Annotated in this window: 79 protein-coding genes and 5 tRNA genes; 57 read left to right on the top strand and 27 right to left on the bottom strand. The window is 71.1% G+C overall.

Annotation, left to right across the window (positions count from 1 at the left end):
* Window positions 1-88: 88 nt before the first annotated feature.
* The gene (locus ACWEBX_RS06400) at window positions 89-874 is read right to left on the bottom strand and encodes an alpha/beta fold hydrolase (protein WP_451883767.1); all 786 of its coding nucleotides are present in this window, start codon (window positions 872-874) and stop codon (window positions 89-91) included.
* A 68-nt stretch (window positions 875-942) separates the two neighbouring features.
* Window positions 943-1,266 (bottom strand): DUF427 domain-containing protein, encoded by a 324-nt coding sequence (locus ACWEBX_RS06405; RefSeq protein ID WP_451883768.1) that lies wholly within the window; start codon window positions 1,264-1,266, stop codon window positions 943-945.
* 50 nt (window positions 1,267-1,316) lie between these two features.
* On the opposite strand from ACWEBX_RS06405, the gene ACWEBX_RS06410 reads away from it, so the two are divergent.
* From ACWEBX_RS06410 to ACWEBX_RS06480, 15 genes are all read left to right on the top strand, one after another.
* A complete protein-coding gene (locus ACWEBX_RS06410) occupies window positions 1,317-1,856 on the top strand; it encodes an LOG family protein (protein WP_451883769.1) in 540 nt (179 codons plus the stop codon).
* A gap of 80 nt (window positions 1,857-1,936) precedes the next feature.
* Window positions 1,937-2,635: an SDR family oxidoreductase gene (locus tag ACWEBX_RS06415; protein ID WP_451883770.1), complete on the top strand. Its 699-nt coding sequence runs from the start codon at window positions 1,937-1,939 to the stop codon at window positions 2,633-2,635.
* A 30-nt stretch (window positions 2,636-2,665) separates the two neighbouring features.
* On the top strand, window positions 2,666-3,673 hold the full coding sequence (locus ACWEBX_RS06420) for a methionine synthase (RefSeq protein WP_451883771.1): 1,008 nt from the start codon (window positions 2,666-2,668) through the stop codon (window positions 3,671-3,673).
* Window positions 3,674-3,688: 15 nt separating this feature from the next.
* Entirely contained in the window at window positions 3,689-5,884 is a 2,196-nt protein-coding gene (gene ligA, locus ACWEBX_RS06425) for an NAD-dependent DNA ligase LigA (protein WP_451883772.1), read from the top strand.
* A gap of 259 nt (window positions 5,885-6,143) precedes the next feature.
* On the top strand, window positions 6,144-8,375 hold the full coding sequence (locus tag ACWEBX_RS06430; protein ID WP_451883773.1) for a putative bifunctional diguanylate cyclase/phosphodiesterase: 2,232 nt from the start codon (window positions 6,144-6,146) through the stop codon (window positions 8,373-8,375).
* A 353-nt stretch (window positions 8,376-8,728) separates the two neighbouring features.
* Complete coding sequence (gene gatC / locus ACWEBX_RS06435) at window positions 8,729-9,025, top strand: Asp-tRNA(Asn)/Glu-tRNA(Gln) amidotransferase subunit GatC (protein WP_037622623.1); 297 nt, start codon at window positions 8,729-8,731, stop codon at window positions 9,023-9,025.
* 5 nt (window positions 9,026-9,030) lie between these two features.
* The gene (gene gatA / locus ACWEBX_RS06440) at window positions 9,031-10,536 is read left to right on the top strand and encodes an Asp-tRNA(Asn)/Glu-tRNA(Gln) amidotransferase subunit GatA (RefSeq protein WP_451883774.1); all 1,506 of its coding nucleotides are present in this window, start codon (window positions 9,031-9,033) and stop codon (window positions 10,534-10,536) included.
* Window positions 10,537-10,544: 8 nt separating this feature from the next.
* Complete coding sequence (locus tag ACWEBX_RS06445) at window positions 10,545-10,775, top strand: hypothetical protein (protein ID WP_355767606.1); 231 nt, start codon at window positions 10,545-10,547, stop codon at window positions 10,773-10,775.
* Between the two features lie 16 nt (window positions 10,776-10,791).
* Window positions 10,792-12,306, top strand: a complete 1,515-nt coding sequence (gene gatB, locus ACWEBX_RS06450) for an Asp-tRNA(Asn)/Glu-tRNA(Gln) amidotransferase subunit GatB (protein WP_451883775.1) — start codon at window positions 10,792-10,794, stop codon at window positions 12,304-12,306.
* A 99-nt stretch (window positions 12,307-12,405) separates the two neighbouring features.
* The gene (locus tag ACWEBX_RS06455) at window positions 12,406-12,918 is read left to right on the top strand and encodes a hypothetical protein (protein WP_451883776.1); all 513 of its coding nucleotides are present in this window, start codon (window positions 12,406-12,408) and stop codon (window positions 12,916-12,918) included.
* A 184-nt stretch (window positions 12,919-13,102) separates the two neighbouring features.
* Entirely contained in the window at window positions 13,103-15,406 is a 2,304-nt protein-coding gene (locus ACWEBX_RS06460) for an MMPL family transporter (protein ID WP_451883777.1), read from the top strand.
* Window positions 15,407-15,410: 4 nt separating this feature from the next.
* A complete protein-coding gene (locus tag ACWEBX_RS06465) occupies window positions 15,411-15,986 on the top strand; it encodes a GNAT family N-acetyltransferase (RefSeq protein ID WP_451883778.1) in 576 nt (191 codons plus the stop codon).
* A gap of 34 nt (window positions 15,987-16,020) precedes the next feature.
* Window positions 16,021-16,650: a hypothetical protein gene (locus ACWEBX_RS06470; protein WP_451883779.1), complete on the top strand. Its 630-nt coding sequence runs from the start codon at window positions 16,021-16,023 to the stop codon at window positions 16,648-16,650.
* Between the two features lie 199 nt (window positions 16,651-16,849).
* The gene (locus tag ACWEBX_RS06475; protein WP_451883780.1) at window positions 16,850-17,041 is read left to right on the top strand and encodes a hypothetical protein; all 192 of its coding nucleotides are present in this window, start codon (window positions 16,850-16,852) and stop codon (window positions 17,039-17,041) included.
* 167 nt (window positions 17,042-17,208) lie between these two features.
* Complete coding sequence (locus tag ACWEBX_RS06480; protein ID WP_451883781.1) at window positions 17,209-20,295, top strand: helix-turn-helix transcriptional regulator; 3,087 nt, start codon at window positions 17,209-17,211, stop codon at window positions 20,293-20,295.
* 60 nt (window positions 20,296-20,355) lie between these two features.
* Here the strand turns inward: ACWEBX_RS06480 and ACWEBX_RS06485 are convergent, their stop codons facing one another.
* Together ACWEBX_RS06485 and ACWEBX_RS06490 are read right to left on the bottom strand one after the other, a co-directional pair.
* Entirely contained in the window at window positions 20,356-21,528 is a 1,173-nt protein-coding gene (locus ACWEBX_RS06485) for a PQQ-dependent sugar dehydrogenase (RefSeq protein ID WP_451883782.1), read from the bottom strand.
* Between the two features lie 103 nt (window positions 21,529-21,631).
* Window positions 21,632-22,639 (bottom strand): aldo/keto reductase, encoded by a 1,008-nt coding sequence (locus tag ACWEBX_RS06490; protein WP_451883783.1) that lies wholly within the window; start codon window positions 22,637-22,639, stop codon window positions 21,632-21,634.
* A gap of 75 nt (window positions 22,640-22,714) precedes the next feature.
* Between ACWEBX_RS06490 and ACWEBX_RS06495 the strand changes: the two genes are divergently transcribed.
* From ACWEBX_RS06495 to serA, 6 genes are all read left to right on the top strand, one after another.
* Window positions 22,715-23,656, top strand: coding sequence for a 2-hydroxyacid dehydrogenase (locus ACWEBX_RS06495; protein WP_451883784.1), 942 nt, complete (start codon window positions 22,715-22,717; stop codon window positions 23,654-23,656).
* Window positions 23,657-23,875: 219 nt separating this feature from the next.
* The gene (locus ACWEBX_RS06500; RefSeq protein ID WP_451883785.1) at window positions 23,876-27,262 is read left to right on the top strand and encodes an EAL domain-containing protein; all 3,387 of its coding nucleotides are present in this window, start codon (window positions 23,876-23,878) and stop codon (window positions 27,260-27,262) included.
* A gap of 227 nt (window positions 27,263-27,489) precedes the next feature.
* Window positions 27,490-29,346 carry an acetolactate synthase large subunit gene (locus ACWEBX_RS06505; RefSeq protein ID WP_451883786.1) on the top strand — a complete coding sequence of 619 codons (1,857 nt, stop codon included), beginning with the start codon at window positions 27,490-27,492 and terminating at the stop codon, window positions 29,344-29,346.
* Between the two features lie 20 nt (window positions 29,347-29,366).
* Window positions 29,367-29,894 carry an acetolactate synthase small subunit gene (gene ilvN, locus ACWEBX_RS06510; protein ID WP_266763065.1) on the top strand — a complete coding sequence of 176 codons (528 nt, stop codon included), beginning with the start codon at window positions 29,367-29,369 and terminating at the stop codon, window positions 29,892-29,894.
* 135 nt (window positions 29,895-30,029) lie between these two features.
* Window positions 30,030-31,031 (top strand): ketol-acid reductoisomerase, encoded by a 1,002-nt coding sequence (ilvC, locus tag ACWEBX_RS06515; protein ID WP_451883787.1) that lies wholly within the window; start codon window positions 30,030-30,032, stop codon window positions 31,029-31,031.
* A gap of 307 nt (window positions 31,032-31,338) precedes the next feature.
* The gene (gene serA, locus ACWEBX_RS06520; protein WP_451883788.1) at window positions 31,339-32,928 is read left to right on the top strand and encodes a phosphoglycerate dehydrogenase; all 1,590 of its coding nucleotides are present in this window, start codon (window positions 31,339-31,341) and stop codon (window positions 32,926-32,928) included.
* An 81-nt stretch (window positions 32,929-33,009) separates the two neighbouring features.
* Here serA and ACWEBX_RS06525 read toward each other — a convergent pair whose 3' ends face one another.
* Both ACWEBX_RS06525 and ACWEBX_RS06530 read right to left on the bottom strand, forming a co-directional pair.
* Window positions 33,010-36,003: a helix-turn-helix transcriptional regulator gene (locus ACWEBX_RS06525; RefSeq protein ID WP_451883789.1), complete on the bottom strand. Its 2,994-nt coding sequence runs from the start codon at window positions 36,001-36,003 to the stop codon at window positions 33,010-33,012.
* Between the two features lie 239 nt (window positions 36,004-36,242).
* Entirely contained in the window at window positions 36,243-37,847 is a 1,605-nt protein-coding gene (locus ACWEBX_RS06530) for an MFS transporter (RefSeq protein WP_451883790.1), read from the bottom strand.
* Between the two features lie 123 nt (window positions 37,848-37,970).
* Here ACWEBX_RS06530 and ACWEBX_RS06535 point away from each other — a divergent pair, with 123 nt between their 5' ends.
* Window positions 37,971-38,561, top strand: a complete 591-nt coding sequence (locus ACWEBX_RS06535) for a TetR/AcrR family transcriptional regulator (protein WP_451883791.1) — start codon at window positions 37,971-37,973, stop codon at window positions 38,559-38,561.
* 7 nt (window positions 38,562-38,568) lie between these two features.
* Here the strand turns inward: ACWEBX_RS06535 and ACWEBX_RS06540 are convergent, their stop codons facing one another.
* Window positions 38,569-39,963, bottom strand: a complete 1,395-nt coding sequence (locus ACWEBX_RS06540; protein WP_451883792.1) for an MFS transporter — start codon at window positions 39,961-39,963, stop codon at window positions 38,569-38,571.
* A gap of 47 nt (window positions 39,964-40,010) precedes the next feature.
* Here ACWEBX_RS06540 and pdxR point away from each other — a divergent pair, with 47 nt between their 5' ends.
* Entirely contained in the window at window positions 40,011-41,423 is a 1,413-nt protein-coding gene (pdxR, locus tag ACWEBX_RS06545; protein WP_451883793.1) for a MocR-like pyridoxine biosynthesis transcription factor PdxR, read from the top strand.
* Here the strand turns inward: pdxR and ACWEBX_RS06550 are convergent.
* Complete coding sequence (locus ACWEBX_RS06550; protein ID WP_451883794.1) at window positions 41,420-42,676, bottom strand: PucR family transcriptional regulator; 1,257 nt, start codon at window positions 42,674-42,676, stop codon at window positions 41,420-41,422. The genes pdxR and ACWEBX_RS06550 overlap by 4 nt on opposite strands.
* 165 nt (window positions 42,677-42,841) lie before the next feature.
* Here ACWEBX_RS06550 and ACWEBX_RS06555 point away from each other — a divergent pair, with 165 nt between their 5' ends.
* Together ACWEBX_RS06555 and pruA are read left to right on the top strand one after the other, a co-directional pair.
* Window positions 42,842-43,768: a proline dehydrogenase family protein gene (locus ACWEBX_RS06555; RefSeq protein ID WP_451883795.1), complete on the top strand. Its 927-nt coding sequence runs from the start codon at window positions 42,842-42,844 to the stop codon at window positions 43,766-43,768.
* Between the two features lie 38 nt (window positions 43,769-43,806).
* Window positions 43,807-45,438, top strand: a complete 1,632-nt coding sequence (gene pruA / locus ACWEBX_RS06560) for an L-glutamate gamma-semialdehyde dehydrogenase (RefSeq protein ID WP_451883796.1) — start codon at window positions 43,807-43,809, stop codon at window positions 45,436-45,438.
* Between the two features lie 117 nt (window positions 45,439-45,555).
* Here pruA and ACWEBX_RS06565 read toward each other — a convergent pair whose 3' ends face one another.
* On the bottom strand, window positions 45,556-45,762 hold the full coding sequence (locus ACWEBX_RS06565) for a DUF5988 family protein (RefSeq protein ID WP_355761570.1): 207 nt from the start codon (window positions 45,760-45,762) through the stop codon (window positions 45,556-45,558).
* Between the two features lie 52 nt (window positions 45,763-45,814).
* Window positions 45,815-46,720 carry an alpha/beta fold hydrolase gene (locus ACWEBX_RS06570; RefSeq protein WP_451883797.1) on the bottom strand — a complete coding sequence of 302 codons (906 nt, stop codon included), beginning with the start codon at window positions 46,718-46,720 and terminating at the stop codon, window positions 45,815-45,817.
* Between the two features lie 424 nt (window positions 46,721-47,144).
* Here ACWEBX_RS06570 and ACWEBX_RS06575 point away from each other — a divergent pair, with 424 nt between their 5' ends.
* Window positions 47,145-47,276 (top strand): hypothetical protein, encoded by a 132-nt coding sequence (locus ACWEBX_RS06575; protein WP_355761576.1) that lies wholly within the window; start codon window positions 47,145-47,147, stop codon window positions 47,274-47,276.
* A 99-nt stretch (window positions 47,277-47,375) separates the two neighbouring features.
* On the opposite strand, the gene ACWEBX_RS06580 is transcribed toward ACWEBX_RS06575, so the two are convergent.
* Complete coding sequence (locus tag ACWEBX_RS06580; RefSeq protein WP_451883798.1) at window positions 47,376-48,977, bottom strand: purple acid phosphatase family protein; 1,602 nt, start codon at window positions 48,975-48,977, stop codon at window positions 47,376-47,378.
* A 142-nt stretch (window positions 48,978-49,119) separates the two neighbouring features.
* Between ACWEBX_RS06580 and ACWEBX_RS06585 the strand changes: the two genes are divergently transcribed.
* From ACWEBX_RS06585 to ACWEBX_RS06600, 4 genes are all read left to right on the top strand, one after another.
* Window positions 49,120-50,163, top strand: coding sequence for a 3-isopropylmalate dehydrogenase (locus ACWEBX_RS06585; RefSeq protein ID WP_451883799.1), 1,044 nt, complete (start codon window positions 49,120-49,122; stop codon window positions 50,161-50,163).
* Window positions 50,164-50,450: 287 nt separating this feature from the next.
* Window positions 50,451-51,539, top strand: coding sequence for a branched-chain amino acid aminotransferase (locus ACWEBX_RS06590; protein ID WP_451883800.1), 1,089 nt, complete (start codon window positions 50,451-50,453; stop codon window positions 51,537-51,539).
* Window positions 51,540-51,695: 156 nt separating this feature from the next.
* Window positions 51,696-52,766, top strand: a complete 1,071-nt coding sequence (locus tag ACWEBX_RS06595; RefSeq protein ID WP_451883801.1) for a hypothetical protein — start codon at window positions 51,696-51,698, stop codon at window positions 52,764-52,766.
* Between the two features lie 14 nt (window positions 52,767-52,780).
* Entirely contained in the window at window positions 52,781-54,121 is a 1,341-nt protein-coding gene (locus ACWEBX_RS06600) for a KamA family radical SAM protein (RefSeq protein ID WP_451883802.1), read from the top strand.
* Here ACWEBX_RS06600 and ACWEBX_RS06605 read toward each other — a convergent pair.
* A complete protein-coding gene (locus tag ACWEBX_RS06605) occupies window positions 54,068-55,501 on the bottom strand; it encodes a cytosine permease (protein WP_451883803.1) in 1,434 nt (477 codons plus the stop codon). The genes ACWEBX_RS06600 and ACWEBX_RS06605 overlap by 54 nt on opposite strands.
* A 164-nt stretch (window positions 55,502-55,665) precedes the next feature.
* On the opposite strand from ACWEBX_RS06605, the gene ureA reads away from it, so the two are divergent.
* From ureA to cimA, 5 genes are all read left to right on the top strand, one after another.
* Complete coding sequence (gene ureA / locus ACWEBX_RS06610; protein WP_451883804.1) at window positions 55,666-56,370, top strand: urease subunit gamma; 705 nt, start codon at window positions 55,666-55,668, stop codon at window positions 56,368-56,370.
* Window positions 56,367-58,076, top strand: a complete 1,710-nt coding sequence (locus ACWEBX_RS06615; RefSeq protein WP_451883805.1) for an urease subunit alpha — start codon at window positions 56,367-56,369, stop codon at window positions 58,074-58,076. Before ureA ends, ACWEBX_RS06615 begins: the two co-directional genes overlap by 4 nt.
* Before the next feature lie 26 nt (window positions 58,077-58,102).
* The gene (locus tag ACWEBX_RS06620) at window positions 58,103-59,140 is read left to right on the top strand and encodes an agmatine deiminase family protein (RefSeq protein ID WP_451883806.1); all 1,038 of its coding nucleotides are present in this window, start codon (window positions 58,103-58,105) and stop codon (window positions 59,138-59,140) included.
* Window positions 59,141-59,155: 15 nt separating this feature from the next.
* Window positions 59,156-59,746 carry a TetR/AcrR family transcriptional regulator gene (locus tag ACWEBX_RS06625; RefSeq protein WP_451883807.1) on the top strand — a complete coding sequence of 197 codons (591 nt, stop codon included), beginning with the start codon at window positions 59,156-59,158 and terminating at the stop codon, window positions 59,744-59,746.
* 327 nt (window positions 59,747-60,073) lie between these two features.
* The gene (gene cimA, locus ACWEBX_RS06630; protein ID WP_451883808.1) at window positions 60,074-61,678 is read left to right on the top strand and encodes a citramalate synthase; all 1,605 of its coding nucleotides are present in this window, start codon (window positions 60,074-60,076) and stop codon (window positions 61,676-61,678) included.
* 54 nt (window positions 61,679-61,732) lie between these two features.
* Here the strand turns inward: cimA and ACWEBX_RS06635 are convergent, their stop codons facing one another.
* Window positions 61,733-63,595 carry a lectin gene (locus ACWEBX_RS06635; RefSeq protein WP_451883809.1) on the bottom strand — a complete coding sequence of 621 codons (1,863 nt, stop codon included), beginning with the start codon at window positions 63,593-63,595 and terminating at the stop codon, window positions 61,733-61,735.
* 289 nt (window positions 63,596-63,884) lie between these two features.
* Here ACWEBX_RS06635 and ACWEBX_RS06640 point away from each other — a divergent pair, with 289 nt between their 5' ends.
* Window positions 63,885-66,926 carry a glycoside hydrolase family 3 protein gene (locus tag ACWEBX_RS06640; RefSeq protein WP_451883810.1) on the top strand — a complete coding sequence of 1,014 codons (3,042 nt, stop codon included), beginning with the start codon at window positions 63,885-63,887 and terminating at the stop codon, window positions 66,924-66,926.
* A gap of 134 nt (window positions 66,927-67,060) precedes the next feature.
* On the top strand, window positions 67,061-68,416 hold the full coding sequence (locus ACWEBX_RS06645; RefSeq protein ID WP_451883811.1) for a hypothetical protein: 1,356 nt from the start codon (window positions 67,061-67,063) through the stop codon (window positions 68,414-68,416).
* A gap of 107 nt (window positions 68,417-68,523) precedes the next feature.
* Here ACWEBX_RS06645 and ACWEBX_RS06650 read toward each other — a convergent pair whose 3' ends face one another.
* Complete coding sequence (locus tag ACWEBX_RS06650) at window positions 68,524-69,153, bottom strand: YceI family protein (protein WP_451883832.1); 630 nt, start codon at window positions 69,151-69,153, stop codon at window positions 68,524-68,526.
* A 288-nt stretch (window positions 69,154-69,441) separates the two neighbouring features.
* Between ACWEBX_RS06650 and ACWEBX_RS06655 the strand changes: the two genes are divergently transcribed.
* From ACWEBX_RS06655 to ACWEBX_RS06665, 3 genes are all read left to right on the top strand, one after another.
* Window positions 69,442-69,939: a hypothetical protein gene (locus tag ACWEBX_RS06655; RefSeq protein ID WP_451883812.1), complete on the top strand. Its 498-nt coding sequence runs from the start codon at window positions 69,442-69,444 to the stop codon at window positions 69,937-69,939.
* Between the two features lie 251 nt (window positions 69,940-70,190).
* The gene (locus ACWEBX_RS06660; RefSeq protein ID WP_355761620.1) at window positions 70,191-71,798 is read left to right on the top strand and encodes an acyl-CoA carboxylase subunit beta; all 1,608 of its coding nucleotides are present in this window, start codon (window positions 70,191-70,193) and stop codon (window positions 71,796-71,798) included.
* Window positions 71,799-71,855: 57 nt separating this feature from the next.
* On the top strand, window positions 71,856-72,050 hold the full coding sequence (locus ACWEBX_RS06665; protein WP_384787264.1) for an acyl-CoA carboxylase subunit epsilon: 195 nt from the start codon (window positions 71,856-71,858) through the stop codon (window positions 72,048-72,050).
* Between the two features lie 236 nt (window positions 72,051-72,286).
* On the opposite strand, the gene ACWEBX_RS06670 is transcribed toward ACWEBX_RS06665, so the two are convergent.
* The 8 genes from ACWEBX_RS06670 to ACWEBX_RS06705 all read right to left on the bottom strand — a co-directional run bounded on the left by ACWEBX_RS06670 (window position 72,287) and on the right by ACWEBX_RS06705 (window position 82,707).
* Window positions 72,287-72,868 carry a GTP-binding protein gene (locus ACWEBX_RS06670; protein WP_351123795.1) on the bottom strand — a complete coding sequence of 194 codons (582 nt, stop codon included), beginning with the start codon at window positions 72,866-72,868 and terminating at the stop codon, window positions 72,287-72,289.
* Window positions 72,849-73,442, bottom strand: coding sequence for a DUF742 domain-containing protein (locus ACWEBX_RS06675; RefSeq protein ID WP_355761626.1), 594 nt, complete (start codon window positions 73,440-73,442; stop codon window positions 72,849-72,851). Before ACWEBX_RS06675 ends, ACWEBX_RS06670 begins: the two co-directional genes overlap by 20 nt.
* A 94-nt stretch (window positions 73,443-73,536) precedes the next feature.
* Complete coding sequence (locus ACWEBX_RS06680; protein ID WP_261709979.1) at window positions 73,537-73,950, bottom strand: roadblock/LC7 domain-containing protein; 414 nt, start codon at window positions 73,948-73,950, stop codon at window positions 73,537-73,539.
* A gap of 11 nt (window positions 73,951-73,961) precedes the next feature.
* On the bottom strand, window positions 73,962-77,189 hold the full coding sequence (locus tag ACWEBX_RS06685) for a nitrate- and nitrite sensing domain-containing protein (protein ID WP_451883813.1): 3,228 nt from the start codon (window positions 77,187-77,189) through the stop codon (window positions 73,962-73,964).
* Window positions 77,190-77,540: 351 nt separating this feature from the next.
* Window positions 77,541-78,116 (bottom strand): GTP-binding protein, encoded by a 576-nt coding sequence (locus ACWEBX_RS06690; RefSeq protein WP_451883814.1) that lies wholly within the window; start codon window positions 78,114-78,116, stop codon window positions 77,541-77,543.
* Window positions 78,097-78,495 (bottom strand): DUF742 domain-containing protein, encoded by a 399-nt coding sequence (locus ACWEBX_RS06695; RefSeq protein ID WP_451883815.1) that lies wholly within the window; start codon window positions 78,493-78,495, stop codon window positions 78,097-78,099. The genes ACWEBX_RS06690 and ACWEBX_RS06695 overlap by 20 nt, the downstream gene beginning before the upstream one ends.
* 111 nt (window positions 78,496-78,606) lie before the next feature.
* Window positions 78,607-79,020 (bottom strand): roadblock/LC7 domain-containing protein, encoded by a 414-nt coding sequence (locus tag ACWEBX_RS06700; protein ID WP_355761633.1) that lies wholly within the window; start codon window positions 79,018-79,020, stop codon window positions 78,607-78,609.
* Window positions 79,021-79,029: 9 nt separating this feature from the next.
* Entirely contained in the window at window positions 79,030-82,707 is a 3,678-nt protein-coding gene (locus tag ACWEBX_RS06705; protein ID WP_451883816.1) for a nitrate- and nitrite sensing domain-containing protein, read from the bottom strand.
* 601 nt (window positions 82,708-83,308) lie between these two features.
* Between ACWEBX_RS06705 and ACWEBX_RS06710 the strand changes: the two genes are divergently transcribed.
* The 9 genes from ACWEBX_RS06710 (at window position 83,309) to ACWEBX_RS06750 (ending at window position 87,701) form a co-directional block, all read left to right on the top strand.
* Window positions 83,309-83,497, top strand: coding sequence for a hypothetical protein (locus ACWEBX_RS06710; protein ID WP_451883817.1), 189 nt, complete (start codon window positions 83,309-83,311; stop codon window positions 83,495-83,497).
* Window positions 83,498-83,732: 235 nt separating this feature from the next.
* Entirely contained in the window at window positions 83,733-84,509 is a 777-nt protein-coding gene (locus ACWEBX_RS06715; RefSeq protein ID WP_451883818.1) for a fumarylacetoacetate hydrolase family protein, read from the top strand.
* Window positions 84,502-85,971, top strand: coding sequence for a glutamate--tRNA ligase (gltX, locus tag ACWEBX_RS06720; protein WP_451883819.1), 1,470 nt, complete (start codon window positions 84,502-84,504; stop codon window positions 85,969-85,971). Before ACWEBX_RS06715 ends, gltX begins: the two co-directional genes overlap by 8 nt.
* 394 nt (window positions 85,972-86,365) lie before the next feature.
* A complete protein-coding gene (locus ACWEBX_RS06725) occupies window positions 86,366-87,100 on the top strand; it encodes an HAD family hydrolase (protein WP_451883820.1) in 735 nt (244 codons plus the stop codon).
* A gap of 90 nt (window positions 87,101-87,190) precedes the next feature.
* Window positions 87,191-87,262, top strand: a tRNA-Gln gene (locus ACWEBX_RS06730).
* Window positions 87,263-87,304: 42 nt separating this feature from the next.
* Window positions 87,305-87,377: transfer RNA gene (locus ACWEBX_RS06735), tRNA-Glu, on the top strand.
* Between the two features lie 62 nt (window positions 87,378-87,439).
* Window positions 87,440-87,512: transfer RNA gene (locus ACWEBX_RS06740), tRNA-Glu, on the top strand.
* Window positions 87,513-87,527: 15 nt separating this feature from the next.
* Window positions 87,528-87,599, top strand: a tRNA-Gln gene (locus ACWEBX_RS06745).
* 29 nt (window positions 87,600-87,628) lie between these two features.
* Window positions 87,629-87,701: transfer RNA gene (locus ACWEBX_RS06750), tRNA-Glu, on the top strand.
* Window positions 87,702-87,932: 231 nt separating this feature from the next.
* On the opposite strand, the gene ndgR is transcribed toward ACWEBX_RS06750, so the two are convergent.
* Window positions 87,933-88,649 carry an IclR family transcriptional regulator NdgR gene (gene ndgR, locus ACWEBX_RS06755; protein ID WP_006383662.1) on the bottom strand — a complete coding sequence of 239 codons (717 nt, stop codon included), beginning with the start codon at window positions 88,647-88,649 and terminating at the stop codon, window positions 87,933-87,935.
* Between the two features lie 191 nt (window positions 88,650-88,840).
* On the opposite strand from ndgR, the gene leuC reads away from it, so the two are divergent.
* The 4 genes from leuC to ACWEBX_RS06775 all read left to right on the top strand — a co-directional run bounded on the left by leuC (window position 88,841) and on the right by ACWEBX_RS06775 (window position 92,144).
* The gene (gene leuC / locus ACWEBX_RS06760; RefSeq protein WP_451883821.1) at window positions 88,841-90,265 is read left to right on the top strand and encodes a 3-isopropylmalate dehydratase large subunit; all 1,425 of its coding nucleotides are present in this window, start codon (window positions 88,841-88,843) and stop codon (window positions 90,263-90,265) included.
* Window positions 90,266-90,270: 5 nt separating this feature from the next.
* The gene (gene leuD, locus ACWEBX_RS06765) at window positions 90,271-90,864 is read left to right on the top strand and encodes a 3-isopropylmalate dehydratase small subunit (RefSeq protein ID WP_451883822.1); all 594 of its coding nucleotides are present in this window, start codon (window positions 90,271-90,273) and stop codon (window positions 90,862-90,864) included.
* A gap of 275 nt (window positions 90,865-91,139) precedes the next feature.
* A complete protein-coding gene (locus ACWEBX_RS06770) occupies window positions 91,140-91,370 on the top strand; it encodes an SCO5555 family protein (RefSeq protein WP_451883823.1) in 231 nt (76 codons plus the stop codon).
* A 138-nt stretch (window positions 91,371-91,508) separates the two neighbouring features.
* On the top strand, window positions 91,509-92,144 hold the full coding sequence (locus ACWEBX_RS06775; protein ID WP_451883824.1) for an HU family DNA-binding protein: 636 nt from the start codon (window positions 91,509-91,511) through the stop codon (window positions 92,142-92,144).
* A 91-nt stretch (window positions 92,145-92,235) separates the two neighbouring features.
* Here ACWEBX_RS06775 and ACWEBX_RS06780 read toward each other — a convergent pair whose 3' ends face one another.
* Both ACWEBX_RS06780 and cofC read right to left on the bottom strand, forming a co-directional pair.
* Complete coding sequence (locus tag ACWEBX_RS06780) at window positions 92,236-92,439, bottom strand: hypothetical protein (protein ID WP_451883825.1); 204 nt, start codon at window positions 92,437-92,439, stop codon at window positions 92,236-92,238.
* Between the two features lie 34 nt (window positions 92,440-92,473).
* Window positions 92,474-93,112: a 2-phospho-L-lactate guanylyltransferase gene (cofC, locus tag ACWEBX_RS06785; protein WP_451883826.1), complete on the bottom strand. Its 639-nt coding sequence runs from the start codon at window positions 93,110-93,112 to the stop codon at window positions 92,474-92,476.
* A gap of 144 nt (window positions 93,113-93,256) precedes the next feature.
* Between cofC and ACWEBX_RS06790 the strand changes: the two genes are divergently transcribed.
* The 3 genes from ACWEBX_RS06790 (at window position 93,257) to ACWEBX_RS06800 (ending at window position 96,309) form a co-directional block, all read left to right on the top strand.
* Window positions 93,257-94,027, top strand: coding sequence for a lysophospholipid acyltransferase family protein (locus ACWEBX_RS06790; RefSeq protein ID WP_451883827.1), 771 nt, complete (start codon window positions 93,257-93,259; stop codon window positions 94,025-94,027).
* Window positions 94,024-95,034, top strand: a complete 1,011-nt coding sequence (locus ACWEBX_RS06795; RefSeq protein WP_451883828.1) for an NAD(P)H-dependent glycerol-3-phosphate dehydrogenase — start codon at window positions 94,024-94,026, stop codon at window positions 95,032-95,034. The genes ACWEBX_RS06790 and ACWEBX_RS06795 overlap by 4 nt, the downstream gene beginning before the upstream one ends.
* Window positions 95,035-95,151: 117 nt before the next feature.
* Window positions 95,152-96,309, top strand: coding sequence for a D-alanine--D-alanine ligase family protein (locus ACWEBX_RS06800; RefSeq protein WP_451883829.1), 1,158 nt, complete (start codon window positions 95,152-95,154; stop codon window positions 96,307-96,309).
* Window positions 96,310-96,330: 21 nt separating this feature from the next.
* Here the strand turns inward: ACWEBX_RS06800 and ACWEBX_RS06805 are convergent, their stop codons facing one another.
* On the bottom strand, window positions 96,331-96,840 hold the full coding sequence (locus ACWEBX_RS06805) for a DUF3515 domain-containing protein (RefSeq protein ID WP_451883830.1): 510 nt from the start codon (window positions 96,838-96,840) through the stop codon (window positions 96,331-96,333).
* A gap of 20 nt (window positions 96,841-96,860) precedes the next feature.
* On the bottom strand, window positions 96,861-97,094 hold the full coding sequence (locus ACWEBX_RS06810) for an Lrp/AsnC family transcriptional regulator (protein WP_451883831.1): 234 nt from the start codon (window positions 97,092-97,094) through the stop codon (window positions 96,861-96,863).
* Window positions 97,095-97,300: 206 nt separating this feature from the next.
* On the opposite strand from ACWEBX_RS06810, the gene ACWEBX_RS06815 reads away from it, so the two are divergent.
* The gene (locus ACWEBX_RS06815; RefSeq protein ID WP_382790889.1) at window positions 97,301-98,266 is read left to right on the top strand and encodes a thiamine-phosphate kinase; all 966 of its coding nucleotides are present in this window, start codon (window positions 97,301-97,303) and stop codon (window positions 98,264-98,266) included.
* The last annotated feature ends 118 nt before the right edge of the window (window positions 98,267-98,384 follow it).

Genomic DNA, 98,384 nt, shown 5'->3' on the forward strand with positions numbered 1-98,384 from the left:
CGGCCTGCCCGACCGGCGCGGTCGGGCACGCCAGGCGCGTTCGGGCACGTCAGGGACCGGGCGAGGGATCTCGTCCCGTCGCGATCGCCTAGCCGCCCGCGCCGAAGAACTCCGCCAGCACCGGCGCCAGCGCCCGGGGATCCACCATGTGGGTCTGCCCCTCCAGCGTGCGGTACGACCCGTTCGGCGCCGCCTCCGCGATGTTCCGCGCCGCCTCGCGCATCCACGCGGGGCTCGCGTCGCCCGCGATGGACAGCAGGGGCAGCGAGAGCGCGGCCAGCCGTTCGCGCGGCACCCGGTTCGCGCCCAGCGCGGCGTCGTCGTACGCGAGGGTCGGCGCGATGGCCTCCATGCCGGGCCAGGCGTGGGACATGCGCACCCCGGCGATCATCTCCGGGGGCGTGCCCACGAGGGTCAGGAACAGCTCGACCGCGTCGCCGCGCCGGTCCTGTCCGAGCAGTTCCGTCAGCCGTTCGGTGTACTCGGCCCGCTGCTTGCCCGCGACGTCGTCGACGGCGAACGGCGTCTCGTAGACGGCGACTTCGCGGACGGGCAGCCCGCTCATGGCCGCCTCCAGGGCCAGCGCGCCGCCCGACGAGATGCCGTAGAGCGCCGCGCTGCCCCCGAAGGCCCCGATCAGCGCCGCGATGTCCTCGATCTCCCGGGCCACCGCGAAGGGTGCCGTGTCGCCGCTGTCGCCGCGGCCCCGCCGGTCGTAGGTGACGGCGCCGAAGCGGTCCGAGAGTGCCTCGGCGAGGGGCTCGAGTGTGGCGCCGGTGCACATGGCGCCGCCCACCAGGACGACCGTCGGGCCGTCACCGTGGCGTTCGTACGCGATGGGTGTCCCGTCGCGCGAGATGGTCTTCTTGTCCATGTCTCCACAGACTGCCCGCAGTCCGGAAACTCATCGCGTCACCACGCCCGCGTCCGCCCGCCCGGATCTCAGGACACGTCGACCTCGTAGAAGCACAGGTGGTCCTTGATCTCGGCGACATCGGGCTTGGGATCCGGATAGGCCCACACGAGATCGGCCGCGCCGGGACGCGACCAGTAGGACGCGGTGCCCTTGAACGGGCAGTACGTGTGGGTGTCGGAGGGCGTCAGCAGGTCCAGGCGGACGTCCTCGGGCGGGAGGTAGTAGCGCACCGGACAGCCCGTCTCGCGCAGCACCAGGGGGCGGTCGCTCTCCGCCAGGACCTGGCCGCCGTGCACGACGCGGACCTGCCGCGTGCCCTGCTCGATGGTGATCGTGTGTCCTTCAGCCATACAGGGAAAGCGCTCGCGGGCCCCGATTCGTTCCCGCGTACGGTGAAGCCATGAACATCTGCGTCTTCCTCTCCGCCGCCGACCTCGACGACCGCTACACACGCCCCGCCCGGGAGTTCGCCGAACTCCTCGGAAAGGGCGGCCACACCCTCGTGTGGGGCGGTTCCGACGTCGGACTGATGAAGGTCGTCGCCGACGGGGTGCAGCAGGCGGGCGGACGGCTGGTGGGCGTCTCCGTGGACTTCCTGTCCGATAGGGCCCGCCCGGGCGCCGACGAGATGGTCGTCGCCCGTGACCTGGCCGAGCGCAAGGCGCTGCTCCTGGCGAAGGCCGACGCGGTGGTCGTCATGGTCGGCGGCACCGGCACCCTCGACGAGGCGACCGAGATCCTGGAGCTGAAGAAGCACGGGAAGACCGAGAAGCCGGTGGTCCTGCTGAACACGGCCGGCTTCTACGACGGCCTCAAGGAGCAGTTCCGGCGGATGGACACCGAGGGCTTCCTGCCGCGCCCCCTCACCGACCTGGTGTTCTTCGCCGACGAACCGGTGGGGGCACTGGCCTACCTGGAGGAGAGCGCCGGCATCCGCTGAGGTGTTCGCGGGCAGTACGAGACCGGCACCCGCCGAGGTGCCGGGCAGGCGGTTCGAGACCGGCGCCCGGTGATGCGAGCATGGCGTCCATGGCTACACATGTGATCACCGGGGCCGGTTCCGGCATCGGCGCGGCCGTCGCCCGCCGTCTGCACGCGCGCGGGGACGAACTCGTGCTCCACGCGCGCGACGCCGGCCGGGCGAAGGAACTGGCCGCCGCGTTCCCCGGGGCGAAGACCCTGGTCGGCGACCTCGCGGACCCCGACAAGCTCTCCTGGGCGTTCTCGCACCAGACGCTCCCCGGCGGCGTCGACTCCCTGCTGCACATCGCGGGCGTGGTCGACCTCGGCCCGGTCGGCGAACTGACCCCGAAGTCCTGGCGCCACCAGCTCAACGTCAACCTCATCGCCCCCGCCGAGCTCACCCGCCACTTCCTGCCCCAGCTCCGCCTCGCCCAGGGGCACGTGGTCTTCGTGAACTCCGGAGCCGGTCTGAACGCCCACGCCGACTGGTCCGCCTACGCCGCCTCCAAGCACGGACTGAAGGCCCTCGCCGACTCCCTGCGCCACGAGGAGCACGCGGCCGGCGTCCGGGTGACCTCCGTCTACCCGGGGCGCACCGCCAGCCCCATGCAGGCCAAGGTGCACCAGCAGGAGGGCAAGGAGTACGACGCCTCGAAGTGGATCGACCCCGAGTCGGTGGCCACGACGATCGTGATGGCGCTCGACCTGCCCCGCGACGCGGAGGTCAACGACCTGACGGTGCGCCCGGGAGGCTGACCTCCGCGCGGGATTCCGTAGGCTTCCGGGGTGAGCGAAAAAAGCGAGTTCAGGTTCGGTCCCGCCACCGGGGTCGGGTCCATGCCGGGCGGTGACGCGCGGGAGGCCGCCAAGACCGTCACCGGTTCCTTCGAGGACTTCCCCTTCCTCGCCGAACTGCCCGCACGCGGGCCCGGGGCGGACATGATCGGCCGGACCGCGGGGATGCTCGTCGAGCTGTACGCGCGCGTGGAGCCCAGCGGTTGGCGCTTCGGGGACCGGCCGGGCCGGGACACCAAGCGGGCCAGGTCGTGGCTGGGGGAGGACCTCGACGCCCTGGAGGAGTTCACCCAGGGGTACGAGGGCCCCCTCAAGGTGCAGGCCGTCGGTCCCTGGACGCTGGCCGCCTCCCTGGAGCTGAGGAACGGCGAGTCCGCCCTCTCCGACCCCGGCGCCTGCCGCGACCTCGCCGGCTCGCTCACCGAGGGACTGCGTCTCCACCTCGACGAGGTCCGCCGGCGGATCCCGGGGGCCGAGATCGTCCTGCAGCTCGACGAACCCTCCCTGGTCGCCGTGCTCCGCGGCCGGGTGCCGACGGCCAGCGGCTACCGCACCCACCGCGCGGTCGACCGTCAGATCGCCGAGGCCACCCTCCGGGACGTCGTCGCGGCGAACGGCGGCGGCCCCGTCGTCGTCCACACGTGCGCTCCGGACGTCCCCTTCGCCCTGCTGCGCCGGGCGGGCGCGGCGGCGATCTCGTTCGACTTCTCCCTCCTCACCGAGCGTGACGACGACGCGATCGGGGAAGCGGTCGAGGGCGGTACCCGTCTGTTCGCCGGTGTCGTCCCCGGCGTGGACGTCCCGTTGTCGGACCCTGCCGGTAGCGTCATGGGTGTCAGGACGCTGTGGCGCAGGCTGGGGCTGCGGCCGGGTCTTCTCGCGGAGGCGGTCACGCTCACTCCGTCGTGCGGACTCGCGGGGGCCTCCCCGGACTTCGCGCGCAGGGCGCTGGCCCACTGCGTCCGGGCGGCGAGATCCCTCGCGGACAACCCAGAGTAACGGGAGGACACAACGGTGGCCGGCGAACAGCACGCAGAGCCCACATCGGTACCCGCCGAGGCACGGGAGCGGCACGCGCAGCTCGCCGAGCAGGTCGAGGAGCACCGCTTCCGGTACTACGTGAAGGACGCCCCGGTCGTCAGCGACGCGGAGTTCGACACGCTGCTGCGGTCCCTGGAGGCGCTGGAGGAGGAGTATTCCGAGCTGCGGACACCGGACTCGCCGACCCAGAAGGTCGCGGGCGCGTACGCCACGGAATTCACCTCCGTCCAGCACCGGCAGCGCATGCTGTCGCTCGACAACGCCTTCACCGACCTGGAACTGGCCGCGTGGGCCGAGCGCGTGGCCAAGGACGTGGGCGCCTCCGACCACCACTTCCTGTGCGAGCTGAAGGTCGACGGTCTCGCCGTCAACCTCACGTACGAACGCGGCCGTCTCACGCGCGCGGCGACCCGCGGCGACGGCCGTACGGGCGAGGACATCACGCCCAACGTCCGTACGATCACGGAGATCCCGGACCGTCTGACCGGCGACCACGTCCCCGACCTCGTGGAGATCCGCGGCGAGGTCTACTTCCCGATGGAGAAGTTCGAGGAGCTCAACGCCCGGCTGGTGGCGGCGGGCGACAAGCCCTTCGCCAACCCCCGCAACGCGGCGGCCGGTTCGCTGCGGCAGAAGGACCCGCGCGTCACGGCGACCCGGCCGCTCCACATGGTCGTCCACGGCATCGGCGCCCTGGAGGGGTTCGAGGGCCTCGGCCGGCTCTCCGAGGCCTACGGCCTGCTGCACTCCTGGGGACTGCCGACCACGCGGTACGCGAAGGTGGTCGACGACCTCGACGGCGTACGGGAGTTCATCGCGTTCTACGGGGAGAACCGCCACTCCGTGGAGCACGAGATCGACGGCGTGGTCGTCAAGCTCGACGAGATCCCCCTCCAGGGCCGGCTCGGCTCCACAGCGCGCGCACCCCGCTGGGCCATCGCCTGGAAGTACGCGCCCGAGGAGGTCAACACCAAGCTCGTCAACATCCGTGTGGGCGTGGGCCGTACGGGCAGGGTCACCCCGTACGCGCAGGTCGAGCCGGTCACGGTCGCGGGTTCCGAGGTCGAGTTCGCCACCCTGCACAACCAGGACGTGGTGAAGGCCAAGGGCGTCCTCATCGGGGACACGGTGGTGCTGCGCAAGGCCGGTGACGTCATCCCCGAGATCCTCGGACCGGTCGCCGACCTGCGCGACGGCAGCGAGCGGGAGTTCGTGATGCCGGCCGAGTGCCCCGAGTGCGGTACGGCGCTGCGGCCCATGAAGGAGGCCGACGTCGACCTGCGCTGCCCGAACGCCCGGGGCTGCCCCGCCCAGTTGCGCGAGCGGCTGTTCTACCTCGCGGGACGCAAGGCGCTGGACATCGAGCACTTCGGGTACGTGGCGGCGGCGGCCCTCACCAAGCCGCTGGAGCCGTCCGACCCGCCGCTGAAGGACGAGAGCGACCTCTTCGACCTCACGATCGAGCGGCTGCTGCCCATCAAGGCGTACGTCCTCGACCAGGACAGCGGTCTGCCCAAGCGCGATCCGAAGACCGGCGAGGAGAAGATCGCCACGGTCTTCGCCAACCAGCAGGGCGAGCCCAGGAAGAACGCGCTTGCCATGCTGGAGAACATCGCCGCCGCCAAGGAGCGCCCGCTCGCGCGTGTGCTGACCGGCCTGTCGATCCGTCACGTCGGCCCGGTCGCGGCCGAGGCGCTGGCCCGGGAGTTCCGGTCCGTGGAGCGCATCGAGGCGGCCACCGAGGAGGAGCTCGCCACCACCGAGGGCGTCGGGGCGATCATCGCCGCCTCGCTCAAGGAATGGTTCGCCGAGGACTGGCATCGCGAGATCATCCGCAAGTGGAAGGCGGCCGGCGTCCGGATGGAGGACGAGGGCGCGGGGGAGGACGAGGGGCCGCGGCCGCTCGAAGGCCTCACGGTCGTGGTCACGGGCACGCTCGAACACCACACGCGGGACGGGGCGAAGGAGGAGCTGCAGAGCCGTGGAGCAAAGGTGACCGGCTCGGTCTCGAAGAAGACGTCCTTCGTCGTGGTGGGCGACAATCCCGGCTCGAAGTATGACAAAGCGATGCAGTTGAAGGTTCCGGTCCTGAACGAGGAGGGCTTCGCCGTCCTGTTGGGGCAGGGTCCGGACGCGGCGGCGGACGTCGCGCTTCCGATCGAGGAATAGGCGTCGAAGACCACCCGTTCGGCGCAAATCGGTGAGATGCGGGTGACCAGGTCGCATTCGGGCAACCGTCGACGACCGCTGCCCGTGGAAGCCTTCCGCGGCCTACTGTTGACGTGTGCGCCTGCCGTGCCCGGCCGCGGCCGGCGCATCCTCGACTCCGCGTGAGCCGGGGGAAGGGTTTTCCGAGGCTCACCGTTGGCGGCTGTCGCCGGCAACGGATCGTGTGGCGTCGGCACCGCCGGCAGTGAGAGGGACGGGAATGGAACCGACCGAGAGCGCCGCTCCCGACTCACGGCTGCGCCCGCGCCGGACGACCGGCGCGTGGCTGACCGGCCTGCGGACGGGACGGCAGTCGGAACGCGCCGCCCGGAGCGGGCTCGGCGCCGCGCCGCTCCCCGTCCCCGTCGTCCCCGGCGCTCTCACCGCCGACCCCGGCACCGGCCTGCCCGGCCAGGACCCCGAGCGCCATCTGTCCTGGCCGACGCTGCCCTCGGCGGTCGTGGCGACGGCCGCGTTCGTCCTGGGCGCGGGCTTCTACCGGGCGTTCAGCGGTCATCACGCCCTCTTCCCGTGCGGCGCCGTCGGCTGGGCGCTGGCCCTGCTGACCGGCGTCATCGTCGGTCACCTGGTCGCCCTCGGCCGTGCCCGCTGGTGGGGCGGCACCGGTTCTGGCGCCGCGCTCACCCTCGCGGTCCTGCTGCTGTACGGCTGGGTCCCGGCCGGCATGGTCAGCCTCACGGTCGTCGTCCTGGTGGGCACGGCCCGGCGCGACCGCTGGCGCCAAGGCGTCGTGCACGGCGCCGTCGACATCCTCGGCATCGGCGCCGGAGCCCTGGTCCTCGCGTCGTTCGGACGGTTCCCCAGCGTCGAGACGCCCTGGGCCCCCGACACCTGGACGTTCTACGCCGCCCCCCAGGTCGTGCTGGTCGCCGGCGCCTATCTCGCCGTCACCCGCGCCCTGCTCTGGTACCTGAACACGCCGCGTGGGGGCCTGCCCACCGTCGCCCGTACGGCCCTGGTCAGACACGGGCTCGTCGCCGTGGCCCTGCTCGGCATCGCACCGCTGATCTGTGTCGTCGCGATGGCCCAGCCGCCGCTGCTGCCCCTGTTCTCGATCCCGCTGATCGCCCTCGACTCCACCCTGTGGATAGCCCGAGCCCGGGCCGAGGAGCAACTGCGCGATCCGCTGACCGGGCTGCCGAACCGTCAGTGGCTGCTGGAGCGCACCTGGACGGCCCTCGACGACGCCGAGCGCATCGGCGTGCGCTCCGCCCTCGTGCTCATCGACCTGGACCGCTTCCGTTCGGTGAACGACACGCTGGGGCACCTCGCCGGTGACCGGCTGCTCCTCCAGATAGCCGAGAGGCTGCGGCTGGCACTGCCGCGCGGGGCGGAGGCCGCGCGGCTCGGCGGTGACGAGTTCGCCGTGTTACTGCCGGTCGTGGACTCCACCACGTCGGCCACGCGGGTCGCCCGCAATCTGGTCGCCACCCTCGGCTCGCCGCTCGACCTGGACGGACTCACCCTCGTCCTGGAGGCCAGCGCCGGGCTCTCCGTCTTCCCCGACCACGCGCTCGACGCGGAGGGGCTGCTGCGTCTGGCCGACATCGCGATGTACCAGGCGAAGCGGGACCGCACGGGCGTCGAGGTGTACGAGTCCAAGCGGGACTCCAACACCCCCGACCGGCTCGGCCTGCTGGGCGATCTGCGCCGGGCCCTGGACACCGGTGACGTCGAACTGCACTACCAGCCCAAGGTCCGCTTCGACGGGCAGGTGGCCGGGCTCGAGGCGCTGGTGCGCTGGGTGCATCCCGAGCGCGGCAAGGTGCCGCCGGACGAGTTCATCGCCATCGCCGAGTCGTCCGGGCTGATGCCGCACCTCACCGAGTACGTCCTGGAGACCGCCCTCGGGCAGGTCGCGCGCTGGCGGGCACAGGGGCTGTACGTGCCGGTCGCGGTGAACGTGTCGCCGCGCGACGTGCACACCCCGGGGTTCGCGGGCGCCGTCGCAGCCCGTCTCGCCCGGCACGGAGTTCCCGCGGGAGCGCTCCAACTGGAGATAACGGAGCATGTGCTCCTGGAGGACCCGCAGCGTGCCGCCGACACCCTCGCGGCGCTCACCGGGCACGGCGTGAAGATGTCGCTGGACGACTTCGGCACCGGGTACTCCTCCCTGGTCCATCTGCGCCGGCTGCCGGTCAGCGAGCTGAAGATCGACCGTTCGTTCGTCGCACGGCTCGCCGTGGACGCCGAGGACGCCGAGATCGTGCGGTGCACCGTCGACCTCGCGCATTCGCTGGGGCTTCTCGTCGTGGCGGAGGGCGTCGAGGACGACGAGACGTGGGAGCGGTTGCGGGATCTGGGGTGTGACGCCGTCCAGGGGTGGCTCGTCGCCGCGGCGATGCCGCCCGACGAGGCGACGGCGTGGCTGCTCGCCCGGGGGGCCCGCGGGTGGCAGCGGCCGCGGGCCGCGCTGCCGGCAGCGGAGTAGCGGCCCTCGTCACCGGCCTCCGGCCGGGTGTCTCCCACCCACGCGCCACCCGTTCGCCGTCATCCGACAAGCCAGGCTCTCCCGTTCGGCCGTCCCGCCGTCGGCGTCCCTGGCTGCGCCGTGGATTCGCCTCACGGGCCCGGCGGTCGCCGATGGTGGGGCACCCCCGGGGAGAGTTCAGCCGTTCGGAGGCGGTCACGGGTGGTGCGTGGGCGGGAGACAGCCGGCCGCAGGCCGGAGAGGCGGTTTGGCCGGGGTCGTAGGTGTCCCCACGGCAAACCCGGGCGCGGGCATGGGCCCGGGCCCCATAGGATTGGGCCACACCACACGCACTCACCCCAGAGGATCGCTGCATGCCTGGCATCACGCGCGAGGAGGTCGCCCACCTCGCACGGCTGGCGCGTCTGGAGCTGAAGGGCGAAGAGCTCGACCACTTCGCAGGCCAGCTCGACGACATCATCGGCGCGGTCGCCCGCGTCAGCGAGGTCGCCGACCAAGACGTACCGCCGACCTCTCATCCGCTGCCGCTGACGAACGTCATGCGCGTGGACGAGGTCCGTCCGTCGCTCACCCCCGAGCAGGCGCTCTCCGGCGCCCCGGCCCAGGAGCAGCAGCGTTTCAAGGTGCCGCAGATCCTGGGGGAGGACTAATCACCATGACGGACACCAACGTCAACATCATCAAGCTCACCGCGGCCGAGATCGCCGGGAAGATCGCGGCGGGCGAACTGACCGCCGTCGAGGTCACCGAGGCCCATCTCGCCCGCATCGAGGCCGTCGACGAGAAGGTGCACGCCTTCCTGCACGTCGACCGTGAGGGCGCCCTCGCCCAGGCCCGTGCCGTGGACGCGAAGCGGGAGGCCGGCGAGAAGCTCGGCCCGCTCGCCGGCGTCCCGCTCGCGCTGAAGGACATCTTCACGACCGAGGGCATCCCGACCACCGTCGGCTCGAAGATCCTCGAAGGCTGGATCCCGCCGTACGACGCGACCCTCACCAAGCGGCTCAAGGCCGCCGACGTCGTCATCCTCGGCAAGACCAACATGGACGAGTTCGCCATGGGGTCTTCCACCGAGAACAGCGCGTACGGCCCGACCGGCAACCCCTGGGACCTCACCCGGATCCCCGGCGGCTCCGGCGGCGGCTCCTCCGCGGCCCTCGCCTCCTACCAGGCGCCCCTCGCCATCGGCACCGACACCGGCGGTTCCATCCGCCAGCCGGCCGCCGTCACCGGCACGGTCGGCGTCAAGCCCACGTACGGCGCGGTCTCCCGCTACGGCATGGTGGCGTTCTCCAGCTCCCTCGACCAGGGCGGCCCCTGCGCCCGTACGGTCCTGGACGCGGCCCTGCTCCACGAGGTCATCGCCGGGCACGACCCGCTCGACTCGACCTCCATCGACGCCCCGGTCCCGCCGGTCGTCGAGGCCGCCCGCAACGGCAGCGTCTCCGGCATGCGCGTCGGTGTCGTCAAGCAGTTCCGCGGCGAGGGCTACCAGGCCGGTGTCGTGCAGCGCTTCGACGAGGCCGTCGTGATGCTCAAGGAGCTCGGCGCCGAGATCGTCGAGCTGGACTGCCCGTCCTTCGACCTGGCGCTCTCCGCGTACTACCTGATCGCCCCGTCCGAGTGTTCGAGCAACCTCGCCCGCTTCGACGGCCTGCGCTACGGCCTGCGCACGGGCGACGACGGCACGCGCTCCGCCGAGGACGTCACCGCCCTCACCCGCGAGGCCGGCTTCGGCCCCGAGGTCAAGCGCCGCGTCATGCTCGGCACGTACGCGCTCAGCTCCGGCTACTACGACGCGTACTACGGCAGCGCCCAGAAGGTCCGTACGCTCATCACGCGCGACTTCGAGAAGGCGTTCGAGCAGGTCGACGTGATCGTCTCGCCGACGACGCCCACCACCGCCTTCCCGATCGGCGAGCGCGCCGACGACCCGATGGCGATGTACCTCGCGGACCTGTGCACCATCCCGACCAACCTGGCCGGCAACTCCGCCATGTCGCTGCCCTGTGGTCTCGCCCCCGAGGACAACCTCCCGGTGGGTCTGCAGATCATCGCCCCGGCGCTGAAGGACGACCGCCTTTACAAGGTCGGAGCCGCCGTCGAGGCCGCCTTCGTGGAAAAGTGGGGCCACCCGCTGCTTGAGGAGGCTCCGTCGCTGTGAGCAAGGCAATGTCCAAGGCCAAGGGTTTCAAGAAGTCCAAGTCCGGCACGTATCTGTCCATGGCGGGCACGGCGTTCGGTGCCCTCGGTGTCGCGAAGCAGGTCAAGAGGGCCCGCACGGAGAACGACACGCTGCGCCTCATCGACGCGGCCGTGTCCGCCGCCGCCATCGTCACCGGCCTCGCCATCCTCTACCGGGAGCTCAAGCGCCTGGGCGACGACGACGTCCTGCTGGGCTGAGAGGGAAGTTTTCACCGTGACCACCACGATCGACCTGGTGTCGTACGAGGACGCGCTCGCGTCGTACGACCCCGTCATGGGCCTCGAAGTCCATGTCGAACTCGGCACCAAGACGAAGATGTTCTGCGGCTGCTCGACCGAGCTGGGCGCCGAGCCCAACTCGCAGACGTGCCCGACCTGCCTCGGCATGCCCGGCGCCCTCCCGGTCGTCAACGCGACCGGGGTCGAGTCCGCCATCAAGATCGGCCTCGCGCTGCACTGCGAGATCGCCGAATGGTGCCGCTTCGCCCGGAAGAACTACTTCTATCCGGACATGCCTAAGAACTTCCAGACCTCGCAGTACGACGAGCCGATCGCCTTCAACGGCTATCTGGACGTCCAGCTCGAGGACGGCGAGGTCTTCCGCGTGGAGATCGAGCGCGCCCACATGGAGGAGGACACCGGCAAGTCGCTGCACGTCGGCGGCGCCACCGGCCGTATCCACGGCGCGTCCCACTCGCTGCTCGACTACAACCGGGCGGGCATCCCGCTCATCGAGATCGTCACCAAGCCGATCGAGGGCGCGGGCGAGCGTGCTCCCGAGGTCGCCAAGGCGTACGTCGCCGAGCTGCGCGAGCTCATCAAGGCGCTCGGTGTCTCCGAGGCCCGTATGGAGCAGGGCCAGATGCGCTGCGACGTGAACCTCTCGCTGCGCCCGCACGGCCGCGAGAAGTTCGGCACGCGCTCCGAGACGAAGAACGTCAACTCCCTGCGTTCCGTCGAGCGTGCCGCCCGCTTCGAGATCCAGCGCCACGCCGCGGTGCTGAACGCCGGCGGCACGATCATCCAGGAGACCCGTCACTTCCACGAGGACACGGGGTCCACGACCTCGGGCCGCGTGAAGGAGGAGGCCGAGGACTACCGGTACTTCCCGGAGCCCGACCTCGTCCCCGTCGCCCCGTCCCGTGAGTGGGTCGAGGAGCTGCGCGCCGTACTGCCCGAGCAGCCGCTGGCCCGCCGCAACCGGCTGCGCGAGGAGTGGGATGTCAACGCCCACGACATGCAGTCGATGCTCAACGCCGGCGCCATCGACTCGATCGTCGCGACGATCGAGGCCGGTGCCGACTCCACCTCCGCCCGCAAGTGGTGGATGGGCGAGCTGGCCCGCAGCGCCAACGAGTCGGGCACGGCCCTGGAGGACCTGCCGATCACCCCGGTCCAGGTCGCCCGGGTGTCCGAGCTGGTCGCCGCCGGCGATCTGAACGACAAGCTGGCCCGTCAGGTCATCGAGGGCGTCCTCGCCGGCGAGGGCACCCCGGACGAGGTCGTCGACAAGCGCGGCCTGAAGGTCGTCTCGGACGAGGGCGCGCTGACCGCCGCCGTCGACGAGGCCATCGCCGGGAACCCGGGCATCGCCGACAAGATCCGTGGCGGCAAGGTCCAGGCCGTCGGCGCGCTCGTCGGCGCGGTCATGAAGGCCACCCGCGGCCAGGCCGACGCCGCTCGCGTCAAGGAGCTCATCCTGGAGAAGCTGGGCGTCTCCGAAGGCTGAGATCCGGGTTTTCCCACATCCCAGGGGGTGCGCCGCGACCGGCGCACCCCCTGGGGTCTGTGTCGGCGTGCTCAGGTCAACGCGCTACGCTCCCGCGCCATGAGTGGAAGCACCGACTCCGAGACACACGACGGCACCAGCGAGACGCACGACGGTACGACCGAGGCGCACGACGGCACGACGGAGACACACGACCGCACGACCGGGACGGTGGACGGTACGCCGCAGGACCCCGACGGCCGCGAGGACCACGACGGCCGCGAGGACCACGACGGCCGCGAGGACCCCGACTCCGCGAAGCCGGAGCCGGAGGACGAGGGCCTGGATCCGGAGGACGAGGACGGGGACGAGGACGGCGACGAGGATCCGGAGGCACGCCGGGCGCGCTGGACCGCGATCGGCACCGGAGTCCTGCTGACCGTCGCCGGACTCGCCGCGTCGGTGATGCGCGCCGGCGGCTCGGGAAGCGCGCTCATACCCCTCTCCTACGCCTCGGGAGCCGTCCTGTGCGCCGGTGCGTCGATGCTCGGGGCCAAGGGCCGCACCCGGCGGGCCCTGTGGCTGATGATCGCCGGAGTGATGGTCATGGCTGTGGGTGACCAGTTGGACTGAGGTGTGGCGGGCGGGGTGACCGAGGCCACGCGTATTCCCTGTGACATGGGACGCAGCCTTGTGAGTAAGCCCACGAACGCGACAAATGATCAGTTCATGCTGCAAGAGTGATGACGCATTAGTCATGTGTTCTTTGCGGGCAGTTCCCGATAAAGATCCACAAATCCCCCCAGGGAGCTCGCTCGTGGCAGCCCTTGCTCGGTGGTGCGTCCGGCATCGCCTCATCACCGTCCTCCTCTGGCTTCTGGCCTTCGGCGGTGTGACCGCGGCCGCGGCCGCGACGGGCTCCGCGTACTCCAACGACTACGAAGTCCCCGGCACGGAGTCGGGCCGCGCGACGCAGCTCCTGAACAGCGGCTTCCCCGGGCTCGGCGGCGACAGCGACACCGTCGTCTGGCACACCGGCTCGGGCACGGTCCGCTCCGCCGACGTCGAGCAGTCGATGACCCGGGCCCTGGACAAGATCGAGAAGCTCCCCGGAGTGGCCTCCGTCGACAGCCCTTACACGCACGAGGGATCGGGCCGGACGGGCGCCGACGGCGGGATCAGCCAGGACGGCCGGACGGCGTACGCGACCATCACCTTCGCCGACCGGGCCGAGGACCTCGACAAGGGCGAGGTCCAGGCCGTCGTCGACGCCGCCAAGGACGCCGAGGCCAAGGGACTCGACGTCGAGCTGGGCGGCACCGCGATCTCCCTGACCAAGCCGTCCGGCGGACACACGGCCGAGATCGTCGGCGTGGCCGTCGCCGCCGTGGTCCTCTTCCTCGCCTTCGGCTCGCTCGCCGCCTCCATGCTGCCCATCGCCACCGCCCTGGTCGGCGTGGGCACGGCGTACTTCGGCATCGTGCTCCTCGGACACGTCATGACCGTGGCCGACTTCGCCCCCATGCTCGGCATGCTGGTGGGCCTCGGGGTCGGGATCGACTACGCGCTGTTCATCGTGACCAGACACCGGCGCGGCCTCAAACGCGGACTGCCGGTGGCCGAGGCGGCGCAGAACGCCGTGGCCACCACCGGGCGCGCGGTCGTCTTCGCCGGCGCCACCGTCTGCATCGCCCTGCTGGGCATGCTCATCCTGCGGCTCAGCTTCCTCAACGGTGTGGCGATCGCCGCCTCCCTGACCGTCGTGCTCACCGTCGCGGCCTCCGTGACCCTGCTGCCCGCGCTGCTCTCCTTCATCGGTCCCCGCGCGCTCAGCCGCCGCGAGCGGCGGCGGCTGGAGGAGCACGGGCCCGAGCCGGAGATGGCCACCGGGTTCGCCGCCCGCTGGTCCGCCTTCGTGGAACGCCACCCCAAGCTGCTCGGCGTCGTGGCCGTCGTCGTGATGGCCGTGCTCGCCCTCCCCACGCTCTCCCTCCACCTGGGCACGTCCGACCAGGGCAACGACCCGAGGACGACGACCACCCGGCAGGCGTACGACCTCGTCTCGGAGGGCTTCGGTCCCGGTGTGAACGGGCCCCTGACCCTCGTCACCAAGGTCGGCGGCGCCGAGGACAGGCTCGCCCTGGACAACCTGGACGCCACCCTGCGGTCCACCGAGGGCGTCGCCTCGGCGACCCCGGTGACGTACAACGGCGTCGGTGACACCGCCTTCCTCACCGTCGTCCCGGACTCCGCGCCGCAGTCCCAGAAGACCAGCGATCTCGTCGACCGGCTGCGCACCGACGTCCTGCCGCGCGCCGAGTCGGGCACCTCCCTCGACGTACAGGTCGGTGGTGTGACGGCGAGCTACGACGACTTCGCGGACGTCATCATCGGCAAGCTCCCGCTCTTCGTCGGTGTCGTGATCAGCCTCGGCTGTGTCCTGCTGCTGCTCGCGTTCCGTTCGATCGGCATCCCGCTCAAGGCCGCGGTCATGAACATCGCCGCCGTCGCCGCGGCCTTCGGAGTCGTCGTCGCGATCTTCCAGTGGGGCTGGGGGAGCGAGCTGCTCGGCCTCGGCCGCGCGGGCCCGATCGAGCCGTTCCTGCCCGTGATCATGGTGTCGGTGCTCTTCGGGCTGTCCATGGACTACCAGGTCTTCCTGGTGAGCCGGATGTACGAGGAGTGGCTGGAGACCGGTGACAACCGGCGTGCCGTACGCGTCGGCCTCGCCGAGACCAGCCGGGTGATCAACTCCGCCGCCGTCATCATGATCTCGGTCTTCCTCGCCTTCGTGCTCAGCGGCGACCGCGTGATCGCGATGTTCGGCATCGCCCTGGCCGCCGCCGTCGCCCTGGACGCCTTCGTCCTGCGCACGCTCCTCGTCCCCGCCCTCATGCACCTGCTCGGCGACGCCAACTGGTGGCTGCCCAAGGCGCTCGACAAGCGACTGCCGCGCATCAGCATCGAGCCGCCCGAATGCCGGGCCGCGCATGAGAGGCTGGCCGAGGCCACGGACGCCGAGGCGGCGGACGTACTGGGCCACGCGGCGGCCGACATCGAGGCGCTGGACCTCAGGATGCCGGACGCCGGGGGGCAGGACGTGACGACGAAGGAGCGGTGACGGGATGTACGCGATATCCCTGGGCGACGACGGAGCGGAACTGCGGCCCCTGGAGCCCTGGCACGCCGAGGAGTTCCTCGCGCACCTGGACCGCGGACGCGAGTTCATCGGGCAGTTCATCCCCTTCGGGGCCCGGTCCACGGACGTGCCGTCCGCGCGGGCGCAGCTCCAGCGCTACGCGGACATGCGCTGCGCCGACACCGGGTCCCTGCACGGCCTGTGGCTGGACGGGAAGCTCGTGGGCGGTGTGCTCTTCCTGAACTTCGACGCGGTCCAGGGCAACTGCGAGGTCGGCTGCTGGCTGGAACCCGCCGCCGCCGGGCGCGGTCTGGTCACCCGCGCGATGCGGATCCTCATCGACTGGGCGGTCGAGGAGCGGGGGATCCACCGCGTCGAGTGGGTCGCCGCCGCGGGCAACGTCCCGAGCCTGAACGTGGCCCGGCGGCTCGGCCTGAGCCGGGACGGCGTGCTCCGCGGCAAGCACCCCCATCACGGGGTCCGGCACGACCTCGAGGTGTGGTCCGTGCTCGCCCCCGAGTGGCGTGCCGCACGCGCGGACACCGCCCCCGCGGATCATTAAGGAAGCTCTCAGACAGCGTCCGTACGGTGCCCGCATGGGAACCAAGACAGTTGACGAGACCGGGGCCGAGACCGGTACAGAGGCGCAGCGCGACGAGCGGACCGTGGACGTCACCAAGGCCGACGCGGCCGAGGCGTCCACGGACGAAGGGACCGAGGCCCGGACCTCGGCCGACGCCCAGGAGCGGGACGAGGCCGGCGAGGACCCGGACGCGCAGGACGAGGCCGGCGAGGACCTGGCCGCCCTCGAGGACGCCGGGACGGGACGGGACGGCGGTGTCGGCCAGGGTGCCGCCGCCGTGGTGTCCGCCGCACTCGGCCTGGTGTCGCTGACCGGGAGCTGGGTCTCCACCGTGGCGGCCGCCCGCGAGACCCTGATCGGCCAGCTCGAGACCTCGTCGACCGCGAGCGTGGCCACGCAGGTCAAGGAGGTCTACGGGGACGCCTGGGCGGCCACCGCGCTGGTCGGCGGCCTCTTCGCGCTGGTCGCGCTGATCGTCGGTGTCGTGGTGCTGGTCCGGCCCGCCTTCGGCGCCCCCGGGAAGCCGCAGGCCGCCTGGATCAAGTCCGTCGCCTGGGCGGGCGTCTCCCTCGGCGTCGTGGGCCTGGTGCTCGCGGTCGCCAAGTACTCCGACATCCTCCTCGGACTGCCCTCCACGAGCTGAGGCCCGCGACCCGGCACCACCGACGAACCGACACCTCAGAGGGGCCTTAGGGCCGGCACGGGAAACCAGCCGCCGCCCTAAGGCCCTTCGCGCTCCCAAGATGCGGAACTCTCCCGATGTGGCGCACCCCCCTGGGAGACGAAGGTTGAGGCATCGCGAACAAGCGAGACCGAAACCGACGCTTCACGAGGGGTACGAGATGTTCGAGTTCGAGCTCCAGCAGATCCGGTCCGAGGAAATGATCCGCAGGGCCCAGACCTACCGGCTCGCCAAGGAGGCCGCCGGCGGCCGCCGGGCCGCCCGCCGCGCCGCCCGGCAGTCCGCACAGGGCGACACCGAACGGGCCCATAGCGACCGCCCCCGCCGGCACCGGTCGGCCCGCACCGCGTGAACAGCGGGCCGCCTGTGGACGGCCGAGCGCCATCCGGCCGTCCACAGGCTGTGCGGGACGGCCACCGCGCGGCGGCCGTCCCGCACCCACCGTCCACGGGCCGTCCGGCGGGCGGGGCACTGATCGCCGTCCCGGCGACGGGTGCCCCCCTGTCGGACCCCTGTGCCATGCTCGGGCCCGTGGAGACCAGGTCCGTCAGCCCCGTGTTCGTCGGACGCGCCGACGAACTGGGCGTGTTGAACGACGCGCTCGCCCGCGCCGCCGCCGGGGGAGAGCCACAGGCGTTCCTGCTCGGCGGCGAGGCCGGTGTCGGCAAGACCCGCTTCCTGGAGGAGTTCTCCGGCGCCGCCACCCGCGAGGGCGCCGTCGTCGCCTCCGGCGGCTGCGTCGAGATCGGCGCCGACGGCCTCCCCTTCGCCCCCTTCTCCACCGCCCTGCGCGCCCTGCGCCGCGCCCTGCCCGACGAACTCGCCGCCGCGGCCGCCGGACAGGAGGAGGAACTCGCCCGCCTCCTCCCCGAGCTCGCCCGGACGACCCCGGGACGGCAGTACGAGGAGGACGGCATGGCCCGCCTCTTCGAGCTCACCGCCCGCCTGCTGGAACGCGTCGCCGCGGACCGCACGGTCGTCGTCGTCCTCGAGGACCTGCACTGGGCCGACGCCTCCACCCGCCATCTGCTCGCCTACCTCTTCCGCACGCTGCGCAGCGGCCGCCTCGTCGTGATCGCCACCTACCGCGCCGACGACATCCACCGCCGTCATCCGCTGCGCCCCCTGCTCGCCGAACTCGACCGTCTGCGCACGGTCCGCCGCATCGAGCTGAGCCGCTTCAACCGGGCGGAGGTCGGCCGTCAGATCGCCGGAATCATCGCCCGCGAACCCGACACCGCCCAGGCCGACGAGATCTTCGCCCGCTCCGACGGCAACGCGTTCTTCGTCGAGGAACTCGCCGTCGCCGCCCGCGAAGGCTGTCGCACCGGACTCACCGACACCCTGCGCGACCTGCTCCTCGTCCGCGTCGAAGGACTGCCCGAAAGCGCCCAGCGGGTCGCCCGGATCGTCGCCGAGGGCGGCAGCACCGTCGAGTACCCCCTGCTCGCCGCCGTGGCACGGCTCGCCGAGGACGACCTCATCGAGGCCCTGCGAGCCTGTGTCGGCGCCAACATCCTGATCGCCACGCCCGGCGGCGACGGCTACCGCTTCCGCCACTCCCTGGTCCGCGAGGCCGTCAGCGACGACCTGCTGCCCGGCGAGCGCTCCCGCTTCAACCGCCGCTACGCCGAGGCCCTGGAAGCCGACCCGGCGCTCGTACCGGCCGACGAACGCGTCACCCGGCTGGCCAGCTACTGGTACCACGCCCACGACGCCGCCAAGGCCCTGCCCACCGTCCTCGACGCCTCGGTGGAGGCCCGTCGCCGGCACGCCCACTCCGAGCAACTGCGGCTCCTGGAACGGGCGATGGAACTGTGGGAGGCGGTCCCCGACACCGTACGGGCCGAACTGCGGCCCATCGACTACGTGGAGGCCTACCCACCTCCGCTGCCCGACGGCCACGGAGAGACCCCGGCCGGCCCCGACTGCGCGACCACACCGCTGAGTTACCTGGACCTCATGGCCGAGGCCGCCGTGGCCGGCCGGCTGTGCGGGGAACGCGAACGCGCCCTGAAGACGACCAAACGGGCGCTGCACCTCCTGGAGGACGAGGGCGACCCGCTGCGCGCCGCCTGGTTCTGGATCCAGCGCTCCCGGCTCGTACAGGCGCAGGTCCGCGGCAACGGGTGGAAGGAACTCGCCACCGCCCAGGAGCTGGTGCGTGGTCTGCCGCCCTCCCAGGTGCACGCCGAGGTCCTGTCCATGGTCGCCGCCTGGTGCATGGTGCACCAGCCGGGCCACGGCGCCCTCTCCGCGGCCGAACGCGCCGTGGAGTACGCGCACATGGTGGGCGCCCAGGACACCGAGCTGAACGCCCGGCTCACCCTCGGCGGCCTGATGGTCGACGCGGGGGAGACCGAGGCCGGGCTCGCGGAGATGTACCGGGTCAAGGAGCGGGCCAACCGCCAGGGCGCCGCGTACGTCGTGGGCCGTCTGCACATCAACCTGCCCTCCCACCTGGAATCGGTCGGCCGCTCCCGGGAGGCCGTCGCCGTCCTGCGCGAGGGCATAGAACTCGCCTGCAGGAACGGCCTGTTGGACACCCAGGCCTGGGTCTGGGGGAACCTCTCCGAATCGCTGTACGCGCTCGGCCGCTGGGACGAGGCCGCCGAGGCCGCCCGCAGCGCCCTGGCCATCGGGCTCGGCGGCAAGGCGTCCGGGGTGGGCGCCACCCGGCTCGCGCCCGTGGCCCTGGCCCGCGGGGACCTCATCGAGGCGGGACGTCAACTGACGTCTGCCCGGGGTCACTTCGGCACCCATGACCCGATGCCCCAGCACTCCCTGCCGCTGCTGTGCACCACCATCGGCATCGCCGCGGGCGAGGGCCGCTTCCTCGACGCCCGCACCGCCCTGGAGGAGGCCCTGGCCGCGGGCTTCCCGCCCGGCACCCAGCGCTACGCCTGGCCGCTGCTGCTGGCCGCCGTCACCGCGGAGGCCGACGCCCGCGGCCTGCCCGTCGCCGCCCCGGGCCGCGCCCCCGCGCTGGACCGCGTCCGCACGGCCGCGCGGACCCTGGCCACCGGAGCGCCCGTCTGGAGCGCCCACGCCGAATGGCTGCGCGCCGAACTCCGGCGGGCCGACGGCGCGAGCAGCCCCGGCCAGTGGTCCGAGGTGGTCGCCGCCGTCGAACCCCTGGAGCGCCCCTACGACCTCGCCCGGGTCCGGCTCCGTCTCGCCGAGTCCCTGCTGCTCACGGGCGCGGACGACGACGAGCGAGGCCGCGCCGCGGAACTCCTGCGGCTGGCCGGCGCCGTCGCGGGGCACCTCGGGGCCCGTCCGCTCGCCGACGCCGTCGCGCTGCTCGCCCAGCGTGCCCGCATCACCCTGGAGCACAGGTCCGAGCCGCCCCGGACGGCTCCCGCCGACCCCGCGGCCGCGTTCGGCCTGACCAGCCGCGAGCGCGATGTCCTGCGCCTGGTCGCCGCCGGCCGCAGCAACCGCCAGATCGCCGAGGAACTCTTCATCTCCCCGAAGACGGCCAGCGTGCACGTCTCGAACATCCTGGCCAAGCTGGACGTCTCGGGACGGGGCGAGGCGGCCGCACTGGCCCACCGGCTGCGGCTCTTCCCACCGGACGGCCCGGCCGCCCGAGCGGCCGGCTGAGGGCCCCGCACGCGGGAGACCGGGCCGAGGGAGCACCGCGGTCGCCCCCGGCCCGCCGTCCTACTTCACCTCCAGCTCCAGGAGCCGGTCGTCGCCCTTCACGGGGGTGCCGCGGCCGTCGGTCTCGCTCGTCGTCAGCCAGAGCCTGTCGCCGCCCGCGGAGACGACGGTGCGAAGGCGGCCGTACCTGCCCGTCAGGAAGGCCTCGGGCGCCGCGGACGCCTCGGTGCCGTTCAACGGGATGCGCCACAGACGTTCGCCCCTGAGGGCCGCCATCCACAGGGACCCCTCGGCGTAGGCGATCCCGCTCGGGGAGGCCTCGTCGGTCTTCCACTGGACGATCGGATCGTGGTACGCCGAGTTGTGGCTGATCCCTTCCACCACCGGCCAGCCGTAGTTGTCGCCGGGCTTGATCTGGTTCAGCTCGTCCCAGGTGTCCTGGCCGAACTCCGAGGCCCACAGCCGCTGTTTGTCGTCCCAGGCGAGACCCTGGACGTTGCGGTGCCCGTACGAGTACACGACCGAGTCGGGGAACGGATTGCCCGGCGCGGGCTCGCCCTCCGGCGTCATGCGCAGGATCTTCCCGCCGAGCGACTTCTTGTCCTGGGCCAGGCCCCGGTCACCCGTCTCACCGGCGCCCGCGTAGAGCATCCTGTCCGGACCGAAGGCGATCCGGCCACCGTTGTGGATCACGCCCTTGGGGATGCCCTTGAAGATCGTGTCCGGCGCCCCGAGCTGCTCGCCGGACGGCTTCCGCTCGTCGTACAGCATGCGGACGATGCGGTTGTCGGAGGCCGTGGTCAGGTAGGCGTAGATCATGTGGTCGGAGGCGTAGTCGGGCGAGAGCGCGATGCCGAGGAGGCCGCCCTCGCCGGCCGGGGCCACCCCGGGAACCTCGCCCAGCAGCGTCTTCGCGCCGGTCTTCTCGTCGATCCGGGTGATCGTCCCCTTGTCCCGCGAGGACACCAGCAGACCGCCGTCGGCCAGCGGCGCGAGGCCCCAGGGAGTGTCCAGGTTCTCGGTGACGGTGCGCAGGACCCGCACCGAGCCCTTCGCGGGCGGCGTCGGCCCGGCGGTGGCGCTCGGGGCGGAGGACGCGTGGGACGCCCCGCCCCCGATGCCGGGCGACGTGCCCGAGCCGGCCGTGCTTCCCCCCTCGCCGGAGGAACAGCCGGCCGTCCCCAGAAGCATGCTCGCGGCCAACACGACTGTCACTGCTCGAACTTGCACCATCAGGGTCCCTTCGACGCGGCGGTCTCCCTGTTCATACACCGCTCGCGTTCCCCGGGTTCCCGGTCCCGGCCGGGAGATCCGAGCCGGGCTCCGGAAGCGCCGCTCAGTCCCAGGATCCCAGCGCCCCCGGCAGCGCCGCCACCTCGGCGAGATCCTGTGCCGTCAGCCGCAGTCCGGCCGCCCCCGCGTTCTCCGCGACCCAGCGCTCCCGCTTGGCCCCCGGCACCGGGACGACGTGCGGACCCTGCGCCAGGACCCACGCCAGCGCCACCTGCGCGGGCGTGACGGGACGGGCGCCGCCCCCGTGCCGCCGCGCGACGCGCCGCAGACCGACGACGATGGGCTGGTTCGCGGCCATCATCTCCGCGGTGAAGCGTGGATGGCGGGCCCGTGCGTCGTCGGGCTCGAAGCCCTCGCCGGGGGTCAGCGTCCCGGTCAGGAAGCCGTTGCCGAGCGGCATCGCGGCGAGGAACCCGACCCCGCGCGCCGCACACCACGGCAGCAGCGCGTCCAGCGCCTCCGCCGACCACACCGACAGCTCGGCCTGCACGGTGCTCACCGGGAAGACCTGCTGCACCCGTTCCAGCAGCCGAATCGTTCCGTCGTGCAGCCGCGCCCCCGCCCGGCGGCCGGACCCGGCACCCACGGCGCACAGCCCGAGCGAGCGGACCTTTCCGGCCGCGACGAGCTCGGCCATCGCGCCCCACGTCTCCTCGACCGGCACTTCCGGGTCCGCGCGGTGAAGCTGGTAGAGGTCGATCACATCCGTCTGGAGCCGGCGCAGCGACGCGTCGCACGCCCGTTTCACATAGCCGGGGCGGCCGTTGGCCACGAGGTGCTGGTCGCCCACCAGCAGACCGACCTTGGTCGACACGAAGGCCTCGGCGCGCCGTTCCTTCAGGACGCGCCCCAGGAGCAGCTCATTGGTGAACGGCCCGTACATGTCGGCCGTGTCGAGCAGGGTCGACCCCCGGTCCAGTGCCGCGTTCACCGCGCGCAGCGACTCCTCGCCACGCTGGTGCGACCCGGTGTAAGCCCAGCTCATCGGCATGCATCCGAGTCCGACCGCCCCCACATCGAGCGCCGCGGCCCCGATCGTTCTGCGCTCCACCTGGCCGTGCTCCTCCTTCTGCCGGCCCCCAACCTAACCTCTGCGCGCATGAGCGCCTGGCATAACCTCCTGACCATGACTTCCGATGTCTGGCTCCCCTTCCACGCGGACGAGATCGACGGACTCCCCGAGGGCCTCGACTACCGTTTCTGGGACGGCGGCCAGGAGTTCCCCGCGGATCCCGTCGACTGCGTGTTCTACGTCGTGCCCTACATGAAGCCGTCCGCCGTCTCGCAGCGGCCGATGGCCGAAATGACGTCGGTGCGGGTCGTGCAGACCCTCTCCGCCGGCGTCGACCACGTCCTGCCGAACCTCAACTCCCTGCCGTCCGGCGTGGAGTTGTGCAACGCCCGCGGGGTGCACGAGGCGAGCACCGCCGAACTCACGCTCGCCCTGATCCTCGCCTCGCTGCGCGGGATCCCCGACTTCGTGCGCGGCCAGGACAAGCAGGAGTGGCGCTCGGGCTTCCGTCCCGCACTGGCCGACAAGTCCGTTCTCATCGTGGGGTACGGGTCCATCGGGTCGGCCATCGAGGACAGGCTCGCGCCGTTCGAGCTCGCCCGGGTGGCGCGCGTCGCACGCTCCGCCCGTGCCACGGCGCGCGGTCCCGTGCGCCCCCTCACCGAACTGCCCTCCCTCCTCCCCGAGTTCGACGTCGTCATCCTGTCCACGCCCCTCACGGAGAGCACCCGCGGTCTGGCGGACGCCGGCTTCCTGTCCCGGATGAAGGACGGCGCGCTCCTGGTGAACGTGGCCCGCGGACCCGTCGTCGACACGGACGCGCTGCTCGGCGAGCTGAAGAGCGGGCGCATCACCGCGGCCCTCGACGTCACCGACCCCGAACCGCTGCCCCCGGGCCACCCGCTGTGGCACGCGCCCGGCGTGCTCATCAGCCCCCATGTCGGGGGGCCGACCTCGGCGTTCTGGCCGCGCGCCAAGCGGCTGCTCGCCGAGCAGCTCACCCGCTTCGTGAACCGGGAGCCGTTGCGCAACGTGGTCCTTACCACCGGCACCTGAGCAACGCCCTGTTCGCTCGCCGTCCGCCTCGGGCACTCTCCGCAGTTCCTCGAACGCGGGCAGTGCCGGCATAGTCCCTGGTCGTTACGGAGCGTAGAGGAACTATGTCCCTGAGTGACGAGACTGGTGTATCGTCCGGACAGGGGCTGCGCCGCGCACCGTTCGGCGCCGGGGACGGACTTTGAGACTGCGAGGGGGGCGACGGGCAATGCACGGCCTATGGACCAACGATCCGACGCGGCGGGGCCGCCGCCGACGACGACCCTGGCGCGCGGCCACGCACAGCCGCGGTCACGGCAGCCATCACCACCGCAGGCATCCGGGCCGCCGGAGGCACGGGCACCCGGCGTGCCGGGACCGGCGGGACCCCGGGGCGCGGACCGGGTGGGCCCGGTGAGCTCCCCAGGAGCGCTGCTGATCCGTCGGACGGTGTTCGACGGTGGGACGGGCCTGTTCTCGCAACTCGCGCTGGCCCTGGTGTGCGCGGCCTACGCCGTCGGTTCCGCGCTCGGCTGGGGCTCCACGCGTCTCGCGCTGGTCATGGGCGACTTCGGGCTGAGCGTCGCCGCGGGCACCGCGGCGGTCTCCTGCTTCCTCTACGCCCGCCGCCGTCGCAGCCGCTTTCGACCCGCGTGGCTGCTGTTCGCGCTCTCCTCGGCGATGGCCTCGCTCGGCAACCTGGTCTGGGGGTGGTATGAGGTCGTCCTCGACCGCCCCGTGCCCACCCCGAGCTACGCCGATCTGTTCTTCCTCTGCTTCGCGCCGCCCGCCATCGTCGGACTCCTGGTGCTCGCCAAGCGGCCCGTCACCAGGGCGGGCTGGGTATGTCTCGCGCTGGACGCCTGGCTCATCGGCGGATCGCTGCTCACCCTGTCCTGGAGTCTGGCGCTCGCCCAGGCCGCGCGGTTCGACGGGCCGAGCGTCGCGCACACCGCGCTGTCCCTCGCGTACCCGCTGCTGGACATCGCGCTGGTCAGCATGGTGCTCGCGCTGCACTTCAGGCGCTCGTCGGTGAACAGGTCGGCGGTCAACACCGCGATCGGGGCGCTCGCCCTGACCGTGATGTGCGACGCGCTGTTCACCTCGCCCCTCCTGCACAACAGTTACCACTCGGGCCAGCTCCTCGACGCGGGCTGGTTCGCCGGCTCGCTGCTCCTCGCCTACGCCCCCTGGGTCGTCACCCGGCACGGGTACGAGACCGAGGAACACTCCGGCGAGGAGCACACCACCGGCGAGCACGGCGCCGACATCGACGCGTACGGCCCGGACCCGCGCGAACCCGAGGCCCGAGGCCCCGAGCCGAGCGCACCCGACCCGCGCGGACCGGACGAGCCGGGCTCGGAGGAGCACGCGCGCGTGGCGCACGAGGGCATCCCCGGACAGCGCAGGGAAGGGCAGCACGGGCCCCCGGGAAGCCGCGTCCCGCCCGGGCCCCAGGGCACCCGTCCGGCGCCCGGACAAGGAGCCCCCCAGGAGCGGCCCGGGTCGCACGACGGCCAGGAGCGGCACGAGGAGCCGGCCCCACGCCACGGAGGGCGGGGCGGACCCGCCCCCGCGGACCCCCAGGGCCCGGGCCGCTCCCCGGCGGCGCGTCCGATCACCGGGTCACTGGCCGCCCTGACGCCCTATCTCGCCGCCGCCGTCTGCACGTTGGGGATCCTGTACAACATCCTCAACGGACGCAGGGTGGACCGCGTGGTGCTCGTCACCGCAGGTCTCGTCGTCCTCGCCCTCGTGGTGCGCCAGGGCATCATGCTGCTCGACAACATCACCCTCACCCAGGAACTGGCCCAGAAGGAGAACCACTTCCGCTCCCTGGTGCAGGGGTCGAGCGACGTCATCATGATCGCCGCGCCGAACGGCATCCTGAGATACGTCAGCCCGGCCGCCGCCGGGGTCTACGGCCGTGACGCCGAGGACCTGGTCGGCTCCGAACTCGCCTCGCTCATCCACCCCGAGGACCTCGGCTGCGTGGTCCACGAAGTACGGCGCTTCCTCGCGGCCAGCCATGCCGAGGAGCCCACCACCCGGATCGAGTGCAGGTTCCGGTCCGGCGACGGCGGCTGGCTCAACGTGGAGTCCACCGTCAACCGGCACCACGGCGGCCTCATCTTCAACAGCCGTGATGTCACCGAACGCGTGCGGCTCCAGGCGCAGTTGCAGCACAACGCCGAGCACGACCCGCTCACCGACCTGCCCAACCGCGCGCTGTTCACCCGGCGCGTCCAGCAGGCCCTGTCCGGGCGCCGCTCCACCGACCGGGGCACCGCAGTCCTCTTCATCGACCTCGACGGCTTCAAGGCCGTCAACGACACCATCGGGCACCAGGCAGGCGACGAACTGCTCGTCCAGGCCGCCCGCAGACTCCAGGACTCCGTCCGGCACGGCGACACCGCCGCCCGGCTCGGCGGAGACGAGTTCGCGGCCCTGATCGTCGGTGACGGGGGCCGCGACCGCACCGCCCGTGAGCAGCAGGTACGGGAACTCGCCGACCGTCTGCGGATCAGGCTCTCCCAGCCCTACTGCATCGACGGCAACGATGTCCGGGTCGCCGCGTCCATCGGCGTCGGCTTCGCCGAACCGGGCCTCGGCGCCGGTGAGTTGCTGCGCAACGCCGACCTCGCCATGTACCGCGCCAAGGCGGCCGGAAAGGGCCGCGTCGAGCTCTACGCGCCCCAGATGCAGCAGGACGTGGTCCGCAGGGCGGAGCTGGCGACCCGGCTGCGCTCCGCGCTGCAGGACGGCGAGTTCGCCCTGCTGCACCAGCCCGTGGTGTCGCTGGAGAACGGCCGGATCGCGTCGGTCACCGCACAGGCGCGCTGGCGTTCCTCCCAAGGGGTGCTCTTCACGCCCGCCGAGTTCCTGCGGGTCGCCGAGGACGGCGAGAGGACCGCCGAGCTCGGCCGCTGGATGCTCGACGAGGCGGTCGGGCAGGCCGCCGAGCGCACCGCCGCGGGCGTCGCCGTGCCGGTCACGGTCCGGATGACGGCCCGGCGTCTGGTGGACCGCTCGATGCCGCTGGGCTCCGTGGAGTCCCTGCTGACCCGGCACGGGCTCGCCTCGGGCGGTCTGATCGTCGAACTGTCCGACACCGATCCGCGGGTCCCCCTGGACGAGCTGGAGCGCCGGCTGAACGCGCTCCGGCGTCTCGGTGTGCGGATCGCCCTGGACGGCTTCGGCAGCGGCTACGCGGCGATCACGGCCCTGAGGCGGCTCCCCGTCGACGTCCTGCGGCTCGACAGGAGTCTGGTCGAGGGGGTCGTCGAGTCCGCCCGGCTGCACAAGATCACCAGCGGGCTGCTGCGGATCGCCGCCGATCTGGGACTCCAGTCCGTGGCCGACGGGGTGGATCTTCCCGAGCAGGTGGTCGCCCTGCGCGCGATGGGCTGCACCCATGGACAGGGCATGGCGTTCTCCGGACCCCTCGACGAGTACCGGCTGCGCCGGGCGCTCTCTTCCGGCCACTATCCGGTGCCCAACGGCCCCGCCGAGCCGGTGTTCGCCGGTGGCGGGGGCGCGGCGGTGTATACGGGTGGAGTGCCCGTCGTCCTGGGGGGCGGAACCGCCCTCCGCTCACATAATGAGACTCCCGTCCCACCCACTTGACAGTCGGTGCGTGCCGGGGGGAGGGTCAATGCCATGCGCACCCGAATTCTCGTACTTGGAAAGCGCGTCGGCTGAAGCTAGGTGGCCTCCGGAAAGGTCCGGAACACCCAGCGACCGCACCCGGCGCGCTCCCCTCGCTTGCCTCACGGCACGAGGGGTTTTTTGTTGCACAGGCATCAGTCGTACACCGCACAAAAGTCGCAAAAACCCTCAGCATCGAGAAGAGAATGCCGATGACCGAGCAGGCCACCGGGGCCCACCATCCGCAGCCGCGGCCCCGTTCCGGAGGACAGCAGTCCGCCCCCGAGCACGTCACGGGCGCGCAGTCCCTCATCCGCTCGCTCGAGGAGGTCGGGGCCGAGACCGTATTCGGCATTCCCGGCGGTGCGATCCTTCCGGCCTACGACCCGCTGATGGACTCCAAGCGGGTGCGGCACGTGCTCGTGCGCCACGAGCAGGGCGCCGGCCATGCCGCCACCGGCTACGCGCAGGCCACCGGCAAGGTCGGCGTCTGCATGGCGACCAGCGGCCCCGGCGCGACCAACCTGGTCACCCCGATCGCCGACGCGCACATGGACTCGGTGCCGCTCGTGGCGATCACCGGGCAGGTCGCGTCCAAGGCGATCGGCACGGACGCCTTCCAGGAGGCGGACATCGTCGGCATCACGATGCCGGTCACCAAGCACAACTTCCTGGTCACCAAGGCCGAGGACATCCCGCGGACGATCGCGGAGGCCTTCCACATCGCCTCCACCGGCCGGCCCGGCCCCGTCCTCGTCGACATCGCCAAGGACGCCCTCCAGGCCCGGACCACCTTCCAGTGGCCGCCCACCCAGGACCTGCCCGGCTACCGTCCGGTGACCAAGCCGCACGCCAAGCAGATCCGCGAGGCGGCCAAGCTGCTCAGCCAGGCCAGGCGGCCCGTGCTCTACGTCGGCGGCGGTGTCCTCAAGGCACACGCCACCGCCGAGCTGAAGGTCCTCGCGGAACTCACCGGGGCGCCCGTCACCACCACCCTGATGGCGCTCGGCGCGTTCCCCGACAGCCACCACCTGCACGTGGGCATGCCGGGCATGCACGGTTCGGTCACCGCCGTCACCGCGCTGCAGAAGGCCGACCTGATCGTCGCCCTCGGAGCCCGCTTCGACGACCGCGTCACCGGCAAGCTGGACAGCTTCGCCCCGTTCGCCAAGATCGTCCACGCCGACATCGACCCGGCCGAGATCGGCAAGAACCGTGCCGCCGACGTGCCGATCGTCGGAGACGCCCGCGAGGTCATCGCCGACCTGGTCCAGGCGGTCCAGAAGGAGCACAGCGAGGGGAACACCGGCGACTACACCGCCTGGTGGAGCGACCTCAACCGCTGGCGCGAGACCTACCCGCTCGGCTACGAGCAGCCCGACAACGGCCAGCTCTCCCCGCAGCAGGTCATCGAGCGCATCGGTCAGCTCGCCCCCAAGGGCACGATCTTCGCGGCCGGCGTCGGCCAGCACCAGATGTGGGCCGCGCACTACATCCAGTACGAGCAGCCCTCCACCTGGCTGAACTCCGGCGGCGCCGGGACGATGGGTTACGCGGTCCCGGCCGCGATGGGCGCCAAGGCCGGACAGCCGGACCGCACGGTCTGGGCGGTCGACGGCGACGGCTGCTTCCAGATGACCAACCAGGAACTCACCACCTGCGCCCTGAACAACATCCCGATCAAGGTCGCCATCATCAACAACGGCGCCCTCGGGATGGTCCGCCAGTGGCAGACCCTCTTCTACAACCAGCGCTACTCCAACACCGTGCTGCACAGCGGCCCGGACGCGGACGGCAAGCAGCCGAGCGCCGGCACCCGCGTCCCCGACTTCGTGAAGCTGTCGGAGGCCATGGGCTGCCACGCCATCCGCTGCGAGTCGCCGGACGACCTCGACAAGGTGATCGAGGAGGCGAACTCGATCAACGACCGTCCGGTCGTGGTCGACTTCATCGTCCACGAGGACGCGATGGTGTGGCCGATGGTCGCCGCCGGCACCTCCAACGACGAGGTCATGTTCGCCCGGGACGTCCGCCCCGACTTCGGCGACAACGAAGACGACTGAGAGAGAGCCGAGTCAGACCCATGAGCAAGCACACCCTCTCCGTCCTCGTCGAGAACAAGCCCGGTGTCCTCGCCCGGATCACCGCCCTGTTCTCCCGGCGCGGCTTCAACATCGACTCCCTCGCCGTCGGTGTCACCGAGCACCCCGAGATCTCCCGCATCACCATCGTGGTGAACGTGATCGAGGCACTTCCGCTCGAACAGGTCACCAAGCAGCTCAACAAGCTCGTCAACGTCCTGAAGATCGTCGAACTGGAACCCGGTTCGGCCGTTCAGCGGGAACTCGTTCTGGTGAAGGTGCGCGCCGACAACGAGACGCGCTCCCAGATCGTCGAGATCGTTCAGCTGTTCCGCGCGAAGACCGTCGACGTCTCCCCGGAGGCCGTCACCATCGAGGCCACCGGCGGCGCCGACAAGCTGGAGGCCATGCTCAAGATGCTGGAGCCCTTCGGCATCAAGGAGCTCGTCCAGTCCGGCACGATCGCGATCGGACGCGGGGCGCGTTCGATCACCGACCGTTCGCTGCGTGCGCTGGACCGGTCGGCCTAGCCCAGGAAGCCCCGGTCGCACGGGCGGGCCGCCCACCCGGTCCGCCCGTATGCCGAGACCCGAGAACTTCACTTCCCCCGCCCGCCGTACGGTGGGACGCAACACCGGAAATACCGGAAAACAAGGAGAACCCCAGTGGCCGAGCTGTTCTACGACGACGACGCCGACCTGTCCATCATCCAGGGCCGCAAGGTCGCGGTCATCGGCTACGGCAGCCAGGGTCACGCCCACGCGCTGTCGCTGCGCGACTCGGGTGTCGACGTCCGGGTCGGTCTGCACGAGGGCTCCAAGTCCAAGGCGAAGGCCGAGGAGCAGGGCCTGCGTGTGGTGACCCCGTCGGAGGCCGCGGCCGAGGCCGACGTCATCATGATCCTGGTGCCGGACCCCATCCAGGCCCAGGTCTACGAGGAGTCCATCAAGGACAACCTCAAGGACGGCGACGCGCTGTTCTTCGGCCACGGCCTGAACATCCGCTTCGACTTCATCAAGCCCCCGGCCGGCATCAACGTCTGCATGGTCGCCCCCAAGGGCCCGGGTCACCTCGTGCGCCGCCAGTACGAGGAGGGCCGCGGCGTTCCGTGTATCGCGGCCGTCGAGCAGGACGCGACCGGCGACGCCTTCGCCCTCACCCTCTCGTACGCCAAGGCCATCGGCGGCACCCGCGCCGGCGTCATCAAGACGACCTTCACCGAGGAGACCGAGACCGACCTGTTCGGTGAGCAGGCCGTCCTCTGCGGTGGCACCGCCGCCCTGGTCAAGGCCGGCTTCGAGACGCTGACCGAGGCCGGCTACCAGCCGGAGATCGCGTACTTCGAGTGCCTCCACGAGCTGAAGCTCATCGTCGACCTGATGTACGAGGGCGGCCTGGAGAAGATGCGCTGGTCCGTCTCCGAGACCGCCGAGTGGGGCGACTACATCACCGGCCCGCGCATCATCACGGACGCCACCAAGGCCGAGATGAAGCAGGTCCTCGCCGAGATCCAGGACGGCACGTTCGCCCGTAACTGGATGGACGAGTACCACTCGGGCCTGAAGAAGTACAACGAGTACAAGACCCAGGACGAGAACCACCTCCTGGAGACCACCGGCAAGGAGCTGCGCAAGCTCATGTCGTGGGTCAACGACGACGAGGCGTAAGCCTGGGGAAGGGGCCGGAGCGGCATGCTCCGGCCCCTTCGTCGAACCCCGGGTAACGCCCGTGGACACGGTGTTGGACATACCGTCCAGCCACGGACGGGTGATCCTTCCGCGGAGGCGCAGGACGACCCCCGTGGCGCCACTACACTGCACAGCAACAACGCGTCAGGCCCACAGCGTCGTGCGTCTTCCACGCGGCTCGAGCGACCCCCCCCAAGAAGTGCAGGCACACCCCGGGGCCGCTGCAAACCCTCCACCGCCTGCGGCCGTCGGGACGGCCGTCCGCATGGGACTTGTGAGGACTCACGTGAGCTCGAAACCTGTCGTACTCATCGCTGAAGAGCTGTCGCCCGCGACCGTCGACGCCCTGGGCCCGGACTTCGAGATCCGGCACTGCAACGGCGCGGACCGTGCCGAACTGCTGCCCGCCATCGCCGACGTCGACGCCATCCTGATCCGCTCGGCCACCAAGGTCGACGCCGAGGCCGTCGCCGCCGCCAAGAAGCTGAAGGTCGTCGCACGAGCCGGCGTCGGCCTGGACAACGTGGACGTCTCCGCCTCCACCAAGGCCGGCGTGATGGTCGTCAACGCGCCCACCTCCAACATCGTGACCGCGGCCGAGCTGGCCTGCGGTCTCCTCCTCGCCACCGCGCGCCACATCCCGCAGGCCAACACGGCGCTGAAGAACGGCGAGTGGAAGCGCAGCAAGTACACCGGTGTCGAGCTCGCCGAGAAGACCCTCGGCGTCGTCGGCCTCGGCCGCATCGGCGCGCTCGTCGCGCAGCGCATGTCGGCGTTCGGCATGAAGGTCGTCGCCTACGACCCCTACATCCAGCCCGCGCGGGCCGCGCAGATGGGCGTGAAGGTCCTCACCCTCGACGAGCTGCTCGAGGTCTCGGACTTCATCACCGTGCACCTGCCGAAGACCCCCGAGACCCTCGGTCTCATCGGCGACGAGGCCCTGCACAAGGTCAAGCCGACCGTGCGCATCGTCAACGCCGCGCGCGGTGGGATCGTCGACGAGGAGGCGCTGTACTCGGCGCTCAAGGAGGGCCGCGTCGCCGGCGCCGGCCTCGACGTGTACGCGAAGGAGCCCTGCACGGACTCCCCGCTGTTCGAGCTCGACGAGGTCGTCTGCACCCCGCACCTCGGCGCCTCCACGGACGAGGCCCAGGAGAAGGCCGGTATCTCCGTCGCCCGCTCGGTGCGCCTCGCCCTCGCCGGTGAGCTCGTCCCGGACGCGGTCAACGTCCAGGGCGGCGTCATCGCCGAGGACGTCAAGCCCGGTCTGCCGCTCGCCGAGAAGCTCGGCCGCATCTTCACCGCCCTCGCGGGCGAGGTCGCGGTCCGCCTCGACGTCGAGGTGTACGGCGAGATCACCCAGCACGACGTCAAGGTGCTCGAACTCTCCGCGCTCAAGGGCGTGTTCGAGGATGTCGTCGACGAGACCGTGTCGTACGTCAACGCCCCGCTGTTCGCGCAGGAGCGCGGTGTCGAGGTCCGGCTGACCACGAGCTCCGAGTCCCCCGACCACCGCAACGTGGTCACCGTGCGCGGCACGCTCGGCGACGGCCAGGAGGTCGCGGTCTCCGGCACGCTGGCCGGCCCGAAGCACCTCCAGAAGATCGTCGCCGTCGGTGAGTACGACGTGGACCTCGCGCTCGCCGACCACATGCTCGTCCTTCGCTACGAGGACCGTCCCGGTGTCGTCGGCACCGTCGGCCGCATCCTCGGCGAGTCCGGCATCAACATCGCCGGCATGCAGGTCGCCCGCGCGGACGTCGGTGGCGAGGCCCTCGCGGTTCTCACCGTCGACGACACCGTGCCGCCGACCGTTCTCACCGAGCTCTCCGAGGAGATCGGCGCGACGTCGACGCGGTCGGTCAACCTGGTCTGAGACCGGTTCGAGACGGCTCGCCCCCTGCGAGCGAGGGCCGGGACACCCATGGGTGTCCTGGCCCTCGGCCGTTGCGGACGCTCACGCGGACGGTGTCGTCTCCGGCTCGATCAATCCCTCGCGGTAGGCGATGGCCACGGCCTCGGTGCGGCTCGCGGCACCCAGCTTGGCGAGGATGTTGGAGACGTGGACGCTCGCCGTCTTGCCGCTGATGAACAGCTCCTCGCCGATCTGGCGGTTGGTGCGCCCGCGGCCGAGCAGCCGCAGCACATCGCTCTCCCGGGCGGTCAGCGCGGCGATGCGTTCCCCGTCGGCCGGTGCCTCGGCGAGGCGGCCGCGCCGCACGAGCGTGTCCAGGGCGTCGCGCAGCGGCTCCGCGCCGAGGTGTACGGCGATGGCGTGGGCGGCGCGGGCCTCTTCGCCGGCCTCCTCCCGGCGGCCAGCCGCGAGAAGGGCCTCCGCGAGCCGCCGTCTGCTTCTGGCCAGCTCGTACGGATCGCCGTAGCCGAAGGCCGCGACCGCCCGTTCCCAGGCCGCCACGTCCGGACCGGTGCGGGCCCGCAGCCACTCCGCCTCGGCACGGGCGGACCAGGCCCGGCTCTCGGGCCCCTGCTCGGCGCCCTTGCCGCCGCGGGCCACCACGGTCCTCGCCAGCTCCACCAGCTCGGTCGCGGTGTCCGCCCAGCGGTCGCCGCCGGCCGGGTCGCCGTCGCGGCGCGCCTTCTCCGCCGCGTCCGCGACCGCCGACAGCGCGAGCGCCGCGAGCCGCACCACGACGGGCGGCGGGCCGGTGCCGGTGACGTCCGTGAGCGCCTCGGTCGCGGTGCGCAGCCGCCGTACGGCCTCCTCCGCGTCGCCGCCTTGGGCCGCCGCGTCGGTCAGGACGATGCTCGCGACGAGCGTCGACATCCAGTCGAAGGGCCGGTCGAGCAGGGCGCGGGCTCCGGCGACGGCCGCCTCGCGCGCGCCGCGGGCGAGGGCGACGTACAGCGCGGGGCCGGAGGCGAACCCGGCCGCCGCCGGGAGCAGTTCGGCGTCCTCGGCGGCCGCCCGCGCGCACGCGTCCCAGCGGCCCAGTGTGTAGAGCACGAGCGACTGGAGGTAGCGCAGCTCCAGGGCGTACGGGGAGGGGAGGAGACCGGCGCGGCGGGCGCGGTCCACGCCGTCGCCGAGCCAGGTCAGACACTCCTCCAGGTCGCCGGATTCGTAGCACCCGATGGCCAGGTTGAACAGCGCCCGCATCTCCACCGGGAAGTTCCCGGCGCCGTGGGCCAGTTCACGCGCCCGGCGCAGGCGCTCGCGGCCCTTCGGGGTGCGCCGGTTGTCCGCTTCCATGCCGACCAGGGAGATCGTCAGGTCGGCCTGGGCGTCGGCCAGCCGGAGCTGTTCGGCGGTGGCGAGCGCCTGCCGGGCGACCCGCTCGGCGTCCTCGTCCCGCCCCACGAGACGGGCCGCCATGACATGCGTGGCCGCCGCCCACACCCACGTGTACGAGGGCGGCTCGGCGGGGATCAGGGCGAGGGCCTCGCTGCTGTACGTGAACGCGTCCTTCAGGCTGTCGATCCGCATCAGGTTGCCCGCGAGCGTGTACCGCACTCGGGCGGCGAGCTCGGAGTCGGCGTCGGAGCCGGCCCTGGCGAGCGCGTCACGGGTGAGGTGGACCGCGCGATGCATCTCCCCGGCGCTGGCGGCGGCGGCCGCGGCGCGCAGGGTGAGGGCGACAGGACCGGCGTCCTCGGGGCGGGCGCCGGCGTCCACCGCGGGCCACAGTTCGAGGGCGGTCTCCAGGTGGCGCAGCTCCTCGGCGGGCGCGCCGACGCACTGGGCGTGATCGGCGGCTTCGAGGGAGGCGGTGAGCGCGTCGGCCAGGTCGTGGCTCTCGCGCGAGTGGTGGGCGCGCTCGGCCGCGTTCTTCGCCGAACGGGCGGGTCCCGCGAGGAGTCCGGCGAACCGGCTGTGCAGCCGCACCCGTTCGCCGGGCAGCAGGTCCGCGTACACGGCCTCGCGGGTGAGCGCGTGGCGGAACGAGTACGTCGCGTCGCCCCCGGGCACGAGGAGCTGGTGGCCGACGGCCTCGCGCAGCGCCGACTCCAGCTCGTCCTCCGGGAGTTGTACGGCGTCACGCAGCAGTTCGTGCTCGACGCGGCGCCCCGCGACGGCCGCCGTGCGCAGCACCTGCTGGGCGGTGTCGGAGAGTTGCTCGATGCGGATGAGGAGGACGTCGGCGAGTCCGCTGGGCATGGCGGGGGAGACGGGGGAGTCGTCGCCGGGCAGTGCGGCGAGCAGCTCCTCGGCGTAGAAGGCGTTGCCCTCGGCGCGCTCGACGATGCTGTGGACCGTGGTGTCGGAGACCGGGCCGGTGCGCAGCGCGCGCACGAGCCGGGCCACGTCGGCGTCGGCCATGGGCCGCAGCTCCAGCCGGTCGACGGCCGGCAGCCGGATCAGCTCGGCGAGCAGGGGGCGCAGCGGGTGGCGGCGGTGCAGGTCGTCCGCGCGGTACGAGGCGAAGACCGCGAGGCTCCGGGCCGGACCCCCGGCCGGCGGCCGTTGGAGCACGCCCCGGCTGAGCAGGAAGCGCAGCAGGTCGCGGGAGGACTGGTCCGCCCAGTGGAGGTCCTCGATGATCAGCAGGAGCGGGGTGATGTCGGCCAGGTCGGCGAGGAGACCCGCGACGGCCTCGAAGAGCCGCAGCCGGCCGCCGGGGTCGGTCGAGCCGCCGGGGTCGGACGCGCCGCCGGGCCCCGGCCCGGAGCCGGTCAGCCGGTCCACCGCCGGGTGGGCCGCGAACGCCGGGGCGAGGCGCTCGTCGGCGGCCGCCGCGCCCAGGATCTCCGTGAACGGGAGGTACGGCAGGCCCACGTCGCCGAGGTCCACGCAGTGGCCGGTCAGGACCGTCGTCCCGGAGGCGCTCGCGTGCACCGCGGCCTCCGTGAGCGTGCGGGTCTTGCCGACGCCGGCGTCGCCGGCCACCAGGACCGCGCGCGGCTCGCCGCCCCCGGCGCGCTCCAGCACGCCGGTGAGCCGGGCGAGTTCGTCACTCCGGCCGATGAACGGCGTACCGAAAGTTTGTGTCACAGGCCCATCCTGGCACGCCCCGCCGACAACTCCCCGGCGTCGCCCTCCTGATCGGAACGGGGACCGGGAGCCGCCCGGACCGTGCGGGTGCCGCCATGCCGGTGCCGGGCGGACCGGGGTTCTCCGGTCCGCCCGGCGGGGGCGCTTCAGGGCGTGGTCCGCCCGGTGGACGGGCGTGCGTGGCCGTCGCCCGCCCGGTGAGGCGGGCGCCCGGGGCGTCGTCCGCCCGGTGGACGGGCTCAGGCGGGTGTCAGGCCGCTTTCCTGCTCGGACGCCGCCTCCTCCAGCGGCTTGCCGGCCCCGGCGTCGGGGACGTCGCCGTCCTCGTGCACCGCCACCTTGCGCAGGCTCGCCGTGGCGAGGGCGGCGGCGCCCAGCAGCAGGACCGCCCCCGCGACGGCCGCCGCCTGCATGCCGTGCGTGAAGGCCTCCCGTGCCGCGCCGGCCAGCGCCTGTCCGGCGTCGCCCGGCAGTCGTCCGGCCACCGCGAGCGCGCCGCCGAGCGTCTCGTGGGCCGCGGCCGGGGCACCTGCCGGGATGTCGTGGCGGTAGACCGCTGTGCCGATGGAGCCCAGGACGGCCATGCCGAGGGCGCCGCCGAACTCCGCGCCGGTCTCCAGCAGGGAGGAGGCGGAGCCCGCGTTGCCGACGGGCACGGTGCCGAGGGCCAGGTCCATCATCTGCGACATCACGGTGACGATCCCGGAGGCGAGGACACCCGCCCCGGCCAGCACGAGCCACAGGGAGTCGGTGCCCGCGAGGGCCAGCAGGCCGTAGCCGCAGGCGGCGACGACGAAGCCGCCCGAGACGACGTGGGCGCGGTGGACGCCCTTCTGCACGAGCTGCGCGGAGACCGGCGCGGCCACCCCGACCAGGACGGTGGGGAGCAGGGCCCACAGCGCGGCGGCCATGGAGCTCTTGCCGAGCACCGACTGGAGGTACTGGGTGGTGAAGTACGCCGAGCCCATCATGCCGAAGGACGAGATCAGGTTGAGGACGACGGCGGGAGCGAAGCCGCGGCCGCGGAACAGGGCGGGGGAGATCAGCGGCGACTTCGCGGTGCGCTGACGGTGCACGAACAGGGCGGTGAAGACCAGGCCGACGAGGACCGAGACGACGTACTCGGCCTTCCAGCCCTCGGACGGGATCTCCTTGATGCCGTAGATCACCGGCAGCACGGCGGCCATCGACAGCGGCACGCTGAGCAGGTCGAAGCGGCCCGGCTCGGGGTTCTTCGACTCGGGCAGCAGGATCGGGCCGAGGACCAGCAGCAGCACCATCGCGGGCAGGTTGACCAGGAAGACCGAACCCCACCAGAAGTACTGGACGAGCACACCGCTCATCACCGAGCCGAGGGCGATACCGCCGGTCATGACGCCGGACCACAGACCGATCGCCTTCGTGCGCTGTCCGGGGTCCGTGAACATCGTCCGGATGATCGCCATGGTCGAGGGCATCAGGGTCGCGCCGCCCAGGCCGAGGACCGCGCGGGCCGCGATCAGCATCTCGGCGCTGTTCGCGTAGGCGGCCAGCACCGAGGCGGTGCCGAACGCGGCGGCGCCGAACAGGAGCAGCTTGCGGCGCCCGATGCGGTCGCCGAGGGAGCCCATCGTCATCAGCAGTCCGGCGAGCACGAACGCGTAGATGTCGAAGATCCAGAGCTGCTGGGTGCCGCTCGGCTCCAGGTCCGCGCTGATCGAGGGGATCGCGAAGTAGAGGACGGAGACGTCCATCGAGACCAGGAGCAGCGGAAGCATCAGGACGCCGAGGGCCGTCCATTCACGGCGGCCGGCCGGAGCGCCGGGGGCGTCGGCGGCGGGAGTCGTGCTCGTCGGGTTCGTCATGGCAGGGACTGTACGCACGTATTAAACGCTTGTCTAGTACGTGCGTTTAAGACGTGCGTATCATACGCTTGTCCTTGACGAGCGTATGGGACGGTTGTCTGAATCGGGGGTAGGCTGGCCCGCATGGGACACCGTGAGGATCTGCTCGAAGGCGCCAAGCGCTGCCTGCTGGAGAAGGGCTTCGTGCGCACCACGGCGCGCGACATCGTCAAGGAGTCGGGGACGAACCTGGCGTCCATCGGCTACCACTACGGATCGAAGGACGCGCTGCTCGCCCTGGCCTACGTGGAGCTCATCTCCAACGTCGGCGACACGTTCGGCGCGTTCGCGCTGACCGACACGGCGAGCGCGCCCGGCTCCCTGGAGCGCTTCCAGGAGGCCTGGGAGAGCATCACCCGGTCCTTCGTCGAGGACCGGCCCATCTGGATGCTCACCTTCGAGGTGATCACCAACTCGGACCGGCTGCCCACGGTCCGCGAACACCTGGCGAAGGCCTCGGACGAGGGTCGCCGGGGGCTCGTCCCGATGCTGGCCGGCGGATCTGAGGCCGACGTCGACGACGCCACGATGCGGTCGCTCGGCGGCTTCTACCAGGTCCTGCTCAACGGTCTCTGCGTGCAGTGGCTCTTCGACGCGGACTCGGCGACCGACGCCGCGGAACTGACCGAGGGGCTGCGCCGGGTGATCGGCGGGGCGGCGGGACCCGGTAGCTGAGGCAGCGTCAGTCCCGGTCCGGTGAAAGGCACTTCACCGACGGCCCCGACGGCAGTGGGGCAGCGGCCGGCGGCGTGGGAGCGGCCTCGGTTTCCCGGTCCCGGAGGGCCGGGACCAGCGCCACCAGCATCAGGGCACCCGTGACGGCGAAGGCCGCCGCGTACCCCACCGGTGCGGCCAGGGCGCCGAAACCGAGGGCGCCGACGCCCATGCCGCCGTCGTAGGCGAGATTCCACAGCGCGCTGACCGTGCCGTAGTCGGAGGCGGGGACCCGTGCGTACATCAGGCTCAGTGTGGCGTTCTGGGCGATGCCGAAGCCGGTTCCGAAGACGGCCACCCCGGCCAGGACGGCGACCGTGCTCCCGGTGAACGCGGTGATCAGCATCCCGCCCGCCGACAGGAGCAGGCCCGGCAGCACGAGCCCCGCGGGCCCGCGCCGGTCGCCGTACCGGCCCGCCGCCCACCGGGCCGCTGTCGACGCGGCGGGCTGCACGAAGAGGGCCGCCGCGACGACCCCGGAGGAGGCCGCGGGGACCGCCGGCGGCAGAAAGGTGACGCTGATCCCGGTCGCCAGAGCCGTGGTCGCGAAGACGGCCGCGGGCCGCACCAGGTCACCGGTGCGCAGTGCCGCCACCATCCCCACGGCCTTCTCCGACGCCCGCTCCCGGCCGGGCAGGCCCGGCACCGACGCGACGGCGGCGAGCGCGGCCGCACCGGCGGCGAGGGCGACCGGGGTGAAGCCCACGCGCCCGGCCAGCCACATGCCCAGCGGCAGGGCGATCAGGGACGGCACGCCCGAGACCACACCCACCAGCGCCAGCCCCTCACCCCGCCGCCCGGCCGGGATCAGCGAGGCGGTCAGCGCCCCGCCGGCCACCAGCGTCAGAGCGAAGCCGAGGCCGCGGACCAGGCAGACCAGCACGATCCACGCCATCGAGTGCGAGAGGGTCAGCACGAGTGCCGGAGCCCCGAGCAGCGCGAGTCCGGCGACCAGCACCGCCCGGTAGCCGTAGCGCGCGACCAGGCGGGGAGCGCCCAGTTCGCCGAGCACGGTGGCCAGCATCAGCGCGCCGGTGGCCGGGCCCGCCCCCGACGCCGTGGCGTAGACGGGGACGACCGACAGCAGCAGGAAGAAGCTCACCGACGCCCCGATCATGCTCACGAAGCGGAGCATCAGGGGCCGGGTGAGCAGCGGCGGCCGTCCGGCGGATCCCTCGACCGGACGCGCCACACCCCCCGCCGCTCCGCCGGCCGGAACGGTCGCGCCCTCCGCCGCTCCGCCGGCCGGAGCCGGCACGGCCGCCGGGTATGGCGTCGGGGACGCGGTCGAGGACGGCGTGGGCGCCGGGACCGGCGTCCGCGCGGCCGGCCGGAAGGTCCGTCGTAGCGGGGAAGGCGTCATGGGAACGACGCTAGGTTCCGGCCGGACCGCCGGTAAGCTCCAATTCCATGCCGCCGCAGTGGACCGGTTCGTCACCCGAGCTGCTGCTGTCCGTCGACCGCGACAGCGGCGAGCACCTGCGCGCCCAGCTCGAGCGCCAGTTGCGCCACGCGATCCGCACGGGCCGCCTCGGCTCCGGGGAACGGCTTCCCTCCTCCCGTGGACTCGCCCGCGAACTCGGCCTGTCACGCGGCCTCGTCCAGGACTGCTACGCCCAACTCCAGGCGGAGGGCTACCTGGTGACCCGGGTCGGCTCCGCCACCCGGGTCGCCGCGGGAGCCCACGCGCCGCCCGCGCCCGCTTCCCGGGACCGGGCCGCCCCGCGCCTGATCGCCGACTTCCGGCACGGCGTACCGGACTTGGGGAGTTTCCCGCTCGCCGACTGGCTCTGGGCGACCCGCGAGGCGGCCCGCGCGATGCCGACGTCGGGTCTCGACTACGGCGATCCGCGCGGGAGCGCGGTGCTGCGCGAGGTCGTGGCCGGATATCTGCGCCGGGTGCGCGCGGCCGCGGCCGACCCCGAGCGGATCGTCGTCTGCTCCGGCTACGCGCAGGGGCTCGGACTGACCTTGCGCAGCCTGGCGCTCGCCGGGGTGCGGGTGGTGGCGTACGAGGATCCGGGCGGCCCCGCCACCGCGTCGGCCGCCGCCGGTGCCGCGGGTCTGAAGGCCGTGCCCGTACCGGTCGACGCGGACGGCGTCGACGTGCGCGCGCTCGACGCGACCGGGGCCCGTGCCGTCATCGTCACCCCGGCCCACCAGTGGCCCACCGGGGTCGTCCTCGCCCCCGAACGCCGCATCGCCCTGATCGAGTGGGCCATGAGCAGGGACGCGTACGTCATCGAGGACGACTACGACGCCGAGTTCCGCTACGACCGGGAGCCGGTGGGCGCGCTCCAGGGCCTGGCGGCGGACCGGGTCGTCTCGATCGGCACCGTCAGCAAGTCGCTCGCCCCGGCGCTGCGCATCGGCTGGATTCTCTGCCCGCCCGCGCTCGCCGCCTCGCTGACGGAGGCCAAGCGCCTGAGCGACCGAGGCTCCCCGACCCTCGATCAACTCGCCCTGGCCGAGCTGATCGAGTCCGGGCGCCACGACCGCCATCTGCGCCGGATGCGCGCGGTCTACGCGGCCCGGCGTACCGCCCTGGTCGACGCACTTGCCGCGCACGCTCCCGAGGTCCGGCTCACCGGGCTGGCCGCCGGCTTCCACGCGGTCCTGCACCTGGCGCCGGACGCCGACGAGCGGTCCGTCGTCGCCGCGGCCCGGGAGCGTTCCGTCGGCCTGTACGGCATGAGCGCGTGCCGCTCGGACGGGTCGGCGACACCACCCCGGCTGGTGCTCGGCTTCGGCGACGTGGGGGAGCGGGCGATCGCCGAGGGAGTCGCGGCCGTCGGCGACCTGCTCACCGGCACGACCCGCTAGAGGCGAGCGCCCTTCAACGCCATGTGCAGCAGCAGCCGGTCCTCGCCGTCGTCCAGGTCCAGGCCGGTGAGCTGCTCCACGCGGGACAGGCGGTAGTACAGCGTCTGGCGGTGGATGCCCAACTCGGCCGCCGTGCGCCCGGCCTGGCCCGCCCGGTCGAGGAACACCTCGGCCGTGCGCGCGAGTTCGCGGTGGGCGGTGCCCAACAGGGCGCTCACGGCGGGGTCGTGGGCCGCGTCCGGCGGCAGAGCGGTCAGGAGCCGGAAGGGGCCGATCGCCCCCCACTCGGCGACCGGACCGAGCCGGGGCTCCGCCAGCACCGCGCGCGCGGCCGCCGCCGCCTCACGCCAGGCGGCCCCCAGCTCCCCGAGCCCCTCCCGGGCCCCGGCGACCCCGGCGGCCGCCGTCCCGCCGAGGGAGGAGCCCGCTCCCGTACCGCCACCGGCGGAGGCGGCCCCCCGGTCGCCGCCGCGGACGCCCGCGGCCTCCCGTACGAACCGGCCTGCCGCCGTCAGCGCCGGAGTCATGACGTCCGGCGAACGCAGCCGGATCAGCAGGGCCAGGCTCTGGCCTGTGGTGCCCCAGGGGATCGTGCACAGCGCGGTCGCGCCCGGCACCGTACGGGCGGACGGGGCGTCGTCCGGGTCGGCCGAGGGCCACGGCGCCACGCACACCACCGTGTGCAGACCCTCGCCGCGCGGACCGAGCGCCGTGCGCAGCTCGGCCACCGCCATGTCCCGCTGCCAGCCGCGCTCGGCGGTCAGAACGGCACGCAGCTCCCGGGTGAGATCCGCACCGGCCTGCGCCTCGTCCGCGAGCAGCGCGCCGAGACGGGAGGCCACCTGCATGGCCCCGGCGAGCTGGGCGTCCGTGGGACCCGGGTCGTCGTCGAGCAGCCAGACATAGCCGAGGACGACGCCGCGATGGCGCACCGGCAGACAGATCCGCCCCCGGTAGACCCCGGCCTCGGGGGTCGGCGGGATACGCACGGGCCCGGTCGCGCGGGTGATGCCGAAGCCCTCGAACCAGGTGCGGACCGCGGTGGTGGACCGCCGGGTGAGGATCGAGCGGGTGCGCACGGGGTCCAGGGCGGACGGGTCGAGGTCGCCCTCGCTGTCGTACGCGCCGAAGGTGATCAGCTCGAAATCGCGGTTCTCCAGCGTCGCCGGGACGCCGAGGAGCGCCGAGATCTCGTCGACCAGCTCCTGATAGTCGCCTCTGTGTTCACCGCTCACCCCGGCATTCTCGCGCATTTCCGGGAGCCCTTCATACATATGTCTGAGATCTGGGCCAGGGATGCGTGACAGCTGTCGATGGCCCAGGATCGGAGAGATCCCTAGGTTTCACGGTGGTTCTCCGTGCCGTACCCGAATCGTCGGGTCTCGGCCTCCTGCTCACTTTCGTTGTGGAGGTGCCCCGTGCTGGGTCCCGTGATTCTCGCCGCCTCGCGCAGCGACAAGATGCGCCGTCTGATCTCGGCCGCCCCGGTGACCAAGCCGGTCGTCGACCGCTTCATCCCCGGTGAGACCGTCGACCAGGTCGTCCCGATCATCAAGGACCTCACGGGCAAGGGCCTCGAGGTCACGATGGACGTCGTCGGCGAGGACATCACCACTCCCGAGCAGTCGTACGCCGCCCGTGACGCGTACCTGGAGCTGATCGGCCGCCTCAAGGAGCTCGGCCTCGGCACCAAGGCCGAGATGTCGGTCAAGCTCTCCATGTTCGGACAGGCCCTGGAGGGCGGCCACGAGCTGGCTCTGGCCAACGTCCGTCCGGTCGTCGAGGCCGCCGCCGCCATCGGCACCACCGTCACGCTGGACGCCGAGGACCACACCACCCTCGACTCGATGTTCGCGATCCACGAGGAGCTGCGGAAGGACTTCCCGCAGACCGGCTGTGTGATCCAGGCCTACCTGTTCCGCACCGAGGCCGACGCCCGCCGCCTCGCCGAGAGCGGCAGCCGCGTCCGTCTGGTGAAGGGCGCCTACAAGGAGCCCGCCGAGGTCGCGTACCAGCAGAAGGCGGAGACCGACAAGGCGTACGTCCGCATCCTGAAGATCCTGATGGAGGGCGAGGGCTACCCGATGATCGGGTCCCACGACCCGCGCCTCATCTCGATCGCCCAGGAGCTCGCGCGGACGGCCGGGCGCAAACTGGACGAGTACGAGTTCCAGATGCTCTACGGCATCCGCAGCGACGAGCACCTGCGGCTCGCCGCCGAGGGCCACCGCATGCGCGTCTACACCGCGTACGGCACCGACTGGTACGGCTACTTCATGCGGCGCCTGGCGGAGAAGCCGGCCAACCTGCTCTTCTTCGCTCGTTCCATCCTCACCAAGGGCTGAGACCGAACACCCGCTCGACTCAAGGAGTTACGGAAAACATGGACGCTGTGACCCAGGTCCCCACCCCCGTCAACGAGCCGGTGCACGGCTACGCCCCCGGCTCGCCCGAGCGTGCTCGCCTGGAGGCCAGGCTCAAGGAGCTGGCCGAGAACCCGATCGACCTGCCGATGACCATCGGCGGCGAGAAGCGGATGGGCGGCGGCGACCGTTTCGACGTCGTGCAGCCGCACAACCACAAGGCGCGCATCGGCACCTACGCCAACGCCACGCAGCAGGACGCCCAGGACGCCGTGGACGCGGCCCTCGCCGCCGCCCCCGCCTGGCGCGCGATGGCCTTCGACGACCGCGCCGCGATCATCCTGCGCGCCGCCGAGCTGCTGGCCGGTCCCTGGCGCGAGACGCTGGCCGCCTCCACCATGCTCGGCCAGTCGAAGACCGCCCAGCAGGCCGAGATCGACACCCCCTGCGAGCTCGTCGACTTCTGGCGCTTCAACGTCCACTACGCCCGCCAGATCCTCGCCGAGCAGCCCCCGGCGAACTCCCCGGGCGTGTGGAACCGCATGGACCACCGTCCGCTGGAGGGCTTCGTCTACGCGATCACGCCCTTCAACTTCACGGCGATCGCGGGCAACCTGCCCACCGCTCCGGCGCTCATGGGCAACGTCGTCGTGTGGAAGCCGTCCCCGACGCAGACCCACGCCGCCGTGCTGCTGATGCAGCTCCTGGAGGAGGCGGGCCTGCCCAAGGGCGTCATCAACCTCGTCACCGGTGACGGCATCGAGGTCTCCAAGGTCGCCCTGGAGCACCGCGACCTCGCCGGCATCCACTTCACCGGCTCGACCAAGACCTTCCAGTACCTGTGGAAGACGGTCGGCAACAACATCGAGAAGTACCGCTCCTACCCGCGTCTGGTCGGCGAGACCGGTGGCAAGGACTTCGTGGTCGCCCACCCGTCGGCGGACCGCGCGATCCTGAAGACCGCCCTGACCCGTGGTTCCTTCGAGTACCAGGGCCAGAAGTGCTCGGCGAGCTCCCGTGCCTACATCCCGGCCTCCATCTGGAACTCCGGTTTCAAGGAGGAGTTCGCGGCCGAGGTCGACTACCTGACCATGGGTGACGTCACCGACCTGTCGAACTTCATCGGCGCGGTCATCGACGAGCGGTCCTTCGCCAAGAACAAGGCGGCCATCGACCGCGCGAAGGCCGACCCGACCTGCACGATCGTCGCGGGCGGCTCGTACGACGACTCCGTCGGCTACTTCGTGCGCCCGACCGTCGTCGAGTGCTCGGACCCGGAGAACGAGGTCTTCACGACCGAGTACTTCGGCCCCTTCCTCGCCGTCCACGTCTACGAGGACGACCAGTACGACGCGATGCTGACCCAGATGGAGTCGGCGTCCGACTACGCGCTCACCGGCGCGGTCATCTCCGGCGACCGCGCGGCGGCCGCGTACACGATGGAGAAGCTCCGCTACGCGGCGGGCAACTTCTACATCAACGACAAGTCGACCGGCGCCGTCGTCGGCCAGCAGCCCTTCGGCGGCGGCCGTGCCTCCGGCACGAACGACAAGGCGGGCGCCCCGCAGAACCTGATGCGCTGGACGCTGACCCGCGCCATCAAGGAGACGCTGGTCCCGCCGACCGACTACGGCTACCCGCACATGGGCTGACAGCCGAACGCGGCGGCCGGCCCCCGGGCCGGCCGCCCGTCACCCACTCCGCCCCCGCCCCACGGTCTCCCCCGTCCGTGGAGCGGGGGCGGTTTCCATTTTCCGGCCCCGCGGGGGCTATCCGGGCAGCTCCGTCCGCTCCCACCACTCGTACACGGGCAGCCTGCCCTCCGGCGAGTCCGCGTGCCGCGGGGTCGCCCTGAAGTGTTCGTAGCCACCGCGCAACGCGATCTTCACGTCCGATCCGGGGTCCGGGGCCGGGACGATCCGATCGGGCAGGTCGTCCGGGCCGCCCTCAAGCAGTGCTCTGGTCGTGTCGCTCATGCCGTCACCGTTTCCCGTTGCCGGCGCCCGATGTGGCATGCCTCGCCGAGGATCAGTCGTGCGGGTGACGCGCCGCGCGGCCGTCGGCCGTGGCGCCGCGGCCGAGGAAGTCCCGGACGAGGGCCGCGATCTGTGCCGCGTGCGTCTCCAGGGCGAAGTGCCCCGTCGGGAGCAGATGGATCTCGGCGTCCGGGAGATCGCGGCGGAAGGCGAGGGCGCCCTCCGGGACGAAGATCTCGTCGTTGCCGCCCCAGACCGCCAGCAGCGGCACCCGGCTGGTGCGGAAGTACTCCTGGAACGCCGGGTAGAGCGCGAAGTTGGAGCCGTAGTCGGAGATCAGGTCGAGCTGGATCTCCGGCTGGCCGGGGCGGGCCATCAGGGCGGTGTCGTGCTCGTAGGCGTCCGGGCTCACCAGGGTCGGGTCCTGGACGCCGGTCAGGTACTGCCACCGGATCCCGTCCGGGCCGCTGATCGCCCGGACCGGCGCCTCCGTCTCGGGGGTGCGCTTCTCGATCAGCGCCAGCACCGGCGCCCAGGCGTCCGCGCCCAGTCCCTCCTCGTAGGCGTTGCCGTTCTGCGTGATGATCGCGGTCACCCGTTCGGGGTGCGCGAGTGCCAGGCGCAGGCCGATCGGTGCGCCGTAGTCCTGGATGTAGAGCGCGTACTCCTTGAGGCCGAGCAGCTCGGTGAACTCTCCGGTGATCTCGGCCAGCCGGTCGAAGGAGTAAGGGAAGTCGCCGGCCGCCGGGGCGTCCGAGCGGCCGAAGCCGAGGTGGTCGGGGGCGATCAGGCGGTAGCGGTCGGCGAGCAGCGGAAGCAGGTCCCGGAACATGTGCGAGCTGGACGGGAAGCCGTGCAGCAGGAGCACGACGGGAGCGTCCGCGGGACCCGCCTCGCGGTAGGCGATGCGGTGGCCGGCGACGGTGGCGGTGCGGTGGTGGACCGGGTTGCTGCGCATGATCGGATCCCCTAACCCCTGAAAGCCTTTTGAGTGGTGAGGTCAGTTCAGCACGACTGCGCCTAACCGGTCAAGTAATTTTTAAAGGTTAGAACGTGGAGTGGTCGTGGGTGCGCCCTTGAGCCGTACTCCGGGGGCCGGTGACGCCGCGCGGACCGTCGTCCCAGGTCGGAGCGGTGTGACGCAACCCGCCGTCTCAGATAGTAGGAAGTCCGAGTAATTGTGGAGACAGATGCTCCGTCCTCGCCTAGCTTGGAAGAAGCCGAACGTCTCGCTCGACCCAGCGAATGGCGGTCGTGAGCCGGAGCCCTTGGCAGGCAACCCCTGCGGCACCGCTCCCCGCCCCTTCCGGCGTCTCGTAAATCCCTCATCGCACTTCCGGCCGCCCGTGTGGGCGCCGCCGGAGGCAAGGAGTCGATTCATCATGGCCGAGACGACCGTCCGCCGAGTCCGTCACCTCTCGCGCACGAGCAGCGAGTCCGACCGCAAGAACGCCGCCGCCGCGCTCCAGCGCGCCCTCGACCGCAGGGACAACGGCGGAGAGACGGGCCACTGAGGCCCGACGCCCTCTCGACCGGGAGCCGCACCCGCAGGGGTGCGGCGCGGGGTCCTGCCCCGCGCCGCACCTCGACGTGCCGTCCCGGCTGCCGTGCCGTCAGGTTCCGCGCCGTACCTCGAAGTGGTCGACGCGCTCGCCGCTCTGGGCGAGCGCCGACACCGTGAGCCGCGGCGAGGGGCCCGCCTGCACCTCCACCGAGAGGAAGGAGAAGCCGGTGTACCGCACCCGTGACCACTCCACGGTGTCCGCCTTCCGCTGCTTCGACTTCGTCCAGTGGAAGGTCTCGACGGACTCGCGGCGCGTGACCTTGCCCTCGTAACTGTCCTCGACCCCGGTGGGGAAGCTGTAGAGGCTCTTGCCCGCGCCGCCCGCCGTCACGTACACGATCCCGTCCCGGGTCGGATCGGTCGAGGCGCCCACCGGAACCTGCCTGCCCACCTTGCCGCCCTTGATGGCGTCGGTGCGCTCGTACACGTGGTTGTGTCCGTTGATCACCAGGTCCACCTGGTGCTCGGCGAACAGCGGCACCCAGGCGTCGCGCACCCCGCCGTCGGAGGCGTGCGTCGACGTCGAGTAGGCGCAGTGGTGGAAGAAGACCACGACGAAGTCGACCTGCTCGCGCAGCTCCCCGAGCCGCTTGTCGAGCCAGGCGGTCTGTCTGCCGTCCGAGTAGCCCTTGTTGGCGGGGATCTCGTACGACACGTCGTTGGCGTCCAGCGCGACGATGCCGACGTTGCCGTACACGAACGAGTAGGCACCCGGCGCGTTCCGGGGGTCGAAGCCGTTGGAGGGGAGCGACCAGCGCGCCGACTGGCCGCCGTAACCGTTCGGCGAGTACCAGGCCTCCATGTCGTGGTTGCCGGTCGTCACCATCCACGGGACCGTCTTCGCGACCGTCTCGGTCTGCTTGAGGAACAGGTCCCAGGCGGCCGGGTCGTAGGTGTCCGACCTCTGGCCGAGCCCGATCCCGTCCGCGTAGCAGATGTCGCCCGCGTGCAGATGGAAGGCGGGACCGCGGCCCAGCAGCACCTTGTCGTTGGCCAGCGCGTCGGGGGTGACGCCCTGGTCGCCGAACGCGGTGAAGACGAACTTCTCGGGGTGCGCGGGCGCCGTGCGGAAGCGGCCGATCGTGGCGTGGCGCTCCTTGCTCGCCGGGTCGAAGCCCTCGTGGCCGACTCCGTAGTAGTACGTCGTCCCCGGGTGCAGTCCGTCGAGCGCCACGTGCAGGTAGTACTGGTCCAGGGCGGCGCGCTGCCCGATGAGGCCCGGGGTGTGCAGAGGGCGGACCTCGGCCTCGATCCTGCGGCTCAGGCCCCAGGGCGTCGAGCCCACTCGGACGTACGGCTTCCTGACCGCGAACGGCACCTGCCAGGAGATCCGCATCTGGGTCTTCGGGTCCGCGCCGAAGGCGAGGTGGCGGCCGAAGGGCGTGACGGCGGAGCCGGGGGCCTTGCCGGTGGCCGGGTTCGGCGAGGTGCCGGACGCCACCCGGGCGGGGGCCTCGGCGCCCTGGGCGCAGCCGGCCAGCAGCCCGCCGCCCGCGAAGGCACTCGCCGCGACGAGGGCCCGGCGCCGCGTGAGCCGCGTCCTCAGGTACGCGTACTGCTCCGCCATGCTCATGTCGCGCGCGAGCTCGTACGGGATACCGACGTCGGGGACGGGGGACTCGGGGGAGGTTCCCGTGGAGGCAGCGGTCATGTCTGGAAAGTTCCCAGCCTGCGCCAACGGCGTTCATACATACGGGTGAACGTGGGTCGAAGCGTGGACGTGCCGCGACACCCGCCTGTCCGTATGACGGACATCGCGTGTCATTCCATGGGACAAGGAGTACGGTGCCGTCATGTCTCGCAGCATCGATCTCGCAGTGATCCCCGGTGACGGCATCGGCCAGGAAGTCGTGGCGCAGGGGCTCAAAGTCCTCTCCGCCGTCCTCCCGCAGGACGTGAAGCTGGAGACCAAGGAGTTCGACTTCGGCGCCCGGCGCTACCACGCCACCGGTGAGACCCTCACCGACGCCGACCTCGACGCCCTGAAGGGGCACGACGCCATCCTGCTCGGCGCGATCGGCGACCCCTCGGTCCCGTCCGGCGTCCTGGAGCGCGGCTTCCTGCTCAAGCTCCGCTTCGCCTTCGACCACCACGTCAACCTGCGTCCGTCGAAGCTCCTGCCCGGTGTCGCCACCCCGCTCGCCGGTCAGCCCGAGATCGACTTCGTCGTGGTCCGCGAGGGCACCGAGGGCCCGTACACCGGCAACGGCGGCACCATCCGCAAGGGCACCGAGCACGAGGTCGCCACCGAGGTCTCCGTCAACACGGCCTTCGGCGTCGAGCGGGTCGTCCGTGACGCCTTCGCCCGTGCCCAGGCCCGCCCGCGCAAGAAGCTGACGCTGGTCCACAAGAACAACGTGCTGACCTTCGCCGGCCACCTGTGGACGAACGTCTTCAACAAGGTGGCGCAGGAGTTCCCCGAGGTCACCACCGACTACATCCACGTGGACGCGGCGACGATCTTCCTCGTCACCCAGCCCGAGCGCTTCGACGTGATCGTCACCGACAACCTCTTCGGCGACATCATCACCGACCTGGCCGCGGCCGTCTCCGGCGGCATCGGCGTCGCCGCCTCGGGCAACATCAACCCCAGCGGCGAGTTCCCCTCGATGTTCGAGCCCGTGCACGGCTCGGCGCCCGACATCGCGGGCCAGGGCAAGGCCGACCCCAGTGCCACCGTGCTGTCCGTCGCCCTGCTCCTGCGCCACCTCGGCTACGAGGCCGAGGCCGCCCGGATCGAGGAGGCCGTCTCCGCCGACCTCGCCGAGCGCGTCGGCAAGCCCGCCCGCAGCACCGAGGAGATCGGCGACGCGCTCGCCCTGCGAGTAGCCGGCTGACCCGCCGCTCCGCCTACGTTCCGTAGCAGCCGCCGGGTCGCATCCGCACCCGGCGGCTTTCGCTGTGCCCTCGCCGGGTGCCACCATCGACCCCTGGGTCATCCCCGGGGCGATCCCGGGGCATTCCCCGGGCCGTATTCACACCGTTTCGTCCACGGTCCTCCGCGCGCGATAATCGAGGCGGAGTCGCGGAACGAGGGAATGCTCGGACGTCCTAGCACTGGCCACGGACGGTTCGGGTGTGAGCGCGGCCCGTCACATACAACCGGTGAAGGACAAAACCACTCATGACGCAGCCCACGATCGAGCTCAAGCCCTCCGCCAGTCCGCTCGCCGCCGCCGAGCGCGAGGCGATTCTGGCCAACCCCGGGTTCGGCCGCCACTTCACCGATCACATGGTGACGGTCAAGTGGACCGAGGGCCGCGGCTGGCACGACGGCCAGCTCGTCCCGTACGGACCGCTCTCCCTCGACCCGGCGAACATGACCCTGCACTACGCGCAGGAGATCTTCGAGGGCCTCAAGGCCTACCGCCGGCCCGACGGCTCCGTCGCGACCTTCCGCCCCGACAAGAACGCCAAGCGCTTCCAGGCCTCCGCGCGCCGGCTCGGCATGCCCGAGCTCCCCGTGGAGACCTTCATCGAGGCCTGTGACGCGCTCGTCCGCCAGGACCGCGACTGGGTTCCCGCGCACGGCGGCGAGGAGTCCCTCTACCTGCGCCCGTTCATGATCGCGACCGAGGTCGGTCTCGGCGTGAAGCCCGCCAACGAGTACCTCTTCCTCGTCATCGCCTCGCCCGCCGGCGCCTACTTCGCGGGCGGTGTGAAGCCGGTGTCGATCTGGCTCTCCGAGGACCGCGTCCGCGCCGTTCCCGGCGGCATGGGCGACGCGAAGACGGGCGGCAACTACGCCGCCTCGCTCCTCGCCCAGAAGGAGGCCGCCGCCAAGGGCTGCGACCAGGTCTGCTACCTCGACGCGGTCGAGCACAAGTGGATCGAGGAACTCGGCGGCATGAACCTGTACTTCGTGTACGGCGACAGGATCGTCACCCCGTCCCTCACCGGCTCCATCCTGGAGGGCGTCACCCGCGACTCCCTGCTGACCGTCGCCCGCGACCTCGGCTACACCGCCGAGGAGGGCCGCGTCTCCATCGACCAGTGGCAGACGGACGCGGAGAACGGCACCCTCACCGAGGTCTTCGCCTGCGGCACCGCCGCCGTCATCACCCCCGTCGGCACGGTCAAGCGCGACGGCATCGAGTGGCGCCAGTCCGGCGGCGAGCCCGGCAAGGTCACCCTCCGCCTGCGCGAGGCCCTGCTCGACATCCAGCGCGGCATCACGGAGGACACCCACGGCTGGATGCACCCGCTGGCCTGATCCCCGCGCACCTTCGTCCGGTCCCCGTCTTCCCAACAGGGTTGCGGGGACCGGCTGTTGGTCCGATGCGTAGCGCCCCGGCGACACGGGTATCCACTCAGTCCACGGGGGGAGCGTGTCCTCCGTCGCGCCCGCACGGCCACGGAGGGAGCGCAGGTGAGGGCAAGGTCGCCACTGTCACGGCCGAGCTGGCTGCTGCGCACCCTGCGCACGCCGCGCCGTCCGCAGAGCCTCACCGTCCTCGGACTGCTCGCCGCCGTGGCCGCGCTGCTGCTCTGGAGCAGCCGGCGGATGGACAACTACGAGGAGAACCTCACTCTCAACCTCGGCACCGACATCGTCGGCGTCGTCGTCACCGTCTTCGTGATCGGCCCGCTGATCAGCCGCGCCCAGGAGGGCCGGGTCCGCGAACACACCCGGCTGGACTACGAATGGTTCAGCGCCCAGGTCTACGGCGCGACCTCGAACGTCAAGGTCCTCGACACCTTCTCCAGCGTGTTCGGCCCGCAGTTCTCCGAGCGGCTGTTCCGCGGCATCAAGGCGGCCACCGCGCACGGCGCCCGCGTCCAGATCCTGCTCCTGGACCCGGACTCCCTGGCGGTCATCCTGCGCGGCCGTGAACTGGGCGAGCAGAGCGCCGACATCCGCCGCGACATCATGCGCAACCTGCGCACCCTGGACCGGTTCGCGCTGCAGCTCGGCGAGGACTGCCGTCCGCTCCTCGAAGTGCGCCTGTGCTCCACCTCCCCGGGCGTGACCCTCTACCGCTGGGACGAGCGCTCCCTCGTCTCCTTCCTCACCGTCGGCCGCCTCTCCGGTGAAGGCGTCCAGCTCGAAGTGGCCGTCCGTTCCCCGCTGGGCACCTTCGTCGAGCAGCGCTTCGACGAACTGTGGCAACAGAGCGTGCCCATGGACCGGTTCACCCATCTGCCGGTGACCCTGGTCGACGCGACCGACGGCCGCAGGGCCTTCCGCTGCCGGTTCGTCACCGCGGACGACGCCCTGTATGTCGCCGGGCACGACCTCGTGTCGTACATGGCACGCCACCGGCTGGACCAACTGTCGGCGCACAGCGACGCCTTGAGCGCCCCCGGCGCACACGAACTGGTCGTGGTGGACGACGAAAGCGAGCTGCACGCCTTACTCATCCAGCACTTCACGGAGAAGTACGATGCGACCGCGACGGCTTTCGTCGAACTGCGGCCGCAGGCTCTCGTCACGGAATAGAGGCCCCGTTCACCGTGTGTTCAGCGCTCCACCCGGCTCCGTACGCGAGCACCCGACCCGCCGACACGAGCCCCCGCTTTCGTGCCTTCACCCCTCGTGACCTGGACGGCCTGCTCCAGCGCGTGTCCCTGCCGCCCGCCGAACGGCTCGCGCTGCGGGCCGTGGCTGCCGTCCTGCCGTTCCGCACGAACAGCCATGTCGTCGACGAGCTGATCGACTGGTCGGCCGTGCCCGACGACCCGATCTTCCGGCTGACGTTCCCGCAGGCCGAGATGCTGCCCGAGCCCGACCTCAAACAGATGGTCGACCTGCTCTCCCAGGACGCCCCGAAGGCGGACGTGCTGCGCGCGGCCCACGAGATCCGGATGAAGCTCAACCCGCATCCCTCGGGCCAGCTCGACGCCAACGTCCCCGTGCACGAGGGCGTCCGTCTGACCGGTCTCCAGCACAAGTACCCGGAGACGGTGCTGATCTTCCCGCGCCAGGGCCAGACCTGCCACGCCTACTGCACGTACTGCTTCCGCTGGCCCCAGTTCGTCGGCGAGTCCGACCTGCGGATCGCCACCGACGACATCGCGGCCACGTCCGCCTACCTGCGCGCCCACCCGGAGGTCACCAGCGCCCTGATCACGGGCGGCGATCCGCTGGTGATGAGCACCGAGGTGCTGCGCCGGTACGTCGAACCGCTCCTGGAGATCGACACGATCCGCTCGATCCGCATCGGGACCAAGTCGCTCGCCTTCTGGCCGTACCGTTTCCTCACCGACCGCGACGCGGACGACCTGCTGAGGCTGCTGGAGAAGGTGGTCGCGAGCGGCCGGAACCTCGCCCTGATGGCCCACTTCACGCATCCCCAGGAGCTGCATCCCCCGGCCGTGCGCGCGGCGATGCGCCGGGTGCGCGACACGGGGGCCGTGATCCGCTGCCAGGGTCCCCTGGTCAGGGGGATCAACGACAGCGCCGGGGCGTGGGCCGAGCTGTGGAACGAGACGACCGCGCTGGGGGCGGTGCCCTACTACCAGTTCGTGGAGCGCGACACCGGCCCGCAGGGCTACTTCGGGGTGCCGCTGGCCCGCTGCCACGAGATCTTCCGCGACGCCTACGCCCAGGTGTCCGGCCTCGCGCGGACCGTGCGCGGCCCGGTCATGTCGGCGATGCCGGGCAAGGTCTGCGTGGACGGGACGGCGGAGATCGCGGGCGAGAAGGTCTTCGTGCTCCACCTCATCCAGGCCCGCGATCCGGACCTGGTGGGGCGCCCGTTCTTCGCCGCCTACGACGAGCGCGCCACCTGGTGGAGCGACCTAAAGCCGGCTTTCGGCGCGGGCCGGTTCCTGGACGGGCTCGATCCGGTGTGACGTGGCGTTCGCCGTCAGGGCCAGGTAGGTGAGGCCGCCGACCAGTCCGGAGAGGATGAAGCTGCAGTCCACTCCGCCCGTCAGGGACAGCAGCGGGCCCTCGTACGACGGCAGGGACACGGCCAGGAGGCCGACCGCGGCACCCAGCGCCCAGGCCGCCGTGGCCCGGACGTTCCAGCCGGCCCGGTACCAGTAGACGCCGCCGCGCGAGCGGCGGTTGAAGACCTGGAGGGCGTCGGCGTCGTAGATCCCGCGGCAGCGGACGAAGCCGATCAGGGTGATGACCGCCCACGGGGTGCCGATCGCGGTCAGCAGCAGGACGAAGGACGTCATCGCGGACTGGGCGTTCCAGGCGTAGTGGCCGACGAACACGCACAGCATGGCGACGACGGCGACCGCGCAGGTGGCCTTGGCGCGCGAGACGCGGGGCAGGATCGCGTCGAGGTCGAGGCCCATGGAGTACAGCATCAGACCGGCGTTGCCCACCGAGCCCGCGGAGGCGGCCAGCAGCAGCGGGACCAGGTACCAGCCGGGGGACGCGGAGACCAGCGGTCCCGCGTAGTCGAGGGCCGCGCGGGCCCCGTACGCGGTGAAGGTGCCGAAGAGCTGGGGCACCAGCAGACCGGCGATCAGACCGAGCCAGGTGCCGTGCAGGACCGTACGGGAGGAGTGGCGCACGGGCGAGATGTAGCGGGTGTAGTCGCCCAGCAGCGTGATGAACGCGATCGGGCCCGACAGACCGGCGGCGACGGCGGCGAGCAGCCAGGTGGGCCAGAACGAGCCGAGCAGATAGCCGCCGGCCTCCGGGAGCGCCGCGGTGGTGAAGTGCGGGGCGTACGCGATCACGCCGACCACCAGCAGGGCCGACATGCCGATCGCGAGGGCGCGGGACATGGCGAGCAGCACGCGGTAGCCGTAGACGGCGCCCGCGACGGTGGCGGCGGCGAGCACCGTGTACACCACGGCGTACGAGACCCCGTTCGCCGGGAGACCGAAGAGGCGGCCGAGGACGCCGATCATCACGTCACCGCCGATCCACACGGTCAGCGCGGTGTAGCCGAGGGCCAGCAGCAGGCCGACGACCGAGCCGACCAGCCGTCCGCGCACGCCGAACTGCGCGCCGGAGGAGGTGGAGAGGTTGGTGCCGGTCCGCAACGAGACCAGGGCCAGCGGCGCGGTGAGCGCGGTCCCGACGACCGTGCCTGCCACGATCGAGCTCACGGAGGACCACCAGTCGAGCCCGAACGAGGGCGGCAGCCAGCCGAAGATGATCACCCCGAGGCAGAGGTTGGAACCGAGCAGGATCGACACGAGGTCGCGCGGCCCGCTGGTGCGTTCCTCTTCCGGGATCGTGTCGACTCCGCGCTGTTCGATCGGCATGGCTGGTCTCCTTTGACGGCCACCTGGGGTGGTGCGGGCAGCATCATGAGTTTGAGCGACGCTCAATGTGGCGCCTCCGATGCTGCTTCGTCAATGTTTCCCTTCCATGAATCCGACGTTTAGAGTGATGCTCTAAACGGAGGAAGGCGAGGAGGTGTCGCGGCGTGAGACTGACCCCCACGGAACGTGACCGACTGCTGCTGTTCTCGGCCGCCGAGCTGGCCCGGGCCCGCCGGGCGCGCGGCCTGAGGCTCAACGTGCCGGAGGCCACCGCGCTGATCGCGGACACCGTCTGCGAGATCGCCCGCGACGGCGGACGGCTGGCCGAGGCCGTCGAGGCGGCCCGGTCCGTCCTCGGCCCCGAGGACGTCCTGCCGGGCGTCGCGGACATCGTGACCGAGGTCCACGTCGAGGCCGTCTTCGACGACGGCTCGCGCCTCGCCGTGGTCGGCGACCCCATCGGCGGCGGCCTCGGCGAGCGGGCACCCGGCGCCCTGCTGCCGGGCCCCGAGCACGCCGAGCCCGAGGCCGTCGTCCACCTGACCGTGACGAACACGGCGGCGGTCCCCGTCTCCGTCACCTCCCACTTCCACTTCTTCGAGGCCAACCCGCGGCTCGACTTCGACCGGCCGGCCGCCTACGGCATGCGGCTGGCCGTCCCGGCCGGCTCCTCCGTCCGCTTCGGCCCGGGGGAGAGCGCCGAGGTGGGGCTCCTGCCCATCGGCGGAGCCCGCGTCGCGATCGGTTTCGCCGGTCTGGTCGACGGACCGCTGGACGCGCCCGGAGCCAGGGAAGAGGCCCTGCGCCGGGCTGCCGCCTGCGGCTACCTCGGCGTACCGGACACCCGCGAGAAGGAGGCCGGGCGATGAGCCGCCCCGGAGGACACCCCGCCGAGGCCCGCCGCCTCACCCCCTACGAGTACGCCGCCACCCACGGCCCCCGCGCCGGCGACCGGGTCCGGCTCGGCGACTCGGGGCTGACCATCCGCGTCGAGTCCGACGCCCAGCTCCCCGGCGACGAGTTCCTCGCCGGATTCGGCAAGACCGCCCGCGACGGGCTGCACCTCAAGGCCGCCGCCGTCCGGGACACCTGCGACGTCGTCATCAGCAACGTCGTGGTCATCGACGCCGTCCAGGGCATCCGCAAGGTGTCCATCGGCATCCGCGAGGGCCGCATCTGCTCGATCGGGCGGGCCGGCAACCCCGACACCCTCGACGGCGTCGACGTCGTCGTCGGCACCGGGACGTCCATCGTCTCCGGCGAGGGGCTCATCGCCACCGCCGGAGCCGTCGACACGCACGTCCATCTGCTGTCGCCGCGCATCATGGAGGCCTCGCTCGCCTCCGGCGTCACCACGATCATCGGCCAGGAGTTCGGGCCGGTCTGGGGCGTCGGCGTCAACTCGCCCTGGGCGCTGCGCCACGCCTTCTCCGCCTTCGACGCCTGGCCCGTCAACATCGGCTTCCTGGGACGGGGTTCGTCCTCCGACGGCGCGCCGCTGATCGAGGCGCTCGCCGAGGGCGGGGCCAGCGGCTTCAAGGTCCACGAGGACATGGGCGCGCACACCCGGGCCCTGGACACGGCCCTGCGGGTCGCCGAGGAGCACGACGTCCAGGTCGCCCTGCACAGCGACGGGCTGAACGAGTGCCTGTCGGTCGAGGACACCCTCAGGGTGCTCGAAGGCCGCACCATCCACGCCTTCCACATCGAGGGCTGCGGCGGCGGCCACGTCCCGAACGTGCTGAAGATGGCGGGCGTCCCGAACGTCATCGGGTCCTCCACGAACCCGACCCTGCCCTTCGGCCGGGACGCCGTCGCCGAGCACTACGGCATGATCGTCTCCGTCCACGACCTGAAGACCGACCTGCCCGGCGACGCCGCCATGGCCCGCGACCGCATCCGCGCCGGGACCATGGGAGCCGAGGACGTCCTGCACGACCTCGGCGCCATCGGCATCACCTCCTCGGACGCCCAGGGCATGGGCCGCGCCGGCGAGACCGTGCGCCGCACCTTCGCCATGGCCGGCAAGATGAAGGCCCAGTTCGGCGCCCCCGAGGACCACGACAACGAACGTGTCCTGCGCTACATGGCCAAACTGACCATCAACCCCGCCATCGCGCACGGCCTCGCCCACGAGGTCGGCTCCATCGAGACCGGCAAGCTCGCCGACATCGTGCTGTGGCGCCCCGAGTACTTCGGCGCCAAACCGCAGCTCGTCCTGAAGTCCGGCTTCCCGGCCTACGGAGTCGTCGGCGACCCGAACGCCGCCACCGACACCTGCGAACCCCTCGTCCTCGGACCACAGTTCGGGGCGCACGGCGCGACCCCCGCCGAGATCTCCGTGGCCTTCGTCGCCCAGGCCGCCCTCGACCAGGGCAACGACACCATGCCCACCCGCCGCCGCCGTGTGGCGGTCCGCGGCACGCGCGGTATCGGCCCCGCAGACCTGCGCCTCAACTCCCGTACCGGAGCGGTCGACGTGGACGGTCGCACCGGCCTCGTCACCCTCGACGGCGAACCGCTGCGCTCCGACCCCGCCGACTCGGTCTCCCTCAACCGCCTGTACTTCTTGTAATGGACACACCCTGTAAGGAATCGCCCATGTCTGCTGCCGCCGACGGCTTCCGCATGCCCGCCGAGTGGACCCCCCACGAGCGCACCTGGATGGCGTGGCCGGGCCCCAACCCCACCTTCGACAGCCCCGAGGACCTCGCCGCCTCCCGTGCCGCCTGGGCGACGGTGGCCCGCGCGGTCCGCCGCTTCGAACCGGTCACCGTGGTGTGCGGTCCCGGCCAGTCCGCGGCCGCCGCCGAACTCCTCGGCCCCGGCATCGACACCGCCGAGCGCGAGCTCGACGACGCCTGGATGCGCGACATCGGCCCCACCTTCCTCACCGACGGACAGGGCGGACTCGCCGCCGTCGACTGGACGTTCAACGGCTGGGGCGCCCAGGCCTGGGCCCGCTGGGAACACGACTCCAAGATCGGCGCCCAGGTCGCCGAGCTGGCCGGCGCGAGGACGTACGCCTCGCGGCTGGTCAACGAGGGCGGCGCGATCCACGTCGACGGCGAGGGCACCGTGCTGCTCACCGAGACGGTGCAGCTCGGTCCCGAGCGCAACCCCGGCTGGAGCCGTGAGCAGGTCGAGGCGGAGATCCATGCCCAGCTCGGCACCGAGAAGGCGATCTGGCTGCCGCGCGGTCTGACCGGCGACTACCCCCCGTACGGGTTCGGCACCCTCGGCCACGTCGACATCGTCGCCGCGTTCGCCCGGCCCGGTGTGATCGTCGCGCACTCCCAGCAGGACCCCGCGCACCCTGACCACGAGGTCACCAAGGAGGTCATCGGGCTGCTCAGGGCCCAGACCGACGCGCGCGGCCGCGCCATCGAGGTCGTCGAGGTTCCCGCCCCGACCGTCCTGGAGGCCGACGGCCACTGGGCCGACTACTCGTACATCAACCACTACCTCTGCAACGACGGCGTCGTGCTGTGCGGCTTCGACGACCCGCGCGACGAGACCGCCGCGGACATCTTCCGCCGGCTGTTCCCCGAGCGGACCGTGACCCTGGTGGACGCACGTACGATCTTCGCGGGCGGCGGTGGCATCCACTGCATCACCCAGCAGCAGCCGAAGGTCTGACAACGGGAGTCACGGATGGCCGGTGCGCGGAAGAACGCGCCACCGCGCGAGGAGGTCCTCGCCGCCGCCATGGAGATGATCGCCGAACGCGGTCTGGAGAAACTCACCATGGCGGCGCTCGGCCGTGAGGTCGGCATGAGCAGCGGCCATCTCCTCTACTACTTCCGCTCCAAGGACGAGCTGCTGCTGCGCACCCTGGAGTGGAGCGAGGGCCGCCTCGGCACCGAGCGCGGCCGGCTGCTCGCCGCCCGCGGAACCGCCCGCGAGCGGGTCGACGCCTATGTCGACCTGTACGTGCCCGACGGCCACCGGGACCCGCACTGGACCCTGTGGCTGGAGGTCTGGAACCACTCCCAGAACGCCGACGAGGACGCCCGTGAACGGCAGGCCGCCATCGAGGGCGCCTGGCACCGGGACCTCGTCGCGCTGCTCGCCGAGGGCGTCTCGCGCGGCGAGTTCCGCCCCCTCGACGCGGACCGCTTCGGCGCCCGGCTGCGCGCGCTGCTGGACGGATTCTCCATCCATGTGGCGATCGGCCTGCGCGGCACCAGCCGCGAGCAGGTCCTGTCCCACGTGCGGGAGTTCCTCGACGACGCGCTGGGCTGAGCGGCCGCCGTCCGCCGATCATGTAGCCCAGTGCTCGCATCCTGAGACACCGTGTGATCACGGGGGCGGTATGTGCCACACTGCCCCCGTGCTCTCGTTCGCCATGATTATTGGCAGCAGGCGCGCCGGTCCGCAGTGACCGCCACGTACGACCAGGTACGGGCGGACACCGTCGTCCTCGACCCGCGCGCAGACCTCTCGCACCCGCGAGGGGTTTTTCGCATTTCTGGCCCACCTTCAGCCGGGAGCGCAGCGCGAGGGATCATTGGGGGACGGTGGAGCCGGTCATTCCGGTAGACCGAGTTTCAACACAGGAGCCTTGAGACCATGACGGAAACCAGCGAAGTCGACGATTCCTTCCACGTCTTCGACACGACGCTGCGCGACGGCGCGCAGCGCGAGGGCATCAACCTCACCGTGGCGGACAAGCTGGCCATCGCGCGGCACCTGGACGACTTCGGGGTGGGCTTCATCGAGGGCGGCTGGCCCGGCGCCAACCCCCGCGACACCGAGTTCTTCGTCCGCGCCGCCCAGGAGATCGACTTCCGGCACGCCCAGCTCGTGGCCTTCGGAGCGACCCGCCGGGCCGGCGGCAAGGCCTCGGAGGACCCCCAGGTCAAGGCGCTCCTGGACTCGGGTGCCCCGGTGATCACGCTGGTGGCCAAGTCCCACGACCGGCATGTGGAGCTGGCGCTGCGCACCACGCTGGAGGAGAACCTGGAGATGGTCCGCGACACCGTCTCCCACCTGGTGGCACAGGGCCGCCGGGTGTTCGTGGACTGCGAGCACTTCTTCGACGGCTACCGCGCCAACGCCGCCTACGCGAAGGCGGTCGTGCGGGCCGCGCACGAGGCCGGCGCGGACGTGGTGGTGCTGTGCGACACCAACGGCGGGATGCTCCCGGCGCAGGTACAGGCCGTGGTCTCCACCGTCCTCGCGGACACCGGCGCCCGTCTCGGCATCCACGCCCAGGACGACACCGGCTGCGCGGTCGCCAACACGCTGGCCGCCGTCGACGCGGGCGCCACCCACGTGCAGTGCACGGCCAACGGTTACGGCGAGCGGGTCGGCAACTCCAACCTGTTCCCCGTGGTGGCGGCCCTGGAGCTCAAGTACGGCAAGAAGGTGCTCCCCGAGGGCGCGCTGCGGGAGATGACGCGGATCTCGCACGCGATCGCCGAGGTCGTCAACCTGACCCCCTCCACCCACCAGCCTTACGTGGGCGTGTCGGCGTTCGCGCACAAGGCCGGCCTGCACGCCTCCGCGATCAAGGTCGACCCGGACCTGTACCAGCACATCGACCCCGAGCAGGTCGGCAACACCATGCGGATGCTGGTCTCCGACATGGCCGGCCGTGCCTCCATCGAGCTCAAGGGCAAGGAGCTCGGCGTCGACCTCCACGGCGACCGCGAACTGGTCGCCCGGGTCGTCGAACGCGTCAAGGAACGCGAACTCAAGGGCTACACCTACGAAGCCGCCGACGCCTCCTTCGAGCTCCTGCTGCGCGAGGAGGCCGAAGGCCGGAAGCGCACCTACTTCGAGGTCGAGTCCTGGCGGGCCATCGTCGAGGACCGCCCCGACGGCAGTCACGCCAACGAGGCCACGGTCAAGCTCTTCGCCAAGGGCGAGCGCATCGTCGCCACCGCCGAGGGCAACGGCCCGGTCAACGCCCTCGACCGGGCCCTGCGCGTGGCCCTGGAGACGCTCTACCCGCAGCTCGCCAAGCTGGAGCTGGTCGACTACAAGGTCCGCATCCTGGAGGGCAAGCACGGCACGCAGTCCACGACCCGCGTCCTCATCTCCACGTCCGACGGCACGGGGGAGTGGTCCACGGTCGGCGTCGCGGAGAACGTCATCGCCGCGTCCTGGCAGGCACTGGAGGACGCGTACACCTTCGGTCTGCTGCGGGCCGGGGTGGAACCCGCTTCCTAGGGCTCCGGCGGGAGTCCGTGTCCCGTCCCCGGCGAGGACGGGACACGGACCGCGCTACTGCAAGTGCCACTTCTGGTTGGCGGCCCCCGTGCACGACCAGATCTGCGCCCGCGCCCCGTTCGCCGACGCATTGTCCGTCACGTCGAGGCATCTGTTCGCCGCGGTGTTGACCACGTCACCCGTCGACGAGCTGTACGACCACTGCTGGGCGCCCGAGCCGTTGCAGTCGTAGAGCTGGACCTTGGCGCCGTCGGACGTGGAGCCCGAGGTGACGTCGAGGCACTTGCCGAGCGCGCGCACCGATCCGTCGGCCCCCACGGTCCAGGACTGCGCGGCGGTGCCGTTGCAGTCGTAGAGCTGCACCGCCGTGCCGTTGGCGCTCGACGCGCCCGCCACGTCGAGGCACTTGCCGGCCAGTCCGACGAACGCCCCCGACCGGCTGCCCCCGCCCGACGGGGTGCCGGACCAGGTGAACGTCGCCGAGGTCTTGCCCGGCAGTGAGTAAGTGGCGTGCTGGGAACCCCAGTTGATCGTCACCGTCCTGGCGGTGGACGCGTCGTTGTAGGCGATCAGCGCCTTGCCGCCGTCCGGGTTGCGCCAGGCGACGTTCGGGACGGCCGACGAGGCCGTGGAGGCGATCCGCTGCGCCCCGGGCCGGACGAACTTCGTCAGGTGGCCCATCGTGTAGTACTCGACCGTGTAGTCGACGGTCCCGCTCGCCCCGTCCCCGTTGTGCACGGTGATCAGCCCGGTGCAGGTGCCGCAACCCCCGTTGTGCGGGCCCTTGTTCTGGTCCACCGCGAGCGACCACTTGGTCACCGACTTCGCCCAGTTGCGGGTGTAGTCCACGATGTTCAGCATGTCCTCGCGCTGCTGGTTCGCGATCCAGGTGCCGCCGGAGTGCTCGGTCCCGAAGGCGTCGAGGCCCGGGTACTGGTTGTGCACGCTCGTCTGCTTGGTGACGTCACCGCCGTACCCGTGCCAGGCGATGCCGCCGAAGTTCGGGTGCGAGCGGACCGCGGCGTCGTCGACCGTCGCCGCCGCGTAGGAGTCGTACACGTCCCAGTTCCAGTCGTGGGCGAGCACCTTCGTGGACAGCCCGGCCGCCTGGAGCCTGGGCAGCAGCTCGCTCTTGGTGAAGTAGGCGAGCCCCGTGGCGTTCCAGCTCATCGAGGGATAGCCCGAACAGCAGGTCGGCTCGTTCTGCGCGGTGACGTACGAGACCGGGACGCCCTGGTCCCGGTAGGCCTGGAGGTACTTCACGAAGTACGCGGCGTACGCGCCGTAGTCCTCCGCCTTCAGCCAGCCGCCGTTCAGCGACCCGCTGTCCTTCATCCAGGCCGGTGCCGTCCACGGCGAGGCCATCACCGTCAGGGAGGGGTTGAGCTGGAGCGCCTGCCTGGTCAGCGGGACCACGTCGGCCAGGTCGTGCGCGACGGAGAACTGCGCCAGGTTCGGGTCGCTCTGTCCGGCCGGCACGTCGTCGTAGGAGTAGCCGTAGCGCGCGAGGTCGGAGGCGCCCATCGGGTTGCGCAGGAACGACAGTCCGATCCCGTCCGTGGGGGAGAAGAGCTTGCGCATCGTCGCGTCGCGGGTGCTCTGCGACAGCGCGCCGCTGCTGTTCATCAGCCAGGCCGCGGTGTCCGTGAAGGACGCGCCGCCGCCGGTGAAGGTCTGGTACCGCGTGTTCTCGTCGACGGTGATGTTCTCGCCACCGCCGCCGCTGCCCGACTGGAAGGCGAACGGCGCCTGCGCCTGGAGGCCGCGTACGACATGCCGTCCGCCGTCGTCGTCCGTCGTCGTCAGATAGGCGGTGACCTGTTCGCCCGCGGCGTGCGCGGGCGCGGCCGCCGTGAATCCCGCGGTGGCGAGCAGCCCGGCGACGATCAGCCGGGCCGCCCGAGTGGATCTCCTCATGGAGCGCCGCCCTTCTGGAGGTGGGGGTTGGGAGGCGTGCGAGGCGTGAGTAAATGACGGCTGCGAAGGCGCGTCAAGGGGTTGCGCGTTCAGACTTTGAAGGAACAACTGCCCTGGTCCGGCCGGGACTTGAGTCTGTACCGGTTCTGGCGTGAAGTCTTGACGGGTTGCCGGGGCACCAGTTAACTCACGCCGTGATCTAAGTCGTGAGACGAGCGAGGGAACAGAGCGGCACGTCATCGTCAGGAAGCACGTCGTCAGAACCACGTGAGAGTCGAGGGGAACCCCATTGACCGGGCTCGATCGGAACTCCGTACGAAGAACCGCTCTGCTGGCCGGTGCCGCGCTGATCGCCGGACTGCTTCCGCTCGCCTCGGCGGGAACGGCGGCGGCCGATGAACCCGCGCCTGTCCCGGTCGACCGCTTCGAGGGCGAGGTGCCCTTCGCGAACCAGCCCGCCGAGGGCCTCTTCACCTGGGGCGGCGACAGCGACGACCCGCCGAAACTCGCCCTGACCGAACGGTCCGACGCGCCCGAGGGCGCCAAGGTCCTCACCGGCGACTACGACATCAGCGGCTACGGCGGATTCACCCACGACTTCGCGGCGGACCGGCCGGCCCACGACTGGTCCGCGCACAAGGGCATCCGCTTCTGGTGGGACGGCCGGAACACCGCCAAGAAGATCTCCTTCGAGATCAAGGACGGCGGCACCAACGGCGAGGCCTCGGAGCTGTGGACGACCTCTTTCACCGATGACTTCAGCGGCTGGAAACAGGTCGAGATCCCCTTCGCCGACTTCGTCTACCGAACGGACTACCAGCCCGTCGGCGGTATCGACCAGGTCCTCGGCCTGACGCAGATGTGGGGTTACGCCCTCACGCTCCCGGTCGGTGTCCCGGGGCAGTTCGCCATGGACGACGTCGAGCTGTACGGCAAGGCCGACCAGTCCCTGCGCGCCTCCGTCAGCACCGATGCGGCGGTCTACCCGGTCAGGGAGGGCGACACCGCGCGGGTGAGGATCTCCGTCGCCACCACCGGCTCCGCCCCGATCGACGAGCCCGTGACCGTCGCGTACGAGAGCGCGGGCGGCGGTGCCCAGCCGGGCAGGGACTACGCCTCCGTCAAGGGCGAGATCACCTTCCCGGCGGGCACGACGTCCGGCACGAGCCGCACCGTCACCGTCCGGACCCTGCGCGACAAGTCCGCCGAAGCGGCCGAGACGATCCCCCTGAAGCTCACGGTGACCGGCGCCAAGGCTCCCGCCGAGACCCCGCAGGTCGTCATCGACGCCCACGGGCTGCCGTATCTGAACCCGAAGCTGCCCGTGCGGAAGCGGGTCGCCGACCTGGTCTCCCGGATGTCCCTGGAGGAGAAGACCGGGCAGATGACCCAGGCCGAGCGCGGCGCGATCGGCACGGGCGGCGACATCGCCGCCTACGACCTCGGGTCCCTGCTCTCCGGCGGCGGCTCCACGCCGACCCCCAACACCGCCGCGGCCTGGGCGACGATGGTCGACGGCTACCAGCTCCGGGCGCAGGCCACCCGGTTCCAGATCCCGCTGATCTACGGCGTGGACGCGGTGCACGGCCACAACAACCTCGCCGGTGCGACGGTCATGCCCCACAACATCGGCATCGGCGCCACCCGTGACCCCGCTCTGGCGGAGCGGACGGGCGCGGTGACCGCCTCCGAGGTCCGCGCCACCGGCATCCCCTGGGACTTCGCCCCCTGCCTGTGCGTGACCCGCGACGAACGCTGGGGCCGCTCCTACGAGTCCTTCGGCGAGGACCCGGCGCTCGTGACGTCCATGGAGACGGTCGTCCAGGGCCTCCAGGGTGCCCGCGACGGCAGCGACCTGAAGCACGGAGACAAGGTCCTCGCGACCGCCAAGCACTTCGTCGGCGACGGCGGCACCGGGTACGGCACGTCCACGACGGGCTCGTACACCCTCGACCAGGGCGTCACCAAGGTCACCCGGCAGGAGCTGGAGGCCGTACACCTGGCGCCGTTCAAGACCGCGGTCGACCGGGGCGTCGGCTCGGTCATGCCGTCGTACTCCTCGCTCGACATCATCGGTGACGGCCAGGGACCGGTGAAGATGCACGCCCGCGCCGACATGATCAACGGCGTGCTCAAGGGCCGGATGGGCTTCGACGGCTTCGTCATCAGTGACTGGAACGCCATCGACCAGCTCCCCGGCGACTACGCCTCGCACGTCCGCACCTCGGTGAACGCGGGCGTGGACATGATGATGGTGCCGTACTCCTACAAGGACTTCCGGACGACGCTCACGGACGAGGTGAAGGCGGGGCGCGTCACCCAGCGGCGGATCGACGACGCCGTGTCGCGCATCCTCACCCAGAAGTTCGAGCTGGGACTCTTCGAGAAGCCGTACGCGGACACCGCCGGCGCCTCGCGGATCGGCTCCGCCGCCCACCGCTCCGTGGCACGGCAGGCGGCGGCCGAGTCCCAGGTCCTGCTGAAGAACGCGGGCGGCGTCCTGCCGCTGAAGAAGTCCCAGAAGGTCTACGTCGCCGGTTCGAACGCCGACGACCTCGGCAACCAGACCGGCGGCTGGACCCTCACCTGGCAGGGCTCGTCCGGGAACATCACCAAGGGCACGACGGTCCTCCAGGGCATGCGGAACGCCGGAGGTGACGTCACCTACTCCAAGGACGCCTCGGCGCCGACGGGCGGGTACGACGTCGGTGTGGTCGTCGTCGGCGAGACCCCGTACGCGGAGGGCGTCGGCGACGTCGGCAACGGCAACGACCTGGAGCTGACGGCGGCGGACAAGGCGGCCGTGGACACGGTGTGCGCGGCCATGAAGTGCGCCGTGCTGGTCGTCTCGGGCCGCCCGCAGCTCATCGGCGACCGGCTCGGCGCCGTCGACGCCCTCGTCGCCTCCTGGCTGCCGGGCACCGAGGGCGACGGGGTCGCGGACGTCCTCTACGGAAAGCGCGCCTTCACCGGGCAGCTCCCGGTCACCTGGCCCAAGGCGGAGGCCCAGCTCCCGATCAACGTCGGTGACGCCTCCTACGATCCGCAGTTCCCGTACGGCTGGGGGCTCACCACGCTGACGAAGACACCGGGGGGTGGCGCCACCACACTGCGGGAGCTCGCCCGGGTGGCCTCGGCGGCGGAGCGGAGCGGCGCCGACAGGACGGCCCGCGCGGCCGTGACCAAGGCCCGCCTGCTCGTCCAGCAGAAGATCGGCACATCGGTCACCGCGGCGAACGCGGGTCCCTTCGCGGACGCGGACCATCTCCTGCTGACCGGCCACTACGGAGAGGCGGTGGCGAAGCTGGCCCAGGCGTACCGCGCGTCCTGAGGGAGAAACGGGAGGGCCGGCCGGGGCTGAACCATCAGCCCCGGCCGGTCCGCGTTTCCCGTCCGCGATGCGGCGACCGCGGGAGGCCGCGCTCCCGATGTCCGGTTTCGCTCCGGTTCGGGTAGCTTCAAGGCATGAGGGCCGCACTCACCCGAGGACTTCCAGGCCTGCTGGTCGCGCTGATGCTCGCGGCCCTGGCGACGGTCTGGCTCCCGGCGCCCGCGGCCCATGCCGCCACCGATGTCTCCACGGTCGCGGCGGCCCTGCGCAAGGGCCCTGTCTACGTGGACCCGGCCGCTTCCGGTCAGCTCTCCGCCGCGGAGGCCGACGCCCTCGCCGCCAAGATCAAGAAGGCGGACAAGCCGGTCTTCGTCGCGGTGCTTCCCGCGGACTTCCCCACCCGGAACCTGTTCCAGAACCTGCGCACCGACACCGGAATCACCGGCCTCTACGCGATCAGGCTCGGCGACCGCTTCGACGCCCGCGCCGACTCCGCGGTGATGTCCCGCACGGCCGTGCAGAACCTCGTCACCAGCGTCCAGGGCGTGTCGGACGCGAACACCCAGCTCAACGAGTTCACCGACCGTGCGCTCGCCAGCATCCACGGCGCGGCCCCCGCGAGCTGGGGCGGCGGCACGAACGACGGAGGCGTCTCGACGGGAGCGCTGATCGCGGTCGGCGCGGTGGCCGTGGCCGGCGCCGCGGGCGCGTACACGGTCGTACGGCGCAACCGGCGCCGGCAGGAGGAGGAACAGCGTGCCGCGCTGGACCGGCTCCGTGTGGTCGTGGACGAGGACATCACCGCCTTCGGCGAGGAACTCGACCGGCTGGACTTCCACCCCGCCGAGGCCGGCGCCGACGACACGATGCGCGCGGACTACGAACGCGCGCTGGACGCCTACGAACAGGCGAAGTCGTACATGGCCGAGGCCCGGCGCCCCGAGGACGTACGCTCCGTCACCCAGTCCCTGGAGGAGGGCCGCTTCTCCCTCGCCGTGCTCGCGGCGCGCCGCGAGGGCCGCCCGGTCCCCGAGCGCCGCGCGCCCTGCTTCTTCGACCCCCGGCACGGCCCGTCCGTCGCCGACGCGGCCTGGACGCCCGCCGGGGGCGCGTCCCGCGAGGTCCCGGTCTGCAAGGCGGACTGGATGCGACTCACCGGGGGCGAACAGCCGGCGGTGCGCGAGGTCGAGACGGAGTACGGCCGCCGCCCGTACTGGGACGCGGGCCCGGCGTACGGCCCCTGGGCGGGCGGCTACTTCGGCGGCGGTCTGCTGCCGGGGCTGCTCGTCGGGACCGTGCTCGGCAGCATCATGGCGAGTCCCGGGTACGGGGCCGCGTACGGCACCGGGTACGGCGACTTCGGCGGTGGCTACGACGGAGGCGATGTCTCCGGTGCCGATTTCGACTCCGGCGACTTCGGCGGCGGCTTCGGTGACGGCGGGGGAGGGGACTTCGGCGGGGGTGGCGGCGACTTCGGCGGCGGTTTCTGAGGCCGGGCGCGCCCGGCGGCCCCCTCCGAGGCCGGACACGAGAGCGCCCGCCTCCTCCGTACGGAGAAAGCGGGCGGGCGCGCTCGGTGTGCCACCGGGCCGGTGACTCAGCCGGCGTTCCTGATCGCCGAGATGTCGAAGTTCAGCTTGATCTTGTCGGAGACGAGGACGCCACCGGTCTCCAGGGCCGCGTTCCAGGTGAGGCCCCACTCGGAGCGCAGGATCTCGGCCTTGCCCTCGAAGCCCACGCGCTCGTTGCCGAACGGGTCCTTCGCGGCGCCGTTGAACTCCAGGTCGATGCTGATCTGCTTGGTGGTGCCGAGGATCTCCAGATCGCCGGTGATCCGGTAGTCGTCACCGCCGAGAGCCTCCGCCTTGACGGAGCGGAACGTCAACGCCGGGAACTCGTCGGTCTTGAAGAAGTCGGCGCTCTTGAGGTGGCCGTCGCGGTCGGCGGACCCGGTGTCGATGCTGTCCATCGTGATGTCGAGCGAGGCGGTGGACCGCGACGGGTCGCCGCCGTCCAGGTGGAGCGTGCCCTCGAACTCGTTGAACTTGCCCTTGACGTTGGTCACCATCGCGTGCCGGGCGACGAAGCCGATCGTCGAGTGGGCCGGGTCGATGGTGTAGTCGCCGGTCAGGGCGGCCAGCTCCGGGCTGACGGCAGCGGCCGTCGCCGTGGCCGTCGGGGCGGAGGTCGCGGCGGTGTCGGTGGTCTTGCGGCCGAAGATGCCCATGAGGTGCTCCTTGAGGGGACGGGCCGCGGTTCCGGGGAGAGCCACGGCGTCATTCTGTTGAATGTTCAACGAGGTGAACACGGGCAACCGTAGACCTATTCCGTTCAAGTTTCAACATCCTGAGCGTACTCGCGGGGTCACGTTGGGTTGCCCCTGTCCCGCCTCTGGCGGACGCGCGTAGAACTCGGGCACCATCTGCGTGCACCCCCTGCACAGCCGCCCCAAAGGAAACACGGCCGCACGCCCGTGCGGCCGCCCGACGGTCCTCCGCAGGAAAGGTCCCCCCAGATGAAGTTCAGGTCCGCGCTGACCGCCCTGGCCCTTCTCGTGGCCCCGGGCGTCGCCGTCGTCGGCACCGCCACCGACGCCTTCGCCGTCAGCAAGATCAGTCACGCCACCGCGACCTCGATGTTCCGCCAGTCCGGCATCACCTGGTCCTCCTCCGGCAACTGTTCCGACCGCAACAACTCCACCTGCACCTCGTTCGAGCAGCTCAACCTCGCCACCGCGCAGGGCGCCCAGACCCTCAGGGGGGCCAGCGGCTGCGCGCTCAACATCACCGGCGGCACGGAGACCGGGCACGCGAGCGGCACCTACTCGCACTGGAACGGCTACAAGCTCGACTTCGGCAAGAACACCTGCGTCACCGCCTACGTCAAGAACACCTTCAGCTACATAGGCCTGCGCGGCGACGGCGCTCCGCAGTACCAGTCCGGCGCCGGCAACATCTACGCCGACGAGGGCAACCACTGGGACGTCCTCTACTACACCTGCGGCGGCTGCTGAACCGGTGCCTCCGGGGTGCGCGGACCGCCGAACGGGCGTCCGCGTCACCCCGGTGACGGCATGTGCCGCTCATGAATATGAGCGGGCGGTCGGCCGAACAGTTTGTGAGACCTCCACAACCCCAGGCCCCTCCGGGCAGTTGGATCGCCTGCATGTGATGGTGGTTCTGTTCAGGGGCACCAGGAAAACGGTCCGGAGACTGTGCAGAGTCGACGGGCCTCTTTCCTTGGTGGACTTCGTATGGTCGCTACATGACCGTTTTGGACGAGGCCGACACCGCGAGCTCCACGATCCCCTCAGGCGAACCGACGGACGCGCGTGGCCGGGTGGCCGAGCTGCACGCCATCCGTGCGGAGGCGCTGCGTGGTCCCAGCGAGAAGGCGACCGAGGCGCAGCACGCCAAGGGCAAGCTGACCGCCCGGGAGCGCATCGAGCTGCTGCTCGACGCGGGCTCGTTCCAGGAGGTCGAGCAGCTCCGCCGGCACCGGGCGACCGGGTTCGGTCTGGAGGCCAAGAAGCCGTACACCGACGGTGTCATCACCGGCTGGGGCACGGTCGAGGGCCGTACGGTCTTCGTCTACGCCCACGACTTCCGCATCTTCGGCGGCGCCCTCGGCGAGGCCCACGCCACGAAGATCCACAAGATCATGGACATGGCCATCGCGGCCGGTGCGCCGCTGGTGTCCCTGAACGACGGCGCCGGCGCCCGTATCCAGGAGGGCGTCTCCGCCCTCGCCGGCTACGGCGGCATCTTCCAGCGCAACACCAAGGCTTCCGGCGTCATCCCGCAGATCTCCGTGATGCTCGGCCCCTGCGCCGGTGGCGCGGCCTACTCGCCCGCGCTCACGGACTTCGTCTTCATGGTCCGCGAGACCTCGCAGATGTTCATCACCGGCCCGGACGTGGTCAAGGCGGTGACGGGCGAGGAGATCACCCAGAACGGTCTGGGCGGCGCCGACGTCCACGCGGAGACCTCCGGCGTCTGCCACTTCGCGTACGACGACGAGGAGACCTGCATCGCCGAGGTGCGCTACCTCCTGTCGATGCTCCCGCAGAACAACCGCGAGAACCCGCCGCGCGCGGAGTCCGCGGACCCGGCCGACCGCCGCAGCGAGGTGCTGCTGGACCTGGTCCCGGCCGACGGCAACCGTCCGTACGACATGACCAAGGTCATCGAGGAGCTCGTCGACGACGGCGACTACCTCGAGGTCCACGAGCGCTGGGCCCGCAACATCATCTGCGCGCTGGCCCGCCTCGACGGCCAGGTCGTCGGCATCGTCGCCAACCAGCCGCAGAGCCTGGCGGGTGTGCTCGACATCGAGGCATCCGAAAAAGCTGCGCGCTTTGTCCAGATGTGTGACGCTTTCAATATCCCGATCATCACGCTGCTGGACGTGCCCGGGTTCCTCCCGGGTGTCGACCAGGAGCACGGCGGGATCATCCGGCACGGCGCGAAGCTGCTCTACGCGTACTGCAACGCGACGGTGCCGCGGATCTCTCTCATCCTGCGCAAGGCGTACGGAGGTGCCTACATCGTCATGGACAGCCAGTCCATCGGGGCCGACCTCACCTACGCCTGGCCGACGAACGAGATCGCCGTGATGGGCGCCGAAGGTGCCGCCAACGTCATCTTCCGCCGTCAGATCGCCGATGCCGCCGATCCCGAGGCGATGCGCGTCCGCATGGTCAAGGAGTACAAGGCCGAGCTGATGCACCCGTACTACGCCGCCGAGCGTGGGCTGGTCGACGACGTCATCGACCCCGCCGAGACCCGCGAGGTCCTGATCAAGTCGCTCGCGATGCTGCACACGAAGCACGCGGACCTGCCCTCCCGCAAGCACGGCAACCCCCCGCAGTAACCCGGCGGATCCTCCGCGGTACCCCCGCGGAAACCTCTCTCATGGAGACTGAAACCTATGAGCACCCCTGACATCCGCGTCGAGAAGGGCCACGCCGAGCCCGAGGAGGTCGCCGCCATCACAGCGATCCTCCTGGCCCGTGCGGCCTCCGCTCCCACTGATGCCGACTCCTCCCACCGCCCCCACCGCAAGGCGGGCTGGCGCCGCCTGGAGCGGGAGCCCGGTTTCCGGGCGCCGCACAGCTGGCACTGAGGGTCCGACGCCGGCAGCCCCGTCCTCCGATGGAGGGCGGGGCTGTGGTGTGTCCGGAAGCCCGCAGACGCCCCCCACGGCCAACAGAAGCCTCTGCGGCGGGCGTTCGGGCATTCCCTGCCACCTGCCCGCCCGACGGGGCGGTACGGGGCAGGAGTTCGGCCGGCGGCGACGAGCGACGGCCCCCGCTTCTCCGGGCGGAGAAGCGGGGGCCGTCGTCGTGCGAGCGGAGGACGCTAGCGCAGGCGCGCCATGAGGGCGTGCTCGACCAGCGTGATCAGCGCGGACTTGGCGTCCGCGCGGTGACGGGCGTCCGTCGTGATGATCGGGGCGTCCGGGCCGATCTGGAGGGCCTCGCGGACCTCCTCCGGGTTGTACGGCTGGCTGCCGTCGAAGCCGTTGAGGGCGATGACGAACGGCAGGCCGCTGTTCTCGAAGTAGTCGACCGCGGGGAAGCAGTCGGCGAGACGGCGGGTGTCCACCAGGACGATCGCGCCGATGGCGCCGCGCACGAGGTCGTCCCACATGAACCAGAAGCGGTCCTGGCCGGGCGTACCGAACAGGTACAGGATCAGGTCCTGGTCCAGCGTGATACGTCCGAAGTCCATGGCGACCGTCGTGGTCTTCTTGTCCCCGGTGTGGGTGAGGTCGTCGATGCCCGCCGAAGCAGACGTCATGACGGCCTCGGTGCGCAGCGGGTTGATCTCCGAGACGGCGCCGACGAACGTGGTCTTGCCCACGCCGAAGCCGCCCGCCACCACGATCTTCGCGGACGTGGTGGAGCGGGAAGGCCCTCCGCTAGAGCTTGCGAAGTCCACTGAGCACCCTTTCGAGCAATGTCACGGCTGGCTGGCCGCCGGCGCTCTCGTCGCCGCCCGGCTGATGAATGGCGACCAGGCCCGCTTCCGCCAAGTCGGCGACGAGGATCCTGGCCACACCGAGAGGGATGGTCAGCAGGGCCGAGATTTCGGCCACCGACTTGATCTCCCGGCAGAGGTTGCAGATGCGCTGATGCTCGGGCAACTGGCCCTGCATCTGGTGCGGCTGCGCGGTGGTGTGCACCAGTGCCTCGATGGCGAGCTGGTAGCGGGGCCTGGTGCGGCCGCCCGTCATGGCGTACGGACGCACCAGGGGGTTGCTCGCCGACCCGGCGGGGGACGCCTCGGGCGAGCGTCGCTGCGGCTGCACCGGCTGGATGCGCGGAGCCGACGGCTGGTCGTACGGAGACGGCCCGGGGCCCTGGGGACCCTGGGGCGCGTACGGCTGCCGCCGCTGGCTGGGTGCGGAGGGAGGAAAGTTGTACCGGTTCGGGTCGCCTGAACCGTCGCCCTGCCCCTGGCCGGGGCCGTACGACCAATTGCCCGAAGACGAACCGCCTGGGGGTGTTACCACGTTCTCTCCTCCTCCGACCGTGCCGGGCACGCAACGCTGGGACCGCGTCCCGAAACCTTACGGCCCCGGGACGCGAATTCGCACCGTCTGTCTATTAGTTGAGAAGGCTGCCCTGGAGCTCCGCACGAAGGTCCGGAGTGAGAACCGTGCCCGCACGGTCCACCAGAAGCGCCATCTCGTACCCAATGAGACCGATGTCCGCCTCAGGGTGTGCAAGTACTGCGAGCGAAGAACCATCCGAAACGGACATGAGGAAGAGGAATCCTCGCTCCATCTCCACAACAGTCTGGTTCACATGGCCGCCCTCGAAGATACGGGAAGCACCCGCGGTCAAAGAGGTCAGACCGGACGCGACGGCCGCCAACTGGTCGGCGCGGTCACGGGGAAAGCCTTCGGACATGGCCAGAAGGAGTCCGTCGGCGGAGACCACCACCGTGTGCGACACCCCGGGGGTGTTGTCCACGAAATTGGTGATCAACCAGTTCAGGTTCTGTGCCGCCTGGCTCATCGGGCTCACAACTAACGCTCCTGGTTGTAGGTGCTGTCAGGACCGAGGCCCTGGCCGTTCGTGTCACTACCTGCATTGCGTCCCCGCTCCACGCCGCGACGCAGGTTGCTCAGCCTGCCCCGGACGTCCTCGGGAGCACGGGAGACCTGGGGGCCTCCCTGGGGGGTCGACTCCGCGGTTCCCTCGACCAGGTTGGCCTTGGGCACCCTCCGCGGCAGACCGGACGGGGTGACCCCGCCCGCCTTGGGCTTCTTGAGCTGCTCGGCGCGCTGCCACCGGTCGTCGTTCGACGACCGCCAGTCGTCGCCCGTGTTCCCGGAGGACATGGGCGGCGTCTGCTCCCTCGCCGGTTCCGCGGGGCGTCGGCCGTTGCCGGCGGGGACGGGTCCGCGGCGGGGGAGGCCCGCGTCGGTCATCGTGTGGGGGGCCGAAGCGGCCGGACCCGGACGACCAAAGCCTACGCTGTCCCGCTCGTTCGCGTCAGCGACCTGCGGAGATCCCGTTTCCGGAGCGTAGTCGGGCCGGTACCCGCCCTGGTACGCGTCCTGCTGCGGCCAGTCGTCCCGGTAGGACGGCTCACCGTAGCCCGACAGCGCATCCGGGGCGGAGCCGCCCATTCCGGCGTGCTCCTGCTGGGCCGGCTCCGTGTAGGAGGGCTCAGGGTAGCCGCCGTTGGACGGGAAGTACGCCTCGTCGTACGCAGCCTGCTGCGGCTCCTCGTACGACGTCTGCTGGTCGTACGTGGTCTGCTGCTCCTCGTGCACACCCTGCGCGCCGTCGTACGCCTGGGCGCCGTCGAACGACGGCTGTCCGTTGTCGTACGAGGGGGCGGCCGGGGCGTCGAAGGCGTCGGCGTAGCCCTGGGGGGCCTCGATGGCCTCCGGACCCTGCGCCTGGGCCTCCAGGGCCGCACGGCGCTCCTCACGCATCAGGGAGCGGCCCACGGGGTCGAGGTCACGGGCGTCGTCCGGGACCTCGTAGCGGCTGTCGTCGAAACCGAGGTCCGCGGCGGTCAGCACGGGCTGCTGCTGCGCACCGAAGTTCTCGCCCGGGAACTGCTGCTGCTGGTGCTGCTGCTGCTCGGGAATGATCTGCGACACGGTGAACTCGTCGGTCATGGGCTGGTGCTCGCCACCGCCACCGTGGGTGATGGCGTCGGGGAGCATGACCAGGGACGTGGTGCCGGCCTGCTCGCCCGAGGGGCGGAGCTGGACGCGGATGCCGTGGCGGTCGGACAGACGGCCGACCACGAAGAGGCCCATGCGCTGCGAGATCGCGGCGTCCACGGTCGGCGGGTTGGCCAGCTTGTGGTTGATGTCCGCGAAGTCCTCGGCGGTGAGGCCGATGCCCTTGTCGTGGATCTCGACCATGACGCGGCCGTCGGGGAGACGGGTCGCGGTGACTCGGACCTTGGTCTGCGGGGAGGAGAACGTGGTCGCGTTCTCCAGGAGCTCGGCGAGCAGGTGCACGAGGTCGGTCACGGCGCGGCCGTGGATCTCGGCCTCCGGGACACCGGAGAGCTCGATGCGCTCGTACTGCTCCACCTCGGAGGAGGCGGCGCGCAGGACGTCGACCAGCGGGACCGGCTGGTCCCAGCGGCGTCCGGGCTCCTCGCCGGCGAGGACCAGGAGGTTCTCGCCGTTGCGGCGCATACGGGTCGCGAGGTGGTCCAGCCGGAAGAGGTTCTCGAGCTGGTCCGGGTCGGCCTCGTTGTTCTCCAGGTCGGTGATCAGGGTCAGCTGGCCCTCGATCAGCGACTGGTTGCGGCGCGAGAGGTTCGTGAAGATCGCGTTGATGTTGCCTCGCAGGAGGGCCTGCTCGGCGGCCAGTCGCACGGCCTCGCGGTGGACCTGGTCGAAGGCGCGGGCGACCTCGCCGATCTCGTCCGTGGTGTTGATCGGGATCGGCTGCACGCGGGTGTCGACCCGGCCGGGGTCGGTGCGCGAGAGCTGGTCGACCAGCATCGGCAGGCGCTGCTCGGCGACATTGAAGGCGGCGCTGCGGAGCTGGCGCATCGCGCGGCTCATCTGGCGGGCCACCATGCCGGCCAGGATGAACGCGGCGAGCAGGGCGACGACGACGATCGCACCGGTGATGAAGGCGTCGGTCTGGGCCGTGTTGGAGATGTCACCGGCCTCGGCCACCGCCTTGTCGGCGAGGTCCGACTCGATCTGGCGGTACGCGTTGTACTTGGCGGTGTTGACCGCCATCCAGTTCTGCGCGGTGACGCCCTTCGCGGCGAGTGTCGCGCGGTCGCTCTCCAGCGTGCTCGGGAGCGACGAGATGTCCTTGACCATCTCGTTGTCGCCCGTGGGCGGCGGCACGTAGGACGGGTCGGCGGCCGCGGCTTCCTTCGCCTTCGCCGTCAGCTCCGACTTGATCTTCGCCGCCGCCGATTCGAGCTTGGCCGTGTCCTCCTCGGTGCCACCACCCTTGTACTCCTCGATGGCGATGCCCTCGAGGTAGGCGTACGAGGAGAGGGCGACACGCTGGCTGGCGAGGCCGCTGACGCCGGGACCCGGCTTGATCAGCAGGTGCAGACCGATGGACCGCTCCAGCGACAGCGCCGCCTTGGACAGCGAGATCGCGTAGACCGTACGGCCGTAGCTGGTGATGTTTCCGGTGCCCAGGCCGAGCTCGTTGGCGAACTCCATCAGCGGGTGCTGGATCTGGAGGTAGCCCTCTTCGGTCTGCACACCGGGAAGCTTGGTGGTGTACGCGACGGTCCGCAGCTTCTCGAGACCGGGCTCGACGTTGCGGAACACCGTGAGGCGGCGCTCCAGGCCCGGAGTCTGGGGCATGTTCTGGGCGGCCTCGTCGAAGGCGTCCGCGGCCAGGTCGGTGTCCCGGCGGACCTTCACGACGGTGGCGTCCTTGGCGCCCTTGCCGGACAGCAGGGGCACGGCGCTGAGGTCGCGCTCGACGAACAGCTTGTCGCCGTAATTCAGTGCCGCCTGCACGAGGCGCGCCGTCTTCTCGGCGTCCTGCGCTTCCTGCCAGGTGTCGATCGAGCTCTTCACCTGGAAGCCGCCCATGACGAGGCCGACCACCACGGGGATGAGCAGGATCGCGTTCAGCCTGGTCGGCACGCGCCAGTTACGCGGGGAGAATCGGCTCCCGCTCGGCGCGGGCGCCGGCATGGGCTCGGGGCCGGCGACTTGTGCGGGCGCCGCTCCGCGCGCCGGCGGGGTGAAGTTGCCCCGTGCCGACGGCTCGGGACCGTTCATGCTTCGCCTCACTCGACCAACAACCTCTCGGCGTCGGCACCTACTGTGTGCCGCCGTATCTACCAGCGCCCTTGACTACTGGGCAGTTCAGCGCATTCCAGCACGTCAAGCAGCGCCATTCCAAACACTCGGAACGGGTGATTCCGAGTGGTGCCGACCACAGATAAAACGGTCATAAAGAGCGAGCCCCGCCAAAAGGCGGGGCTTTCATGAACGCAGGGGCATCGGGTGACCGCTATGCGTGTCGGGGCCAGCCAAATTCTCTGTCGAAACGTTATGAACACCGAGGCCGGCCGTGTCAAATGACACAGCCGGCTCCAATGCGTCTACGACAACTTCCATAGGGAGCCGTCTACTTGGCTGCTACCGCAGCCGTGCCATGAGGGCGTGCTCGACCAGCGTGATGAGAGCGCTCTTCGCATCTGCGCGGTGTCGCGCGTCCGTCGTGATGATCGGAGCGTTCGGGCCGATCTGAAGGGCCTCGCGCACTTCCTCCGGGTTGTACGGCTGGTGACCGTCGAAGCCGTTGAGGGCGATGACGAACGGCAGGCCGCTGTTCTCGAAGTAGTCGACCGCGGGGAAGCAGTCGGCGAGACGCCGGGTGTCCACCAGGACCACGGCACCGATCGCGCCGCGGACCAGGTCGTCCCACATGAACCAGAAGCGGTCCTGGCCCGGCGTACCGAAGAGGTACAGGATCAGGTCCTGGTCGAGGGTGATACGTCCGAAGTCCATGGCCACCGTGGTGGTGGTCTTGTCCCCGGTGTGGGTGAGGTCGTCGATGCCCGCCGAGGCGGAGGTCATGACGGCCTCGGTGCGCAGAGGGTTGATCTCGGAGACGGCACCCACGAACGTGGTCTTGCCGACACCGAAACCACCCGCTACGACGATCTTCGCGGAGGTGGTCGCCCGGCCTCCGTCAGAGCTTGCGAAGTCCACTGAGCACCCTTTCGAGCAGTGTCACGTCCGGCGCGCCGCCGTTGTTCTCATCGCCGCCAGGCTGGTGAATGGCGACAAGTCCGGCCTCGGCGAGGTCCGCGACAAGGATCCTGGCCACGCCGAGCGGCATGGACAGGAGGGCCGACACCTCGGCCACCGACTTCACTTCCCGGCACAGATGGCAGATGCGCTGGTGTTCGGGGAGCAGTCCCATCAGCTGGGCCGGATCGGCCGTGGTGCTGATCAGGGCTTCTATGGCCAGTTGGTACCGCGGCCTGGTCCGGCCGCCGGTCATCGCGTATGGACGTACCAGCGGCTGGTCGCCTTCATCCACGTACGACTCGGCGTACGGATCATGAGAGGCGGGGGGCGGGGTCATGAATCCTCCGGGCGGGACAGCAAGTCGGTCAGTCGTGCCGTCTGTTGGGGCCGGTGGGGGGATTGTGGCGGCCGGACGGTGATTTCGTGCGGTGTCTGGATCCGGCGGCGGTCAGTGAAGCAGACTGCCTTGTAGTTCGGCACGCAGGTCCGGCGTGAGGACGGCGCCCGCACGGTCGACGAGCAGTGCCATCTCGTAGCCGACAAGGCCGATGTCGCAATCCGGGTGGGAGAGGACCGCGAGGGACGATCCGTCCGAAACCGACATCAGGAAGAGGAAACCGCGCTCCATCTCCACGACCGTCTGGGCCACCGAGCCGCCTTCGAAGATCCGGGAGGCCCCGGCAGTCAGCGAAGTGAGTCCGGAGGCGACGGCCGCCAGTTGGTCCGCGCGGTCGCGGGGGAAGCCTTCGGACATCGCCAGAAGGAGGCCGTCGGCGGACACGACGACGGTGTGGGACACCCCAGGGGTGTTGTCCACGAAGTTGGTGATCAACCAGTTGAGGTTCTGTGCCGCCTGGCTCATCGGGCTCAACTAACGCTCCTGCTGGTGAGTGGGGCTGGGGAAGCTGCCGGTCTGGCCGTTGCCGGCCTGTCGACCCTGCTGAATGCCCCGACGGAGATTGGTCAGCCGGCCGCGTACGTCATCGGGCGCACGCGAGACCTGCGGACCGCTTTGGTGCTGTTGCTGCTGTGCCGTGCCCGCGACGAGGTTGGCTCGCGGGACTCGGCGCGGCAGGCCTGAGGTGGTGATCCCTCCTGCCGACGGCTTACGGGAACGCTCCGCCTGCTTGACGAGATCGTCGTTCGGAGAGCTGCGCCACGAGGTGGTGGCGGGTGCGGCGGCCGGTGCGGCGGTCGGCCGCTGCGGAGCCGGGGGAGTCTGCGGCTGCTGGGGGGCAGCCTGGGCGTATCCCTGGGACCCGTTGCTCTGCGTCCCGTTGCTCTGGGCGGCACCGCCCGCGGGCGCGCCGTCCGAGCCGTTCGCCTGACCGTGGAACCAGTTGGTCTCCAGCGTGTCGTACAGCGGCGTACGGCCGTCACCGGGGTTCGAGGCCGGGGGAAGCGCCTCGGGTGCCTGCGGACGGGCGGGGGCCTGTGGGGTGGCCGGCCGCTCGTACTGTCCGGTGGACGAGCCCTGCCCGTTGCCGTAGCCGGGTGCCGCGAACTGCCCGGTGGACGCGGGGTCCTGGGAAGGCGCGTAGCCCGGCTGGGCGAACTGGCCGGTGGACGACGGGGACTGGGAGGCCCCGTAGCCCTGGGCGGCGAACTGTCCCGTGGCGGCCGGGTTCTGGCCGACGGGGGACTGGTTGCCGTAGCCGTACTGGCCGTTGTTCTGGCCGTTGTTCTGCGGCGCGCTCGCGCCGGGGCGCGGGGCGTCGAAGTCGGGACGGGCGAACTCCGCGGTGGAGGCGGGGCTCTGACGGTCGTCGACGCGCGGCATGCGCGACGTGGCGTCGGGGTCCTCGTGACCACGCGGGGTGTCGTGCGAGGTCCGCGGAACCGGCGGCTGGGCGTTGTCGTCGCTCCAGCTCGGCGTGCGGGAACCGGCGTTGCCGCCGGGCAGCTCGGCGCGTGCGCCACCGCGGCCCGGAAGCTGCGGACGACGACGGCCGCTCTTGCCGCCGGACGCCTTCGCGGGCGCGGCGGGAGCCTGGTTGCTGTCGCCGAAGGCGTTCTGGCCCGTCTGGCCGTTGCCGGATCCGTTGCCGAAGCCCTGCTGCTGCGAGCCGTTCTGGGCGGGGAAGCCCTGCTGCGGGCTCTGCCCGAAGGCGTTCGCGCCGGCGGGAGCCTGCCGGCCCTGCTGACCCTGGCCCTGCTGCGGACCACGCGCTCCGCCGGCGGCACCCGGGCGACCGCCCTGGCCCGTGCCGGGCAGCGCGGCCCGCGGACCCTGGCCCGAGCCGACCTGTCCGCGCTGCGGCGGGGCCCCGAGGGGACCGCCGGGAGCGGAGGGGGAACCGGCGCCGAGCGAGGGACCGGCCGAGCGACGGGCCGCGGCCACACCGGCCGATGCCTGCGAAGCGGCGGGGCCGCCCGCACCCTGGCCCGGCTTGTTCGGCATGGGCTTCTTGCCGCCCTGGGCGACGTCCACGGGCAGCATGACCAGCGCGGTCGTACCACCGGAGTCGGACGGGCGGAGCTGGATGCGGATGCCGTGACGCTGCGACAGACGACCGACCACGAACAGACCCATGCGTCGGGAGACGGAGACGTCCACCGTGGGCGGGGCGGCGAGCCGCTCGTTGATCGCGGCCAGGTCCTCGGGGGAGAGACCGATACCGGTGTCGTGGATCTCGATCAGCACGCGGCCGTCGGGCAGGGCGTGACCGGTGACCTTGACCTTGGTCTGCGGGGAGGAGAACGAGGTGGCGTTCTCCAGCAGCTCGGCGAGCAGGTGGACGAGGTCGTTGACGACCCGGCCGGCGACCTCGGTGCCGGGCACCGAGGCGAGTTCGATGCGCTCGTACTGCTCCACCTCGGAGGCGGCGGCGCGGAGGACGTCGACCAGCGGGACCGGACGGGTCCAGCGACGGCCGGGCTCTTCACCGGCGAGGACGAGGAGGTTTTCGCCGTTACGGCGCATGCGGGTCGCGAGGTGGTCGAGCTTGAACAGCGAGGAGAGCTGGTCGGGGTCGGCCTCACGGGACTCGAGCTCGGATATGAGCGAGAGCTGACGCTGGATAAGACCCTGCGAACGGCGCGAGAGGTTGGTGAACATCGCGTTGACGTTGCCTCGCAGAAGGGCCTGCTCGGCGGCGAGGCGGACAGCCTCGCGGTGCACGTCGTCGAAGGCCGCGGCCACCTGGCCGATCTCGTCCCGGGAGTGCACACCGACCGACTCCACCGAGGTGTCGACGTCCTGCGGGTCCGACTCCGAGAGCTGCTTGACGAGCTCGGGCAGACGGTCCTGGGCGACCCTGGTGGCCGTGTCCTGCAGGCGGCGCAGCGAGCGGATCATGGACCGGGCCACGACGAAGGCGCCGACGAGCGAGACACCGAGGACGAGCAGGATCAGGACACCGGAGATGATCGCTTCACTCTGCGACTGGTTGCGCAGCTCACGGGCCTTCTGCTCCATCTCGCTGAGCAGCGTGGTCTCGATCTTCGACATCTGGTCGATCTTGGACGAGTCGTCGTCGAGCCAGTCCCTGTAGGACCGCTTGTTCTGCGTGCGCAGACCCTCGGGGTTGTTCAGCACACGCTTGGCGTACTGGTCGGCCGACTTGATCGTCGGGTTGTCACCCTCGATCGGCAGGAGGAGGTCCGTGCTGCCGGAGCCGTAGATGTTCTTGAAGGCCTGGTTCTCGGAATCCTGGCTCGCCTGCGCGGACAGCGCGTACTGCTGGTCGTTCTTGGAGAGGGTTCCGAAGGTCGTGGGACGCGTGGGAAGCGCGGCGGCGATGACGGCCCGCTGGACGGAGGCGTACTCCTTGGCGGCGGAGAACGCCGCCAGCGCGCGGGTGCGCTGGATCATCTCCGGGTTGCTGGTCGCCTCGGCCATGTCCTGCGAGAGCGCGAGGAGCTCGTTGACCAGGCGGTGGTACGCGTCCACCGTCTGGGTCGAGTTCTGCGGGTCGTTGTAGGCGTCGCTGCGGATCTGGTTGAGCTTGTAGAGCTCGGCCACGACACCGACGAGGCTGTCGTGCACGCCGGAGAGCTGGCCCTTGGCCGTGGCGTCGTCGACCTGCTGGGTGCCTTCGAGGAAGTGCTTCTTCGCCACGTCCGTGGCGTCGCGCACGGACTTGACCTCGTAGTCGTTGGACAGGGCGCCGTGGGCCAGCGGACCGGCCGACTCGTCGCGCTCCTTCTGGAGGGCGGCGGCGAGCTCGGTGGCCTGCTTGGTCATCTCGGTCAGCAGGCGCATGTTGTCGAGCTGCTGGATGTTGTCCATCGACTCGTTGATGCGGAGCGCACCCAGCGAGGTCGCTGCGACCACGGGGAGTGCGAGCAGTGAGACGAGTCGCGTCGAGATGCGCCAGTTCCGCAGGGCTACACGCGAGCCGTGGCCCGGTGTGGCGCTCTGCGTGGCGTCGGTCGTGGTGGCGGGAGCCTTGGGCTTCGCGCCGGCGCGAGCGGAGTGTTCACCGCTGCCGCCGACCTCTGCCGGTCCCGGGTTCTGGGCGTGCTGGGGCGAGGAACCGCGGTCGGTCCCGCCGCGCGGCTCCGGCTCCGCCGAAGCGCTGCCATCCCTCTTGAAACGTCCCTGCACTAGCGTCGCAACCTCTGGACCAGGCGCCCCTCCGCTGGAACGGCGGGACGGTGTCGGCGTTGTACACGGACGCAGATGCGCCCTGTGTATGTGGTCGAAGTGACCGGCGCAGGCTCCCCCTTCCCGCCGCCACTCGGCGCTGAGTAGCGCCCCCGCGCGTCGGATCGTGAAATCCGTGGCGGTCCGAGGAATTCCAGCACAGCCCAGGATCTCCAACAAGGCCCGTGTACCAGGCTGTGACCTTCGTGACAGGATGTGAGTGACAGGTCACGAGGCGTGTAAAGGGTTCTCGTACATACCGGGCATAGGCCTACGAGCCATGGGCCCGCATACCCTGTCCCAGTCGCGATGATCAGGAGCGGAATGGTTGGTTCAGTGGCGTAATGTCCTTTTGGTCGGCCTGAGTTGGGGGCCTCGATTGACCGGTTTGCCCCTTGGTGAGTGAGGAAACTCACATGCCGATCATGGCCTCTTCACGCCATCGCCAGGGAAATGAATGTTTAGCCTGACGCTTTACAGGGATGGCGAATCCGACAACCCGCGCCTATGTGGGGCTCTTTGACCCCGACCGGCGCCCAGGACGACAAGGTCGAGCAAAACGGTGAAGACGACGATGATGTTCCGCAACATTGCCAATCCGCAGCGCACGACGCTGGCGCACCTCGAGGACGCCGAAGCCCTGCGTACGCCGGAGCGGCCGGAGCACGCGATCGTCCTCCCGCTCCAGACGGCCAACCCCCGCCGCACCGTCCTGATGGACGCCCCGGTCACGGTCTCCGCCGCGGAGTAACGCGGCGACCGGCCGGGGGCCGCTGCCCCGCGCGGCCCCGCCGGTCCTGCACGGCCGCGCCGCGTACGCGGGCCGGCCGGTCACGGCCGCCCCTCCCCGAGGGAGCCGTCACCCGCCCCCGGACCGGCGCCCCGCCGCTCACCGCCCCGGCGGATATACGCGAAGTCCGCAGCCCTTGCCGCGTTAGCCTGGAGCGTCAGACTCCAGCCAGCTCAGTGAGGGGCGCAAGGATCCCGTGCGCATCGCCAGATTCTCCATCGACGGCAACGTCGCTTTCGGCGCGGTCGAGGGCGACAGGCCGGACGAGCTCGTCCTCGACATCATCAAGGGCATCCCGTTCGCGGACTTCGAGCTCTCCGGTACGAAGGTCCCGCTGAACAAGGTCCGGCTGCTGCCGCCGGTGCTCCCGAACAAGGTCGTGGCCTTCGGCCGCAACTACGCGGAGCACGCCAAGGAGCTCGGCAACGAGGTGCCCGACGCCCCGTTCGCCTTCTTCAAGCCGTCGACCTCGGTGGTCGGCCCCGGCGACCCGATCCAGTACCCCTCCTTCTCCAGCGAACTGCACCACGAGGCGGAGCTCGCCGTCGTCATCGGCCGCATGTGCCGTGAGGTCCCGCGCGAGCGCGTGAAGGACGTCATCCTCGGCTACACCTGCGCCAACGACGTCACGGCCCGCGATGTGCAGAAGCGCGAGAAGCAGTGGGCCCGCGCCAAGGGCTTCGACAGCTCCTGCCCGCTCGGCCCCTGGGTGGAGACGGACCTCGACCCCGCCGACCTGACCATCCAGTGCACGGTCAACGGGCAGCAGCGCCAGCTCGGCCGCACCAGCGAGATGATCCACTCCATCGAGGACCTCGTCGTCAACATCACCGAGGCCATGACGCTGCTCCCCGGCGACGTGATCCTCACCGGAACCCCGGCTGGGGTCGGCCCCCTGAACGTCGGCGACGAGGTCGCCGTCACCATCGAAGGCATCGGCACTCTCACCAACAAGGTGATCAAGCGTGGCTAACGTCCGTGTACGTTTCTGTCCCTCCCCGACCGGCAACCCCCACGTCGGGCTGGTCCGCACCGCCCTGTTCAACTGGGCGTTCGCCCGGCACAACGAAGGCACCCTGGTCTTCCGCATCGAGGACACCGACGCGGCCCGCGACTCCGAGGAGTCGTACGACCAGCTCCTCGACTCGATGCGCTGGCTGGGCTTCGACTGGGACGAGGGCCCCGAGATCGGCGGCCCGCACGCGCCGTACCGCCAGTCTCAGCGCATGGACATCTACGCGGATGTCGCCGCCAAGCTCCTGGAGGCGGGCCACGCGTACCGCTGCTACTGCTCGACCGAGGAGCTGGACACCCGCCGCGACGCCGCCCGCGCCGCCGGCAAGCCCTCCGGCTACGACGGTCACTGCCGCGACCTGTCCGCCGAGCAGAAGGCCGCCTACGAGGCCGAGGGCCGCAAGCCCATCGTGCGCTTCCGGATGCCCGACGAGGCGATCACCTTCGACGACCTGGTCCGCGGCGAGATCACGTACCTCCCGGAGAACGTCCCGGACTACGGCATCGTCCGTGCCAACGGCGCCCCGCTGTACACGCTCGTCAACCCCGTCGACGACGCCCTGATGGAGATCACCCACGTCCTGCGCGGCGAGGACCTGCTCTCCTCCACCCCCCGGCAGGTCGCCCTCTACAAGGCGCTGACCGAGCTGGGCATCGCCAAGGAGACCCCGGCCTTCGGCCACCTCCCGTACGTGATGGGCGAGGGCAACAAGAAGCTCTCCAAGCGCGACCCGGAGTCCTCGCTCAACCTCTACCGGGAGCGCGGCTTCCTCCCCGAGGGCCTGCTGAACTACCTCTCCCTGCTCGGCTGGTCGCTCGCCGCCGACCGCGACATCTTCTCGATCGACGAGATGGTCGCCGCGTTCGACGTCACGGACGTGAACCCGAACCCGGCCCGCTTCGACCTGAAGAAGTGCGAGGCGATCAACGCCGACCACATCCGCATGCTCGACGTGAAGGACTTCACCGAGCGCTGCGCCCCGTGGCTGCGCGCCCCCTTCGCGCCCTGGGCGCCGGAGGACTTCGACGAGGCGAAGTGGCAGGCGATCGCCCCGCACGCCCAGTCGCGGATGAAGGTGCTCTCCGAGATCACGGACAACGTCGACTTCCTGTTCCTGCCGGAGCCGGCCGTCGACGAGGCGTCCTGGGCGAAGGCCATGAAGGAGGGCAGCGACGCGCTGCTCCGCACGGCCCGCGAGAGGCTGGAGGCGGCCGACTGGACCTCCCCGGAGTCCCTCAAGGAGGCCGTCCTGGCCGCCGGTGAGGAGCACGGCCTGAAGCTCGGCAAGGCCCAGGCCCCGGTCCGCGTCGCCGTCACCGGCCGCACGGTCGGCCTGCCGCTCTTCGAGTCCCTGGAGATCCTGGGCAAGGAGAGGACGCTGGCACGCGTCGACGCGGCGCTGGCGAAGCTGGCCGCGTAAGGCAGCACACGTGAGGGGCGGTGTCCGGACCGGACACCGCCCCTCACGCATGCGCGGACCGGCGCGGGTGGTGAGGGTCACCGGGACCGGCGCCGGGCGCGGTCGTCACGCGGGCCGGCGTCGAGTGCGGTCGCCAAGTGGCGGTCGTCACGCGGGTAGCGGTCGCCACACGGACCGGCGTCGGGTGGCGGTTGTCGCGCGGGTCGTCGCCAAGTGGCGGTCGTCACGCGGACCGGCGTCACGTGGTCGTCGTCACATGGACCGGTGTCGGCCGCGAGGGTCCGGTGGGGCGGCGCCGAGTGGCGGTCGTCACGGCGGGCGTTCCGTCCTCCCACTTTCGGGTGATCATCGCCGCCCGAGGGACAGCCGCCCGCCCCGGCGATACCGTCGGCGCATGAGCATCGACGCCGTGGTCTGGGACATCGACGACACGCTCTTCGACTACACGAGCGCCGACAGGGCGGGCATGCGGGACCATCTCGCGGCCGAGGGCCTGCTCGACGGCGGTACGACCGTCGAGCAGGCCCTCACGCGCTGGCGGGAGATCACCGACGCCCAGTGGGCGAGGTACGCGGCCGGGGAGACGGACTGGCAGGGCCAGCGGCGGGACCGCGTCCGGGTGTTCCTGGGGGAATCGCTCGGCGACACCGAGGCCGACGCGTGGTTCGACCGGTACGTCACGCACTACGAGGGCGCCTGGGCGCTGTTCCCGGACGTCCTGCCCGCCCTCGACGCGCTCGCCGCCGGCCACCGGCACGCGGTGCTGTCCAACTCCAGCCTCCTCGTGCAGGACCGCAAGCTGCGCGTCCTCGGTGTGCACGACCGCTTCGAGGCCATCCTGTGCGCCGCCGAGCTCGGCGTCTCCAAACCCGCCGCGGCCGCCTTCCACGCGGCCTGCGACGCCCTCGGGCTGCCGCCCCACCGCGTCGCCTACGTCGGGGACCATCCGGAGATCGACGGACGCGGCGCCGCCGACGCCGGTCTGCTCTCGGTATGGATCGACCGGGACGGAGCCCATGCCGCCGGCGCCGCCGGACGAAGGGGTCCGCACCGCATCGGATCGCTCGCCGAGTTGCCCGCGATCCTTGGCGCGGATACCCGTTTTGGAGCGGGGTCCACCTTCGGGTAATGTTCTTTCTGCGCCGCCGGGAGCGGGCCGAAAGGCCGGAGCCCGGAGACGTCAGCCGAAACAAGATCTTCGTACGGGATTGCGTTTCTGTGGCCTATGGTGTAATTGGCAACACTACGGTTTCTGGTACCGTCATTCTAGGTTCGAGTCCTGGTAGGCCAGCTCGCAGAGCTCATCTGCACCGCGGAGATCCAGATCCGCAAAGCCCCCGTTGTGTAGCGGCCTAGCACGCTGCCCTCTCACGGCAGTAGCGCCGGTTCGAATCCGGTCGGGGGTACAGATCCTTCCCAGGAAGGCAGTTCGGGTCGCACCCGCTGCCCTTCATGCAGGATCGCTAGGGCCCCCGTTGTGTAGCGGCCTAGCACGCTGCCCTCTCACGGCAGTAGCGCCGGTTCGAATCCGGTCGGGGGTACGGTCTAAACCACCATGGGCTATGGTGTAATTGGCAACACTACGGTTTCTGGTACCGTCATTCTAGGTTCGAGTCCTGGTAGCCCAGCTCCGGATCTGCGGAAACGCGAGATTCACGCCCCCGTTGTGTAGCGGCCTAGCACGCTGCCCTCTCACGGCAGTAGCGCCGGTTCGAATCCGGTCGGGGGTACACGGTCCGCAAGGGTCTCCACTTCGGTGGGGGCCCTTTCGGCGTTCGGAGATCAATCCTTCGGAGATCAACTCGCGGCATCTCGCCGTGCGTTGGATCACCCCGGAAACGAGGCGCGGGGTGCACCGGACCCGAGGGCCGGTACACCCCGCGTACGGGACGGTGTGCATTGGGGAGAGCCTGCCGCGGCGTTGAGGCCGGCCCTCCCGTCACACAGGAGCGGAGCGAAGGTCAGCCGGTGCGGCGCAGTGCCTCGGAGAGACGCCCGGCGGCGTCGATGACCGCCTGGGCGTGCATGCGGCCCGGGTGCCGGGTCAGGCGCTCGATCGGCCCGGAGACCGAGACGGCGGCCACGACGCGGTTAGAGGGGCCGCGGACCGGCGCGGAGACGGACGCCACGCCCGGCTCGCGCTCACCGATCGACTGGGCCCAGCCCCGGCGCCGAACCCCAGACAGCGCGGTCGCGGTGAAGCGGGCGCCCTGCAGACCGCGGTGCAGCCGCTCGGGCTCCTCCCAGGCCATCAGGATCTGGGCGGAGGAACCGGCCTTCATGGTGAGGGTGGAGCCCACCGGGACCGTGTCCCGCAGACCGGACAGCCGTTCGGCCGCGGCGACGCAGATGCGCATGTCGCCCTGGCGGCGGTAGAGCTGCGCGCTCTCGCCCGTGAGGTCCCTCAGGTGCGTGAGCACCGGGCCGGCCGTCGCGAGGAGGCGGTCCTCCCCTGCGGCCGCGGCCAGCTCCGCGAGCCGGGGGCCGAGTATGAAGCGACCCTGCATGTCGCGCGCCACCATGCGGTGGTGTTCAAGTGCCACGGCGAGGCGATGTGCCGTGGGTCGTGCCAGTCCGGTCGCCGCGACCAAGCCCGCGAGGGTGGCCGGACCGGACTCCAGGGCGCTCAGGACAAGGGCTGCCTTGTCCAGAACGCCGACGCCGCTACTGTTGTCCATGAAACGATACTCGCGTCTCACTCTGTGAAACGCAAGTTCAATTTCCGGTGGAACGCGCCACCCTTGTACACACAGCGGCCCGCGGACCAACGGGCCCGGCGGACGACGTCCGGCACGAGGGGTGCGGACGTCCACCGCCCCGGAAATCTCTAGTTGGGCCGGCGCCACACAAGCCGGCCGGAGGGAAAGCGATGGGTAGGACACTCGCGGAGAAGGTCTGGGACGACCACGTCGTCCGGCGCGCCGAGGGCGAGCCCGACCTCCTCTTCATCGATCTGCACCTGCTGCACGAGGTGACCAGCCCGCAGGCCTTCGACGGCCTGCGTCAGGCGGGCCGTCCGGTGCGGCGCCTCGACCTCACCATCGCGACCGAGGATCACAACACCCCGACCCTCGACATCGACAAGCCCATCGCGGACCCCGTCTCGCGTGTCCAGCTCGAGACGCTGCGCAAGAACGCCGCCGAGTTCGGCGTGCGGCTGCACTCGCTGGGCGACGTCGAGCAGGGCGTGGTGCACGTGGTGGGACCGCAGCTCGGTCTGACCCAGCCGGGCACCACGGTGGTCTGCGGCGACTCGCACACCTCCACGCACGGTGCCTTCGGCGCCCTGGCGTTCGGCATCGGCACCTCTCAGGTGGAGCACGTGCTGGCCACCCAGACGCTGCCGCTGGCCCGCCCCAAGACCATGGCCATCACCGTCGACGGCGATCTGCCCGACGGCGTCACCGCGAAGGACCTGATCCTGGCGATCATCGCCAAGATCGGTACGGGCGGCGGCCAGGGCTACATCCTGGAATACCGCGGCCCCGCCATCGAGAAGCTCTCGATGGAGGCCCGGATGACCATCTGCAACATGTCGATCGAGGCCGGCGCCCGCGCGGGCATGATCGCCCCCGACGAGACGACCTTCGACTACCTCAAGGGTCGCGCCCACGCTCCCGAGGGCGAGGACTGGGACGACGCCGTCGCGTACTGGAAGACGCTGAAGTCCGACGACGACGCCGAATTCGACACGGAGGTCGTCATCGACGCCGCCGCCCTGTCGCCGTTCGTCACCTGGGGCACCAACCCCGGCCAGGGAGCGCCGCTTTCGGCGAACGTCCCCGACCCGGCTTCGTACGAAGACGCTTCGGAGCGGCTGGCAGCCGAAAAGGCCCTGGAATACATGGGGTTGACCGCCGGGCAGCCGCTGCGCGACATCAAGGTCGACACCGTCTTCGTAGGTTCGTGCACCAACGGGCGTATCGAGGACCTGCGCGCGGCCGCCGAGATCGTCGGGGGCCGTAAAGTCGCCGACGGCGTACGGATGCTGGTCGTCCCCGGTTCCGCGCGGGTCGGGCTCCAGGCCGTCTCCGAGGGTCTGGACGTGGTCTTCAAGGAGGCCGGCGCCGAATGGCGGCACGCGGGCTGCTCGATGTGTCTGGGCATGAACCCCGACCAGCTCGCCCCCGGTGAGCGCTCCGCGTCCACCTCCAACCGCAACTTCGAGGGCAGGCAGGGCAAGGGCGGCCGGACGCACCTGGTCTCGCCGCAGGTCGCCGCGGCCTCGGCGGTCCTCGGCCACCTGGCCTCCCCGGCCGATCTGTCCGACGCCCCCGTGCCCGCTGGAGTCTGAGAGCCATGGAAGCATTCACCAAGCACACCGGCCGGGCCGTCCCGCTGCGCCGCGGCAACGTCGACACCGACCAGATCATCCCCGCCCACTGGCTCAAGAAGGTGACCAGGGACGGCTTCGAGGACGGTCTCTTCGAGGCCTGGCGCAAGGACGCCTCCTTCGTCCTCAACCAGCCCGAGCGCCAGGGCGCCACGGTTCTGGTCGCGGGCCCCGACTTCGGTACGGGCTCCTCCCGCGAGCACGCCGTCTGGGCGCTGCAGAACTACGGCTTCAAGACCGTGATCTCGTCCCGGTTCGCCGACATCTTCCGCGGTAACTCGCTCAAGAACGGCCTGCTCACGGTGGTTCTGGACCAGAAGATCGTGGAGGCGCTCCAGGAACTGTCGGAGCGGGACCCGCAGGCGGAGATCACGGTCGACCTGGAGGCCCGCGAGGTGCGCGCCGAGGGCGTCACCGCCGCCTTCGAGCTCGACGAGAACGCCCGCTGGCGGCTGCTGAACGGGCTGGACGACATCTCCATCACCCTCCAGAACGAGGGCGACATCGCGGCGTACGAGGCCAAGCGGCCCTCGCACAAGCCGAAGACGCTCCAGGTCTGACCCCCGGGCCGGGCCACGGCCCGGCCCGACTCATTTCAGCCACGCAACACCCCTCTGTACCCCCAATCGTGGACGGTTGGGGGTACAGCCATTTCCGCTCCCGGAGGGCCCCCGCAGGCCCCCACGAGGCCGGTCAACTCCCTTAGTTACAAGGCGGGTTGCCTGGGTAGTCGGGTACGTGGGCGACTTCCGGCCAAGGGGGTCAGGAGGCCTCCGGGGGGCGGCAGTTACCCCCTGCGCAGGCGACAACTCGCCCCAGATGGCACAATCTGTGCATGGAACGTGACGGCCAACTCGAGCTCTACACGGCGGTCGCGCACCAACTCAAGGAAGCGCACACAAGAGTGCGCGCACTGCAAGTCCCGGAGGGCGTACGGATGGCGCTGACCCGGAAGCTGCTGGTCATTACGGCCGCGGCCAAGCACGATCTCGCCGACGCGGCAAGGCGGCTGGAGCGGTTCACCACCGACCTCGACGAGGGCCGATTCCTCGAAGGGGATCACTGACGAACTGCGCTACGGCCCGAGTTCGTTGCGGCACAAGGGTGATTAGCCCGTTTCGTGTTTGATTTGCGGTATATATCTGCCTAACGTGCGAAAAAGCTTGAACGCATTCGTTCGGGCAATGTCTCCGAAGGGGAAGACGTGAACAAGGCGCAGCTCGTAGAAGCGATTGCCGACAAGGTCGGCGGGCGTCAGCAGGCCGCCGACGCGGTCGACGCGGTACTGGACGCCATCGTCCGTGCGGTTGTCGGCGGAGACCGGGTCTCGGTCACGGGCTTCGGTTCCTTCGAGAAGGTCGACCGTCCCGCCCGTTACGCCCGCAACCCTCAGACGGGTGAGCGTGTTCGGGTCAAGAAGACCTCCGTGCCGCGGTTCCGTGCCGGCCAGGGCTTCAAGGACCTGGTGAGCGGCTCGAAGAAGCTCCCGAAGAATGACGTCGCGGTCAAGAAGGCCCCGAAGGGCAGCCTCTCCGGCGGCGCTTCCGCGACGGTGAAGAAGGCCGCGGCCAAGAAGGCCACCACCGCCAAGAAGGCGGCGGCGAGCAGGGCCGTGGCGAAGAAGACCACGGCGAAGAAGACCACGGCCGCCGCGAAGAAGACCACGGCGAAGAAGACGACGGCGAAGACGGCCGCCGCCAAGAAGACGACGGCGAAGACGACCGCGGCCAAGAAGACCGCCGCCAAGAAGGCTCCGGCGAAGAAGGCCACGGCCAAGAAGGCCCCCGCCAAGAAGTCGACGGCTCGCAAGATCACCGCCAAGAAGGCCACCGCCCGCTAGAGACGGGTACAGGGCACCTCACGCGCCGGGCCGGGCTCCCCAGGGGAGCCCGGCCCGCGGCGTGTCCGGGAACGCCCGCCGGCACGGGGGTTCAGAACGTCTGCAGCGTGATCAGGGTGATCCGGAGCTCCGCGCCCTCGCCCTCGGTCTCGATCCGCACCCGCTGCCCCGGCCGCAGCAGCCGCAGCCCGCCGGCGTCGAACGCCGGACCGGCGAAGGGCACCGGTGTGCCGTCGTCGAGCAGCACCTGTCCGCTGCGGGTCTCGGGGTCGTACGTGTACGAGGTCGCCTGCATGGGGGCAGCCTACGGCTCGTCCGCCGGCGTCCGCCTACTGCCCGGGAATGAGCAGCCGTGCCGCCGCGGCCGCCGTGCGCGGTCCCACGCCGAGCGTCAGCGCCGCCCGCAGATCCTCCCGGGTGTCCACGTCCCGGCGTACGGAATCCACCGCGTCGAGACGGAGTTCCGCGGCCCCCGAGGCGCGGTGGCGGGCCCGGGAATCGCCGCCGAAACCGGGGAGCAATTCCCGGCCGGGGGATGCGGCCAGGAGTGTGGTGCCGATTGCAGCAGCATCGGCCAGAAAAGCGCGCGGGAATTCCCCCGCGGCGGTCAGTACCCGGGCCAATTCCGAAGGCCGCAGAGCGGGCAGATCGGCGTTCAGGGCCGCGACGGCGCTTTCGGGATCCCGGGCCCTTACGACACCCGCGCCGTGCGCCAGCGCCGCGTTGAGGCCCCCGCCCGGCTCGTCCGCGATGATCCGCGCGCCGAGCGCGGCCAGCTCCCTGCCGGCCACGACGTCGCCCGTGACGACCGCCACACCCCGCACGGCGGCGCAGGCCAGCGCCGCCGCCACGGTGTCCTGCGCGAACGCGAGGGCGAGGCCCGGGCGCAGTACGTCGGAGGCGGTGTCCGCGAGCCTGCTCTTGGCGCGCGCCAGGGGTTTGAGGGGTACGACCAAGGTCCACCGCACGAGCGCTCCACCCTCTCCAGTCACGCCTTATTGTGACCTGGTCACCCTGGCGGTCCGGGTGTCGGGGCGTACGGTGTTCTCGACAGACAGGCGGCCTGGAGCGACACTTGTGCGGCCCCCCAGGCTCTAGAGGAAGGTGTCCGCGTGCCCCGCCGCAGAATCGGCTTCTGGTACCGCTTCGCAGCGGTTCTCTGCAAACCGCCGCTCGTGGTTCTGATCAAGCGGGACTGGCGCGGGATGGAGAACATTCCGGCCGAGGGCGGATTTATCACCGCGGTGAACCACAATTCCCACGTGGACCCGTTCGCGTATGCGCACTACCAGTACAACACCGGGCGTGTTCCGCGCTTCCTGGCGAAGGCCGGGCTTTTCAAGAAGGGATTCGTCGGCGCCGCGATGCGCGGCACCGGACAGATTCCCGTCTACCGCGAGAGCACCGACGCCCTGAGCGCCTTCCGGGCCGCGATCGACGCCGTGGAACGCGGTGAGTGCGTCGCGTTCTACCCCGAGGGCACGCTCACCCGTGACCCCGACGGCTGGCCGATGACCGGCAAGACCGGTGCCGCGCGCGTCGCCCTGCAGACCAGGTGCCCGGTCATCCCGGTCGCCCAGTGGGGCGTCAACGAACTGCTGCCCCCGTACGCCAAGAAGCCCGACATCCTCCCGCGCAAGACCCACCACGTGCTCGCGGGCCCGCCGGTGGACCTCTCGCGCTACTACGACCGGGAGATGAACCCGGACCTCCTCAAGGAGGTCACCGAGGTCATCATGGCGGCCATCACCGCGCAGCTCGAGCTGATCCGCGGCGAGAAGGCGCCCGAGAACGTGTACGACCCGCGCGAGGTGCGCATCGCGCAGCGCCGCAAGGCCGTGACCAAGTCGAAGGCACAGCAGGAAGAAGGGCAGGGCACGTGAGCAAGCCGGTCAGGGCGGCCGTCTTCGGAACCGGATCGTGGGGTACGGCCTTCGGCATGGTGCTCGCCGACGCGGGGTGCGACGTCACCCTGTGGGCACGCCGTCCCGAACTCGCCGACGCGGTCAACTCCACGCGGATGAACCCGGACTACCTCCCGGGGATCGAACTCCCGGAGAACCTGCGGGCCACCGCCGACCCGGCCGAGGCCGCCCGCGGCGCCGAGTTCACCGTCCTCGCCGTCCCGTCCCAGACACTGCGCGGCAACCTCGCGGAATGGGTGCCGCTGCTCGCCCCCGACACCGTGCTCGTCTCGCTCATGAAGGGCGTCGAACTCGGCACCGTGAAGCGGATGAGCGAGGTCATCGAGGAGGTCGCCAAGGTCTCCGCGGACCGCGTGGCCGTGGTCACCGGACCCAACCTCGCCAAGGAGATCGCCCAGCGGATGCCCGCGGCGGCGGTTGTCGCCTGCCGCGACGAGGCGGTGGCCCGGCGCATCCAGACCGCCTCCCACACGCCGTACTTCCGCCCGTACACGAACACCGACGTGGTGGGCTGTGAACTCGGCGGAGCCGTCAAGAACGTGATCGGCCTCGCCGTCGGCATCGCGGACGGCATGGGCCTGGGCGACAACGCCAAGGGCTCGCTGATCACCCGCGGCCTGGCCGAGACCACCCGGCTCGGACTCGTCATGGGCGCGGACCCGATGACGTTCTCCGGCCTCGCGGGCCTCGGCGACCTCGCCGCGACCTGCTCCTCGCCGCTGTCCCGCAACCACACCTTCGGCATCAATCTCGGCCGGGGCATGACCCTCCAGGAGACCATCGCGGTCACCCGGCAGACCGCCGAGGGAGTCAAGTCCTGCGAGTCGGTGCTGGATCTGGCGCGCCGGCACGGCGTCGACATGCCGATCACGGAGACGGTCGTCAGCATCGTCCACGAGGGCAAGCCGCCGGTGGTCGCCCTCAAGGAGCTGATGGGGCGCAGCGCGAAGTCCGAACGCCGCTGAGCCGTCCCCGCCGAACCGCCAGGTGGGCGACGCTCCGCAACGGTGGGTACGACGCTGAGCAACAGCCGCCGTGGGGCGCTGACTCACCGTTGTACCACCGGGTACTCTCAACGCGATATGAGCACCGAGAACCTCCCCCAGAGCCCTGAGCAGGCGCCGCGCAAGCCGCGCGTGGCCGTCGTCTTCGGCGGCCGCAGCTCCGAACACGGGATCTCCGTGGTCACGGCCGGCGCCGTCCTGAGCGCCATCGACCGTACGAAGTACGACGTACTGCCGATCGGCATCACCCAGGACGGCCGTTGGGCGCTCACCGCGGACGAGCCGGAACGCATGGCGATCGTCGACCGCAAGCAGCCCAGCGTCGAGCAGCTCGCCGAGTCCGGTGAGGGCGGCGTGGTGCTCCCCGTCGACCCCGCCAACCGTGAAGTCGTCTACAACGAGCCCGGGTCGGTCCCCAAGGCGCTCGGTGAGGTCGACGTCGTCTTCCCCATGCTGCACGGCCCGTACGGCGAGGACGGCACCCTCCAGGGCCTCCTGGAGCTGTCCGGCGTCCCCTACGTCGGCTCGGGCGTCCTCGCCTCGGCCGTCGGCCAGGACAAGGACTACATGAAGCGGGTGTTCACCTCGTTCGGCCTGAAGGTGGGCCCGTACGTGGTGATCCGGCCGCGCGAGTGGCAGCAGGACGAGTCCGCCGCCCGCAAGAAGATCATCGACTTCGCGGGTGAGCACGGCTGGCCGCTCTTCGTGAAGCCCGCGCGCGCGGGTTCGTCGTTCGGCATCACGAAGGTCGACGACCTCTCGGGCCTCGACGAGGCCATCGCGGAGGCCCAGCGGCACGACCCGAAGATCATCGTGGAGGCGCTGCTGCGCGGCCGCGAGATCGAGTGTGGTGTCCTGGAGTTCGAGGACGGGCCGCGCGCCTCGGTCCCCGCGGAGATCCCGCCCGTGCAGTCGCATGCGTTCTACGACTTCGAGGCCAAGTACATCGACGCCGCCGATGGCATCGTGCCGGCGCCGCTCACCGAGGAGCAGACCGCCGAGGTCCGCCGGCTGGCCGTGGAGGCCTTCGACGCGGCCTCCTGCGAGGGCCTGGTCCGCGCGGACTTCTTCCTCACCGAGGACGGCGAGTTCGTCATCAACGAGATCAACACGATGCCCGGCTTCACGCCGATCTCCATGTACCCGCGGATGTGGCGGGAGACGGGCGTGGGCTACGCGGAGCTCGTCGACCGTCTGATCCAGGCGGCGCTGCGGCGGTCCACCGGACTGCGCTGAGCAGCCCGCGGGACCGGTACGTCAGTCGGCGATCCCCTCGGGGATCGCCTTCTTGACGGAGGCGGCCAGGTCGACGAGCGCGCCGGTGGCATCGGTGCCCTCGGGCACGGTGACCTGGACGTACGCCAGACGCGAAGCGGTGGTCAGGCGGGTCGTCCCGTCGTCCTGCCGCTCCATCAGCCAGTCGACGCCGTTCACACCGCCGGCGACCGCCTTCGGGTCGTCGCCGTTCGCCACCTTCGGGTCCGTCATCTTCACAGGCCGCTGGACACCGCAGCGCAGTATGATCGCCGGGCTTCCCCAGCCCGCGGTCAGCGCGGACCGGGGCTCCGGGTCCTCACGGCGCCTGCCGTCCACGGTCCGCGGCAGCGCCTTGTCCAGGTTCCGGCACAGCTCGGTGACCTTCGTGCCCGGGTTCGGAACCGCGACGGACGCGCTGTCGTCTGCTGAGGAGCAGCCCGCGATCGCGATCAGCGTCGCGAGAGCGGGCAGCCCGAGGGAAGCGGAGTGCCGGTGACGGAAGAAGTTCACCGGCCAAGGGTAGACGGGGGCTACAGGTGCACGACCGGACAGGTCAGGGTGCGGGTGATGCCGTCCACCTGCTGGACCCTGGCCACCACCATGCGACCGAGTTCGTCCACGGTGTCGGCCTGGGCGCGCACGATCACGTCGTACGGTCCTGTCACGTCCTCGGCCGTGATCACCCCCGGGATCTTGTTGATCGTCTCGGCGACGGTCGACGCTTTGCCGACCTCCGTCTGGATCAGGATGTACGCCTGTACCACGGAACCTCCAGGGCGGCCACGAGGATCATGTGGGGAAAAGGAACGCCACGGTATCGCGTTGCCGCTCGCCGCGGGGAGACCCGCGGTGACTGGGGCTCGCGCGCCGGGGTGGAGGGACTGCGCAAGTTGACGGTCAACTCGACCGTACCGAGTACTCAGACGGCTCGCGACCGGGCACGAGCAGCGACAGAGGGAGCACGACGATCATGAAGGGCACCGTGGGCGAGTTGGGGGAGTTCGGGCTCATCCGAGAGCTCACCTCGCGCCTCACCACCACCCCGGCGGTCCGGGTCGGCCCCGGCGACGACGCCGCGGTGGTGGCAGCGCCGGACCGCAGGGTCGTGGCGAGCACCGACATCCTCCTCGAAGGGCGTCACTTCCGCCGCGACTGGTCCACGGCGTACGACGTCGGCCGCAAGGCCGCCGCGCAGAACCTCGCGGACATCGCCGCGATGGGCGCCGTACCGACCGCGCTGCTGCTCGGTCTGGTCGTGCCCGCCGAACTCCCGGCCACCTGGCCCTCGGAGCTGATGGACGGGCTGCGCGACGAGTGCCAGGTCGCGGGCGCGGCCGTGGTCGGCGGGGATGTCGTACGGGGCGAGACCATCACCGTCGCGATCACCGCGCTCGGCGATCTGCGCAACCACGAGCCGGTCACCCGGGCCGGCGCGCAGCCCGGCGACGTCGTCGCCGTGACGGGCTGGCTGGGCTGGTCCGCGGCCGGGTTCGCGGTGCTCTCCCGGGGCTTCCGGTCGCCGCGCGCGTTCGTCGAGGCCCACCGCCGGCCCGAACCGCCCTACCACGCGGGTCCGGCCGCCGCCGGGCTCGGCGCGACGTCGATGACGGACGTCAGCGACGGACTGATCGCCGACCTCGGGCACATCGCCGAGGCGAGCAAGGTACGCATCGACATCCGCTCCGGGGACATCGACATCCCCTCGCAGATGAACGACATCGGCCAGGCTGTCGGGGTCGACCCCATCCAGTGGGTGCTCACCGGCGGCGAGGACCACGCGATCGTCGCCACCTTCCCGCCGGACGTGAAGCTGCCCGCGCGCTGGAAGGTGATCGGCGAGGTCCTCAACCCGTCGGCGCTGCCCCGGGTGACCGTGGACGGCGCTCCCTGGACGAGCAAGGGCGGCTGGGACCACTTCGGGGACATCGAGTCCTGACACCCCGCGCGGGGCCCGGATGACCGGGCCCCCCCCCGCCCGGGGGGCCGCCGCCCCCCCACCGCCAGGCGAATTTACACCTCAAAAAAACACACAAAAAAAACCAAAACATATTATC

This window comes from Streptomyces sp. NPDC005070 (assembly GCF_053600395.1).

Bases quoted from the DNA above. Each gene is read 5' to 3' on its own strand.
- leuD (WP_451883822.1), top strand. From the start codon at position 90,271: ATGGAAGCATTCACCAAGCACACCGGCCGGGCCGTCCCGCTGCGCCGC.
- ACWEBX_RS06480 (WP_451883781.1), top strand. From the start codon at position 17,209: ATGCTCGGGCCCGTGGAGACCAGGTCCGTCAGCCCCGTGTTCGTCGGA.
- ACWEBX_RS06575 (WP_355761576.1), top strand. From the start codon at position 47,145: ATGGCCGAGACGACCGTCCGCCGAGTCCGTCACCTCTCGCGCACGAGC.
- ACWEBX_RS06585 (WP_451883799.1), top strand. From the start codon at position 49,120: ATGTCTCGCAGCATCGATCTCGCAGTGATCCCCGGTGACGGCATCGGC.
- ACWEBX_RS06470 (WP_451883779.1), top strand. From the start codon at position 16,021: ATGGGAACCAAGACAGTTGACGAGACCGGGGCCGAGACCGGTACAGAG.
- ACWEBX_RS06485 (WP_451883782.1), bottom strand. From the start codon at position 21,528: ATGGTGCAAGTTCGAGCAGTGACAGTCGTGTTGGCCGCGAGCATGCTT.
- leuC (WP_451883821.1), top strand. From the start codon at position 88,841: ATGGGTAGGACACTCGCGGAGAAGGTCTGGGACGACCACGTCGTCCGG.
- ACWEBX_RS06700 (WP_355761633.1), bottom strand. From the start codon at position 79,020: ATGAGCCAGGCGGCACAGAACCTCAACTGGTTGATCACCAACTTCGTG.
- ACWEBX_RS06565 (WP_355761570.1), bottom strand. From the start codon at position 45,762: ATGAGCGACACGACCAGAGCACTGCTTGAGGGCGGCCCGGACGACCTG.
- ACWEBX_RS06475 (WP_451883780.1), top strand. From the start codon at position 16,850: ATGTTCGAGTTCGAGCTCCAGCAGATCCGGTCCGAGGAAATGATCCGC.
- ACWEBX_RS06550 (WP_451883794.1), bottom strand. From the start codon at position 42,676: ATGCGCGAGAATGCCGGGGTGAGCGGTGAACACAGAGGCGACTATCAG.
- ACWEBX_RS06415 (WP_451883770.1), top strand. From the start codon at position 1,937: ATGGCGTCCATGGCTACACATGTGATCACCGGGGCCGGTTCCGGCATC.
- ndgR (WP_006383662.1), bottom strand. From the start codon at position 88,649: ATGGACAACAGTAGCGGCGTCGGCGTTCTGGACAAGGCAGCCCTTGTC.
- ACWEBX_RS06405 (WP_451883768.1), bottom strand. From the start codon at position 1,266: ATGGCTGAAGGACACACGATCACCATCGAGCAGGGCACGCGGCAGGTC.
- ilvN (WP_266763065.1), top strand. From the start codon at position 29,367: ATGAGCAAGCACACCCTCTCCGTCCTCGTCGAGAACAAGCCCGGTGTC.
- ACWEBX_RS06725 (WP_451883820.1), top strand. From the start codon at position 86,366: ATGAGCATCGACGCCGTGGTCTGGGACATCGACGACACGCTCTTCGAC.
- ACWEBX_RS06660 (WP_355761620.1), top strand. From the start codon at position 70,191: ATGACCGTTTTGGACGAGGCCGACACCGCGAGCTCCACGATCCCCTCA.
- ACWEBX_RS06665 (WP_384787264.1), top strand. From the start codon at position 71,856: ATGAGCACCCCTGACATCCGCGTCGAGAAGGGCCACGCCGAGCCCGAG.
- gatA (WP_451883774.1), top strand. From the start codon at position 9,031: ATGACGGACACCAACGTCAACATCATCAAGCTCACCGCGGCCGAGATC.
- pruA (WP_451883796.1), top strand. From the start codon at position 43,807: ATGGACGCTGTGACCCAGGTCCCCACCCCCGTCAACGAGCCGGTGCAC.
- ACWEBX_RS06430 (WP_451883773.1), top strand. From the start codon at position 6,144: ATGGAACCGACCGAGAGCGCCGCTCCCGACTCACGGCTGCGCCCGCGC.
- ACWEBX_RS06590 (WP_451883800.1), top strand. From the start codon at position 50,451: ATGACGCAGCCCACGATCGAGCTCAAGCCCTCCGCCAGTCCGCTCGCC.
- ACWEBX_RS06455 (WP_451883776.1), top strand. From the start codon at position 12,406: ATGAGTGGAAGCACCGACTCCGAGACACACGACGGCACCAGCGAGACG.
- ACWEBX_RS06410 (WP_451883769.1), top strand. From the start codon at position 1,317: ATGAACATCTGCGTCTTCCTCTCCGCCGCCGACCTCGACGACCGCTAC.
- cimA (WP_451883808.1), top strand. From the start codon at position 60,074: ATGACGGAAACCAGCGAAGTCGACGATTCCTTCCACGTCTTCGACACG.
- ACWEBX_RS06500 (WP_451883785.1), top strand. From the start codon at position 23,876: ATGGACCAACGATCCGACGCGGCGGGGCCGCCGCCGACGACGACCCTG.
- ACWEBX_RS06570 (WP_451883797.1), bottom strand. From the start codon at position 46,720: ATGCGCAGCAACCCGGTCCACCACCGCACCGCCACCGTCGCCGGCCAC.
- ACWEBX_RS06505 (WP_451883786.1), top strand. From the start codon at position 27,490: ATGCCGATGACCGAGCAGGCCACCGGGGCCCACCATCCGCAGCCGCGG.
- ACWEBX_RS06695 (WP_451883815.1), bottom strand. From the start codon at position 78,495: ATGACCCCGCCCCCCGCCTCTCATGATCCGTACGCCGAGTCGTACGTG.
- ACWEBX_RS06680 (WP_261709979.1), bottom strand. From the start codon at position 73,950: ATGAGCCAGGCGGCACAGAACCTGAACTGGTTGATCACCAATTTCGTG.
- ACWEBX_RS06815 (WP_382790889.1), top strand. From the start codon at position 97,301: ATGAAGGGCACCGTGGGCGAGTTGGGGGAGTTCGGGCTCATCCGAGAG.
- pdxR (WP_451883793.1), top strand. From the start codon at position 40,011: ATGCCGCCGCAGTGGACCGGTTCGTCACCCGAGCTGCTGCTGTCCGTC.
- ACWEBX_RS06780 (WP_451883825.1), bottom strand. From the start codon at position 92,439: ATGCAGGCGACCTCGTACACGTACGACCCCGAGACCCGCAGCGGACAG.
- ACWEBX_RS06580 (WP_451883798.1), bottom strand. From the start codon at position 48,977: ATGACCGCTGCCTCCACGGGAACCTCCCCCGAGTCCCCCGTCCCCGAC.
- ACWEBX_RS06625 (WP_451883807.1), top strand. From the start codon at position 59,156: ATGGCCGGTGCGCGGAAGAACGCGCCACCGCGCGAGGAGGTCCTCGCC.
- ACWEBX_RS06530 (WP_451883790.1), bottom strand. From the start codon at position 37,847: ATGACGAACCCGACGAGCACGACTCCCGCCGCCGACGCCCCCGGCGCT.
- ACWEBX_RS06445 (WP_355767606.1), top strand. From the start codon at position 10,545: ATGTCCAAGGCCAAGGGTTTCAAGAAGTCCAAGTCCGGCACGTATCTG.
- ACWEBX_RS06495 (WP_451883784.1), top strand. From the start codon at position 22,715: ATGACTTCCGATGTCTGGCTCCCCTTCCACGCGGACGAGATCGACGGA.
- ACWEBX_RS06650 (WP_451883832.1), bottom strand. From the start codon at position 69,153: ATGGGCATCTTCGGCCGCAAGACCACCGACACCGCCGCGACCTCCGCC.
- ACWEBX_RS06615 (WP_451883805.1), top strand. From the start codon at position 56,367: ATGAGCCGCCCCGGAGGACACCCCGCCGAGGCCCGCCGCCTCACCCCC.
- ACWEBX_RS06540 (WP_451883792.1), bottom strand. From the start codon at position 39,963: ATGACGCCTTCCCCGCTACGACGGACCTTCCGGCCGGCCGCGCGGACG.
- ACWEBX_RS06465 (WP_451883778.1), top strand. From the start codon at position 15,411: ATGTACGCGATATCCCTGGGCGACGACGGAGCGGAACTGCGGCCCCTG.
- ACWEBX_RS06400 (WP_451883767.1), bottom strand. From the start codon at position 874: ATGGACAAGAAGACCATCTCGCGCGACGGGACACCCATCGCGTACGAA.
- ACWEBX_RS06605 (WP_451883803.1), bottom strand. From the start codon at position 55,501: ATGCCGATCGAACAGCGCGGAGTCGACACGATCCCGGAAGAGGAACGC.
- ACWEBX_RS06655 (WP_451883812.1), top strand. From the start codon at position 69,442: ATGAAGTTCAGGTCCGCGCTGACCGCCCTGGCCCTTCTCGTGGCCCCG.
- gatC (WP_037622623.1), top strand. From the start codon at position 8,729: ATGCCTGGCATCACGCGCGAGGAGGTCGCCCACCTCGCACGGCTGGCG.
- ACWEBX_RS06535 (WP_451883791.1), top strand. From the start codon at position 37,971: ATGGGACACCGTGAGGATCTGCTCGAAGGCGCCAAGCGCTGCCTGCTG.
- ACWEBX_RS06645 (WP_451883811.1), top strand. From the start codon at position 67,061: ATGAGGGCCGCACTCACCCGAGGACTTCCAGGCCTGCTGGTCGCGCTG.
- ACWEBX_RS06635 (WP_451883809.1), bottom strand. From the start codon at position 63,595: ATGAGGAGATCCACTCGGGCGGCCCGGCTGATCGTCGCCGGGCTGCTC.
- ACWEBX_RS06800 (WP_451883829.1), top strand. From the start codon at position 95,152: ATGAGCACCGAGAACCTCCCCCAGAGCCCTGAGCAGGCGCCGCGCAAG.
- ACWEBX_RS06620 (WP_451883806.1), top strand. From the start codon at position 58,103: ATGTCTGCTGCCGCCGACGGCTTCCGCATGCCCGCCGAGTGGACCCCC.
- ACWEBX_RS06770 (WP_451883823.1), top strand. From the start codon at position 91,140: ATGGAACGTGACGGCCAACTCGAGCTCTACACGGCGGTCGCGCACCAA.